A 115,343-nucleotide genomic window follows, 5' to 3' on the forward strand; every position below is an offset into this window, starting at 1 on the left:
TCTGTGAGATCATCGGTCGAAGTATGCATACGATTCGTCAGTACCTGAGGCTTCTGAAGAACTTTCATCCTGAACTAACGGTTGACGTCCCCGAAAAAGAAAAAAACCGGAGCTGAAAATTAACAACCGGATAATGATTATTGATAATACTAAACTTAGAAAGAAAAAGTGGGCGGACATTTGTCCTAATAGTAAGTAAGCTCTTTCAATTTTCATGGCTGAATCCACCTACCGAATAATTGTTCTTATTCGGTCCATCACTGCACTTAAAAAGTAGTTTCGATACCCCGAAACACGCCACTTCCGTTGGTCCCGGCGAAGATGACTCCGTCGGAATTAATGATAAGGCTTTTGATCTGAGTATTCGTCAAGCCCATATTTACTTCTGTCCAGCTGTCGCCGTTGTTTACCGACCAAAAAACTCCACTTTCTGTCCCGGCGAATATGCTGCTGTTGGAATATGCGGCAAGCGAATTAACAGAATAATCTGTTAAGCCCATATTAATTTCTGTCCAGCTGCTTCCGTTGTCTGTGGAGCGATAGACGCCGCTCTCTTCAGTCCCGGCAAATATATCGCCTCCCGAATTTATCTCAAGAGCAAGGATCGAAGATGCACTCGGTAATCCGGAACTGGACACTGACCAGCTGTTTCCGTTGTCCATTGAGCGAAATATGCCGTTATCAGTGCCGGCGAATACGTCACTGTCGGAATTAAATGCAAAAGAATTTACTCTAGTGCTCGTTAAGCCATTGTTTTGCTCTGTCCAGCTGTCGCCATTGTCCGATGATCGAAAAATACCGCTATTAAAAGTACCGGCAAATATGTTGCCGTTGGCATTTATGGCAAAGGTATTGATAGAAAAATTCGTCATGCCTACCTCTGTCCAATTATTGCCGTTATCCGTGGAGCGGAAGATGCCGTCCAACCGCGTTCCGGCGAATATGTCGCCGTCGGAATTTATGACAAGAGAAGTGATAGAAATGAGACCCAAATCAGTGTTTAATTCTGTCCAGTTATCGCCGTTGTTCGTGAAGCGAAAGATACTACGGCCAGCCCCCGCTAATAAATCACCGTTGGAGTTTATTGCAAAAGCAGAGACACGACCTCCAGAAGGACCATTTGTCTGATTCCAGATAATATTCTTCTGTTCTACCGGATCTTCTCCCGGACCGACCGGTTTCTCACTCTCGCATGTAATAACGGCAAGGGCAAGGAAAACTAAACAAATTCGCCTAACGATCTACCTCCAACTTTAAATTTGCACAGCTTGATATTAGACATGTACCAACCAATATAGGCGTAATTATTCTGAAATCAAGCGAGATTATCTCAAGGTCGAACACACACCATATGAAGGGGAAAAGCTGAAGGGAAAAGTACTCGGCGTTGTGAACGGCGGGAAGATCTATCTGAATCCACCTACCGAATAATTGTTCTTATTCGGTCCATCACTGCACTTAAAAAGTAGTTTCGATACCCCTAAATACACCACTTCCCACAGTTCCGGCGAATATGATTCCCTCGGAATTTATGATAAGACTTCTGACAAAAGTATTCGTCAAACCCATATTTACTTCTACCCAGTTATCACCGTTGTCCACCGACCAAAAAACTCCACTTTCTGTCCCAGCGAATATGCTGCTGTTGAAGTAACAATTTAAGATATAAGCCACTGCATTCAGTAACATATAACAGCTACTATCCGGTTGGTTTTATTTCAGATAAGCCGTATCTTCAACCGATTATTTTATGGGTGAAGATAAAAAACATACATATTTCTTTTCTGACGCGCACCTTGTTTCAGGCGGTTACCCGCAATTCCGCGAGCGAAACGACAAGGTAGTGGAATTTCTGAAATATGTCACAAAACACGGTAAACGGCTTTTTATCGTTGGCGATCTGTTCGATTTCTGGTTTGAATACAAACACTCCATCCCCCAGACAGACCCGCGGATTTTAGGGAATATTGCAGCTGCGGTAGATAACGGAGTCGAAGTCCATTACAGTTCGGGCAATCACGATCTCTGGCTCGGCAGATATATCAGTAACACGGTAGGCGCGCAAATCCACGACGGCGCTTACGAGCCGGAAATTGACGGAAAACGATTTTATATTGCGCACGGCGATGGACTGTTCAACAGAGACCGTGGTTACAGCATTATGAAAGCATTTTTTCGGAATCCCGTTGCAAAATTGTTATTCCGAGTACTTCATCCTGATATCGGGGCTAAGCTCGCTAAAATGTTCTCAAAAGCAAGTCATGATAATCCAATGTCCGTAACAAACAGCAATGAACGCAAGGATAAACTGAAAAATATTGCAAAAGAAAAGTTCAATGAAGGATTTGATTATGTGATTTTCGGACACATTCACGAGCCGGATGTCCTTAATGAAAATGGCCATACATATCTGAATCTCGGCGACTGGATGACGCATTTCACTTACGGAGTCTATGACGGCAAAGAATTACGGCTTTGTTATTGGAAGGGAACTCCCCAAGAGTAATTCCATAATAATCTTGACATAACTTGAAAAAGTTGTTACTTTACAATCACTTACACTGATTTTTATACGGAAAACAGGTGATTATTTTAGAGCATATGGGCAAATCGGCACACTTCAAGGAAATAATTCACTCAATTTTAGTGGTTATTCTCGCGTTCAGCTTGACCGGGTGTTTCCTATTTGGAGGCGGCGGAGGAGGAAGTCTGCGGAGTGAAGGGCAGGTTGATAAAGCTCTCGAGCGATTCCGGGACGGCAAAGAATCAGGACTTAAAGACCTGATACAAACTTTCCAGGACCCTGAAGTACCGACTCAGGTCAGGACGGCTGCGGCCGTTGCGCTTTCGCGGGCAGGTCATCCCGAAGCCAATCTCGCACTTATCAAGGGAATCGGCGAATTAGCAGATTTAGACTTGGAATTTTTCGCTTCAATCGCAAACGCTCTCGGAGCAACAGGTGACCCGAATGCGGTCAATGCGCTGAAAGAAGGTCTCTCCGCAAGCAGGAAAAGCTATGCCGCTCTGCGGGACGCATTCTTGCGGGCTATGCAGCAAACGAGTGACATCGGTTCAATCGAAGCCTTGATGGATGCGCTTCAATCAAGCAAAGAAGATTATTACAGTGTACAAAAAATCGTCTCGGAAACACTCGGCAGTCTCGGTGATGACAGAGTTGTTCCCGCTCTTATGGCAATCGCGAAAGATACTGATATGGATATCGCCGTCCGCAGCCACGCTGTTGATATTCTCGGAAAGAAAAATGACCCGAATTTGGTTCCCTTCCTCCTGGAAATGCTGAACGACCCGAGAAGCCAGGAACAGGTAAGAGATTTTGCCTTGCAGGCAGCGGCGGAAATAAAGGATTCTCAAATTATTCTACTACTATTAGAAGCTTTTCAGGCAGGACGACAGGAATATATGGCGCTTACCAGCGCGCTCACACAGGCGCTTGGAGAGTTGGGAGACGTGAGAGCAGCGCCGACTTTGGTGAAGATAGCGCGGGATAAAGACATAAATCCTATTGTGCGGCGTAACGCTATTGAAAATTTGCGGAATATCAACAATCCGAATGTGGTGGTTGACCTTATCGAACTTATGTATGACGTGGAAAACTATATTTTATATGATGTCGTTTACCGCACGGTGAAAGAATTGGGCGGAGACGAAGCTGTCAAAGCGCTAAGAGCCGCTTCCGCAGGCGCGCAGAGAGACGCTGTGGATAACCTGAAACGAAAAACGATTACGGGATTTTGATATGAAAGCAAAACTTCCTTCATCCAAATTCAGCCTCTTTCTTCTAATCTCACTTCTTCTCCCCGGATGCGGATTACTCGGTACGGGTGGCGGAGACGACAAGAAGAAAGAAGAACCGGTTGCCGTTCAGGTTGCCGACGAGCCGGTTTCGCCGACTACGAGCGCTGCTAAAGGCGATTTTGCAACGAAACGACAATTCTTTGAACTTGGTAAAGACATTACCGCTCTCAGAACCGAGATGGCGAGAATTAAAAGCGACATCAACGCATATTCCAAAACTCCTTCGGCTATCCGTGAGACAGAAGCAGGATTCGGATTTCTCGAATCCGGAGAAATTACTCATAAAGTTACGCTGAGTAACGGCACCGTAGTTTATGGCAAAATCTCAAGAGAAACTTTAGATCAGATAATACTTATCACTCAAATAGGTACTCTTACTATTGACAGGCGGCAGATACGCGATATCGCTCCGGCGGAATCACCGAAAGCGGAATGCCAGATCGTGGGCGACCCGGGCGCATTGGAAACAAGAGTTTATCAGGACAGGAGAGTTTATACCGGTTACGTTAAAAATATCGGCGCGAGAAGGGCTGATTTTGTTCTTATCAAAATCAAACTTGCAAGGGACGACACCCGGATTGTAGCGGTTGACTCTGCCTATGTAGATGGAATCAATACTAAATTTCAGACAGGCGTTGTCTCAGATACTTCAATAAAACCCGATGAATCTGCTCCGTTCAGCGTGACCGTTTATCTCCCGCCGGACCCCGACGTGGCGTATTACACTGCTGAAGTCCATTGGAAAGAATACGACTGATAATCTAATAGTTTCTTAGATTCAAATTCGCACTGCGTTTAGGCTCATCAACTGTACCATAATTGCGGAGCGCGCGTTCTTTGAATTAATGTGCAGTCAGGACCGCTACCTCTCCCCTTGAGGGGAGTGTCCGGCAACTGCCGGACGAGGGATGTGACTGTCAAATAATAGATAATGTTTTATAGGCAATATGAATCACACCTTCCGTCACTTCGTGACACCTCCCTCGAGGGAGGAAGTTAATGAGGCGGGGCAAGACATGATTTTCCCTCATTATGAAGGAGGGGATAAAAGGGGTGGTTGGTTTTTATTGTGCGAGTCAGGACTACTGCTGTTAACTCATCAGCTGAACCATAATAGCGTTCTGAGCGTGCATCCTGTTTTCCGCCTGGTCGAATACTATTGAATTCGGACCGTCCATTACATCGTCCGTTATCTCATCTCCCCTGTGCGCCGGCAAGCAGTGCATTACCAATGTTGACGGTTTGGCATTCGACATAAGCTCGGAATTCAGCTGAAACGGCTGGAACTTTTCGGCCCTGTCAGCGCTTTCGGATTCCTGACCCATACTTGCCCAAACATCCGTATAAACTACGTCAGCGTCTCTGACAGCATCCACAGGGTCGTGCGTGATTTCAAGAGAGCTTAATCCTGCTTCCTCCGCTCTCGACCATGTCTCGGAATCGGGGCCGAACCCTTCCGGTCCCGCAAGAACAAAGTGCATCGGAATTTTAGAAGCGAGATTCACCCACGAATTTGCCACATTATTACCGTCACCGATAAACGCCACTTTTAAGTCGCTGAGATCGCCACGATGTTCTTTCACGGTAAGAATATCTCCCATAATCTGACACGGATGGTTATAGTCCGTCAAACCGTTTATGACAGGAATTGAAGCATATTCGGCTAATTCGAGCATATGGTCGTGAGAAAACAAGCGCGCCATTATCCCATCGTTATAACGCGAAATAACTCTCGCTATATCCTTCACTGCTTCACGCTTTCCTATGCTTATATCGTTCGGCGACAGATACAGAGCGTATCCGCCTAACTTTTTTATTCCCGTTTCAAATGAAATTCGTGTCCTTGCGGAAGGCTTGGCGAATATCATTGATAAGGTCTTCCCCTCAAGTGGCTTATAGTTTTCTCCCGCTTTCAGCTTAGCCTTGATTTCAACAGCCAAATCAAGCGTCTCATGGATCTCATCAGCTGAGAGGTCGTATATGGATATAAAATTATCCTTCATTTATGCTCCGGAAATTTCGTTTTACAGATTTAGAGTATATAGCGTGTGAGGTCTTCGTCTTCCACAATTTCTGATAACGTATCGCTCACCATCTTCTTAGTAATATTAATATTTTTCACTTTTTTGTTCGGCAGATCGAATAATATCTCTTCTAAAAGCTTTGACATTATAGTGTGTAATCTTCTTGCGCCGATGTTTTCCATCTTATTATTTACGATTGCAGCAATTTTCGCTATCTCTTTAATCGCGCTTTTCTGAAAGGTAATATTGACGCTTTCAGTATTAACAAGCGCCACGTATTGTTTGATAAGCGCATTTTCCGGCTCCACCAATATTCGTTCAAAATCTTCTTCATTCAGAGAATCGAGCTCGACTCTGATGGGAAACCGACCCTGAAGTTCAGGTATCATATCTGACGGTCTCGATGTATGAAACGCTCCTGCCGCTATAAACAGAATATGCGTCGTATCCACAACGCCGTACTTTGTGACCACAGTGGAGCCTTCTATGACGGGCAGCAAATCTCTCTGAACACCTTCCCGTGAGACGTCCGGTCCTGCCGACTCACTGCTGTTGCCGATTATTTTATCAATCTCATCAATGAATATAATCCCGGATTCCATTACTCTTTTAAGCGATTCCTGAATAATATTGTCCATATCAACAAGTTTCTGCGCTTCTTCCTCAATAAGGATTTTTCGAGCCTCGCTAATAGAGGTGCGCCGCATTTTCCTCTTCTTCGGTACCATACCGCCGAACATATCCTGTAAATTCAAGCCCATTTCTTCAAGACCCATAGGAGTGAAAACCTGCATTATGGGAGCAGTGTTATCCGGAACATCCAATTCTACTTTTCGATCCTCCATCTCCCCTCTTTCCAACAAGTTTTCGAAATGCTTCCGCGTTTTTTCCCGGCGTTCTTCCCGCGCTTCATTTACCTCAGTGTCGGTATCGGATTTTTCCAAATGTGGAAGCGGAATCAGAAAATCGAGAAGACGCTCATTTGCCATTTTCTCAGCCTCATCTCTGACTTCCGCTGTCTTTTCCTTTTTGAGCATAGTGACGGCAATATCTGTAAGGTCCCGAATCATCGATTCCACATCCCGACCGACGTAGCCTACCTCAGTGAATTTAGAAGCCTCAACTTTAATAAACGGAGCTTGAGAAAGGTTTGCCAATCTGCGCGCTATCTCTGTTTTCCCGATACCGGTTGATCCGATCAGGATGATATTATTAGGAATTATCTCCTCTTTAATATCGCCTTCAACCTGCTGCCTGCGCCACCGATTTCTGAGGGCAATCGCTACTAATTTCTTCGCATCATCCTGCCCTATTATATATTTATCCAACTCCTTAACAATTTGTTTAGGAGTCAGGTCTTTTGTTTTACTCAATATCAGAGTATCTCCACATTAATATTATCGTTTGTAAATATGCATATATCCGAGGTTATCTTCAGAGAGTTCCTAACTATCTCTTCGGCGGAAAGCTTCGTGTATTTTATCATAGCCCTTGCCGCTGCCGTGGCATATGGTCCACCCGAACCGATAGAGATGACTTCATCGTCAGGCTCCAAAACATCGCCGTTACCGGAAATTATCAGCGACGTTTTCTTGTCCATAACAACCAGGAGAGCTTCCAACCTGCGAAGCATTTTATCTGTTCGCCAATCTCGAGCCAATTCCACAGCGGATTTGAGCAGATTACCGTTAAATTCGTTGAGCTTTGATTCAAATTTATCGAATAAAGCCATAGCATCCGCAGAAGCGCCGGCAAAACCCGCTATCACGCTTCCCTCGTATAACCTTCGTATCTTCTGAGCGCCGTGTTTCATTACGATATCATCTAACGTCACCTGACCGTCACCACCCAACGCCACAAGGTTCTTCCGACGAACGCCGATTATTGTAGTCGAACGCCAGACTCCCTCTTTCCTATTCATATTTCGCTTTCCTTATCTTCCGCTGACACCTTTCAGGTATTTGAGAAATTCGTTGTCGCTACCGAGAATTAGAGATGTCTTACTGTCGATAGCAATTCGATATGTCTCGAGCGATTTCGTGAAGGCATAAAATTCAGGGTCGCGATTATAGGCTCTCGCATAGATGGCGGATGCCTCTGCATCCGCTTTGCCCCGGATAGTCAGCGCTTGCTTATTCGCTTCGGAGATGATGAGACTCAGCTCAAATTCTTTATCTCCGAGTATTTTCGATTTCTCTCCCTCTCCGAGAGAGCGAAAACGAGCAGCGATCTGTAGTCTTTCAGCTCTCATCCGCTCATAGACCTTTTGGCGCACACTTTCCACATAGTTGACCCCTTTTATCCTCACATCCACCAAATTTATCCCAAGTGATTTTGCGTTATCTTTGGCGCGTTTGAGAATATCGCCGGCAATTGCGCCTCTACCTTTATTAACTTCCTGAGTTTCGAGAACCGAACGAACTTCATTACCATCTTCGTCAATTCCTGTCGTAACAATCTCTCGGTTTGAACTTCTCACAAGCTCGATGAGAGTATTATCTGCAATAAAATCCTTTACAGCTCCCTCAATGAAATTATCCAATCTGGCCTGAGCCACCAATTCGTTTCCCTCCACCGACTGCAGGTACAACAACGGATCCGCTATTTTCCAGCGTGCTGTTGTATCGATATAAATGCTCACCTTGTCAAGGGTAGTCAGCGACCTGGGTCTGCCGTCCCACTCGAGCAACCGCTTATCAAAGATTCTTGCTTCTTGTATGAATGGAATTTTGAAGTGCAGCCCGGGTTCAGTGTAAACTTTTACCGGGTTACCAAGTTGTATTATTACCGCCTGTTGAGTCGGGTCTAATACAAAAGTTGATGCAGAAAATATCATAAATCCGACAACGGCTAATATTACTATTATTTTTAATTTCATTATTGACCTCCCTTCCTTTGATTGAGATCAAGTAATTTCAGTATTCCGGAATCATTGCTCTCTATTATCCATTTCTTCTCTATTCTGGGCAGTATATATCCCATAGTTTCCAGGTACATTCGCCGCTTGGTTACGACTTTTGCTTTTACATATTCATTATGCATCGAAATAAACCGGTTTGCTTCTCCTGTGGCTACATTAATTCTTCCCACAGCGTAAGCTTCCGCCTCTCTGACTTGCCGTTCAGCCTGTCCTTTTGCCTGAGGCACAGCTTCGTTATACTCTCTACGGGCTTCCTGTACCAGCCTATCCATATCCTGCGTGGCAGCGTTTACCTCATCAAAAGCAGGTTTAACGCTGGGAGGAGGATCAACATCCTGAAGATTTACGGATACTATCTGAATACCAATGTCGTAGGAATCGAGTATACTTTGCATCAAGGATTGAACTTCATCGTTTATCTCTCCCCTGCCGAACGTCAAAATCTCGTCCACGCTCCTATCGCCCACAACCTGACGCATAGCAACTTCCGATATGTCTCTTATTGTTCCATCTACACTGCGAACGTTGAAAAGAAACGCTATAGGATCTTTAATCTGATATTGTACGATCCAGTTCACTACCGCGCTGTTCAGATCACCTGTAAGCATTAAAGATTCATCGCCGTGTCCCGCTTTTGTAATTGTAGATTGCACTCCCGGTCTAACAGTTCTAAATCCGAATTCATGCGTAAATCTTTTTCTGATCTTGGGTTTCTTTACATCTTCAATACCGAAAGGCATTTTGATGTGTAGTCCACTCGATTCAGTCCTCACGTATTTCCCGAATCGCATCACAACACCGACTTCATCCGGTCCGACGCTGTAAAACATCGAAAACACAAGAATCAAAGCAATCAATCCTCCGACTACTCCAACCATACCGGATACCGGCAATTTAGGGATCACAAATTCTTCTCCCCCAATATTCACTTTTTTGTATTCCATTGTTATTTTACTCCTATTTTTCTTCTTAATCGAGCCACGGGTATTCCCATGACCTCTCTGTATTTTGCCACGGTTCTGCGCGCGACGTTAAATCCTTCCGAAGCCAATATTTTTGTTAATTTATCGTCGCTAAGTGGCTTTTTTTCCGATTCATCTTCAATCAATTCTTTCAATCTAATTTTTATATTACTTGTGGAAACGATTTTACCGTCACTCCGTTCAAGCCCTTCACTAAAAAAATGTTTCAGAGGAAAAACACCGTGGTCTGTCTGCACGTATTTTCCGTCTGTGGCGCGACTTACCGTTGAATGATCCATTTTGATGTCTTCCGCTATATCTTTTTGGATCATCGGTTTTAAATGACCCTGACCCAACTTAAACCAGTCCAATTGCCTGCTCACAATCGCTTCCATAACCCTTATCATCGTTAATTTTCTCTGATAAATGGATGCGATAAGCCATCGCGCGGATTCCATTTTCTTTCTCAGATAATTTCGGGTTTCTTTATCCGTGTTTTTTCTATCCTCTATCATTGACTTATAATGCTCACTGATTTTTAATTCCGGAAGATTAAAATCGTTCAGCAAAACGGTTAACTCACCGTTTTTGCTTTCCACAATAAAATCAGGAATGACATAATCTAATTTCTGATCGGAAAATATTAATCCCGGTTTGGGATTGAGATTTGAAATAACATCGTTTACATCACTTATATCTTGCATTGTGATATCAATTTCACGCATAATTTTTTCAAATCGTTTATTTGCAAAATGGTCGAAATAGTCCTTAACAATGGTAAGCGCATATCCGTTTTCGTTTTTCTCCTCCAACTGCGCAAGTAAGCATTCTCTTAGGGTGGTTGCTCCGACACCAGCAGGATTTAATTTCAATATACGGGCTTGGACGCTGCGTATCATACCAATATCGCTTTCCGTCAATTCGGCAATATCTTCGAGTGAAGCTGTAAGATATCCATTAGAATCAAGGTTCCATATGATCTCTTCTCCGATTTTTAATTCCATTTCACCTAAATCGAGCTCACGGAATTGATCTAACAGGTATTCTTTAAAAGACTTTCGTGCGATTTGCGGGACTTCATATTCTTCAATGTTTTTATCTACAGGCGCTTTATGCGTGTAGTTATCATCGTTATCGAAGAAATCTTCAACGTCAAATTCATCGTCATTTTCAGTTTCATCCGTTTCTACTTCTAAAGCAGGATCGGTGATCTCATCAAGTTCAAGAACCGGATTCATCTCAAGTTCGTTATGAATTCTGAGTTCGAGAGCCTGAATTTGAAGCTGTAGAAGACTTGACAGCAGAATTTGCTGAGGTGATTGAACTAGCTTTAAACTTTGAGTTTGTCTAAGTTCTAACACGGTTACCTGTCCAACCTAAATTTATCACCGAGATAAAGTTTTCTTGCATCAGGATCATCGGCGAGAAACTCGCTGGTTCCCTCTGTAAATATTTTTCCCTCATACAATAAATATGCTCTGTCCGTAATGGAAAGCGTTTCATGTACATTGTGGTCCGTAATTAAAACTCCTATTCCTCGCTTTTTCAGGTCTAAGACTATATTTTGAATTTCCTCTACCGCAATCGGGTCAATTCCTGAAAATGGTTCATCAAGTAAGATAAAATCAGGTTCGGTCAGCAGAGCGCGGCATATTTCGGTACGTCTCCTTTCACCGCCTGAAAGCTGATAACCTTTTTGTTTCCTGATGTGAGTGATGGACAGGTCATTAAGATAACGCTCAATTCTGATGGAAATTTCTTTTGATGACAGCTTCATTGTTTCGAGGATCAATCTCAAATTATCTTCTACGGAGAGGCGACGGAATACCGATGGTTCCTGCGACAAATACCCTATTCCCAACCGCGCTCTTTTATACATCGGCATAGATGTTATGTTCTGTTTTTCGAGATATACTTGGCCGCTGTTAGGTTGTATCATCCCTGTAATAATATAAAAAGTTGTGGTTTTTCCCGCGCCGTTCGGGCCTAAGAGTCCCACTATTTCACCCTTATTCACTTCGAGACTCACTCCTTTTACTACCTCTTTATTCCCGTAGTGCTTATACAGTCCTTTGACGCCAAGTGTCTTTGAAAAACTAAATTTCGTCATCTTTACCCACTAATCTCGTAGTTTTCCCCTTCGGCTTTTTTATTGTCCAGCTATTCAGCGCGGCATCTGATTCGAATCCGACACCGTATAATGTATCCGTTCCTGTAGTTATCATAACGTCCAGTTCAGAAAATATTTTTTGGCGTCTATTGCTCCAAAGAAGTTTTTCTGTGTGAAGAGTTTCTCCGCTGTCAGAAACAACCACCACATTCCCGGTTGCCGTTAAGTCGTTTAATCTTTCATTTACTTCACCTGCATCAGCCGTAAGTTGAGATGTATGAATATCTTGATCGTTGAAAAAATCCACTGTTAATCCTTCATCCATAATCAATACATTCTTTTTATCGAATTTGATAATATGACCTGCTTTGACCAGAGCGATTTTCCTTCCGCTTGAGGTCAATATGATCTGCGTATTCCATGATTCCTGGTCTGGCATAAGCTCGGTTTCCGAATCGGTTATTTCCTCCTCCTCACGCTGATTATCACAAGCCGTAACTATACTTAAAATTGCTAAAATTGTTAAAATCTTATATAGCTGCGGGATTCGCATTTATTTTATTCCCGCTTCAAGCAAATCATGAAGGTGGAGCATACCAATAGGCTTGTTATCATCATCTACAACTATGATCTGAAGGATATTATGTTGTTCGAGAATCGCCAGAGCTTCCACAGCTAATGATTCAGGCGCTGCTACTTTCGGACTTACGGACATAGCGTCCGATGCTTTGGTCTTTAGGATTCCTTCGCCTTTTTCCAGTTCACGCCTGAGATCGCCTTCTGTTACCAATCCTTTCAGAATGCCATCGGAGTCTACGATACAAACCGCGCCAAATCGTTTATGGTTCATCTCAAGAATTACATCGCTGAAAAGCGAATCTTCTTTCAGGAGGGGAAGCTGATCGCCGGAATACATCAAGTCTGATACGGTTGTGAGAAGTTTTTTGCCGAGATTTCCGCCCGGATGTATCGAGGCAAAATCTTCCATTGTAAATCCACGCCGTTCAAGGAGAGCCACCGCGAGAGCATCGCCTAATACCATAGCCGCTGTGCTGCTTGCGGTGGGAGCGAGATCATGCGGACAGGCTTCTTCTTTTACGCTGGCATCCAAAACCACATCAGAAATGCGCGCAAGCGGTGAATCCAATTTTCCTGTTATAGTTATTATTTTTACGCCAATATTTTTCAACGGAGGCACAAGCGCGTTAAGTTCTTCGGTGTTACCGCTTTTCGTCACAATCAAAATTACGTCTTCTTCCCTGACGACTCCAAGATCGCCGTGAAGTCCCTCGGCGGCATGGATGAAAAACGCCGAGGTGCCGGTACTTGCGAGAGTCGCTGCAATTTTTCGCGCAACAAGTCCGCTTTTTCCTACGCCGCTCACAATAACTCTTCCCTTGCAGTGATACACCATCTCCACGGCCTGGGCAAATTTTTCGTCAATCCGTTCGCCGAGAGAGGCAACCGCATCTGCTTCCACCCTGATAACTTCTTTCGCTTTTTCTATCATCAGCTTCGAATTCATCAGTTTTCCTCTTCAACAGTGTATGATGCTATTTCGCTGATTACCCGGTTAAGCTTACCCTGCGCTTTAAGCAGCAAATCAGTCGTTTCCCGTACTGCTCCGTGGCCACCTTTTCTTTCGGTCACATAATCAGCGGCGTCAGTTACCAGAGGATTTCCATCTGCCGGAGAAACGCTGAATCCTACTTTTTTAAAAATCGGGAGGTCAAGAATATCATCTCCGATGTGTAAAATCTCTTCATCAGACAAGTTATGTTCCGATTTTATCTCTTCATAAGCAATCATCTTGTCCATATAACCCTGATACACTCCATCAAATTTCAGTTCCTCACCGCGTTTTGCCACTGATTGGGACGTTCTGCCCGTAAGTATAAAGACTTTTATTCCGGCTCTTTTTGTCATACTGATTCCCATGCCGTCCTTAGCGTCAAATCGCTTAAATTCCTGTCCATCTGTCCCAAGAATTATACCGCCGTCGGTCATTACTCCGTCAATATCCGTAATAAGCGCTCTGATTTTTTTCAGCGCTTCAATTTGTGAGGAATCGATCATAATTGCTCGAAACCCCTTGTGAGATCATGAACAGATTTCAGCTGCGCCACTAACGGTTCAAGATCGTCCAACCGCCATTGACTCGACGCATCACAAAGCGCTTCCGGCGGATTCGGATGAGCTTCTATGAAAACAGCGTCAACACCCGCAGCCACTCCTGCTCTTCCCAGAGTCGGTATGAATTCGGGCGTACCGCCTTTCGGGTCTTTCGATGGAATTCCATAGACACGAACGGAATGGGTAACGTCAAACACCACCGGATATCCTAAATTCCTCATTATTTGAAACGCTCTCATATCCACCACAAGATTCTTATAGCCGAACGAAACTCCACGCTCGGTAAGAATTATATTAGTGTTTCCTTCTTCTTCGATCTTTTGGATTACATTCTTGATATTCTCGGGAGCGATAAATTGCCCCTTTTTAATATTCACCGCTTTTGCTCGTCTGGCAACTTCAAGAGTCAGTTCGGTTTGCATACATAGGTAAGCGGGTATCTGCACTACATCAAGCACATCAGCCGCGGCAGCAACCTGTTCGATGCTGTGCACATCCGATAACAGGGGAAGACCGTACCTTTTTTTGACTTCCGAAAGTATCCGTAATCCTTCTTTCAAGCCGGGTCCCTGATAGGATTTCGAGGAAGAACGGTTGTCCTTCAGATAAGATGACTTATATATAATCGGAATTTTCAGAGATTCGGATATTTCCGCCAATTTTTCGGCGGTTGAGAACGCAATCTCCTCAGACTCAATAACGCACGGCCCGGCGATAAGGAGCAAACCCTCATTTCCACCGACTCTGATTCCGTCTATTTCCACAATCTTCGTCATATTACTTTTTTCCGGAAAGTTTCTGTTTTTTAACCGCTTTTACGAAATCTCTAAAGAGAGGATGAGTATCGAACACTCTCGATTTCAGTTCGGGATGAAATTGAGTTCCGACGAACCATGGATGATCCTTAATCTCAATAATTTCCGTTAGATTATCTCTTTCATTTATTCCGGAAAGAACCATACCCGCCTTCTCTAACCGCGCTTTATATTTATTGTTCAATTCATACCTGTGGCGGTGTCTCTCACTGATTTTTTTTCTACGGTAAGCTTTAGAGACGTTTGTGCCCGGTTTAAGTGTGCAGGGATATGCGCCTAACCGCATTGTTCCGCCTTTATTTTTTATACCCCTTTGATTCGCCATTATATCTATTATTGGAAAAGGGGTCTTGCGATTGAATTCTCTACTGTTAGCTTTGTCCAAACCGCAAACGTTACGCGCAAATTCTATCACGGCGCATTGCATTCCGAGACAAATCCCCAAAAACGGTATTTTATTTTCCCGGGCATATTTGGCAGCCTTTATTTTTCCCTCGACGCCCCGTTTACCGAAACCCGGCGGTATGAGGATACCATCCACTTTACCGAGTAATTTATCTTCATTACCTGAAATCTTCTGAGTATCCACCCATTTAATGTCAACATTGACCGAATTATCAACTCCGGCGTGAACAAACGCTTCAAGAATGCTTTTGTACGCATCGGCAAGTTTATTGTATTTCCCGCATACGGCGATAGTTACACTACCTTCAGGATTATTTAATTTATTTAAAAAATCTTCCCAGTCGGAAAAGTCAACTTTTGCTTTGGACAGACCAAGTTTCTCCGAAAGTAACTCACCAACTCCCGCGTTATTATATCGCAAAGGAATCTCATAAATGCTCTTAACGTCCCTCGCTTCAATGACGGACTTCGGCGTTACATTACAGAAAAGTGAGAGTTTGTCTCTGATACTTTTATCAAGTTTAGTTCCGGTTCTACAGAGGAGAATATCAGGCTGCAATCCGATTTCTCTTAATCGCATTACTGAATGTTGAGTCGGTTTTGTTTTCGATTCTTTTGAACTTTCAATATAAGGAATAAGGGTGAGATGAATGATAAAGGTGTTATCTTTTCCCTCTTGAATACAAAATTGGCGTATCGCTTCCAGGAAAGGCAGGCTTTCGATATCGCCCACTGTGCCACCCACTTCGGTTATCACAACATCAAATTTTTTCCCATTTCCCGATAGTCGTTTAATGGCATTTTTTATCTCGTCCGTAATGTGGGGGATCACCTGCACTGTCGCTCCGAGATAATCTCCTCTCCGTTCTTTGGTTATCACCGAGTTATAAACTTGCCCTGTAGTCAAATTATTCATCCGCGTCATATTCGTATGAATAAATCGTTCGTAATGGCCAAGGTCTAAATCGGTTTCTGCGCCGTCATCAGTTACATACACTTCTCCATGCTGATAAGGAGACATCGTGCCCGGATCGATATTTATGTAAGGATCGAATTTCTGTATCGTGACCGATAGTCCCTTTGCTTTTAATATCGCTCCCACAGAGGCAGCGGCGATTCCTTTGCCAAGCCCCGATATTACTCCACCGGTGAAAAAAATGTATTTGGTATTCTTTGCCACTAACCTTCCGCCCTTTCCATCATTAAATTATTCGCCCGCTCTAAATCGGCTTCCGTATCAATCGGAAACGCATGATAATTTGTTTCAACAAGATTTATTTTATAGCCGTGTTCAATTACTCGAAGTTGTTCAAGGCTTTCCGAAATCTCACGTGGTGTTCGCTCCAGGGCAATATATTTCATCAGAAATTCGTGCGTATATCCGTAAATTCCAATATGAATCCACTCATCAGAAATTTGGCTGCGGCTAAAATTCAACGCATTCCAATTCTCGTCCATCACAACTTTCACGATATTCGGATTCGACAGATCATCGTCCTTATCCGACTTTCTCACAGGAGTGGACATAACAACGTTCGGCTCTTCGAACGACCTCACGATGTCATCGATAATAGAGGATTCTATGAACGGTTCATCACCCTGAATATTCACTACCACATCAACATTCATATTTCTTACAGCCGCACCGACCCTATCACTGCCGCTCTCTGAATCTGAGGGAGTCATAACCGCCTTACCGCCGAAATCTCTTACCGCCTGAATTATCCTTTCGTCATCTGTAGCGACTATCAATTCATCGAGAGTTTGCGCTTGATTTGCGCTTTCCCAAACGTGCTGAATCATAGGTTTGTTGCCTATAAGCGCCAAAGGCTTACCCGGAAGTCTTTTTGAACCATATCTTGCGGGTATGACTCCAACAGAATGCATTAAACCATTACCATATTATGTTTTCAGTACCTTCGGGACGAGAAAATATTCGTTATCATGCTTAGGAGAATTCTTGAATACTTGCTTTTTATCCAAAGAGGGTCGGGATTTATCTTCCCGTGAGACATTCATAATATCATTTACATGAGCCAGAGGCTCCACGTCGGATACGTCAACTTCATTGAGTTTTTCTACGTATGATATAATGTCGCCGAGCTGCTTTGCGAATTTATTTCGCTCATCCTCGGAAAGATCGAGCTTAGCAAGCCGGGCAATTTTATCTACATCTTCTTTTGAAATACTCAAACGGTTTCTCACTAAATTTATGAATTTTAAATTTAGTAGAGTGACGCCCGAGTGTCAAGAGCAATATTTATACCAACTATTAAAAAAACTGATATTTTAGCTGTTTTTCAGAATTTTATTCGTATCGCAGAGATTCGATTGGATCAAGTCTTGATGCCTTCAAAGCAGGCCAGAATCCGGATACGATGCCCACGAATGAGCAGAAAAGTAACCCTATTACAACCCAGAACCAAGGAATAGCAACGCTAAGGTTCATAAAACTTGCGGCTACATTCCCAAGCACAACACCGAAAATTACTCCTATTAACCCGCCTGTAAGGCTAAGTAATACGGCCTCGACGAGGAATTGTGTAAGGATATGTTTTTTTCTCGCACCGATAGCTTTTCTTATGCCTATCTCTCTCGTCCTCTCCGTAACGGATACCATCATAATATTCATAATCCCAATTCCGGCAACCGCTAAAGAAATGAAACTGATTAAAACTGAGCCAATTTTCAAATTGCGTGATATATCATTAAAAAAACTTATCAAACTTTCACTGTTGAAAACTTCAAAATCGTTTTCTTCACCGGGAGCAACTTTACGTACCGCTCGCATAATTGTAATTATCTCGTCAATAGCTCCGTTCAATAGCTCGGACGATTTTGCGGATATAGTAATATTTATCGATCCTTCTTTTCCATAAATTTTCTGAAATACAGGGAGCGGAATCACCAACATATTGTTTCTTGATCGTCCCATTTCATTGCCCTGCTCTTCGATAACCCCTACCACCTCAAAGTTCCTGCCTTCAAACTTCACTGTTTCGCCGATAGGATATTTGAATGGAAACAACGCTTCCACAGCCTCTAATCCGATGACCATTACAAACCGTGAATAATCCACATCTGTTTGTGTTAAAAATCTCCCGTCCTCAACGAAATAACCGTTATTTGGCGACCACTCCGGCGTAGCGCCGGACACGAGGTATACAGGCTCGGTGGTTTTCTTCTTATAACCGATAGCCTTACCGAAAGCCCAATCTTCTGCGCCGACGTTAGCGACTTTTTTCGCTCTGTCTCTTATAGCGTCAGCGTGTTCTACTTTTATGTTTTTTCTGTTCCGATATTTATGTCTCTCGCTCGGCCCTACATTCATAAACGGCGTTTTCTGCACTTGAAATACCGTAGAGCCGAGAATGGATAAGCTTTTTTCCATATATGTTTGAATAGCTTCCATCGTTGTCATAATACCGATAATTGAAGCAACACCGATTATCATACCTATCAGAGTCAGAGCCGAGCGCATTTTTTGTTTTGTGAGACTCTCTACCGCAATTATAAAGCTGTTAAAGTATCCCATTATTCATACCTCAGCGCATCTATAGGATCTAATTTTGAGGCTTTTGACGCAGGAAACATTCCAAATCCAATTCCTATTAAAGCTGAAATGACGAGCGCTAACAAGGCCCATGATAACGGCATAGCCGTTGGCAGCAAATACTTGTCTATTACCACGCTAATTCCGAAGCCTATTACAAGAGCGATAATCCCGCCCAATAAACAGATTGCTGAAGATTCAATGAGAAATTGAAATAGTATACTTCTTCTCCGGGCGCCAAGCGCCTTTCGTATGCCAATTTCTCTTGTCCTCTCTGTAACCGAAACCAGCATAATATTCATCACGCCGATTCCTCCAACTAACAACGACAGCGCTGTTATTACGATACCGGCTCCATAAATTGCACCGGTCATATTATCATACATATCGGTAAAAACGCTTTGTTGATTTATGCTGAAGTCGTCTTCGGCGCCCGGAGGAACTCTCCTCACGCGCCGCATAATTCCAATCAGCTCATCCTTTGTTTCTTCCATATATACCTGGTCATTTACTTTAACATGAATGGAAACTCGTCGTCGCGTACCGAACGAATTGCTAAATGTTGCCAGAGGTATTATCACTCTGGAATCAAGATCCATCATTCCGAGTAAATTTCCCTTCTTTTCGAGGATTCCGATTACACTATAAGGGCGACCTTCGATCCGTATTTTACTGCCGATCGGATCTTCATTTTCATAGAGATTAGCTGCGATCTCACTGCCTATTACAGCTACGTGTCTCGAGTGCTTTACGTCTATATCTGATAAGAATCTTCCATATTCCGGATAAAGATTTGCCGTTTCACTATATGAAGTTGTGGTTCCGATTACCATAACCCGTCCAAGACTTTTTTCTCGATGTTTTACTGTTTTGTGTGCGCTTACTACAGGGGCGACAGCGCTCACATGGCTGGCATATTTAAAAATGCTTTCCGCATCCGATATTTTAATGTCCTTCCGGTTATTATACTTGAAGAAATCCTTATTAGTGAACCAGGGCATTTTATCAACGAAGAGAACATCTGAACCGAGAGCAGATATACTTGTGGAGAACGCTCTGTTCAATCCTTCTATAGCAGTAGCCATAACCGTTACAGCCACAATGCCGATTACTATACCGAGTGTGGTCAGTGTTGAGCGGAATTTGTTTTCACGAAGAGCTGAAAGCGCTATTCTCACTCCTTCATATATCTCTTTAATCTGTCGAGTAAGCATATCGGTATCTAATTCATCGTGTGCATTTGAACGGCTTCATCACTGGCAATTAATCCGTCGTGAAGCCTGATGATACGATGAGCGTTTTCCGCGATATATTCCTCATGTGTAACAAGGATTATTGTGTTGCCGGCGTCATGAAGTTCGTTGAATAACGACAATATCTCTTCACCGGTATTAGAATCAAGATTACCCGTTGGCTCATCCGCAAGTATTATTGACGGCTTGTTTGCCAATGCCCGGGCTACTGCGACGCGCTGTCGCTGACCACCTGAAAGTTCGTTCGGTTTGTGATTCATTCTATCACCCAAACCGACTTGTTCAAGCACTTCCTTTGCCCGTTCTCTTCTACTTTCCAAACTCACTCCGCCGTAAATCAAAGGTAATTCGACGTTTTGCAGGCTGCTGATTCTCGGCAGTAGATTAAACGTCTGGAATACGAATCCTATCTTCTCGTTTCTAATTCCCGCCAGCTGATCATCATCCATTTCGTTTACCTGTTCTTCTTCAAACAGATATGATCCGGTAGTCGGAGTATCGAGGCACCCAAGGATATTCATTATTGTAGATTTTCCTGAGCCTGACGGTCCCATGATAGCAATGTATTCTCCCTGCTCTATTTTCAGACTGACTCCGTCCAGGGCATGAATTTTTTCTGCGCCCAAATCATATATCTTTTTTACGTTTTCAATATCTATAAGTGTCATTAGTGGCTCAGCCCTTCCGCTTTCCCCTCATTCTCATCTTCGACCCTAACATAATCGCCATCCTGAAGTGTTTTACTCAATACTCTATAAGAACCTGAAACAATCTTTTCACCGGGTTCAACCCCCTCAAGTATTTCTATCTTGGATTCACCGGTAATGCCTGTTTTCACTTTTCGCATAACAGCTATGCCGTCTTCCACTACGAATACCACTTCAACATAATCGTCGGTTCCATTATGTTTTTCTTTTTCGAATCCGTTCGAGGCTATGGCGATACCTTCTCCACCCTCAACTCGCACAATTTTTTTAGGCTCGCGAACGGTAACCGATTGTATCGGCACTGCCGTGGCGTTTTCCGAGACATTGGTAATTACTTCCACTGAAGCGGACATTCCGGGTCTCAGCATCTCAGGAAATTCAAGCATCCTTATCGTGACTTCGAAATTCGTTACTTGCTCCTGCGTTCCGAGTCCTCGAGTGACCGCCGAATTAGCTACTTCCTCAACTAAACCGCTGAATATTTCATCGCCGAATGCATCTATCTCAATAGCTGTTGTATCGCCGATTTCGAGCAATACCACATCGTTTTCATCTACCTCGACCAAGACTTCCATATCAGTAAGGTCTGCGATGGTCATTATTATATCTTCCTGAAATTGGGAACCTAAAGCGATTTCACCCACTTCTTTGTTTATTTTAACAACCGTACCGCTCAAAGAAGTGTAAAGCATTGTTTTACTGAGATCGTCCTTCGCCTGATCAAGAAGGGCTTTAGCCTGAGAGACAGATTCGTGTGCGCTGTTCAGTCGCGCTATTGCGACTTCGTAATTTCCGTCAGCGCCCTCCAAATCTGATTCCGAGATTAGTCCTTTTTTATAAAGTTCATGCTGCCTTTTGGTGGCGCTATTAGTCACTTTCAGATTTGCTCTTTCAAGAGCTTCCTGCGCTTTTGCCGACCGCAGAGCTGCCTTACGTTGATCAACGGAAGCTACATATCTTGCGCTGTCTAAATATACGATCACTTGACCTGCTTTAACTTCATCGCCTTCTTCGGCGGTCATACTTAATATTTTTCCGCTGACGTTGGCTGCAATATTCACTGAAATTACAGGCTGCACCCTTCCTGAAGCAGAGACTATTTCAACAATATTTTCATTTGTAACTTCTTCCACCTGGACAGTTACTACATCGTCCGAACCGCCCATAATTTTTGCCGCGACCAAACCGCCGATAACTATTAACGTTCCGCCTGCAATTATTAATTTTTTCCTTTTAGTCACTTTCATACTCCTTATCGAATTTGCCCCATCGTATTCATTAGCTGCGCATGAGCTATCTGACTGTCATATTTATTTCTGATTACTGATGTGTTCGCTCTCAAGAGCGCGACCTGAGCGTCCTGAACCTCTAACAGAGTGGCCGACCCGAGACCATATCGTTCAGTCGCCAATCGAAGGTCTTCTGTTGCTGATTGCTGATTCTCCTCGAATATATTTTCCAATTCTTCATAGGTTTCAAGCTTGGTGATGGCGTCATCAATCCTGGCGATGAGTTCTCTATTACTATTTTCCAAATCCTCTTTAGAGGAATTATAAATCGCCTGTGATTGCTCGAGATTGGCTTTGTCAGCAAAGCCGTTGAATATATTCAAATTCAGCGATACACCAAGATTTGATTGCCAATTGTTTGATATATTTGACGGAGAGAATACACTTCCGAGGTCCTGATTATTTCTCGAATACTGAATGCTCGCGCTTAATTTCGGGAAAAATGCGGCTTTCGCGACTTTCGTACCATGCTGCGCTCCCCTTACCGCAGCTTCAAACTGTTTTAGTCTTGGATTATTTTTCTTTGCAATATCAATCGCTTTTTCTCTGCTTGGATATTCAACTTTTGCATATTCTTTCTCTTCTAATCTAATTGGTGTCAGCGGATTTCTTCCCATTACCAAATTCAGGCTCGATTTTGCCGCGGCAACTACATTCTGCTGGGTAAGCAGATTCGATTTATCGGTACCCAACTGAACCTTTGCTTTGAACAGGTCTGTTCTGGCAACGGAACCTAGTTCATAAAGGCTATTTGTCCTTTCGAGCTGTTCCTGACTTAACATCAGGGCATCAAACAATGCGTATTGCAGCGCAGTTGCTTTTGAAAGCTCTAAATAGCGTCGAGTGATCTGAAAGACAGCATCATTCTTGGCGCCTTCGAGAGCATGAAATCCCGAGGTTTGAAACGACTTCGCCTGTGCTATATTGTTCCACCACTTGCCGCCGTCATAAATGTTTTGATTTATGCTCAATCCAAACGAATGATTATCCTGTTGAAAATACGGAGATGTAAATACTCTGGAAATAATCGTCGGATTTCCTTCGGAGTCTATTCCCTGCACAGTTCCGATATTGCTTGTTGCTCCCTGAAGAAACCGTGATTTTCCCGAGCTGATGTTCACGCTCGGAAGAATCGCTGAATATGCGCCTAATACTTGAGCGTCACGCTGCTGAAGTGTGTATTCCGCGCTCTTAATCGAATAATTTTTACGCAGCGCAATTGTTATGCTTTCATCCAATGTAAGTAACCTGTCTCTTTGACCATTACTCACAGCCGGGACGAAGAAAATTAGTCCGGCAACTAATAAATTTTTATGAATATTCATTTTCTGATTCCTCCAGCTCATCCAAATATTCCCAATACTCTCATACGAGCGCTTAACGTTATCATTTTTATTTTGACGAAAACTAATCTTGTATCTAAGAAACTCATTGTGCCCACCAACGGTTTATTTTCAATAGTTGTTTTAATCGAATTTTGTTCCATAAATGAGTTACGGTAAATTAAATCAAAAGTTCGTAATTATTTTTCCATCCTGCGTTTTCAACCAAAGGACTATTGTTTGTGCGAATGTGGGCTGCTCTAACGCAGTCAGACATTTCAGTTAAGGACATTATAATGGAATTAAACATTTCGTTTTTATCATTCACAATTTGTTAGACAAACCAATTGCTAAAAATGTTTACAAAAGTGACTTGCTAATTAATCTTTAATTTCACTGAGCCATTTATCTTTATGGTTCAGAAAATATTCAAGTGACGCATCATACTCATTTGGAATTTCTCCATCCAATATTGCCTGCTCAATATTATGTTTGATTATTCCAATGGCTTTCCCCGGTTTTATGTCACATAATCTCATAATTTCTTCTCCTCTTATGGGAGATTGAAAAGCTTTCAATTCGTCATTTTTTAATACTTCATACATTTTTTCTTCAACGATTTGAAAATTTTTCATATAAGCTTTTGCTTTGGCCGGATTCTTAGTTGTAATATCAGCCCGGCAAAGCATCATAAGACTTTCCACGTCTTCTCCAGCTCTGACGATAAACCTCCTGACAGCGCTATCCGTGACTTTTTTACTTACAAGAGCGATCGGTCTAAGGTGGAGAAAAGTCATCTTTTTTGCGAATTTGATTGTTTTCCGAGAAAGTTTTAGGCGTCTGCCCAGTTCCTCCACCATTTTTGAACCCAGCACCTCATGCGAATGAAAAGTCCAGCCTTTTCCTTTTACAAACTTTTTTGTATCCGGCTTAGCTATATCATGAACCAGAGCGGAAAACCGTAAATCGATATTATCTGAATACTCCGATAAATTATCCACCACTTCGAGAGTATGCCAAAATACATCCTTGTGATGATACTGCCCAACCTGTTCTACTCCTATCATAGGAATCATTTCAGGAAGCACCGTTTCGAGAAGCTCGCTTCCCAATAATCCGACTATCCCGATAGACGGTTTTTCGGTAGCAAGTATTTTAAAGAGCTCGGCTGTAATCCTTTCCTGTGACACAATGGAAAGTCGGTCCTTCTCTTTCCGTATGGCACGCATTACTTCATTATCCACATCAAAGTTTAATTGAGCTGAAAATCGGATTGCTCTGAGCATTCTCAGGGGATCTTCATTTAGTGTTTCGTTCGGATTCAAAGGGGTTTTCAATATCTTTTTCTCTATATCCCCTTTTCCGTTGAATGGATCCAGCAGATTACCGAAACTTTTTGAATTCAGAGAAATAGCCATTGCGTTAATAGTGAAATCCCTTCTTTTTAAGTCTGAATTAATATCAGAAGCTTTGACGGAAGGTTTTCTTGAATGCTTGACGTATTCCTCAGAGCGCGCAGTCGCCACTTCAAGTTTTAATTTCGGAAAACCCAGTTCAGCGGTGCCAAATTGCTCCCAAGCAACGAAAGAATCACTTTTCAGCTCATGTTGCAATTCTTTAGCGAATTTTATGCCGTCTGAAACTACGACAATATCCATATCAAAATTTGATTTCCCGAGGATAAAATCCCGTACTGCTCCGCCAACCAAATAAACATCGATCTTTTGCTCATCAGCGAGTTTACCGATTTGTTTCAGCAATTTAAGTTCCGGTAGATTTTCTACTATGATATCACCAATCTTATTCAATTCAGTGTCTTTTGCTCCTCAAACTATAATAACCAACATAAGTGCCGAATATTCTGATAGTTACGGCATTTGAAACGGCTATTTCAGAAATATCCCCTGCTTTTATTGCCTTGACTAAAAGAACGCCTTAATTTAACTTTATAGAAATGAATTGTAAAGTTATGTTTTCATTTCGTTTATTAACGCTCATATTCTTTTTTTCAATGTGGACCAACGAGTATGCGTTAGCTCAATCAGTTATTTCAAATATAAAACTTGAAGCCACCCGCCTCACACCCAAAGAGCAAAATGACTTACAAACGCTTGCTAAGGAGATTGCTACCTACATAAACGAGTTTGATTATACTGATGACGGTTACGATTTGATATTTGAAATGGATATGCAAATATTTGTCGAATCTGTCACAGTAGCCGGTTCGGAAAAACTATACCACGCGCAAGTCGCTATCACAAACAAGGGTGACCAACGCTATTTTGACAGGCGATGGGTCTTTGTTTACACACCCAACGATCCGTTATATCATATAGGTGTCTTCCATACCATAACGAGCTTTATCGATTTTTATGTTAATTTAATCCTTGGGGGAGAATTCGATTCCATTGAACCGCTGCAAGGAAGTAAATATTATAACAGTGCGAAAGAATTAGCGACAAGGGGGAAAATCAGTTCCCACGCTCAGGGATGGCGAAACAGGGAAATTAGAATTGATGAAATTAGTTCTAATTGGAGATTGAGAAACGCCAAAGGAAAATACAGTGACTTCCTTTACTTTCTCTATGAAGAGCAGAAACCCGCTGAAGCATTGAAAAGTCTTAACGAAACCTTGGATTTATTTCGGGATATATTCGAACTTAATTCACTTGATAAATATCCTATTGAATTCCTGAACGCTCATGCCGAGGAGCTATCCAAAGCGGTTTACGGTTATCGGAGAAGAGACATATTTGAGCGACTTATCGTTCTAAATCCCACGAATATAAAAACGTATCAATTTTATCTCGATAAACTTGATAAGGAATGATTTTACTCTAATTCTTTAACCGTTCTTTTCCTGTTGATGTAATAAGATAAAGCGATGCTTCCATCGTATAGATTATCAAGAATTTCTTTATCTCCGATAACCCGCACTGATTGAGTTCTCATCCGCGCCTTGATAAGATAAAACGGGTGAGTCAACAGCCAGAGAAACGCGGCTATAATTCCGCTGAACCTGTTTATGTCTAATGTTAAAAGAGAATACCCCAATGCCATTGAATCTATAATAATTCGCAGAGGAAATAACTTGATCAGCGATGAGAGCGAATAATTTTTTAACATCATCAGAATGCTGTTTCTATGATTCAGATACTTCTTTTTGAAGGTTTCCGCTGACAGTGTCGCACCTGATTGGTGATATATGATACTTTCCGGCGCTACCATAATGTAGTAGCCGGATAACCGGAATCGCCAGCAAAGATCTATTTCCTCCATATGAGCAAAAAACACTTCGTCAAGCTTGCCGACTTTCTCCAACGCTGAATTCCTTAGAATACACGCCGTTCCCGATGCCCAAAAGATAGATGAATTGTCATCATATTGCCCGCTGTCCTTTTCTATTGTTGCTAAAATGCGACCCCTGGCGAACGGGTAGGCGTATTTATCCATTAAGCCTCCGGCAGCGCCGGAATAATCAAAATATCCTTTATTCTTTATGGATAATATTTTCGGCTGACAGGCGGCGATTCTTTCATCGGACTCCATAACATCCACCAAAATTGACAGCCATTCAGGCTCTGCCAGCGCATCATTATTGAATAAAACAACGTATTCAGATTTTTTGGCAGCGACTATTCCCGCGTTACATCCGCCGGCGAATCCTTTGTTGCTTTCGAGCCTTAGGATTTCCACCGATGGAAAGTCCTGTGATACCATCTCCACGCTATCATCTTCCGATGCGTTATCCGCAATTATAATATTATAATTCGGATATGTTGTTTTTTGGAGAGATTCAAGACACTTTTTCAGCAATGCACTGCCGTTGTAGTGTGGAATTACAATGCTTACAAGGGCAGAATCGCTCAATGTAGATATAAGTTAGCTCTTAACTTCCTACTGGGAAGAAGTAACTGAGTCCAATTTCGCCCGTAATTCAGCCGTACGAAGACGAGCATTATTGTCATTAGGATGCAGTTCAAGCCAATTATCCAGCACCCTTAGAGCCCCTGCGTAATCATTGCTTAAGTCATAGGTCGAAACAAGCATTCCAACGGCTCTGCCTGAATTAGGTTTTTCTTCCACTAATTCGTTAAATATTTGTGCGGCTTTCTCATAATCGCCCAATTCTCTCATATAGTAATTTCCGTATATAAGCTTGTCATTGAAAGTGCTGCGCGGATTAGTGAGCAGTTTTTTAAGCCTTTCTTCCATTTTTTCAGGAAAGCCTGCCTCATTTTCCATACTACCTATCTGAAGCTTCATCATCCTGCTCGAAAGAGGTATAGTTTTTTCCGGAATGTTCTTTTCCATAGATGCCAGGAGTCTGCCGAGTTTTTCTTTTTCACCTTCCTTAACATACCTGAAAGCAAGCTGCATATATGCAGATCGATAGTTTTGCAGTAATTTTTTAACGCTTGGATTTATATATACATCCGGGTCATCAAGACCCCTATATTTATAATTTTTTACTAAATTCTCTTCGATTCTTGTCGGTTCTATTAATTCAGGATACATAGGCTCTTTTATCAGAGGATTTCCTTCTGAATCCGCTTCTATAGGAGAGGAATCCAGGACTCTGAAAGCCAGACCATCCATTCTCAAGAAACGTTCCAAGCCGAGCTTGTTACTTTGGGAGACAGTTACCGCAAAATATATAGGGCGTTCCCAGCGGTTTTCCTCCAATATATGCAGTATCATCAGATCCTGTACTCTTAAAGCTGAATAATTTTTCGTATTTATGGTCGCTTTCAGTCGCCACTCAACAGGCGTCGAGTTTCCAAATTCATCGGGAGCTCCCGGTAGCGAAACTTTGTTTCCCTCTTTGGGCCAGGATGTCAGAGTAAGTCGGTCCAATTCCCTGTCGGTGAACGTAATTGGAACTTTCGGTTCATTATCCCGAAGCTGCCTTATATACCATCTTGTATTTAACAGGCTAAGGTTTACCACTCTAACATCTTTTCTTATACCTTCTACTTCCTGTAAATACCAAACAGGGAAAGTATCGTTATCACCGTTTGTAAAAATAATAGCGTTCTGTTCTACTGTTGCTAAAATATTGTAAGAGTAGTCCCACGCTACGTAATTTCCTGATCGGTCATGTTCGTTCCAATTTTTGGCAGCCATATTTATCGGAACAATAAATAATATGAGACCTGCAATCGCAGCGGACGCATACTGTTGTGTTTTCCGCTCTTTGATATATTTCGATGCCAGCTCCAATAAACCGGTAGCTCCAATACCTATCCATAATGAAAATGCCATAAATGATCCGACGTAAGAATAATCCCGCTCGCGAGGTTGCGGGTCCTCCTGATTCAAATAGAGGACTATAGCCAGCCCTGTCATAAAAAAGAGAGAGAGGACATTAAACGCCTGCTTCGGGTCTTTGCGATACTGATAATACGCGCCGAACAGCCCCAACAGGAAAGGAAGTCCATAAAATTTGCTTGCGTCAACTTCTCCCGCTTTTCTGCCGATAAACTGCCAATTGAAATATCGTATATACATCCGTTTAATTTGATAGTTCCAAAAATAATCCGCTTCGCCGCTGTATTTTTTTTTGTTCTTCGGTTTCCATCTTTTCCTGTCAAAAATTGGAGCGTCCCCATACTGCTCTCTGTTCATATATGAGACCAGTCGCTGTGTATTGCTCGGATTATTTTCATTGATGAATGGATTGGCGTTCGCACGGACATATATTATAGCATAAGTTGAATAACCGACCGTTAGAAGAACAGTTGACAATAACGCCAGTGTGAGTATACGATTCCCGTTCCTCACGCTCCAATAAGTAAAAAGATAAAGTATGACAACGGACGCGAATACCCACCCGAACGATGTCTTATCAGCTAATGTCGGCACACCTTTTACTATTCCTAAATAAATTACGATGAATGTCAGTCCGGTAAGCGCTATCAATCCTATAAACGATTTCGGCGAGAACTGATATTTTTTGAAATAAATTATAAGCGCTACTACCGGAAGCGCCAATAGACTCAAAAGATGCACGCCAATCGCTAAGCCCATCACGTAAGCAATCATAAGCAGATAACGGGAACTTCCTCGCCTGTCGGAATGCTCCAGCCAATGCAATGCCAGCCAGACGACAACCGCCGTAAACAACGCGCTGAGGGCATAGACTTCAGCCTCTACAGCGTTGAACCAGAAACTATCCGACCATGCAAACGAGAGAGCGCCGATTACGCCGCCGGTATAAGCCACGAATTTATCTTGTGCCGACTCTAATTTGCCTTTCCAATGTCTCACTAATTTTACGATAATAAGAAACGTGAACATCACCGTGAGAGCGCTTGAAATGACCGAGAGTAAATTCACACGATAGGCTATATCGTCGCCTATTGGTATCATCGTGAACAGCCTTGCGAGAATCAGGAAAAAAGGAGCGCCCGGAGGATGCGGAACTCCAAGTGTAAAGGCGGTCGCTATATATTCGCCGGCATCCCAAAAAGATACTGTGGGAGCAACTGTATCCAAATATGTGAACAGTGCAACAAACAGCACACCCAACGCAACAAACAGCTGAGTCCTGTCGGCTTCTTTGATAGAATTAAACATTTATTCTTCTTCTCCGCTTTTTTCTTCCTTATCGTTTTCCGAATCCTTTTCGTCCGGCTTCACATCAGATGATGTTTTTTCGTCCTCAGGTTCTTCATCTTCAGACACTTCTTCAGGAGGTTTTTCTTCCCCTTTGTTTTTTTCATCCATAAAATTCATTTTCAACTCATTAAGCATTTGTTTAAGAAATTTATTTTCTTCCTCGCTCAGATTGCCTTCGGTCTTTTTCTTTATCATATCCAACATATCAATTGATAATTCAGCCTGCCCCAAATTTCTCTCAACCTTGTCGGTTATAGGATTTTTCAGCTTCCCCATCTGCTGCATAGCGGCAGAGTGTAGAGACAACACTAAATTCATAAACAATTGGTCTAATTTATTCTCGGTTTCGCTCATCTCTTCTCTTCAGTCAATTTTACAAAGTATACGAACGGAAAAGTTAACTACTACTGACATTCTCCGCAAACGTTAATTATCCCGTTTCGATAAATTTTAATCGGTCTGAATAACTACTCATAAACCTGTCTCTAAGCAATCTGTTCTCCGGTTTTCTCAAATGCGGATCTTCTTCGGTCAGATTAAAAGCCGATGTTCTAGCGTCTTTTGCGATATGGGCATCCTCAATGATATCCGCTAATTTAAAATCCGGAATTCCGTGCTGTCGCTTACCAAAGAAATCCCCATAACCGCGCTGTTTCAGGTCTTCCTGTGCGATTACAAATCCATCGTTACTCTCCATTAACACATTCAACCGCCGCTGCGCCGCCGCTCCTTTGGAATCGCTTATCATTATAAAGTATGATTTGTTTCCACCCCTTCCAATCCTGCCTCTCAGCTGATGAAGCTGTGATAGCCCGAACCGTTCGGCGTTTTCCACAAGCATGACAGTTGCGTTAGGAATATCAATTCCGACTTCAATCACGGTGGTAGTTATCAGCGCATCAACATTTCCGTTAGAAAAACCGTTCATTACCGTCTCTTTTTCCTCAGCGCTCATCCTGCCGTGTAACAACGCGAGATTAAATTCGGGGAAAATTTTATTCTCCAAATTGTCAAACGCTTTCACTGCCGCCTGCAAATCAATTTTTTCAGATTCTTCTATAAGAGGATAAAGTATGAACGCTTGTTCTCCGGCCTTAAACCTCCCTTTTAGGAATTCATATATCTTATGACGATTAACAGCGCTTCTTAGTTCTGTGCGAACTTTTCTCCTGCCTGCCGGCATCTCGGTCAGGTACGATACATCAAGGTCTGCGTAAATCGACATTGCCAGCGAACGGGGAATAGGAGTGGCGCTCATAATCAGAATATCCGGATTCACTCCCTTTATCATTAATCCGGCTCTTTGCTCCACACCAAAACGGTGCTGCTCATCTATTACGGCAAACCCGAGATTTTTAAATTGAACTTCATCATACAATAAAGCATGTGTGCCGATGACCAAATCAGATTCTCCATTCGACAACGATTGAAATATCGTTTTTCTTTTCGTCCCGGTTAGTCCGCCCTTCAGCTGCACGATCTTCACGCCGGTGTCCTTAAAGAACTTAACAGCGTTCTGAAAGTGTTGATCACTTAGAATTTCGGTAGGCGCCATAATTGCCGCCTGATATCCTGACCCGATAGCGATAGCAGAGGCTAAAAACGCCACCACGGTTTTCCCGGAACCTACATCACCCTGCAACAGCCGTTGCATTGGAGATGATTCGCTCATATCCTTTCTGATATCTCCCATTACCTTTTTCTGCGAATCCGTTAATTCAAAAGGAAGAGATTTAAAGACACTGCTCAACAGTTCGTTTTTCGATTTAAACTTGATTCCAATTCGGCTTTTCTTTGTTGAGTGTTTTCTTACTGCCAAAAGTAATTGGTAAAAGAACAACTCATCGAATTTCAATCTGAATATCGCCTTTTGAAGAATGTCACCATCATCCGCGAAATGTATTTGCTTCAATGCCTCCGGGAGGTTCAGCAGGTTATTTTCGTCAATTGTATTGTGAGGCAAATATTCTTTTACAAGCCCCGTTAAAGCGGCTACTGAATTCTTTATAATTTTCAATATTCCGTTGGAATCTAATCGTACCTTTTTCAATCCATCGGTGGAAGGATATACTGGTATAATTGCTCCCGTCTTGAGAGGGTCTTGCCCACTTCCAAGAATATCAAATTCGGGGTGAATCATGGTGAACTGATTCGCATATATACCCACCTTGCTGTGAACAGCGATCAGCTGGTTTTCCTTGAATCTCTTTTGAACGAATCTGATTCCGTTAAACCATGTGCAAGCAAGTATTCCGGTTCCGTCATCAAGAAGTATCTTAAATCTTCTACGCCGCCCTCTTTCTAATCCGAAGGAAACCACTTCGCCCACGACGGTGGAAAGATTGTCTTTCTCAAGTTCTTCTATCGGAGTGATGGAGCGTCTGTCGAGATACCTTCTGGGATAATAATAGAGCAGGTCTCCCGCTGTGTGAACTCCTGTTGACGCAAATGCCTCTCCGCGCTTCGGTCCAATCCCACTCAAGTACTGAATGGGCGTGGAAAGGTTCAGCTCGGCTGAAAGGTTTTCATTTCTCATTCTGATAGATAAGTTTATTACAACAGGAGTTATTATTATTCCGAATCATAATAACAGCTGCTGTTTTCCCTAAGAAGCCTTCGTAAGCCATTCAAGGTTGGTTTTAATCTTAGAAATCTTCGCGCTGAAATCTTTCTCCTTCTGACGTTCTTTTTCAACTATATCGGCGGGAGCATTTTGTAAAAAAGATTTATCAGAAAGTTTTTTATTTACTGCTTGAAGAGCTTTCTCCACGTTTTCCAAATCTTTATTCAGGCGTTCCGCTTCTACTTCCGTATCAATCAATCCTTCAAGCGGAACTATCAGTTCAATATTTCTTACAATGTCCGTAGCGGCTAATTTATCCCGAACAACCTCCCCATTAAAGCTTATTGATTCTAATTTGCAAAGATTTTCCATATATGAACGGTTATTTTCTATAATTTTCGTCTCCGCATCAGTTGCTCCTACAATAATCAATGAGCCTTTTACGGACGGAGGAACGCTCATCTGGCTTCGTATAGTGCGAACAGAAGTGCTCAGTTCCTGTATCAGAGTCATTTCTTCTTCCGCCTGTGAATTTTTCATCTTCTCATTCGATTCGGGATATGCGCTGAGCATAATGCTTTCTTCACCTGACAATGTGGAATACACTTCTTCTGTAACAAAAGGAACAAACGGGTGTAACAGCTGCATCGCTCCTTTTAATACCGTAACGGCAACCGCAAGCGCGGAATCTTTTCGCTCTTTATCCTCAGAATAAAGCCGTTCCTTTATCAATTCAAGATACCAATCGCAGTATTCTCCCCAGAAAAACTTATACGCTTTGTCTAAAGCATTGGAGATTTTGAAATCTTCAATTTCCCGGTTAATCGCGGAAATAGCGGTGTTATACCTTGATAGAATCCACCTGTCCGCAAGTTCCAAATTATCGCTCTGTATTTCGGGCAGTTGAGTCTCATCCATATTAGAATATATGAATCGAAAAGCGTTCCAGATTTTATTAGTGAAGTTCCTGCCAATTTCAAAATCTTTTTCATTTATCCTGATATCCAATCCCTCGGGAGCAAGACTCAGAATAGAAAATCTGACTGCGTCTGCGCTGTACATTTCAACCATTTTCAGCGGGTCAATGCCGTTACCAAGTGATTTACTCATTTTGCGTCCGCTCTCATCGCGGACAACCCCGTGAAGATAAATATCACTGAACGGAATCTTTTCCATGAACTCCAAACCCGACATAATCATCCGGGCAACCCAGAAAAAAAGAATTTCATGGCCTGTGACAAGAGTATCAGTCGGATAAAAATATTCCAGTTCTTTTGTTTTTTCAGGCCATCCTAAAGTTGAGAAAGGCCACAACCATGAGGAAAACCATGTATCGAGAACATCCGGGTCCTGTTTCAGCTTCCCTGAACACTTCACGCATTCGTCCGGCTCCTCCCGGGCAACCATAATCTCGCCGCACTCGGCGCAGTGATACGCGGGGATTCTGTGTCCCCACCAGAGTTGTCTTGAAATACACCAATCTCTGATATTTTCCATCCAGTGGAAATATGTCTTTTCCCATTTGGCGGGATGAATCTTAATCTCTTTAGATTTAACCGCATTAAGCGCTTTTTCAGCTAAAGGACCAATTTTTACGAACCATTGTGTAGATAAATATGGTTCCACAATTGTTCCGCATCTGTAACAATGGCCGACGCTGTAAGTATGATCTTCAACTTTGGTTAGAAGATTTTGTTCTTCAAGATGAGTTACCACTAATTCTCTCGCCTTAAACCGGTCTAAGCCGGCGTACGGTCCTGCATTTTTATTCAGAGTCCCGTCTTCGTTTAGAATTTGTATGCTGTCAAGATCATGACGTTTTCCCATTTGAAAATCATTCGGGTCATGGGCAGGAGTAACCTTCACCACGCCCGTACCAAATTCAGGGTCCACAAACGAATCTTCGATTACGCGAAGTTTTCTGTCGAGTAACGGCAGGATTACCGTCTTTCCAATTAAATCCTTATACCTGTCGTCTTTTGGATTTATCGCTACGGCAGTGTCGCCTAACATCGTCTCCGGTCTTGTTGTTGCAACTGTCACAAAATCATCGGAATCCTCCACACGGTATTTGATATGCCAGAGAGAGCCGTTTATTTCTTTGTGCTCGGCTTCTTCATCCGAAAGAGCCGTTCCGCAGCGCGGACACCAGTTTATTATATACTTGCCTCTGTAAATCAAATCGCGTTCATAGAGGGACACAAAAACTTCTTTTACCGCTAAGGAAAGACCTTCATCCATTGTGAATCGCTCTCTGTCCCAATCACAGGCGCAGCCGAGCGTTTTGAGCTGTTCGGTTATCTTGTTGCCCTTTTCTTCCTTCCATTTCCATACTCTTTCAACAAATTTTTCTCTGCCGAGCTTGTGCCTGTCGAGACCTTCTTTCTCCAGCTGTTTTTCCACAACATTCTGAGTCGCAATGCCCGCATGATCGGTACCGGGCATCCAGAGTGTTTCGAAACCGTTCATTTTTTTATACCTTATCAATACGTCCTGAAGTGTGTTGTTATACGCATGTCCAAGGTGGAGCTCCGCTGTGACATTCGGCGGTGGGATAACTATCGTGTATGGAGTTTTTCTGCTGTTTGGATCAGCGTGAAAGTATTTATTCTCCATCCATTGCTTATACCGGCGTTGTTCTACGCCCTTAGGGTCATAGATTTTACCAATTTCTTTTTTCATTGTTATTGGCGGGAAAGAGCTAAACTGAAGGCTGTTGTGATTTTCAAAACGTTTGCGTTGGTCGTTCTTAACCGCTGGCATAAAACTGCTGCAATATTCTTGAGAAGCTTAGTTCCGAGAACCGGGTCATTTTCAGTCAAATCGTTAAAGTCCATTTTTGACAATCGCGCAATAAGCGATTTTGACGTAGTTTTTACGGTAGCGGTTCTTACGCCGTCTTCTTCGATAAGACCTACTTCCCCGAAAAAAGTTTTACTGTTCGCATTCAGTCTTATTAAAGATTTTTCCCTGTTATCCACCTCCGAATGATCAATATCTAACGTCAGCGCTTGTGTAATTTCTACTTCTCCCTCCAAGAGCAGAAAAAGCGATGTTCCCACATCCCCTTCGGAGAATATAATTTCATCCTGATTATAGCTGCGCTCGACAAATTTATCGCATACTTCGCCAAGCTGGCTATCGCTTAAATCCTTAAATATTATAAATCCCTCTAACTTATTTTTATCAATCATAATTTAATCCTGTTTCACTCCGATGATGAGCGCCACGTCATTTTTTTCAATCGTCAGAGTTCTCGGCGGATTTATCTCTACCCGATGACCCTTCTCATCTTCAATATTTATTCCGGATTCCTCAAATTTTCTCGCTATAAATTTATCCAACGAACTTGCGTCCGCAGATAGTATATCAGATATTTGCACAGCTGCTCTTTCAGACGTAATGCCAATTAATATTCCCTCGCCTGATTCATTAAAATAATCTGATAAATCCCCGAAAGTTGTTCCTATTTTGTCAGACGGTATTTCAAACCGCTGAAGATTCATCCGAACATTGTAATCTAACAGCTCATTGAACGTCTGGGGAATTCCCGGATTTGCAATATGAGAGGCGAGAAGAAAGCCCGTGAATTCATCCTGAAGAACAATTTCGTCCACATTAGCGCGCCTTAGATGCGCTTTAGTCGCCGGATTGACAACATGGGCATACACGCGTATTTGAGGATTCATAGCCTTCAATGTGAGAGTAGCGAGAACAGTCCTCTCATCGGGTTCGCTTGTTGACAGTGTGCTGCTATCAGGAACGATAAGCACTGATTGAGCTTTCCTTACATTGGCAAGTTCCAGCACCGGCTCGCTTGTAAAATCGCCCCGAACATATTTTATTTCTACGCCTTTATATTTGGAAAGGATGGTATTTATTTCATCTTCGGCAAGCTCATTTACAAGTACGATGTTGAGTACCTTTTCATCGCTAAGCTTCATAAGCGATTCCAATACTGACTCAGAGTGATTATACCAACCGCACAATACTATATGATTTTCAAAATTTATTTGTTCCAATCCTTTATCCTCTCGAATTTTTCTCGCAACGTAGATGGAAGAAATAGTCGCCGTGAATATAGATACGAGGGCAACCCCTGAAAACATTATCACAGCTCCTATTAATCGTCCTCCAACCGTAACAGGTATTTTATCGCCATATCCGACTGTGGTCATCGTCACAAGAGCCCACCACGCCGCCTGAAATATCGTATCAAAGTGTTCGGCATTTTGTTCTCTTTCAAAGAAAAATACGACTACCGCGCCAATCGTCATCACCATAAAAATCACTACTAAGACCTTGAGCACCATGCCCTCGATCAAAATATTCATACCTGATTTTATCGTTTTAAACATAATAAGAGAACGATTCCAGCTCTATTAATTGATATTAAAAATATATGCCTTAATGTCAATCATTTTCAATAAGTATCAGCATCAATCACTTTTCGGCACTAATAGCGATACCAATTCTATATGCGGCGTATGCGGGAATAAGTCAAACGGCTGCAACTTGACTAATTTATAGCCTCTTTCGTCAAATAGCTTTACGTCCCGAGCGAATGACGCCGGATTACAGGAAACGTAAATCACCTTTTTAGGCTTTAAATTAGAAATCCGCTTCGGCATACTCGGATGAATACCGCTTCTTGGGGGATCAAGTATTATCACATCCGGCGTTCCATGAACTTTCCTTATATAATCCACATCCCTGAATAGCTCTCTCATATCGCCCGAAATGAAATTACAATTCAACACACCGTTGGATACGGCGTTCCTTCCGGCGCTATCCACCGCTTCCGGCAATAATTCAAATCCGGTAACTTTCTGAACCTGAGACGCAATACTGATGGAGATTGAGCCAACACCGCTGTAAAGATCGAAAACATTCATTTTTTCATTCAGCTCTGCAAAATCAATTATCTTTTGGTATAATAACTCCGCCGCTTTTGTGTTCGTCTGCAAGAATTCCTGAGGTCCGAGTTCAAGATGAACCGATCCGATTTTTTCATTGAATAAGCCCGAACCGTGCATTACGTTCACCTTTGTTCCGTAGGCTATTGATGCTACACTATCATTTATCACATTTACTACGGTAGTTATTTCAGGGCAATCTTTGATCAATTTCTTTACAATTTTATCAAGCTTCATCGGTTCGTCATATTTCGTTACAATGTTCACGAACAGGTCATCACTATTTGCCGCCTGTTTAATAATCAGGTATCGCAGGTTCCCGGAATGGTTTTTGTTGTCATACGGCTTGAATTTGTATTCCTGCGCCGATTTTTTAACGCTTGCTAAAATCTTATTGGAAACTTCGGATTGTAATCTACAATCATCGATGTCCAAGACTTTTTCATAATTCCCCGGAACGTGCAATCCAAGCGCAAAGTCTTTCGGCTTCTGCTCATCTTCGTCGGTAAGCCACCTTTTATTTGAGAAAGAAAATTCCATCTTGTTTCTGTAATAGAAAACGTCGGGAGCGGCAATTATCGGCTCAACATTTACTCCACGCACGCCACCTATATGCTGAAGCACTTCCCCCACCTGTCTCGATTTTTGTTCAAGCTGTTCGCTATAACTTAGATTTTGCAGCGAACATCCGCCGCAATATTTGAAGTGAGGACACTCAGGATCAACATAGTGTTTCGATTGTTCAATTACGCTGATAGGAATTGCCTCGGCAAATCCTTTTCGTTTCTTTATTATTTTCACCTTAAGAGTCTGTCCCGGCAGAGAATTACGAACAAAGAGCGCTAATCCGTCCACTTTCGTAAATCCTTTGCCGCCGAAGCCCAAGGAATCTATTTTTACTTCTATTTCGTCATTTTTTTTCAGTTTATTTCCCCTTTATCTGTTATTTAAATTAGTTCCTTTTTAAAGATGCTGCAAGATAAAAGAATGTTCGCCGGATTCGGACAATAGAAATAAGGGCAAGGTGTATTGCCTTGCCCTTATGAGTTTTACTCTGTTATAGTTTTTTTACTCTTTCACCTTGTTCCGGGCAAAAGCGAGAATCTGAACCTTGCTCCACGTTAGACTCAGGTCGTCAAAAAAGGTGTAAAACAGCGGAACCGCTATGAGAGTCAGAGCGGTTGACGACAGCAGCCCTCCTATCATTACTCTCCCGAGCGGAGCATACGGCATTCCGATAAGGCTCGCGTTTCCCACCGCCATCGGCAGCATTCCGAAAATGGTGGTAAACGCTGTCATCAATATCGGGCGGAAACGATGATGCCCTGCTTGCATAATAGCCTCCTGTCTCGAAAGCCCTTCTTTCCTGAGTCTGTTTATCATATCTATCAGGACTATGGCGTTATTTACGACGATGCCGATTAATATTATCAGCCCGATCATCGCCATAGTATCAAAAGCAGTTCCGGTTATGTAAAGCAGCCAGTACGCTCCGAAGAATGATAACGGAATCGAGACAATTACCGACAGCGGCAGAACGAATGATTCAAACAGTACGCCCATTAGAAGAAATACGAATGTTATAGCAAGAACAATAGCAAACATTTGTGCGTCATTCGATTCCTGAAGACGCTGAAACCGTTCACCCATCGCCCATGAATAGCCTCGGGGAAGAGTGAAGCCTGCCATTGCTTTCGTGACTTTCTCGTGGATACCTTTCTGATTCTCTTCAGTGGTAAATCCGTTAATCCTTACATTGGTTTTACCATCTGTCCGCTGAATTTCTCCCATTCCCTTTTTGATGGCAAAATCCGCGAGAGAAGCTAACGGAATTTCGGCGCCCGTTGGCGTAAGGAATGTCATATTCTTGAGCTGTTCGAGATTTTCCATATCTTCTTCGTTGTATTGAATACGAACATCTATCTCTCTTTCCGCTGATTGGAATTCGGGCAGCTCAATGCCTCTGAGAGCGTAGGAAATCTGTCCGGATATTACGCGCGGATTTATCCCGTATTTGGAAGCCTGATCTCTCTTAATAAATATCTGAATTTCTGATGCGCCCTGATCCCTGTCTGTTTCCACGCTGAGCAGTTCCGGTACATGACTTAGTCTTCTTTCCACTTCTTTAGCCAACTCAATAAGCGTATGTGTATCATCTCCTCGCAGGACAATTGATACGGATGATTCGTTACCCGAATTATCTCTCCACCTGTTTTTGATTTTCACACCCGGATATTTCGGTATATTTTCCTTCAGGTCAGCCATGATCTCTTCTCTGTTCATTATGCTGTCTTCCGCGATTCCAACTAAATCAGCAAAATTTTTCCACGCCACCTGCCACCATTGGGATTCCTTCGGCGGATTTAAAAATATCCTCACCACACCCCAATTATTTGAATATCTTGAATTTATTGTTTTAACATTAAACTTAACTTCATTTGCATAAACATAATGCTCTATCGTATCTACAAGGGTCTGTGCGTCTTCCATCGTATAATGCTCAGGCATATCTAAAATAAGCCGCACATCGTTTATATTACCGCCTGAATCGGAGTTTTTTACCTTACTCATCGGTATTGCCATACTTACCATTAAAATAAGCACTATAATCGCTGTGTCTTGCCTGTGACCAAGTGTCCATTTGAGAATCCTGTCATAAGCCGCTGTACCCTTTTCGATAAGCCCTGCCCGATGAGTTTTCTTCCGGGAAACAAGCCGAGTTGTAGCCAGCGGGATTATAACGAGAGCCACGAACAATGATGCGATTAGCGCTATCATCACAGGTAGTCCGATTCGAAACATATAAAAAGAAAAGCCCACATTATCGTTCATTAATATGAGCGGCAGAAACACTACCACAGTAGTGAGCGTAGCCATAGTTATAGCAAGCGAAACTTCGCTCGCTCCTTTAACGGATGATTCTTCGCGGCTCATCCCCTGATTTCTCAGTCTGTAAATATTTTCAACTATGACGATTGAGTTATCAACCACCAACCCCACACTCAGCATCAGCCCCATCATTGTGATAACATTTAACGTCCAGCCGATGAAATATAATGTTGTCAGCGTAATCAATAATGAGAGAGGAATCGCCAGATTGATAATTGCTGTCATTTTAAATCGGCGCAAAAAGAAAAAGAGCAGCATAAATGCGAAACCACCACCCCAGAGTCCTGCATTAACAAGATTTTTCACCGAATCAGTTATGAATCCCCCCTGATTGAAAAACACATTTATCTTCATTCCGCTCAATTCATCAATTTTCTCAAGCTCTTTGAGTTTTGCTATAATGGTTTCCGAAAGTTCGACTGTATTTGCCATCGATTCCTTATATACACCAATGCTTATAGCCTTTTGACCGTCAATTCGCTGAACCCATCGCCGTTGTCTCGGTTCATCATAGATAATGCTGGCGACATCTTTAAGATAGAGGTTTTCACCGGCTATCCTGATGTTTCTCACATCCTCAATATTCCGATATTTACCAACCGATCTTACATAAATTTTCTTGCTCCCGTCATAAACGTATCCGCTGGAAAGCGAGAAATTATCTTTTTGAAGATCTTGAATAAGCTGATAAGTGTTTATTTTATGCGCCTTCACCTTGTCCTGATCCACCAATATCTGAATGATTTTCTCCGATGCGCCCCACATTTCAACATTCGCCACCCCGTCAATTTGTTCTAACACTCTTTTGACATAAAAATCCACAGTGAAATACGGATCCGGGTCATCGTCAGAAATGGTCATCCCGAACCATACAACCGGATCATCGTTCTGTCTGAATTTTCTGACAAAAACATCTTCTATATCGTCGGGAAACTCAGACGCAAGGAGTCTGTCCATCCGTTCGCGAACGAGCATATAAGCCACATCCATATCAGTACCATTTGCGAATTCGAGCCATATCCAGCAACCGTTGGAATGGCTACTCGTACTAATTTCCCTGACACCGCTGACCGTTTGAAGAATATCCTCGGAAGGTCTGGCTATCTGATCTTCTACTTCTTTTGGATTTGTTTCGCGGTATGGCACCCAAATACCCAAAAACGGAGGAGTAAATCCTTCCGGCATCAGTTCAACCGGTATCCGAGTGTACGCGATAAATCCTACTACCAAAATAGCCATAAAAGTCATTAGTACGGTAACAGGTCTGTGCACTGAAAATCTGGGTAAAAAAGAATCCTTAATATTCACGAAAGTTCCTTTCTGGCGAGTTTCATAAAATTTAATCCTTCCTGTCAACTAAAGCATAGACAGTTGGAATTACCAATAGCGTTAACAGTGTCGAGCTAATTAATCCTGCAACAACCGTAATAGCCATAGGCGTCCTAATTTCAGCGCCTTCTCCGAATCCCAGCGCCATCGGCAGCAAACCAAGGACTGTGGTAGCGGTTGTCATTAAAATCGGGCGAAGCCTTACCGTGCCTGCCGTAACGATTGCCTCAATTTTTTCCATTCCGTTTGCGCGGAGATGGTTTATATAATCCACCAATACGATAGCGTTGTTTACCACAATGCCCGCTAACATTATCAGACCAAGAAATACCACCACGCTCAGCGGCACCGACAGCAGCCAAAGCACTCCCACCACCCCGATAAGAGCAAGCGGGATGGTGAACATTATAACGAACGGGTGAATAAGAGATTCAAACTGCGACGCCATAACAACGTACACAAGAAACAATGCAAGCGACAGCGCAAGAATTAGGCTGTTAATGGAAGTGTTCATCTCCTCCTTCTGACCGCTAAGCGCATAGCTGAATCCGTAAGGCCATCTAATTTCATCAAGCGCTTCAACAATATTATCCATTGCGCTTCCAAGATCAATCCCCGAAGTGTTGGCTGTTATCACTGCCACGCGCTGCTGCTCGACCCGCCTTATCTCGCTGGGTCCTTCCCCGATAGTTATCTTGGCTACAGCGTCAAGAAATATCGGAACATCCCCGCCGGGATTAACTACAACCCGCCGGAGAGCATCAATACTTCCCTTATCCTCGTCTTTCAATCGAACAAGAATGTCTATCCTCCTGTCCTTTTCTTTAAAGAACGTCGCTACTTCGCCTTTAATCTTGTTCCTGACGATACTTGCCACTTCAAATATTTTCAGCCCGTATTTTGCCAACAATTTCCTGTCATAGAAGATTTGAATCTCAGGATTCCCCGATTGTATATTGGATTTAACGTCTGTTAAGCCGGGAAGTTCACTCAGTCGTTTTTCTACCTCTAAAGATAATCGTTTGAGAGTGGAAAGGTCAAAACCCTGCACCTCCACTTCAACCGGTGTTTTGAAACTGAACAGCGCCGGTCGCGATATTTTTGTCACGATTCCCGGAATTTGCGAGAGTTCTCTTCTTATATCAGCAATGAGCGCTACTTCATATTCTTTTCTTATAAATTGAGAGTGCATTCGAACTGTCAGTTTGCCCGTATGTTCTCCTTCATCGCTTTTAAGGTTCGCAGACTTTTCCGCGCCGATAACCGTGGAGATTTCCTCAATCATATCCATTCCCCTGATCCGGTTCTCAACTTCCTTCATCTTCTTATCTGTTTCCTCAAGACGCGTGCCTACCGGCAGATAAACTTCCACTACGAATTCGCCCTGATGCACTTCCGGGATAAGTTCGCTGCCCAATGATGGAATGAGCAAGAACCAAACGATAGCAAGAAGAGCCGCAGAAGAGCCGATTACCATTCCTTTATTTTCGATAGACCATCTAATGGCTATGGGATACACCCGGTTAACCTGATCGAAACCTTTTTCAAATAGAAGAATCAGCGGTTTTGCCACAGGCATAAGTACTATGCCGGCGAATGCCCAAAGAAAAGTACCTATGAGAGTACCGAAATTCATCAACGCCACGCCGACTCGTCCCAACAAAGAACCGATTAGCCCTATGATGAAACGCAGTAAAAAATAAATAAATGCTACCGGCGCAGCAATGCCTAATAATGCTTGTCTGAGCCAGAACTGCCGGGCATTATCAGTATAACCTTCAGGTTTTCTGAATTTCTTCAAATATGCCGTAAACCCGTTCTCAATCAGCGCGGGAGCATCAAATACGAGCAATCCCTCCCATATCTTCCGGGTGAAGCGCAATTTGAAGATACCATCATATTTTGCCCAGCTGATTAGGTTAGGAAAGTAATCGTCCCATCTTTTTGTGACTAATGAAAGCAGTTTCAGAATTGGAGAGCCAACGGTTAAAATAATGACCAATATTATTTTTGTAGCCAGGAGAATAAGAGCAAACAGCAGAGACCCTGATTTAAACAGAAATTCGCCCACAAGCCTCAACGTATATAGCGAGTATTTAATTGCTCTGTTCTTTAAGGAACCGGAATAATCGGCAGATAATTCTTTTATCAGCTCTATAGATTTCAATTCCATAAAATTCATACTTTTAATATCGTTTAAAGTTACGCCTGATTTAGAGAGACTCAACTTCCTCGAGCTTAGCATAGGAATCAAAAACAGTGCGACTACCACCGATGCGAGTAATGAAAAGACAACCGTCAACGATAAATCGCCGAAAATTTGACCCGCAATTCCTTCCACAAACACCATTGGAAAGAATACTGCGATTGTGGTCAATGTGGATGCAAATACCGCCGCGCCGACTTCTTTTACTCCGCGAACAGCCGAATCCGTAAGGTTATCGCCCTCTTCACGACATCTGAATATACTTTCCAATACCACAATCGAATTGTCCACAAGCATACCTACACCTAAAGCCAACCCGCCTAATGACATTATGTTCAGGGAAACATCGAATATTTTCATCGGCGCAAACGTTGCCACAATCGAAAGAGGTATTGCCACGGCAATTATCATCGTGCTGACAACATTTCGGAGAAATACAAATAGCACTATCACAGCAAGAAACGCACCGATTATTGCAGTGTTCATAACTTCGTTAAGCGCATTTTCTATAAAGGTTGACTGGTCGCTTAGAGTGGTCATTTTCACTCCCTTAGGCAAATCATAAGAAAGGTAATTGGTCATCTTCGCCTTTATTATCGCAGGACTATCGCCACCACCTCTTCCACCCCTTCTCCCTCTTCCTCTTCTTCCTTTCTCTTCCTTTTTCTTCTCTTTTTTCTTTTTATCATCAGCAGACGCGACTGCCTTGCCCTCTTTCTTTTCTTTCTTCTCCTTTTTCTCAGCTTCCCTCATCTGCTTCACAAATGACAGCTGTGCGGGAGTGCCGAATATCTTATTTCGCACACTATTGGCTACCGCAACAATATTTGCATCCGCTTCTTTATATACCTCAATTTCTACACTCTCGTTTCCGCCTATTCTTGTAATCACTTCTCTGTCTTTATGCGTATCTTTTACTACGCCTAAATCTTTGATACGGACTTCGACATTATTAATCCTTGATACGACAAGGTTGGAAATCTCATCTATACTTCTGAACTCGTTGAGCGTCCGCACAAGATATTCCGTTTGACCTTCTTTAAGATTTCCTCCGGCAAGATTTATGTTTTCCTGTCCGATAAGGCGGTTTATATCTCTGATATTCAATCCTCTGATTGTAAGCTGGGACTCATCGAGTTCTACCCGTATCTCTCTTTCTAATCCGCCCTTAACCTTGACGGCCGCTACACCTTTGATAGTTTCGAGCTGGCGTTTTATCTCCTCTTCGGCGAATTTTCGCAGTTCGAATAAATCATCACCGCCTGATAGACCTAACCGCAATATCGGGTCGAGAGAAGGGTCGTATCGTAAAATGAGTGAGCGTTCTACTCCATTAGGAAACCGCACTTGATCAAGTTTTTCTCTTATATCCTGTGTGGCTACGTTCATATCCGTGTCCCACGTGAATTCTAAAACCACATCGGATACGCCGGCTCTCGAAATGCTTGTCAGGTTTACAAGATTTCCCACTACGCCCAATGCCTGTTCCGCAGGCCGCGAAATAGTGGTCTCTACTTCTTCAGGCGCAGCGCCAGGATATTCCGTCCGAACGGTCAGAGTCGGATAGGAAATATCCGGCATCAGATTCAGAGAAAGCTGCTGATAGGACACATAGCCGAAAACTATCACAGCCAAAGCTACCATTGTGATGGCAACAGGACGGTTAATTACAACATTAAACAGTGTGTCTAGCTTATCGCCGGTTGATTGCGACTCACTCAAAAACAGACTCCGATAAGATATTCAACTTTTAAGAAATTTTGCGTTTTTTGACTACTTTCACCTTTGTCTTGTCGCGCAAACCGTTTTGACCGACTATGATAACATTAGCCGTATCGCTGATACCTTCGATTATTTCAACCCGTGAGGCATCTTCAAACCCAACTTCCACCGGCAATTTATATGCTAAAGAATCTCTGACTACAAATACGAATCTTTTATTACCGTCATACACAATGGCATCTTTATTCAGGATTAGAGCGTTTTTATTCGTCATGGTAACAATAAAAGCGTTCACAAACATTCCCGGGCGAAGTCCTTCGTGGTCTAAATCAAGCCCGATAGTCACCTTAAAAGTACCTGTTGCAGGATTAACTACAGGTGAAATCCGTTTCACATACCCTTCAAATCGTTTATCCTCAAGATAATCTGACGTCAGATAAGTAAGTTGTCCTTTTTGAATGACAGACAGCTCCTTTTCGGGAACATGAACGGTTGCTATTATATTGTCGAGATTCACCATGGAAAACAAGTGAACGCTTGCCATCACTCTGTCCCCCTGCCGGACATTCCGCAGCGATACAACTCCATCAATAGGAGCTCTCACAGTAGTTCTGTCTAAATTGAGCTTAGCCTCCTGCCAGCTGATTCTCGCCTGCTCAAGGTTGAATTTAGCCTTGTCAAATACTTCTTTGCTTAACAATTCTTTGTCAAACTGCGCTTGGAGTCTTCGAAACTCATTTCGAAGGCTTTTCAGCTGTGTTCCTGCCTTTGCCTCAGCAAGACGATATTCTTCAGCGTCGAGTTCTAAAAGAGGATCGCCTTTTTTCAGTTCATCGCCCTCTTCCGCAAGAAGTTTCGCCACGATCCCGGTAAGATAAGGATATACATTTACGTATTGTTCTGTTTCAATAGTTGAACTCAGAAGAATGTATGAGGACATTTCACCCCGCCAAACCGCAATCGTCTCAACGGGGACCGAATCTAAATCGCTTTCTTTTTTCTTTTTGCTTTCGTCATCCGATGCTAATTCACTGCTGTCCACTTTTGTAGATTCCGCATCTGATTTTTCTTCGCCTTCCGCTTTTTGGTTACCGCATGCAATGAAGAACATAAGACTGATTAATAAAAAGATTGTTCCCGACAATTTAAACCTGTTATTCACTGTTTCCTCGCTCCATACTCAGCATATTTAAATGTAATAATTTGTATAGTAAGATACGCTTTGAAAGCATAATTGTTGCAACGATTTAACTTTATAATTATGAACACTCCAACCGCTTCTCTCCAAGTTCTCAAAGTTAACCCTAAAAACTTGAAATTCATTGAAAAAAAGATTAGTTTTCACAATAACAGCAAGATATTATTTAACTTAAGTTATCTTATAACGGTGCGCAGAATTGAAAAATAACGGCAAACGTCTCATTTATCAAGACCTTAATCCGCCGCCTGTCGATCAGGTAGGGGTTGAAGAAAGGGTGGCCAAGCTTAACAAAAGAAGCATAAAGAAAGAGTCGAAGATATCCGCCTTGAAATTGGCGTTAAGTATGATTGACCTCACTACTCTTGAGGGAAAAGACAGTATGGGTAAGGTAAGCCAGCTCTGTAATAAGGCGCTGCATCTTCATGATTCCTATCCCGGTTTGCCCAATGTAGCAGCGGTCTGCGTATATCCTCCGATGGTTCCGACAGCGGTAAAAATGCTCAAAGGTACAAACGTTAAAGTCGCATCTGTGGCAACTGCATTTCCAAGCGGTATGACATCCCTTACCGCTAAACTCAGTGAAGTTAAAAAGGTTGTAAAAATGGGGGCGGACGAAGTAGATATGGTCATTTCCCGTGGCGCTTTCTTACGGGGAGACTTTAACTATGTTTACGACGAAATTGCCGCCGTAAAAGAAGCTTGCGGGGATTCTCACCTAAAGGTCATTCTCGAAACCGGCGAGTTACAGACTCTGGATAACGTTCGCCTTGCCAGCGATATCGCTATGTCGGCGGGAGCTGATTTCATCAAAACTTCCACAGGCAAGATACAACCCGCAGCGACTCAGCCTGTAGCATTGGTTATGTTAGAGGCGATCAGAGATTTCTATTTCAAAACCGGTAAGAAGATCGGACTGAAACCCGCAGGAGGTATCAGCAACGCTAAAACAGCGATTCAATATCTCGTTCTGACGAAAGAAACACTCGGCTCGAAATGGCTTACGCCGGATTTATTCCGGTTTGGAGCCAGCTCTCTTGCTAACGATATCCTGATGCAGCTGATAAAGCAAGAAGTTGGCGTATATCAATCTGCCAATTATTTCTCAAAGGACTGATTATAATGGTTACAAAAGAAAAGTTGCTCGACTTTAATTCAGCATGGGAATATTCCCCTGCTCCGGAAAGTACGGATCATATTCATCTGAAAAAACAATATGAGTTGTTCATCAACGGAGAATTCGTCAAGCCGAAAAGCCGAAAATATTTTAATACAGAAAATCCGGCAAACGGAAAAGTCATCGCAAGGGTTGCCGAAGCCTCGAAAGCCGATGTGAATTTCGCCGTTAAATCCGCGCGAACCGCATATGATAAATACTGGTCAAAAATGCACGCAGCCGAAAGAGGGAAATACATATTCCGAATTGCGCGGATGATTCAGGAACGAGCGCGTGAATTTTCCGTGATTGAGGCGATGGACGGCGGAAAACCGATTCGCGAAGCGCGCGATATTGATATACCTCTCGTTTCAGCTCACTTCTTTTATTACGCAGGATGGGCGGATAAGCTCGAATACGCATTCCCCGGCAGAAAAGTACACTCGCTTGGAGTTGCGGGTCAGATAATTCCGTGGAACTTCCCATTGCTTATGGCGTCGTGGAAAATTGCTCCGGCGCTTGCCACGGGAAACACAGTCGTGCTGAAACCCGCCGAGACAACTCCCCTCACTGCCCTGAAATTGGCTGAAATTATTCAAGAAGCTGATCTGCCTCCCGGGGTTGTAAATATTATTCCCGGAGCGGCAGAAACGGGAAGAGCGATAGTAAACCACCCTGATATAGATAAAATCGCATTTACCGGCTCCACCGACGTCGGTAAATATATCCAAAAAGCATTAGCGGGAACAGGCAAGAAGTTTACTCTTGAACTGGGCGGAAAAGCGGCGAATATAATATTTGAGGAAGCCGCCATAGACCAGGCGGTTGAGGGAATAATTAACGCTATCTTTTTCAATCAGGGACACGTCTGTTGCGCCGGCTCAAGGTTGTTAGTTCAGGAAGGAATCGCCGATGAGGTTATCCGAAAGCTGAAAAACAGAATGGAAACTTTAATCATAGGTGACCCGCTCGACAAAAACACTGACATCGGAGCGATAAATTCTAAGGCGCAGCTTAAGAAAATAAACGAAATGGTGGCGTTCGGAGTTAAGGAGGGCGGGAATCTCTATCAGCCGTCTTGCTCGCTGCCGAAATCGGGATACTGGTTTAAGCCCACTCTGTTTACAGAGGTTTCCCAATCGCACCGAATAGTGAAGGAAGAGATTTTCGGACCGGTTTTAGCGATTCAGACATTCCGCACCGTAGATGAGGCTATTGAAAAAGCGAATAATACTCCTTACGGACTTTCAGGCGGAGTTTGGACAGACAAAGGCTCAAAGATATTTAAGGTGACAAAACAGATTAATGCCGGAGTTATCTGGGCGAACACTTTTAATAAATTTGACCCGGCTTCCCCATTTGGCGGTTATAAAGAAAGTGGCATGGGCAGAGAAGGCGGTCTTCACGGTCTCCTGCCGTACGTGGAGCTGTCATAATGAGAAAAAGATTGGGAGTGCTCAAAACTTATAAGATATACATCGGCGGGAAATTCCCGCGCACCGAATCAGGCAGATTTTATGAACTGACAGGCAATAACGGTGATCCTATCGCCAACATCTGCCGATCATCCCGAAAAGATTTTCGGAATTCCGTCGTCGCAGCCAGAAAAGCATTTGCCGGTTGGGCAGATCGCACCGCATATAACCGAGCTCAGATATTATATCGTATTGCTGAAATGCTTGAAGGACGGCGTGAACAGTTCATTTCAGAACTTCGGCTTCAAGGCGATTCTGTTAGAAAAGCTGAATCAGAAGTTAACGGCTCAATAGACAGGCTTATTTATTTTGCCGGTTGGGCGGATAAATATGTGCAGGTTTTCAGCAGCGTAAATCCTGTCTCTTCTTCACATTTTAACTTTTCAGTGCCTGAACCGACAGGCGTAGTGACGGTTATGGCGCCGGAAGAGAGTGGACTTTTGGGACTAATCTCTGCAATGGCTCCGGTTATCGCAGGTGGAAATACATGTGTAATCCTTGCGTCTCACTCAAAACCGCTTTGCTCTATTTCGTTGGCGGAAGTATTGCATTCTTCAGATCTGCCGGGCGGCGTGGTAAACATTTTAACGGGAATACGTTCCGAATTGATTGATAATTTTTCTACGCATATGGATGTTAACGCTGTTATCTATTGCGGGGACGAGCCAAGTGAAATCAAGAAGGTCCAAGAAAATGCTTCCATAAACGTTAAACGTGCTCACATTATTAAGAGTGGCAGATTGAACGGAGTGAATACTCAAGACCCATATCAGATTATGGCCACTCAGGAAATAAAAACCACCTGGCATCCTGTCGGCAATTAAGCTCCGGCTCCGCGGATTATATTTTCAGCCTCGTCTGCTAATCTCCCCGCGCCGGCTGCATCTTTTGCTTCAGTGTAAATCCGCATGATAGGCTCTGTGTTTGACTTACGAACGTGAATCCAACCTTCGGGCTTTTCTACTTTCACCCCGTCACGAAGATCAATTTTCTCTCCCGAATAATAATCGGTGAGATTTTTCAAAGCGCTGTCCGCTGATATATCTCCAAGATTCACTTTCCCCTTATGCATAACGTATTGAGGCATCTTGGCATATAATTCCGAGAGCGAGTCCTGATGTTGCGCCATAAATTGCAGCGTAAGCGCTGCTGCCACAATTGCATCACGTCCGAAATGCAGTTCAGGAAGAATAACGCCGCCGTTACCCTCTCCGCCGATTACCGCACCAACTTCTTTCATCCCGTTAACTACGTTAATCTCGCCGATCATAGTTCGTGAAAGTTCGGCTTTATATTTTGAAGCAATGTCATCTAACGCTCTGGTAGTTGAGAGATTTGTGACGATCTTTTCTCCTTCGTGAAGACTTGAGAGAACCACCTCGGCTGCGATGACGATTGTATATTCCTCCGAAATATACTTTCCTCCGTTTGCCACAATGGCAAGCCGGTCACCGTCAGGATCCACCGCAAAACCAACGTCCGCACCGCTTTCCCCGGTCAGTTCGATGAGTTCGGTCAGATTTTTTTCTAACGGCTCAGGATTGTGCGGAAATTCAACATCCGGATCGCAATGAATAGGTGTCATTTCACATCCAAGAGACCGTAAAAGTTCCGGCAGGAGTTTCGATGCCGCGCCGTTGACGCAGTCAATCGCCACCTTGAAATTTCTCTTTCGAATTTTATCTTTGTCTAAGTGCGACATAGACAGGACGAGATTTAGATGATCTTCATCAGAATTTTCATAGGTCTCAATCTCGTGCTGCCGCTCTCCATCATCACCAATAGCATTTGAATTTAAATTATTTTGTAATTTTTCAAACTCTTCCTTGCCGATAAATGTTCCATCCGAACTTAAGAATTTCAACCCGTTCCATTCTGCGCTGTTATGGCTCGCTGTGATTATTATCCCCCCATCCGCTTTTAGCTTTTCTACGGCAATTTGCGTGGTTGGCGTAGTTGCAATTCCGAGCCGAATGGGCTTACAGCCTGCGGAAATCAATGACTTTATGACCAGCGATTCTATTTCCGGGCCTGAACTTCTTGTGTCCATGCCGACTACGATTTTGTGCCCGATTATAAAGCCGAATGCTTTAGTGTATGAGGTTATAACTTCCGGAGTAAGTCCATCACCGTATATTCCTCTCAATCCCGATAGTGAAGCGATTAGAAGAGTCAAATTATTCGTCGGTTTAAATTATAATCCGGAACGGTGGAATTACGAAAATAGAATCTGAGATGCCGTCGCAAAAGATTTATGCGAACAGGCTGGGTAATTCCTCTTAAAAAGAGGGGCTTATCTATATGGTCTATACCCGAAAGTTGATTTACGCGCTCTTTTCTCAGCTTTGGCCTTTTTCATTCTTTTTTGTTGGCTGGGCTTAATGTAATAAGAGTTTTTCTTTACGTCTTTTAAAATTCCTGCTTTTTCGTATTTCTTTTTAAATCTTCTTAACGCTTTCTCAAGCGGTTCGTCTTTTCTTACTAATACTTGTACCATATGTAGTTTTATTCTCTCCTTTTTTATTAACCGAGATATAATCTCAGTTTTCTGCTTCGTGATTTATGTCTTAAGCGCCGGATAGCCTTTTCCTTTATCTGGCGTACCCGCTCGCGCGTGAGATGGAATACTTCCCCAATTTCGTTCAGCGTCAACGAGTACTCTCTTTCTATCCCATAGTACATCCTGATTATTTCTTTCTCTCTCTCTTTCAATGTTTCAAGGGCGGCTGAAATTTCATTTTTCAGCGACTCTGACATCAGGTCGGAGTCAGGAGGCGCTTGCCCTTCATCTTCGACAACGTCAATAAGCGAGTTTTGCTCGCCGTTCCTAAAAGGATCATTTAAAGAATGATGTCGTTTTGATATCCTAAGCGAATCGGAAACTTCTTCCGGTTTCATCTCAAGTTTCTCGGCAATCTCAACTTCATTCGGCGACCTCTGGAAACCTTGCTCAAGCTCTTCCGCTGCCCTGGAAATTTTGCTGATAGTTCCTACCCTATTAAGCGGAAGCCTTACAACTCGGGAATGTTCCGCCAATGCTTGCAATATGGATTGTCTAATCCACCACACAGCATATGAGATAAACTTGAACCCGCGCGTTTCATCAAATCGGGTTGCCGCTTTTATAAGACCTAAATTGCCCTCGTTGATCAGGTCTGTCAACGGAAGCCCCTGTCCTTGATAATCTTTTGCAACGCTGACAACAAACCGTAGATTCGCTTCTGTCAGTTTTTTAAGCGCTGTATGCTCGCCTTTTTTCACACGTTTAGCCAGTGCAACTTCATCTGCTGGTTTTAACGGCTCATACTTACCAATCTCTTCTAAATATTTAGAAAGAGAGCGATTGGAATCCATTCCCATTCTCATAGGTCTATTTGCCATAACGCTATGCCTAAAGGTTTAATTTTTTTAGTCACACTGTTTTCTCATTGACCCGGGAACATCCCGGCAATTTCTCTGTCATATAGTTAAATCGGGTCAAAATCAAAAAACTTTGACCGGATATACAATTATTCTCGCCTTTTCCTGATTTATTATCCATTTCAGCGTTAAAATATATCTGTTACCCGCAATTTTGTCAAGCACTAATAGGGTTTCAAGGGATATAATATCCAATTTGAATGTATTGTATTTACAATCATATCATTGATCAAGAAAATCGTATTTGTACACTTCACTTAATTTTCCCACCCGGAATATTTTAGCGATTGGCTTCTCAGCATAAAGATTTTCAACAACAGTGTGATATTGCGGATGCTCAAATGTAATTGTGTATTCACTGAAGTTTATAACCGGAAATTTTACAGGATTGCCCGGCTTCAGCTTCAAAGTTTCTTTATCTATCACAAAAGGATTGACGCTTTTCAACGCTATCGCACGCAACGTATCGCTGACAATATAACTTTTTAACAGAGAATCTGAAGAAACTATCGAACTCGTCGCTCGAAGAGTAAATGTGGCGCCGTTTATGGTAAGCCCTGTTTCATAGTCCTCCGCTGTAAATGAGAAAGTGGTTAATCTGCTGTTTACCACATCATTCGCCATCCGTTTCAGCGCGGACGCCAGGCTGTACAGTGTAATGGGAGAGCTTGCAAGCTCTTCAGTCTCCCCTTTTACAAATACGGGAATGTCCAATGTGATAGTTCTTGCATCCTTTATATACGAAAATCCGCTTGTAGTCAAACTACTTTGGGCCGGATTCGGAAATACTTCAGCATATATAAAAGGCTGATTTATCCAATACAGATTCACTTTAAACTTTCCGTCAACGCCTGTAATACCTTCGGTTGACGTAATATTCTCATAATCTTTCGATGCTGCTTCCAAAACGGCGCCGTTTACATACTTGCCCTTCGAGTCAACCAACACACCTTCTACAGAGGCAATATAATTTGCTGATTTTGAATATTCCTCCTTGTCGAATGTGATGGAAGAGTTTTCCAACAGTAATGTTGCTGAACCGCAAGCGCCGGAAATGAATCCAACAATAACAATAACTGTCAAACCGATAAATTTATTTTTAAAAGTTCTGCTCCTACTTTGCATAAACATTCTCCCGTAATAGCGCTTTATTTCCGATATATATACCGATGACTGCGATAATCAGACTGAACACAAAAAATATGGTCATAATGATAACCCCCTTCCCCGCGTCATAGGGGAGATTGTTGATTTTAAAATTATAAGTATCCAAAACAGCCGCCGACAACAATGAACTTCCTGCTACTAAATAAAACATAGTAATTAAAAAAGCAACAGTTGCTCCCCTCGATGAGGCAATCCTGATGGCGCTGTTCTCTCTTAAATCAGCAAACCATGCGCCTGTGCTCAAAGACAGAACAGTTATCACAACACTGCTAATTGCCGTGAATGCAATCGTCATAAGATAAAGCGACTTCCCCGGATTGAGCGCTGAAGAAGTAAATCCAATCAAAGGCAATCCGATAATCAGTAAGATCAATGACGCTGATATACCCTTGTATCTCAATATGTACTTCATAGTCAGCGGAGCCGATCTAATAAGCCAGAATGCGTTGCCCTCCTGACTCATAAGCGGGAAAATAAATCTCACCGCTAAAGATACAAGGAAAAATCCACTGAAAATAAAATTCGCAATATACAGGAGAGTCATCCGAAATGGATCGGATATATATAATGAAAGCCCGCTGATGTTAGCGATGTAGATAAATAATAGTACCATAAAAATAATCATATGCACCCATTGGCTCGGTTCTCTAACAAAGAGCAGAAAGTCTCGTTTTATCAGAGCCTCAGTCTTTTTACTTAGAGGTAATCTCAATGTTTGAAACGCCTTTGAAAATCTGTTGTATTGAGATCGTTTAACAAACCATTCTTTCCCACGAGTATTAAGCCACGTCTGATAATAGGCTCTTCCCGAAATTATATATAGAACGCTTATTAAACTCAAACAGGTAAATATCATAAGGCCGATATGCGGAAGAGCGTTATCATAATCTTCCTCCACTATCGAAAAAAGAGCTCGTGCTGCCCATGTGCTCGGTACAAACGCCACTTCATTGAAACCTCCGCTTGCAATGGCCGGATGCTCTTCAAAATTCGGGTAGTATTGAATGATTTCCTTTACCTGGTCCACAGGATGAACAGATTGTAAATAGGAACCTGAGCCCCCCAACGTAAGCAAAAGCATTGCTGTTATAACAATTTTAGAGGGAAGAAGTGTGGACAGCCTTACAACTAAAAAGAGCAGAATTGTACCCATAGCAGCTGCCGCAAAAATAAATGGCAGCGCGATACCGAATATGATCAACAGATATTCATTTATACTCAGATTAAAAAAAGTACCATAAGCTATCAACGCTGCTCCGCCTAACAGAAACATAGGAGTTGAACTTCTGAAAAAATTTTCACTGAATTTGTAAAGGAAAATATTTTCCGGCTTCAACGGAAAATTGAAAAGATATTCAACTTCATCAGACCTAAAAAAAGCTGAAAATGCTGTTACCGAACTTCCTAAAGCCGTCATAACGAATAGAGCAAAAAGCGCGGTGGCGAGCAGACTGTGCAAAAATACAACCGGCAGATGAACCTCATTTATTAGAAACGCAAGTGTGATGTTTATTCCTTTGTAAGCGCCATACCCGAACAGTGCAAATACGGAAGTAGTGGCTATTTCCATGAATAAAGTACCTTTAGTGAGCCCCTTACCGTATCGCAGCAAAGAAATTAATTTTATCTTTAAAAATTCAGTCAACTTTCATCCCTTCACGGGGACTGACATCATTATGATTTTTTTTCGTTGCTGTAAGATTCAGGAAAAGTGTTTCAAGATTATCACCTTCATCTTTCGCGAATTTTTTGAGTTCCTCATTCGTTCCTTCCGCAATGATTTTTCCCTCATTCAGTATGCCGATTTTATCGCATAATTCTTCAGCGATGTGAAGACTGTGAGTTGAAAGAAATACCGTAGTGCCTGTAGATACTTTTTCCCGGAGAAAAGTTTTTAGATTTATAATATTTTTGGGATCAAGTCCTACCATCGGTTCATCTATCACAAAAATTTTCGGGTCATGAATAAATCCCGAGGCGATGAGCAGCTTCTGCTTCATACCCTGAGAATACTCTTCAGCTCGTTTGTTTCGCCATGGAGTAATCTCGAATATATCGAATAAAATCTTTGAGTTAGCTTTTATCTGACTCCTGCTGAGTCCGTAGATACCGCCAATAAAGTTCATAAGTTCATCGGCTGTTAATTTATCGTAAAGAAAAGGCTTATCCGGCACATAACCGAATAAACGTTTCGCTTTCATCGGTTCCGAATGAATATCAATATCGTTGATATAGACTTTTCCTGAAGTAGGTTTCAGAAGTCCTGCCAGCATCTTAATAGTTGTGGTTTTACCGGCTCCGTTCGGTCCGATATAACCGAACAATGTGCCTGTTGGAATCTCAAGGTTCAGGTTATCTATTGCGACAAAATCACCGAAAGATTTTGTAACTGAGTCAAACTTGATCATTTGATACCTAAAAGAATATTATAGATATTCTACAACCGGACGTTTTTACTTAGCTCGAATTTTTTTCATGTCCTCGTCGAACTTTTCTTTCTCTTTCCTGAGGATTTCATCTAATTCAAACTTTCTACGTTCTATTCTTTCGGTAATGGAAGGCACTAAATTCACCCTGATTATTATTATAAGCTCTTCTTCTTTTGTCTCGGATGAGGAAAATCCGGTCAAAAATCGAAGTCCGAAGAACCACCAGGGGAGGTCTTTTAGGATTGGAATACCTTTTCTTACGGATGTAGCTTCATCAGTAAATAGTCCTGCGATCGCTGTTTGCTCGCCATCAAGAAGTATTACTTCAGTCTTTGCTAATTGCTTATCAATTCGTGTGCTCACTGGATCAGGAAAGGCCGAGCTTTTCTCTGCGGTTATGTCAAGATGAATAAAATCTATGTCTCTGTCAGATATAATCGTGGGAGTCACCGTTAAAATCGTTCCGACCTCAAAAAATTTATCTGTAGTGTTACCGGCAAAATCTCTCTGCTTAATTGAAAAACTTTGTCCGACTTGAATAACGCCTGTTGCTCCGTCAAGCACGGTAATGGATGGTTTGGAAATTATTTTTCCTATGTTAAGCGCCTCAAATGCGCTTAAAAGTGCAAGAGTGGTGATAGTAGAAGTACCCGATTCGGCCGTGTAATCAATGGAAGCGCTTAAGAACTCCTGTGTTACACTTGAACCGGCGATTGAACTGATATCAAAATTGACATTGCCCCTTGAAAAGATAGACCAGTCAATACCTGCTTCCGCTATACTTCCTCTTGTCGCTTGAAAGAATATTGCAGAAATCTCCACTTGCCGGGAATCTATAGTCAGTTCCCCTTCTATCGGACCTATGGGGCCTGTTGGCAATGATATTCCTGAGCCTGAAGGACGAATTTCATAATACGTTGCCCTTTCCACGAATTCTAATCCGTTCGCTCTAAGTATTGCCTCAAGAGCGTTTTTCCAGTATATGGGTTGAATCAATATATTTATGGGACCCCGTTGATTCGTGGGATCAATAATTACTTTTCCTTCAACATCTCTTGATATCCTGCTTAATATCTGAATTGCCTGATCAAAAGTAGTCGTCGGAGGAAACGCAACAATTTCATCTTCGCTCCCTGTACCCTGAAACGGAGTGCCAATTCGTTGAGCAAAAATGTCTCCAACATTTATTAGCAAAACCAGAGTAATAATCAGCGCGGAAATAGAAAAAAGATTTACAGCAGCTAAGTTCACCACTCTGATTTTTCCCAATATCATTTTAATCTCTCTCATTTAAAGTTCAATTTTCGAGTTTCAAGACAACTCGGTCGAAAATTCCACCCCTGTTCATTGCAAATACTACTTCACTTTTCTTTAGGTTTATTTTTTCAACAAGTCCAAGGTAAACTTTATCGCCGACTCTTATCGTCAACATATTTCCCCTTTGATCCTGAATATACGCTAAACCCTTTAAAATGGCTATTACCTTTGCCCTCTCCACCACAAGAAGATTTTCTCTGTTCGGAGGAAGAATATTCAAAACGAAAGGCTTGAACGGATCGAACCGGGTACCGAATTTAACGTTACTGAGTATGAATGGATCGTCATCTTTAATTAATTCTGCTTTGTCACCGGATACGAACATGCCCTTAAAATTTAGGGTTATGTTAACTTCGTTTTTTGCATCTTGACCACCTGCAGTGCGGTTAAGTCGTAGTGACTCTATTTTATACATTGGTTTGCTGTTTTCCAATAACTGGATAAATCTGTTAATATTCCTGTAGTTACCGCTTCCCTTTAATTGATAATTTGCAAAAATAACATCGCCGCTGCGGGTGACACCGGATAATTTAAATTCATAATTAAATGCGGCTCTACGGTTCGAAATCGTTTCAAGATACCTGTATGTCTCATGGACGCTATTTTCAGGAAGAAGTGTTTTTGGATAATATTCCCACCTCCTCAAAGTCTGATTCAGCTTATCCAGCATGTAGTCATAATCCGCTAAAATGATCTCTAATTCCATGAGACGTTTTTCTTTCTTTCCCAGGTCAATGTCAAGTCGTTCGAGCGATTCCCCATAGGTAAAATTCAGCCAACCCCAGCCCAATCCGCCTAACACGAGCAATACAGCCGCAAGAACTAAGGTATTTCTTAATGCATAAGACACTGATTCATCCCTGCTTGATTATCGAATTTAACATATACCGTGCTTTGTCGGAAAATTCTCCGTTCGGGTTTTCATTAAGCATCATGTTCAAGAGTTTCAATGCTTCATCTTTTCTGCCCACTTCTGCATATGCCTTGCCGAGTAACAGTTGACCCGGTTCCAACTTATTAGAATTCGGATATAATTTAAACAAGCGTTCAAGAGCAACAATCGCCTGATCCGGTAATTCTAATGCTAATAAACATTCTCCGACCCAATATTGTGCGTTATCCGTTAGCGAATCTTCTATACGGGCATCAGCGATTGCTATGAATATTTCCAACGCCGGCACGTAATCTGAACTGATATAATATCCAAATGCTTTGCTATACTCAAGAGGTAAATTTTGTTTACTGATATATATCAGAGAGGCGGACTCATAAATATCGGGTGTACTATCAATATATGTATCAATTATTGGAGCTGGCTCAGCTTCTTCCTCTGAAACTATTATAGTGTCCTGCAACTGCGTGTCCGCAAATAAAGAGTCTAATTCTTTTTCGTAATCGGGCGGCAGTTCCACGGTGAACTCCACTCCGTACAGTGTATCGGGTAATATCATTCCGGGCGGAATATCCATCAATTCGACAACCGGAATCAGTACTGTATCTTCGACAATTTCTACTACTTCAAGTGTTTCCACAGGAGTTTCCACCAACTCCACAACCGGAATTACCACTGTATCTTCGACAATTTCTACTACTTCAAGTGTTTCCACAGGAGTTTCCACCAACTCCACAACCGGAAGTTCTACTACTTCTTCCACTATCAATTCCGGCTCGGGTTCAGGTATGACAACTACCGGATTAAATAACGAATCGTCCTCGACGATTTTTACGAGTAACATTTGGAATCTATATACGGGTTTATCTCTGATTTGAGCCGGTGTAACGCTCTGTATAGTTGCGCCGATAAATTGCGAAGCAAGTCTGTGAATTCTGTTTCGGTATAAGCTAAAACCTGAAATATCAATACCGTTTGCTCTTGTATTCATTTCAGTCAGCCATATACTGTTAACTTTCCTAACGGCTTCATTAATGGTATTTAGCGTTACGGAAAACCGTAATGTTCCCTTGGAGAGCGAATCCACCAGAGTCATATTTTCGTCAGCTAATGCCATTTTCGTTGCGATGGAATCTAACAAAGGTTCTGCCCATTCAAGGTCAACGATTGAACCGTGGAGATAGTTGAGACGCTGCGTCATTTCTGATTTTTGAGTAGCTTTTTTATTATTTTGCCAGTTAAATACAAATGGCAAAGCAAATATTGCCGCTAAAATAATTATTCCGTGCCAATCAAGCTTCAGCGTTTTTTGCCGTACTTTTACATAATCCGGAAGCATATTTACAGGCAGTATGGAATCGTCTTTCGGGATTAATGCGTGCAATACCATACCAAGCGGAACAGCATATTCGGGCAAATCTTCTATTAATTCTTCAGGAATTTCAATTTTATCAGTCCTGATGGTGAGGTATTCAACCTCCGCATCACCGAACTTCTCATCAAGAAACTCCTTTGCGTTTACATCTTTAGATTCACCCGTAAGAATTATCTTCTGAAAATCGGGCATATCGCCCATATCCTGTTCGTAAAGTATCTTACTGTAGATTGTGTTCATTACTTCGGGGGTTTCCGTACCGGCTTGAACAGGGGGCGGTATATGAACAATATTCCCGCCTTTAGAGATGATAATCCGAGTAGAAGTCTCTTCCATATCAATAATTGCTATATAATCTTCTTCCCCGGGATTTTCGTTCAATCGTATTATATTTTGCAGAGATATTTCATCCGGTACGGCAAGAGTAAACTTGGGTGCTGAATCAAGGTGCGGTACTATTCCATCAATCGCCGTAAGAAGAGGAATGTTACCTTCGTATGAAAATGAAATCGCGCCTCCTCCCTCACTCGCCATAATGTGCGCGATATGATCGGACGGAATATCCTTATCAAGCCGTTCACGGACAGTGTCACGAATTTCTTTATTCCGTTCCTTGGGTTTCAGCTCTTCATAATTATCCCTTAAATGGAATACCGAAAGCAGTGTTGCCGGGATATTTATAGCAAATTGGAATTTCTTAGCGTCAACACGTTGAATAAGTGAGAGCAGGACGTCTTCGTTGGTCAATTCGCCGGTATCGCCGTCCTGAATTACCTCCGCATCATCCACTGACACCATATCTTCGGCTTCATCCTCATCCCCGCCGAATAGAGTTTCATCGGTTATCTCTATCGGTTCATCTTCAACGCCGAAAACATCTCCCGCATCTTCCATAAGAGGTTCGCCGTCTATAAGTTCGTCTGTTTCCTCCACCTGCTGTTTGAGTACAGAAACCATCATGGCATGATCAAAACTCTCTACAGTGATCTTCCCGCCGGAGATAGTTGCAAAGACGGTCTTCAGTTCTCTTCGAACGTCAAGATATATACTGAATATTTTTTGGGGTGCGGCCATTATTATGCGTTAGGGGTATACTGCACAATCTCCTTAAATCGTTTCTTCAAATTAGCGTTATTCAGCGCCTCTTCGTATGATATCTTCTTTTCTTCATACAATCTCTTCAGGTCTTGTTCCATTGTAATCATACCTAATTTCGAACCCTGTTGCAGCATTTGGTAGATTTCGTCAAGATTGTTATTCTTTATTGCTGCGCTAATCGATGGTGTTACGCGAAGTACCTCTTTCGCCAATACGCGCTTACCGTCAAGAGTCCTAACGAGTTTTTGGGACACGACCACGGTTAATACATCGGCAAGTCTTTCCCGGATACGCTCCTGAACTTCTGAAGGTACCTCTCCTATTATTCTGTCGATACTTTCAACTGCGGAGGAAGTATGAAGTGTTGAGAAAACTTTATGGCCACTGTCGGTAATTTCAAGGCTGGTAATAATCGTTTCCGGGTCTCTCATCTCACCAATCACGATAATATCAGGGTCCTGCCTCAAAGCTTGAATCGCCCCTTCCTTAAAGGATAAAACATCAGCGCCAACTTCTCTATGTCGTATAATACATCTTGCTGATTCATGAACATGCTCAATAGGGCTACCGATTATGACCATATGAGCGTCTACACTTCTGTTGTTGGCATCAATAATAGAATCCAGAGTTGAACTTTTTCCTGAACCGGTTATTCCTGTTATGAGACATAAGCCCTGTTTAACATATTTAAGACTTAATGCTTTTGCTATCTCCGGATGAAATCCGAATCCGGCAAAGGGCCTTATCTCGGATCCGATCAGGCGCATATTTAAAGCTATATGCCCTAAATCCATATACATATCGCCTCTGAGTCTTATATGACTGTCCTTATATGGTACCGTATAGGAAAAATCAACGTTTCTTTCTTTCGCCAAAAATTCGCGCTGTTTTACCATTATTATGTTCAAAAGCAATAAATCCATCTCAAACTCATCCCAATCTCCCGCTTCAGGATCAGGATTTTTTGCGCCTTGAATCCTGTACCATACTTTTCCTCTACAGCCTGTTGAACCCATATCAACATCAGATGCGTCTATATCAGTCATTCGAAGAATAATTGCATTAACCAGATTCCTAAGAACTACTTTTTTATCATCCTCTAATTCTTGAACGACCTTGGAATTGTACATAAGCTTCTCCAGACCAAATAACGTTTCGGGTGTCTGGGAAATTAAAGGTTTCAGGATTTCCTTTGCTTTAGTAACAAGTGCTGAATCCATTTAACTCCTAAGTTAATGCGAATGTAATGTTCGTTCGAAGCTCATTCATTTCATCAAACCAAAATATAGGTGCGTAGTTTTAAAAGCTATTTTGCCTAATATATGAAATTATGAATTAAATACAAATAGAATATTGATGTAAATCACACCATTTTAACGACTTACACAATGTTTTCTATCGATTTCAATATCGAGAATATAATAGTAGAAAACCGGCGTATTATTTATCATTATATTCTTCACCCATTTCAAATTCCGGAACCCGTTGGACCAACGATAATCAAATTTAATTTATTGACTTATAGCCGAATTCATTTTATACTGACTGTCTGAGATTCATAAAATTAAGCCTTATATATACGAAATGCTAATAACATTGATGATGATAATTTCAAAGATATAATTATATGTTGGACCAATACAGATATAAAGCCAAAGACATTCGAGGGAAAGTCCTTATTGGTTATGTAGAAGCCAAGAATAAAAAGGAAGCTAAAACTCAAGCTGAATCCATCGCTCGAAAAAGAAGGCTTCAGGTAGTAACAATTGAGAAAAAAGTAAAATTCCTTTACCGCACAAGGCGCGGTACTCAGGAAATTCAAACCGGGGAGCAGCTCGCTTACAGCAAAGAAGAGCTTCAGGCAGCGCTCGAAAAGCTCGGTTTTAAAGTACTTAAAGTTCAGAAAAAACTTTTTGATTTTAAAGGATCTGTCCCCTCCGCAGAGATCGCTTCATGGATCAGACTTTGCGCGGACTTGCTGAAAGAAAACCTTCCGTATGACGAAATATTGAACTTATTGGGAGAGGACACTCCAAACAAGCGTCTTCGTGAAGTGATAAAAGAGATAAGTAAAGACCTTAAAGAGGGAAAAGATGGAAAAGAAGTGTTCGGAAAGCACGAGGACGTCTTCGGAAAATTCCCGGCATTTATGTTGGCTGTAGCCTCCACAAGCGGTAATATGGCGGAAGTTTATGAGAGTACCGCCAAGTTTATGCAGCGTGACGAGGATTTTAAACGAAATCTTAAAAAAGCGTTATTGACGCCGTTAATAACTCTCGGTGTCATAGGTTTTGTGGTCGGTTACTATGTAATGGTCATCTTCCCCGAAACAGCCGGCATTTTCAGAAAATTCGGGAAAACATTGCCTCCTATGACCACGGCAACTCTTAAGCTCAGTGATTTTCTACAGGAAAATTGGATGTTGGTTTTATTCATGATATTAGCGCCAATTATATCATTTGTATTTTTTATCAAGACTCCAAAGGGAGGTCTCTGGCTCGATAAACACATCATCCATTTACCTATTATGGGTGAATTAATCCATAAGATGAGCATAGAGATTTTCGCTCGCGTTTTTTACTCTCTTTACAGCGGCTCGGGAGAGAATATAGAAGTAATAAGAATTGCTTCGGAGGCGTGTAGAAACAGATATATGGAAAAACAGATGAAGGAGGTGGGAATTCCAATGATGCTTGCGGAAGGTAAGGGCATTGTGGAAGCCATGGAAGGCACAGGTGTCTTTACTACCACCGCCATTTCCCGGTTCCGGTCAGGAGCTGAATCGGGCTCGCTGCGTTCAAATGCCCTTCAGCTGGCGAACTATTATGAAACCGAGACAAGCTACCGAATGGAAAAAGCCATTAGTATGATAGATTTGATGGTCACAATGATCATCATGGTAGTTATGGTAGGATTGACTATTGTTTCTGCCGAAACTTCAATTATGTGATATTCTTAGTGCTGTTTAATCAGCTGACGTTCTAATTCAATAACCTTTTTATTTGTGGCAATAAGTTTTCTTCTTAAAATTTCCATCAGGTTCATCATATAAATATCAAAAAGTTTTTGTCCGTTCCTACCGAAAAAGTCCTTTAGAATATCTCGTGTATATCTGAGTAAACGGGCAGGTTTCTCTACTCTGACTGACGCTATCCGGTAGTGATCTCTAAACAAAATCAACTCACCGAACACATCACCCTTTTCTAAGGTGGCCATCTTGATATCCTGGCTGTAAATTGATACGGAGCCTTCACATATGAGAAACATATCTGTTCCTACCTGACCTTCTTTCATAATATTTTCATGCAGTTCATATTTTTCGTCGAATCCCGCAGCAAGGAATTTTTTTGCTATGTCAGGCGGAAAATGAGCAAGCAATAACGGCGGTTTTTGAAAATACAGCAGCGTACCCGTGTGCTGCGACCAAACACTCAGCGAATTTTCTTTTATCTTCTCATTGTTTTCTATAGCTTTTCCATTATCTGAATTTGTTTTTATCAATTTATTAACCCGCTAAGTTTTTAGGTGAAAATCTTCCTTCCCAACGCGCTTCTCCGTAAGTAGTATCAAACGGAATCATAGTCTGAACGGTGAAGGCAATTCTAATTGAACGTACATTCGCCGGGACAGCTGTCACAGTACCATTAGCCGCATAATAAGATAAATTCCAGGTCGTCATTCCTAATGCCACATCACTTGCCGTTCCATTTACATCTCTGTAAAGATAACGGTCATTTGGGTTATCGGTGTATGACGGCTCGGACGTAGGTCCAAGATAAAAGCCTACGGTGTCCACAACGCCATCATCATCCACGTCACCTAAAAATTCTATAGTCGTACTGGTCATAGTTCTTATGATTGTCGTACCTGAAGCGACTTTATAACCCATTTTCCGAAAATCATAATCAAGTATACTCACTATAACGGTGACGTTTTCCTGGGCGTTAGTCCCAAGGGAATTCATAGTCGCGGTTTCCATGATCTCGGTATTTAATGCAAGAATGGACAATAGTAGCATACCGCCGATAAGAAAAGAGCCTGCCATTTCAATATCTGGCATAATTTACTCCCTTATAAATGAATAAACATAACTCAGACGAATAGCATTGGGTAAATAATCGCTGGTTAATGTTAAATTCATTCTTTTTAATGTGGTTTGGGATGCCGAAAAAGTCACAAGGTCGGCTGATGTCACATAACCTACGGTACAGGCGATGGCATACGTCCACCCCCTCTTTTCGGTGCCCGTTGTATCAATAATAGTCAAGCCATGAAAGTCATCTATATCATTATAAAGGGGATAGTCTTCTCCCCCATCTTCGCCAAGGTTTCCGGGCGCTGTAAATCCTCCCGGAACAGAAGCTGGAATCATGGATACTGAATTTTCATCAAACGCTTTTAATCCTGCGTCAGATATCACTTCCTGCAAAAGTGAAATAGCCGTAATCTCGAATTCACTTTCGAGGACCCTGCTGCTATTTTCAAGGAGTGCTCTGTTCACTGTAAGCGAAAACCACCCGAATATTGAAAGAGCTGCAAGTACTAATAATAGTTCTGCTTTACCCATCTATTTCCTTTAATCATCAACCGTTATCGCTGCAATTTCGTCAACGGATGTTATTCCTTCTTTTATTCGATTTATACCTGAAAATCTAAGCGTCAGCATACCGTCTTTGATGCCCTGTTCCAATATTGCTTTTTCGTTTATATCCTCACCTGACGCAACAATTATCTCCCGGAGTTCTTTTGTAAAATATAGCCCCTCCATTATCGCTGTTCTGCCTTTATAGCCGTTACGACATTTATTGCAGCCCACCGGTTGAAATAAATTCTTTTCAGTCTCCAGCTCTTCATCGGTAAAACCAAGTTTCTTGGCGAAAGTCTTTGTCTCATCATTCATTGGAATTTTACACTCATTACACAACCTTCTCACAAGTCGTTGAGCCATAATTATATTTACAGAATATGCTATAAGGAATGGCTCTACCCCCATCTTAAAAAGCCTGGAAATGGCGCTTGGAGCATCATTGGTATGAAGTGTCGAAAAAGTTAAATGCCCGGTATTTGCTAATTTAATTGCGATTTCAGCCGTTTTCTTATCCCTGATCTCACCCACAAGAACGATATCAGGATCGTGCCTCAAAATAGCGCGCATTGCTAAATCAAAGCCCATTTTGTCGCTAATTTTTAATTGACGCGCGCCCTTGATAAGATATTCAACAGGTTCTTCTACGGTCAAGACGCAAACTTCAGGAGTAATTACCGCATACAGCGCTGCTATTAGAGTTGTGCTTTTCCCGCTGCCTGTAGGTCCTGTTACAATGATAATTCCGGAAGGTTTGCTGATCGCTTTATGGAAATCTTCGCTTGCTTTTGGCTGAAGGCCAAGTTTTTTTAAATCTGTAACAACCTTTCTGTCATCAAGTATTCTGATAACCACACTTTCAAACTTCCGGTCGAATTCTTGTCCTACAATAGGAATAAGTGACACACGATACCGAATCAGATAATCATCAACACTGCGCTGAATAAATCCATCCTGTGCCATATCGCGTTCAAATCGGTCAACATTGCGAGTTTTATCTTTGAAAACCGCGATGATTGCTTCGGGTTTGACCCCTTTTTGCGTATGCCAGACCGATAGTTTTCCATCAATTCTAAACAAAAAATCAGTTGTCGTTGATGAACTCGGGATTATATGAATATCACTTGCATCCTGCCTTACAGCCTCAACGAGAACGCCTTCAACCAATGCCGTTAAAGCGCTTTGATTGATTTCGGCGTCTAATGCGGACTCATCAACTTCCTCGTCCTCTCCTTGCTCTTCTTCATCATAATCAATCTCATCAAGAATACCGAGAAAATCGTTCAACCCTGAAAGTATCTTACTTATTAATTCCTCTACGGATTCTTTCTTAGTGTAGGCAATTTCATAATTGCGATAATTCAATTGCTCCACTATCCCCTGTAAACTCGGGTCAGTCGGGTCGGCGGCAATAAGAGTTAATATTCCTTCCCCGTTAGTACGCTCAAATTTTAACGGCAACATCTTCGCGCGAATCATAGAGGTTCTGTTATCATCGCTCATTTCCTCTAAAAATCCCTTAATAAACTCATACTGTTCTTCAGGGATCTCATCAACCGTAACTTGGACTTCCTTTATAGCATATAGAGAGGTTAGAGCTTGTAGAACCTTATGCCTGTCTACATCCAAATCCTCATAAAGAACTTCCCCGATTCTTCTTCGGTCATTTTGAGGTTCTTTAGATTGAATTTCTAAGGCTTGCTTGAGAAGCTCTTCCGTAATAATGCCTTTCTGTACCAGAACATCTCCAATACGTAAAGCCATCTGCTAATTGCCTCCTTTTTCCGCGATAATAGTTGCCCGAGAGAGGACTGAAAGTCTGAGGGTTTGCTCTTTTTTCTTCATTGAAAAACTACTTCAGGCGCCTTGCTGTTATAACATTGCGCCTCATCAATATTTAATTCTTTTAATATTTGCGGGTAGCTGCAATAATCATGGTACTACCCGCAATATTAGTTTGAATTAAATCAACAATGCTACCACTCAACTCTTACGGCAAGGTTATTGTCGGTGTACCCGAAACTCCCTGCTGAGTAATAGTGGCAACGATAATAACGCCTTCGTTTGCGCCTGTAGCTGTAAGGACGAACGATGTGGCCGTAACACCTGACATAAGGAAATTACCGTTGGCGTTTGATGAATCAGCGCCAAAAGTTATTACATCGGTTGTTCCAACAAAGCTTCTCGCTCCACCGCCTAATGCCGCCGGTTTGCGCCAATAAGAAGCTGCTGACGATGCGACGTTATTCACATCCTGTAAAAGCGCGTCTCGCTCTGCGTTAACGGCGCCTGTCGTGAACATATTGATACCCACAACAACCGCAACACCAACGATAATGGTGCCGAGTACGATTAGTAATAATTGCTGTTGTCCCATTTGTTAACCTCCTATTAATGGTTTGAGACTTTTACTTATTTTCAAAAGACTGCTATTACCTCTAATTGACTAAAGTGATTAATATTAACCAATCCAGCGGTTTTAATTGTTCATAGTCTCTTGATTATACAGACTTTAGTATTATAAGTCAAGCATAAATACTGCGTTTGCTGTAATAAAACACTGTCTGTATGTCGTGTAAGTCTATTAATTATTTCTTACACAAACAAATATATGCTAATTTACTATCTGATTTGTATCCTGAATCACAATTTTTAATGAATGTTACCTCCGTCACACTATTCATAATCTCTTTAATTATATTTGATTCTGAACCGCCCAATGCCTATAATAGTTTGTAGGCAGATGTCAATGGGTGGAATATTCTAACGTGGTTGTTAGTATGTATGTTGCAGTCCTGTCTTTAAGAAACGCCTTGTATTGGCTGCTTAAATTGTATTGGACCGCGAACTAAACTGGTAAAATTAAGAATTGGAGTATGCGCCATGAGTCTTAAAAAAATTTCACAGTTACTTCTTATAATATTAATAGGTCCTTTCCTACTTCCGGGAGCAATTCTCGCTCAGGATGGTGAAATCGAATACACACAATTATTCACAAGCACGGATGCTTCTCAATGGGATGTTGAAGGTTTCGTCACCCCCTCAATGGACGACGGACTGCTCTCTTTTTTGTTTGTATTCAATGAGGATAATCCCGTCAGGTCGGTACCTGATACGATTCATTTACAATTAAAAGATCATGTAGATATTAGCAACTGCTCTACCGCTTATGTTCGGTTCAGCAAACAAGATATTCTTTTAGATGAGGATTCATGGATTGTAAGTAACATCAGGGTGTATGCAAAACACGAAAGCAGTGGTGGATGGTTCAGAGTTTATGAAGATATATCCCATCTCGCAGGATGGGTCCATAACTTGGAATTACGTTTTAGAGTTGCCGTCAGAACTGATGATGTATATCCGGGTTCCTTCAAACTGACAAATATTCGTGTTGAAGGTGTGTGCGGATAATGGTTTTTAGTGATTTAGTTATTGACAGTAAGGTTAATTTTTAAGCTGAAAAGATAATGGGCAGAGCATCCTTATTGATAGTATTGGGATTTATCGTGATATTCGGAATGGTCCGGAGTAACATAACTAAGACCTCCGAAAACGCATCTGCTAACTCTTCAGAGTACGCCGAAACTATAATTGCTCGTAACATTGCCAACAGCGCAGCTGAGTATGGACTTTCCGTTTTTTCCAATACAGGAAATGACTCATCATATTCAAACTCTGACTTTATGGGCGGCTCTTTCACAGCTTACTTTACAGATCTCGGAGACACATTAAGATTAACCGTTACAGCTACTTTTGAGGGTGAGAGCTATACGAATCGTATTGATATGATTTATACCATTGATTTCTTCCCGGATGCCACCGGCGGAGCGTCCATTGCTGGAGGCTCAGGAATGATGGAGTTTGACCTTGGAGGCACAGTTTCTATAACAGGGAATGACACCAACTTTGACGGTACAGACGGCCCCGGACCCGATTTATCAGCGTTCACACTGAGCAGTGACTTAGACAGCGCATCACTCGCTGCCGATTCCAGTTTCTTAACCGGAGACCCCCCTATTGAAGTAAGTTCGGATACAAGCGCGCTATCAGTAACCGAGCTTGTTGATTTCTATGGTACAATAGCAGATACCACACTTGCAGCGGGCACTTATAATGGAAATACTTTCGGCAGCGAGGCTAATCCTATGGTTGTTTACTGTAACGGGCATTTGGTCTTAGGGAGTGGAACTGTCGGCTATGGTATATTAGCTGTTGACGGCTCCTTAGCTATGGGCGGCAGCTCAGTCTGGTACGGTATGGTACTGGTTAATTCAAGCGACGGTTATGATGCCTATTCCGCAAGCGGAAATCCGGCTATCTACGGTTCCTTTTCTCTTGGCACCAGTGATACCACAACAACTTTAAGAATGACAGGAACAACGGACATCTATTACAGCACACAGGGCATAGCTGTTGCATTAACAGCGTTTAATGCCGGCATTGACGGTGTGGGCGGCGGATATGGAGCCGAAAGGACGATCAGCGAAATGATCTGGTATGAATAATGGGTAGAGCTTCATTAATAATGGTTTTGGGATTTATCGTTATATTCGGCACTTTACGGAATAATCTCAATAAAACCGCTGAATCATCCTCTCTAAATTCCTCTGTATTTACGGAGTCCATACTTGCTCATCACGTTACCAACATCGCAGCAAATTATATTATGTCAATTCATTCTGAGACTGGTATAAGTAGCGAGGAATACAGCGACAGCAGTTTTCTTGATGGATCATACACAGCATCCATTGAATCAGTAGCTTATGATTCGATACTTGATTACGATACTCTTCTAATCAGGGTAACTGGTATTTATGAGGATGAATCTGACACTGTACGGGTTCAATTCGTCAGTAAAAGCCTTCTTGTTCCGAAGATAACCGCATCTGTGGCGATCGAGTCGGATTGTACAATCTTCGACTTTGCCGGTAATCCACAGATCCGCGGGATTGATACGAATATGGACGGCACTACAGGTCCCGGCCCCGATCTTGCCGGATTAACGCTTTCAAACAGTGATGACAGTACACGTTTTGAGACTGTTGCTTCATCAAATCCAACCTGGGTTCAGGGCAACCCTGTGGTAGAAGTGAGTCTTGATACCCCTCTCATAGATCTCAGCGATCTTGTGGAATATTATTCAGGATTGGCTGATCTGTCTTACACCGGTGGATCCTTTAATGGAGTCAGCTGGGGCACTCAAGAAAATCCCATTATTGTTTATTCGAACGGCAATACAACTTTCGGAGGAAATTCTGTCGGATACGGAGTTCTTGCTATAAATGGATCGCTGACAATGACAGGTAATCCTACGTGGTATGGCCTTATTATAGCTTCCGGTGGCGAGTCACTTATTATAGATGCAAGTGTCGGTAATCCCACCATTTATGGCGCTCTTCATATCGGCGCCACTGTTACCCAACTGGAGCTGAAAGGCACGGCAGATATTTTTTACAGCAGTGAAGCCATCAATATGGTACGCACAGCGCTTATTAATGGAGGAAAAGATAAAAGAATAATCACCGAGAAAATCTGGTATGAATAGCTGCTTAATTCTGAATAGAAATCGGTAAATCTTGCCTCTTTCACTTCTCCGATAAAACAAAATATCTTGACTTATCCCGTCTTGCTGTCTAATATATTCCACTTAAGTTAAATAAAATTATAGTATGAAACTATTCGTCGACAAAATAAAAATTAAATGGTTGTTGATTGCCATTCTGTTAGGAACGCTCATTATTACCCTATCCTGCGAAACCATAGTCAACGAGGCGACCATAACCGGAACAGTCATTAATGGTCAGACGTTCCAACCTCTCGTCGGGACTTTCGTCAGAGCGTTTGGATTTGCCGAATCGGCTCTCACCGACTCGGCAGGAGCCTATGAACTTCTGATTTCTATTGACCTACCCGATGTCAGTGAAGCCACACTCGAGTTTTCTAAATCCGGATTTATAACTGATACGCTCAACAATGTAGGATTAGACATTGGCAACAGTGTTACTGCGCCACCCATTACGCTATTTCCCGTTCCAACTGCAACCACCTCAGGCACGGTTGTGATTGAAGGTAATGCTGTAAACGCTCTTACAAACGAAAATATCGAAGGCGCATTTGTCCGTGTATTGGATCATGAAAGCGATGGAACTTTAACAGATGCAAACGGACACTATGTATTAAGTTTTTCAATTGTTGTAGGGGATAGTATTTCAGTCACTGTAGAAATTTCCAAGGCAACATTTCTTCCTGATAAAGTCACAAACGTCGCCATCTCGTTCGCTGACACGGTAAAGGTGCGTACCGCAAATCTAATTCCCATCTCCAGTGTAGGAGGCGTTGTTGCGCTTAAGGGTAAAGTAGTGAACGCTATTACCGCAGCTCCGCTGGAAGGAGCGCTCATCAGAGCTCTGAAACATCCTGAAACTACATTGAGCGACAGTTCAGGGTCTTACATTTTATCAGTTACACTTGATCCGGGTCAAATTAATGTCCTGACTCTGGATATAAGTAAAGAATCTTTTGCTCCTGATACTCTTTCAAGTATCGGTGTAGTTGTGGGAGATACCGTGAACGCTCCGCCTGCAAGTCTTATTCCGTTAGTAATATCCCAGGGACTCGGCGGAATCAGAGGGACTGTAATTAACGGTATTACTGAAGCTCCCATTGAAGGAGCCTTTGTAAGAACCTTGAATCATCCTGAGTCTGCGCTTACAGACGCACAAGGAAATTATGCCTTTGCGGTCAAAATTACCGGTAATGAATCTAAAGTAATTAATCTTGAGATTATAAAACAGGGATTTTTAGCTTCCACACTTCCGAATTTAGCGTTGGTTATCGGTGATACCATCGACGTTCCTCCAACTAATCTTCTGCCCATAGATCCGGATGGCTCAAGAGCCATAGTAAAGGGAGTCGTAGTTGATGACGTATTTTTTGATCCGATCGAAGGCGTACAGATCAGGGCTATCGGGCACGATGAAACAACGCTGTCTAATGAACTTGGTATTTTCACACTCAGCCTTGTTATAAAAATTAGCGAGAGTGACACCGTAGATCTGGTATTTTCGCATGAAGAATTTGTTACCGATTCTGCGTCCAATGTAGCATTGACGGTTGACAGTACAATAACCATAGCTGTTCAGGCGTTAACTCCGAAAAACCGAGCAGGTCCGCCTTCTAACGCTATCATCTTTAGAGTTTCTCGGACATCTATAAGTATTAAAGGTGTTGGTGGTGAAAAGGAATCTTCCGAGATTACCTTTCAGCTGCTAGATAAAAATGACACACCCCTGGATCGGTTCAAATCCGCTGTGGTCTCTTTCTCATTGTCTGGTCCCGGAGGAGGGGAATTCATTTCTCCTTTAACAGCAACTACAGATGATTCCGGTCTGGTCAGAACTACACTCAACAGCGGCACAATTGCAGGTGTTGTCCAGGTGACGGCATCTTTTGATCCGGGAACCGGATTAATTAAAGTTAAGGCACCGCTTATTTCAATACATGGCGGTCAACCCGATTCAGACCACTTCACAATTACTTCCATACTAAATATTGCCGGATTAGTAAGTATTAGGGACGACTCTGTCAGAGTTATCGTGGGAGATAAATTTTCTAACATCGTCCGACCGGGAACTGCCGTCAGCTTCCGTACAAGTGCCGGAGTCATACAGGGTTCGGCAGTTACAGATGAAAACGGAAAGGCCTCTGTACTACTAACCTCATCTAATCCAAAGCCATTACCCGCTGACAGCGGCTTCGTAACCATAACTGCGGAGACAAAGGACGAAAACGGGAACTCCATATTCGCGACTTCGCTTATGCTTTGGTCAGGGCTTACACAGATTCAAATGGTAGGTTTTCCTGGAACTTTTGCAATTGCTGATGCTGGTTCGCAGACCTTTACAGTAAAGGTGAGCGATGCAGAACACGGCAGGCCTCTTGAAGGAGGTACCTCAATAGAAGTAAGTACGACCGCTGGCCAAGTAACTGGTGATATAGGAGTTACGCTGCCTGATACCCAATCGAGGGGACCAAAAACTACACTTTTCACTTTCAAAATAGTTGATAACAATCCGGGCGACATAGATCCACCTGTTCCGGCAGCAGTTACAATACTAGTTATAAGTCCGAATGGAAATGACCTTCTTACTATAACGGGATCCGTGGATTAATAAGAATTTCCGCGTTAACGCCCGTTCTTTTTAAGCATATTCAAAATTCCGAACCGCCCCCTGCCGAACTCTTCTGATAGAAGCTGAATCGCTTTTCCTTTTAAGACAGAATTAGCGGCTAACTTATCAAATCTTTTCATTAGTTTTTTTATTTCCGCTTTTTCCCATCTTTTACTGCTGTTTATCGGACTTTTTTCATCAGGGATAGCGATGTTCTCCAAAATTCCGCCGAATTTGATGTTGTCTATCTCTTTTATCTGATGATTAAAAGCTATTTCACTTTTTTCAAAACCTACAGCTCGTCTGCCCAGACCAAGTGCGACTTTCGCCGTTCCGAATCCGCCGAGAAAAAAGTCACACACGCTGTCCCCCTCATCAGTGCTGTATAATATTATTTTTTTCAACAGCTCTAAAGGAAGCTGGTTTTTATTTTTTACCTGACCTTTTTTATACTCCCTGTTAATGATCCATACATCTTCCCTGTCGCTGTAGTTTTTCGATTTTCCGCTTTCGTCCAGATCCTCTCTTCCGAATCGAACGAATTGATTGAATGTTCTATCTCCTCCCGGTTTTTTATAGTAAAGAATATGATAATGTGAAGATATGTACTTCTTTTTCGTATAGACTCCGAAGTTATATTTCCAGATCAGATGATTCACTTCCTCCAAAGAACTGTTTTTTAATCCGTTAAGGATGTGAATTAAATTCGTGTAACCCGATACGATATAGATACTTCCCCCCGGTCGTAAGACCCGCTCAGCCTGCTCTATCCACCTTAGGCTGAAGTCGGGATATTCATCAATCGGAACTTCAATGTATCCGTCAAGAACGTAACTCTCTTCCCTGTTATAATGCTGATGAAGCTTATCCCCTTTGATTCCATAGGGAGGATCCGTAATTATAAGGTCAATGGAATCATCTTTCAGATGTTTGATTGCGCCATCAATGCAATCTTCATTGTATAGAGAATATTTCAACTGATTAACGGGGATATTAACATATTTATTTGAAAAATTAGCATTTTATTCCATCAGTGGCAATATCGTTTGTTTTTTTCTTAATATCGGAGATTGAAATATATTACAGCAGTTGTTAACAGGACTTTATCCGCTAACCTTATTAGATTTTCTCCCGATAATATAATAGTGCGTATTGAAGCATAATATATAATTCAGTGATAATATGTCGAATGAATTTATGACCGTGATTAAAGAAATATTAAAAACTTTAAAGCCTTCCACACCGGAAACGGTTAGCCGTGTGCGCACTAATTTAAAGAATGGTAATGGAGTTGCTACATTAGTTAAACCTGAGGCACCCAGGGTAATTTCAAAAGAAGAAATATCAGCTCTTCAAAAGTTAGCAGATTCCATCGGTCTCGAAATAAAAAAATTGTTACTCAAATTCGGGGCAATAAATCCCACACCGAATGCAAACACCGAATCGTCCGTCGAAGAACCGTTGACTTCTGCAACCGGAGAGTCATACATCAAAGCTACAAAAGCGCTCCTCAACCACAATTTATCGCGTTTATTGTTGCTGATTGAAAGTTCGGGAGCGGTGCCGCCTAAAAACGTGGAATCTCTTAGGACGGAGTATCAGAATCTGATTAATTTCGATCCTCGTTCGCAAAACGAAGTGGAGATGTTTGTCAAGCAATTGAATTCATTTTTTTCTCAGCTGGTTTCCTCGGTCGAGAACCTCACTCACCGCGATATGACATCCGTTAAATTAATTATGGAAGATATATTCAAGTTGTTCGCCTCTCCGCCCCTTGTCAAGAGCTCATTGGGAGAGATGAATTTAGCGTCCATGATTAATTCAGGTGTGAACCAAACTATGGAAAAGCCGGCGTTCGATATAGCGTACCTGAAAGTTCTTTCCGGCATTCCAACTCCGGAGGCAGATTATCTGCCGGCGCTTTCCAAAGACCTCGGCGTTGTTGCAAATTTCATCAGCAAAAACGGAGCGTTACCTAATCCGGCGCTTCAGAAAGTAATTGAACTTTTGGGAAATGGGTTCGCTGAGCCGTTAAACCGAAATGAGCTGCGAAAATATGTGAAATCAATTGGATTCGATTTAGAGAATAAGATATTCAACAGCATTAACAAGACTCCCTCATACTTAGAGACGAAATTTTCTCCTGTCAGAAGAATAATATTCAACAATCTGAGCGCTAATCTGATTTCCATATCCGCCGACCGACAAACAGCTGAGAATTATAAAATTTTTCAAAATGGCGCAAAATTATACAGGAGTCTATTTGAATCAAACCGTCCCGCTGAAAAAGGATTGTTGCTTGCGCCGGGAACATCATCAATGGAATTGCTTTATAAGGTAAGAATGTCGCAGTCTTTGCTACATCGCGGCGTTTCTCCCACATCGCGCAATTTACTCGCTGCCGAAGCATTGTTGGAAAATAATATTTCAATCACAAGGAAGGCGGTGGATTCACTTTTCAGAGCTATATCAAGTCTCGATTCCGATATCGGCAGTCAGGCTGAATTAAAACATCTGATGAAAACCACAATTTTGTTAAAACAATTGAAGTTGCCGCTAAGCCCGGAAAATATTCGCTTTATAACAGATATAAAAAATGTACAATCCTCCATATCGGGAGATTTAAATAGACTTTATACCGAGCTTCCCAATGGCAAATTATCCGGCTCAAAATCTCTGAATAAATTTCATAACTTATCGTTGAAAATATCAGGTACGCACAAAAATACAAAAGGAGAATTACGAAGTTTGGTTGAGTTTGCAAAAATGGCAGGCATTGAAGTTCCGGAAAGCAGCTCCGGAAAACTGGGTAGACTATTATCAAAAAGCAAACACTCGTCATTTAAGGAATTAACCGGTTCCATAAATTCCGCGATTGATTCAGCTTTACAATCTGTCAAATCAGGTAAGTCAATCGCTTTAGAGATAAATAAGATAAGAATATTAGGTCAACTCGCAGCTTCCCTTGGCGCCAACTCCAATAACAGTGTTGCTCCAACGAATGCAAATTTAGAAAGTCTGCTCAAAGAAACAGGTATTGTCAAAACGGATTTTGAAATGAAAATCGTTTCCCGGTTGGCTGCTGCCAATGCGGATATATCTCGAGCAACTGTGCTGAAAATTTCTAATTATCTTCTGAATACGCTTAAGCTAAGCCCTGATTCCGTTAGTTCCGAGCTTATAGACAGAGCAGTCAAAGCTGCGAAGCTGGAACTGCCATTAAATAAAAACTCCTGGAAATCCCTTGAGTCTATGGACCCGTTGTCCCCCGAAAAATCAACTCTCATCTCTAATTATTTAATGGCGATGAACAAACAATCTCCGGAAGGACAAAACGATAACGGCTTGAAACAAATATTAGAACTCCTATTCTCTTTATCTAAGGGTTCAGCTGATAAAGCTACCTTCAAAATGGGTCGTTCGCTTTTTGAAATGCCTTTTCAGAATCATACTCTGAGGAAAAGATCAAACCTTTCATCGAAACTTAATAAAATATTTAACGGCTCTGTAAAAGGTACACTTCTCAGAACATTAAGATACGTTAAACTCCAACAGAATAAAGTCGCGCCACAGCAGCAAAACTCGATTTTAAAGAGTATCATGGGCGCTTTGGAACAGATAGAGCAATTACAATCGAACATAACTCAAAAAGGAGAGGAATTGCTGTTCTCTTTTCCTTTTCCGGACACACCTCATGACGGTCACGCTTCATTGCGGTTCTCTAAAAAAGAATTGGATGACGGGAGTGAGGAACTGAATTTATCTATTAAACTCGCTCCCGAACCGCTTGGTCCTGTAAGTATATATATCCAAAAAAACTCATCCGCTTTCAATCTGACTGTTGACCTCGAAAGGGGAGAGTATATGAATTTACTGCGAAAAAACTTACCACAATTGATTCAACGTTTTGAAAATATGGGATTGGGCGTTCCACACATATCTTGCACAAGCAAACCGAAGCAATCTATCTCTGTAGAAAACCTGAATAGACTTTACGCTTGAACTTGTCGTAACATCGCTATATAATCATAATTGATTCAGAAAATAAATTTTAAGGGTGAGATAAAAAGTTATTGAATTATCAGAACAGTGAAGTAATCCGAAAGCTGCTTCAAGAGAGTCACACTATCGCGGTATATGGAGCATCAGATAAAGCGTGGAGAACAAGCAACAGTATAGCCAAATTTCTCTTGAACGTAGGATATGAGGTAATACCGGTCAATCCCAATTATGAAACGGTCTTGGGAATGAAATCTTATTCCAGTCTATTGGATATCGAAACGGAAGTTGATATTGTGGACGTTTTCAGAAAACCTTCAGAAGTATTCTGTGTTGCAGAAGAAGCTGTTTCTATCGGGGCAAAAGGTATCTGGTTTCAGGAAGGTGTAATAAATAACCAGGCGGCAGAACACGCCCATAATAGCGGTCTTGACGTCGTTATGGACAGATGCATTATGAAAGAATATAATCGTCTGATTGCCTAAACAAATTTAGCGAGTTCTATAACTGACATCAAAGAGCTTATCCTGTCGAGGTTAAAAGGTTTCCTGACATAATCATAGGCTCCGATGCTCAATGATTTTTTTGCCATTTCCTCAGTAGCATATCCCGACATCATAATAATCGGCACATTCTCATTGTATTTTTTTATCATTTGAAGTATTTCAATTCCGTCCAATCCCGGCAGCATTACATCCAAAAATATCAAATCGGGGATTTCCCTGTTGAGGTGATAAATTGTTTGTCCAACTCCGTCTGCTTCAATTATTTCTTCGCATTTGGATTCAAGAAAGAGTGACAGAGTTTTTCTTATATCCTCTTCATCGTCAACTATCATTATTTTTTTAAAAGCCATTTTTTTTCCTTAAACTGATTAAACTAATTATCTGATTTTTTAACTATTTCCTCTTCGGTAATCGGCGTTTCTATGTATAGAAACGGTGATTTAGCTAATTCTATTACTTTTTCCTCAGGATATTTATCGCCGTCCTCATTATACAATATTTTCAGTTTTGGACGCATTGGATGAGAGCCGTCAAGACCTATTACCTGACCGATTTCACCATTATTCAATCTCACAAGCGATTCCAAAGGAAAGACAGATATTTCCCGGACTAACGCTCTGAGAAATTTGACATCAAAGTACGTGTCTTTGAGAGCTACCACCTTTTGGAGCGCTTCATACGCAAGGTATTCATCTCTATACGTAGAGGGATGAGACACCGCCTCATACATATCTATGATAGAAATTATCTTGGCGTAATCGTGTATCTCGTCTTTCGCTGTTCCGTTAGGATAGCCTGTCCCGTCATACCTTTCATGTTCCTGCAACACTACTGAAGGCAAAAAGTTGAATTGTGTTAACTCCGGATTAGATTGCAATGCTTTTGCAATGTACTCGCTTCCGATGCTCGGGTGTGTTCTGAGTGTTGCGAACTCTTCATCGGAAAGTTTGCTTTTGGCATGCCTTATTCCTTCAGGCAAAAGCAGCATTCCCACATCATGCAGGAGCGCTGAAACAGCTAACTCGGTAAGTAATTTATTTTCATAATTTAAACCTGTAGCCAACTTGACCGAAAAGATTGCTACATTTATGGAATGGACCGGGAAATCATGAGCTTCCCGTCTTCCTATCGCTTTAATATGAAGATAATTCGATTGCTGCACTGAACTGACAATATTCCTTGCATCAGAAATCAATTTATCAAAACCGATAGCGCCGCCTTCGGTAACTCCGGTCTCAAATTCTTTCAAATCGGAAATAGTCGTATTATATACTTCCTTATCATCCACTCTCGCCTCATAATCATATCCAGCCAATGCCGCCTCATTCACATCCACCTGGAGTGCGTCTGCTTCAGATGGAATAGGAGGTGCGACCTGAGGTTGAGTTTGAATCGGAACGGGAGGAGGAATAACAGGCGGAGCTTGCACAGGCTGTTGGTCAGCCGGAATAAGCGTACCGGTTTCGATTGCCTGTTGATGCGTTACCGGCTGTTGAGGCAGCGGCTGCGCTGTTTGCTGAGGTTGAGCCTGAGGTGGAATATCAGCAGGATTCGGCGGCGTGACAGTTTCAGCAGGAGCGACAGGTTGAGCCGGCAGTGGCGATACCGGCGGAGGCTGAATATTAGCGCTTTGCACCGTGCTATCTGTTTCTACAGGAGGAATAGGTGGAGCAGGAGTCTCCATTTGAGTAGCGGCTTGCCGCCGCGTGTTCTCCTGAGCCACTTTGCTATCCGTGCTGCTTCCGAATATATCATTGATCATGGATTCTGTGCCGGGGTCGTTAACGGCGTTCGGAACAGGAGCTTCTGTTTCAGGTTCGATAACGGGAGGAGATAAATTGCTTTGACTATCGTCCAAAGGAAGAGGTTCAGGCAAAGCGGGCGCACTATGTTCATCTACTTCTAAGGTGCTGACAGCAGCTGCTTCTTCCCCGGAGGGAGATTCGGGTTTTTCATCAATAGGAGGTGCCGCGTTGTCCTGGATTTGTGAAGATTCTTGAACAGCGAACGGATTCGCTTCCTCCACGATGGCGGATCGGGGTTGCCCGGGCTGAGCTTCTTCCAAAGCCGGTTTATCTTCCGGGAAAGAAGTATCCGTCTCTGCTGAACTCAAATCATCAACTGGATTTAGCTCCTCCATTATAATAGATTCTGACTGTTCGGTCACTGTTTCCTCTTGGGAATCGGGTGTTTCAGTAGGCGCCTCTTCAGCGTCTCCCAAGCCCAATTCATCAACAGGTATAGATTGAGCTCCCGCCCCGATCACCGTTTCCTCACGGTCATCTACTTCTTCAAACTCATTTAAATCTGAATTATCCTCATTTTCCGGTTCAATCTTGGTTCTCGCTAATAGCGCCATCACTCTGCTTCTTAAGTCCGATGGATTGATGGGCAGAGTAATGTAATCATCAGCGCCGGTTTCCATCCCCATCACCTTATCGGGACCGTCAGATGAATTACTTATGAGAAGTACCGGTACATCTCCGAGAGTTGCATCTTCTTTTATCCTGCGTGCCAGGCTCAGCCCGTTCATTATCGGCAGATCAATCTCTGAAATAACCAATACCGCCGATCTTTTGTTGAGAAATTCATCCGCAGCTTCGCCGGATGTGACAAAAATAAGTTCTAAACCGATACTTTCTAAAGACTGCTCAATCGTACTTTGGATCTGAGAATCCCCTACCACAGCCAATATACCTTTAGCTTCCGCTACAATGTTTTGTTTTTCTTTCGTTGCCGATGGGGCGCTGCTTGAAGAACGGAATAAATCTATTGACCTCATCATACTGAACCAATAGAAAAATATTTAACTCTCAATATAGCTCTCAACAATTTGCTTTTTCATACTTTTCATACCGACTTCTAATCTATATTACCATATTTATAAGTGCAGAATCAACTATTTTAATGTTTCTTCGCGCCGCTGTCATCAATGCAAGATCGCATATGCTGTTAATTTTCCGCGGAACTCCATAGGAAGCATTGAAAACAGCCTCTATCGCATCGTCATTCACAATTTTAGAATCCAGACCTGCTATGCTCAGCCTGTGTGATATATACTTCCCCGTTTCTTCCAAGTTGAATGAATGGAGATGATATTTTATCGCAAAACGTTGCTCAAATTGAGGCATCTTTGTAACTCTCTCTCTCAATTCGGGTTGACCGACAAGCAAAATCGTAACTAAAAACCGGTCATTCAGCTGGTGATTCAGCAACAGTCTGAGTTCTTCAAAAACGTTATCATTTCTCATTAGTTGAGCTTCATCTATCATAATTATTACTTCTCTGCCGGACTGAAATTTTCTGTAGAGAATGTCTTCAATCTGTTTGGAAAGTTCCACTCTGGATTTTTCCGACGCTTCTTCGCCGAGTTGGTAGATAATTTCAGCCAGTAACTCTTCCGGCTCGTAATTCGGGTTGTTCACCACCACGATTTCTCTGTCATCGTTCATCGTTTTTCCGGCTATGATTCTCAGCAGAGTAGTTTTTCCGCACCCATACTCGCCTGTCAGCATCGCCCCCCCTTTATTTTCCGTGACGGCGTACATCATCCGTTCGTAGCCTTCTTTATGCCCGTCTGAAAAATAGAAATATTCCGGGTCGGGTGTATTTTCGAACGGTTTTTTATTTAGCCCCCAATACTCAAGATACACGATTTTCAATCCCCGTTTCTTTCATGACCTGCTTTCAACACCCCAGTTCAGCTTAGTTCTCAACGTGTCGAAAAAGGATTTATCCTTCCATTTTATAAGTTTGATGTTTTCTTCCGCTCTGCTTATACTAATTGATTGGTCGCTCTTGATTTTTACGCTCTCCTGCCCATCAATGGACAACAGCATATCGTCGGGTGAATCCTCAAAAGTGATTTGTATTTTCGAATCATACTTCAGAACCACCGCGCGTTGCGACAGGCTGTGAGGAGATATGGGAGTTATAAGCATAGTCTGCAAAGGAGGAACGATAATAGGTCCGCCGGCAGAGAGCGAATATGCCGTAGAACCTGTGGGTGTTGCTACAATTATCCCGTCAGCGGTATAGTTGTTAAAAAAAGCGCCGTCTACGGTCACCGAGAGGTTCCTCATCCGTGTGTAAAAACCTCTTTCAATTACTATATCGTTTAACGCTCTGTATTCCTTTCCCGGAGTGGCGTCTGTAGTTGCCTTCAATACCATCCGTTCCTCAACAAGGTATTCTCCATCCTGAATAAATTGAAGCCTGTCGTATATCTCTTCCACAGCTACCTCGGCAAGGAAACCTAAACCTCCAAGATTTATACCCGCGATAAGTACGCCGCTGTTTCCTACAACTCGCGCAGCGCTTAAGATAGTGCCGTCACCGCCGAGAGCTAAGATAATATCGCAATTTTCAGGAATAGACTCTCTTGAAGCGCTGTTTATCCCTTTTAACGCTTCACTTCCGATTTCGAGAAGATCGGATTCAACTATAACATTGTTTTCATGGCTCTCCAACCATGAAATCAGATCCGGAAGAATTTTAAGAAGTTCTTTTCGTTTCTTGGGATTGGCAATTATTCCGTAATTCAACGCATCTATTCCTCGGAATCATCTTCGTCATTTAATAATTCCACTCTCTCTGCCGCATTTTTCAATACTTCCCGACAATATTTGGATAGGGTCACTCCCTCCTCGAATAACTTCATGGAATCTTCCAGTTTTGTATCGCTACTGTCAAGTTCTTTCACGATTTCAGAAAGTCTGTTGAGCGCATCCTCGAAAGATTTACTTTTAGCTATTTTATCTGACACCGTTCGATACCTCCTTTACGTTCCCGATTAAATTGCCCACATGTAATTTAATATTTATCTCTTCGCCTTTTTCAACCTGGTTAAATGCTGAAATAACTTTTCCGCTTGCAACAGAACTGACGACCGAATATCCTCTTGCCAGCACCGCATCGGGATTTAGAGCATCCAAATTATTGCTCAGACTTTCCACCCTGAGATTTAAAAGATTTAAATTATGTTCCTGCTGCATAAAAATCATATTCAAATGGTCGCTTATTTTCTTTTTTTCTTCTTCAATCATAGAATTATATCGTTCCCAGCTGAAATTTCGTTCGTATTCATCAATTTGCCGTTCGTATTCCCTAATATAGTCTGAAATCAGTTCATATACTGTTTTTGAATATTCACCTATAGCATAGAGCAGATCGTCCATTTTGGGCGCGGCAAGTTCCGCTGCAGCCGATGGGGTAGGCGCTCGAAGATCAGCTACAAAATCCGCTATGGTATAATCAATTTCATGGCCTACTGAACTGATTACCGGAGTATTGCAATCAAAGATGGCTCTTGCCACCACTTCCTCGTTGAACGACCATAGATCTTCGATTGAGCCTCCTCCTCTTCCTATTATTATCAGATCCACTTCGCCTTCAGAATCCATTTTTTTCAGTGCGGTTGCTATCTCCTCAGCCGAGCCGACCCCCTGCACCCGGGTCGGTTCCAGCTTAACTGTCACGTATGGCGCCCTGCGATTCAAGACATTGATTATATCAGATATTACCGCTCCGTCAGGAGATGTTACCACTCCGATAATGAACGGAATCTGAGGGAGAGCGGTTTTCTTATCCTCATCAAACAATCCTTCAGCGGACAATCGCGTTTTTAATTTTTCGAATTGTTGATAAAGGTCGCCCACGCCCGCAGGCTGAACCTGAGACGCAATCAGCTGGTACTTTCCCGATTTTTCATAAACCGAAATTCCGCCGTTAACGCGCACATTCATTCCTTCTTCGGGTTTAAAAAGAAGTGAAGCGGCGTTTTGTTTCCAGATAACGCAGGGAAGCTGCGCATTGGAATCTTTGAGACTAAAATAAGCGTGACCGGATGCGGCTTTTGTCCATGAGGATATTTCTCCCTCGACCCACACAGGAGGAATATTCATTTCTAAAATTGATTTAATAAGCGTAGTAACTTCAGATACCGAGTATATCTTGGTTTCTGCGCTCATTCAGGAAGAGTAGGCTTGCCGGCTAATTCCCAGGCGGTGGCCCAATAGCGGCCGATGTCAGAAGATGATGAATTCATTTGATTCCAGCCGATTTTTCCCAGATCTGAATAAAGAACTTCCAAATAAGCCGGAATACCTTTTGCCCTATAATCATTGAGGGAATCTATCTGAACGGTCGTCAATAGCTTTCTCGCTTCTGTTTCGGATTCAAGGATCGGAATAACAAGCTTGTAGCTGTGCAGCATAGTATCAAATGCATGGTTTAGCGGGTCATCTATTGAGGTTGCTCTCCCGAGCGCAGGCTTATATGAAGCCATATTCGCATCTATCATTCTGCTTTCAAACTGCTTATGAACGCCAAAATTATTTGTATATTGCCCGTTATAGTTTTCCACAGAATGAAGAGGGCTATGTGCGTCCGCCACATAATGACCCAATGCTGCCGCAGTTATGCGAATCTTTTCACCATCTCCTTCCCTCATCTCATCAGCAAGTTTTCGGGTGAATTCGGCAATACGCCATGGGAGAGTCCCGCTGATATTTACCATATCTGCGCCAAATTTTTTAACGGCTTCATCGTAATCCCTCGGTAATTCGTTAAATGGATACGTACCGTACAAATCCATATCTATAAAATGGCGCCAAAATTCTTTTTTATCGGTAGATTTCCATTTGTCAGCATCCACCGCATGCTCGGAGATATAGACTCTTTCCTCTTCGAAAAACGCTTTCATTCCCACAGGAAGAGTATCTATCGCGTCAGAATTTATCCTTACATGGGCTTTAAAGCCCCATCCTTGTAGGAAATTGAATGGCATTAGAACTATAAAAGTGAAAGTGATAATCGTTATTATTTTAGCTGCCACCTTTTCCACCTCGCTTTCTCAGCCGATCAAATTTATCTGAGTCTAATTGTTATTTAAACTGATATATATATTTAGATGCTAAAGATTAACGGTTTTTCTTCTTATGACGATTCATACGAAGCCGTTTCTTACGCTTATGAGTATTGATTTTCTTTCTTTTTCTCTTCTTACCGCATGGCATAAAGCAGGTGTTCTCCTATTTTTTTTGAATGTTTATTTCTCTATTTTCAAGTTCTTTGAAATCAGCTCTTTCAGCAATTTGGATGCCTTAAATACAGGCACATATCGCTCCGGAAGGTAAATTACTTCACCCGTCCCGGGATTCCTCGCTTTTTTCGGCATCCTTTTTTTCACGCTAAAGCTTCCGAAACCCCGAAATTCAACTTTTTCACCCTCTTGCAGGGCGTTTTTAATCGTACTTAAAAAGCCTTCTATTACTGCTTCAGTTTCTACTTTTGTCAGTCCAGTTGCTTCTGCTATTACATCGACAATGTCGGCTTTTGTCACTTTAATCCTCCGGGCTAAAAATTTACGTTCAGTTTATATTCAGGTAATGCTGTCGGTTGCAATATATCAATCAGGTTACGAGCATCTCCGAACAATAAATCAATAAGCGACGATCTCCTTTTTCTCGCTTTGATAAGGGTAGGTTCCCCCGTCTTATTTGCGAGTTCCACTGCATAATCAATAGCGTCATCATAAGTTCCCAGAGTATCAACAAGTCCCAGCTCCTTTGCCTGTGAACCGGAATAGATTCTGCCATCGGCCAATTCACGGACTCTCTCTATGGATATCCCTCTTTCTACGGATACCGCGTTTACAAATTGAGCGTAAAGATCATCAACCACATCCTGAAATATTTTTCTGTCATCCGGTTCAAGTTTCCGATAAGGCGAGCCGCTGTCTTTTCGCGGACCGCTTGTGATGTTCTCAAACCCTAACCCGAGTTTCTTCATCAGCCCTTCATAATTCGGCAGACCCACAATTACTCCTATGGAACCGGTAACTGTGGCGGGACTGGACATTATCTTATTAGCTCCTAAGGCAACATAATATCCACCACTCGCTGCCATCGGCCCCATGGAGGCTACTATAATTTTACCGGAATCCCGAATTCTTCGTACTTCTTCATATATTTCCTGAGATGCCGAAACTCCTCCTCCCGGACTTGAGATTCGGAATAAAATCGCATCAATGTCATCATCCGCCGCAAACCGCTTAAACTGCTTGATTATCGGTCTTGATTCGTAGATCGGACCAATTAGTTCTACTATAGCTATTCTGGGCTTACCGGAAGATAACTCTAATTTTCCGTGTGAAAAATAGTTATAAGAAATCAGCAGCAGAAACAGAAACACGAAAAAAGCGCCTGTTAGAAGCGTTACCGTCAAAAGTTTATTTTTATTTGCTGCCATCTGTCTCAGTTATAAATTTTGAGCCTGTCCCCGGGTTTTATCTGGGAATCTTCCGCCCAGGGATTCCATGCAATCATTTGTGATAGCGTTACACCATTCTTTTTTGCAATATCCCAGAGCGTATCTCCTCTGCGTACCGTATGCACCTTCAAATCTTTAGCACTCACCGTCGATTGGTTTTGTGTCACCTTCATCGTCCAGAGTTGTATTACTCTACCCTTTTTAATTTCGCTGCTTTTAAGCGAATTCCAGAGTCTGATTTCATCTGATTTTACGTCGTATTTATTTGCAAGCGAGGATAAACTTTCCCTCTCTTCTATCCGATGATGCGCGAGAAAGAGGCGGGGATCAGCCACCGAAAATTTAGGTTGTGAAATGTTCAAATACTCCGGATAATAAATCTTTATCAGTTCTCCCGCATAGATCGGTTTACTGTACCTCAGTCCGTTCCACTTTCTGAGCTTAAGAGCCGTAGTGTTGAAATATTCCGCGATGTGGCCCAGCGTATCACCCTTTCTGACGCGGTATTTCAGAGCTTTACTCTTTTGGGGAACGGATGTCCGGCTCTCTATCCTTTTTGATGGAGCGGCGCCGAATACTTTTCCTCCGGTCGGAATAACAAGCAGTTTGCCTGCCCTGATACTGTTCCTGTTGCGAATGTCGTTTAATGAAACTATCTGACTCACCGAAACACCGTATTTAGTGGCAATGGTTGAAAGCGCTTCGCCCCGTTTAACTTTATGTCTCACATAACCCGTTCTTTCCGATTCAGGCAGTGCGGCGAAGTTCTTTTTGAACCGTTCCCTGGTGCCTTTTGGCAGAAGTAATGAGTAGCCCTTGTTCCTCGGTGGAGTGGATTTTCGCCTGAGTTCCGGGTTCAATGAGATAAGTTCTTTAAGACTGACTTCCGCCGCCTTGGAAATTACGCTTAGCTTAATGCTTCCCTTTATAATAACTTCTTCGAATGACAGCGGAGATTCCGGGGTAACGTTAAACCCGAAGGCTGTCGGGTTTTCTCCTATGATAGTTGCCGCTATAAAGGATGGAACGTAGTTTCTCGTCTCTCTCGGAAGAGTGGTTAACTCCCAATAATCATTGGTTCCTTCTCTCTTTAATGCACGCTTCACCCTTCCCTCTCCCGAGTTATAAGCTGCCATAACAAGATACCAGTCACCGAATTGAGCATATAGATCTTTTATATATTTTGCCGCTGCATAGGTGGATTTTTTCGGATTTCTTCTCTCATCCACCCACCAGTCTCTCTTCAGTCCGTAAAGCCTGCCTGTTCCGTAAATAAACTGCCATGGGCCTGCTGCGTGCGCCCATGAATAAGCTCTTGGCGAAAACCCGCTTTCAACCATGGCTAAATAAACCAGTTCCTTGGGTAAATCTTCTTCTTCAAGTATTTTTACGAACATCTCCTCGTAAACGCCTTTTCGCTTAAGCCAGAGCTCAAACGATTCAGACGCCTCTGTCTGGAAAAACCGTATGATTCTCATAACTCTGGAGTTAATATCCAGGGGGATCTTTGTATCCAGGTTATCCGCAAATTCCTGCAGCACTTTCATTCCCAATCCGTCTGCGTCATCAATTGAATCGAAAAGTTCTAATTTCTCCATCAAAGACATATCTGAGCCATTGCCGTATTTTAACTGCAACCTGCGGAGTGAAAATTGATAATCTTTCGAGACTTTATTGGCAGTCGCCTGAAATTCGTCATCAAAGAGCGCCGAAGTCCATTCGTGTATCTCTATCTCACCAAGGATTGAGACTGCCATTTCATATTCCTCTTTCATCCGAAGAGTATCGGACCTCTCTTCTGCGATCAGAGCCTGAGCATAATGTATTTTGGCATCACGAAGGTCTTCCCAGCTGTCATCAAGAACAGACCTGCTCGTCATCGGACCAGCAGCCGTGTCGGATAAATTGTTATCCGAATTAGCAGCCGGGGAACAGCTCCACAGAGCAAGTAGCAATATTAAAGCACCGAACTTATTATATATCATACTCTTACACACTTTTATTTAACAAACCGCTTGAAAAATATACTCTATCTCCTGTATTGTCAATCACTTTTTAAATATTCCTTCATCGTTTAAGTGTGGTGACAGCATATTAGTTACCTCCCGAAATCTTCTCTATTAGACTGTTTGTAGAGTAGCCTCTCCTGAGCTCAATCGATAGGACTTTCCCCCCGTATGACTCTACAAACTCCCTCCCTACGATTTCATTTAATGAATAATCGGAACCTTTGACTAAAAAATCCGGTTTTAAAATTTTTATCAATTCCAAAGGCGTCTCTTCAGGAAAGATTACAACCGCATCCACACATTTAAATCCGGAGAGGAGTTCGGCTCTGTCCATTTCGCTGTTCAGCGGTCTCCCTTCACCCTTTAGAAGGTTGGCGGATGAATCCGAATTCAGTCCGACAATAAGAAGATCCGCCATTTTTTTGCTTTTAGTCAGGTAATCAAGATGGCCTACATGCAGCAGATCAAATACTCCGTTTGTAAAAACCACTTTTTTTCCATCTGTGCGAGCCTCTTCCCTCAGCTGGAGAGCATCTTCCGCCCGTATCGCTTTACCCAAAGGAAATTCCCCTGGACTCCAACGACAACGGACAGTTAAGAGATTCCCTCCTTGAGCACCAGCGGTTGTAAAGCTGCAGCATTCCTTGCTGAATCAGCGATGAACCGGAAAACATAGGATTGTCCGGCGAGCTGGGCAGAACGAATCTTCTCACATGTTTTAATATAGAGTTATCCTGCTCAGCCGGATAAACAAAGAGAGTCCGATTAATTCTGCTTGCGAGGACGCTATCCTGTTCCTCTTCCGCTAAGACGCTTAATATCGGAAGTACTACGTTCAGAACAATTGATCGTGCTTTGTTTTTTCCTATCAGGGCCGTCTCTCTCGGCATATTCTTTCCAAACCTGGCCATTTTACTCCAGTAACCGTCTCCGGCTAAAATAAGGGAATTTTCGATAACCTTGATGAACCGCTCCGGATTAAGAGATTTTTTCGCGGCGAAAGATGCCAAATGCAGAAACCTGTCCGGATCATATCGCAGCAAAAATTCTCCTAAAGCCGCCATACGACGCGTCGGAAAATTCAGAGGGCGAAGTCTGAAAAAATTCCACTCATGGCCTTTCATAGGATGGGGCAGCTCTGATTTATCATACTTTTTCCAATTCTCTGCGATCTTTCGCCGCATTTCATCCTCTTCACCTGTTTCATACAAACCGGATATGCCATACAAAATTGAATTTAGAAGTAGTTTTTTGCCCTGAAAATCGGAAATATTCTGTGTGATTTTCTTAATTTTATTCAATGGAAGCAATTTACAAAATTTACTGAATTGGTTCGAATTCTTGGAATATCCCAACGCTCGTGCGAATCCTCTATAAAACAGTTCGCCGTAACTTAATCCCGTTTCTCTTTGAAACTTGAATTCATTCTTTTTTTTATTGAATCGATCCTTGCCCAGCCGCAGAAGAAGCATATATACCTCTCCGGAATTCATTCTTGTCATCTCGTGATAACAGCCGTCATCCCATGGCCAGGATAATTTATTTTGAATCCTTGCTTCCCAATCCGGAGAAAGCGGAAATTTAACCGTGGGAATATTTTTCCCGTCACTGGTCAGACAGATTGTCTTTCCTGAATCGAACACTACAACGTGAAGGATTACGTCATTGTATGAAGGATTGGTGTGATGCATATGGTTATACCAGGATTTGGAATCCAAGTGAATCTCCACGTCTCCTCTCAGCGCCTCCCCGTTTATCAGCAGCATTGCATCTTTGAAATCCGGTCCGGAATCTCTGTTCACGACTCCCGGCTCGATCACCACCACTTTTTTCCCATCGCCGGTATACAGCTTTCCCGATAACGATTTACTCCACTTCAACCACCGGAGAGCGATATCGCTCTCTTTAAGAGATTCACCTGTATAAGGTTTGATTGATTCGGAAATAGCCCGATATGAGCTGTTGCTTCGGCTATATAACATCTTCCGGCACCATATTTTTCATAACGGCATCTCTTGTGGCTTGCACAAGAGCATTCCGATTGGAATTTTCAAGCCCGTCCGTTGATATCGGTTTGCCGATTGTTATTATAATATTACCCGATTTCATCAATCCGCCCTTAGGAGCCAGCTTTCTGCTCCCCGAAATGGAGATCGGCACAATCGGAATCCCCATTCTTATTGCAAGAATAATTCCGCCTTTTTTGAATTTACCTATTTCTCCGGTGAGACTGCGTGTTCCTTCGGCGAATATCATCACCGATGAGCGGGTTTTCTTTAGCCTAACCGACGCTTGATCAATCGATTTTACTGCGGATTCAAGATTTTGTCTGTCAATTCTAATATGGCCCGCCGCTAACATCGCCTGACCGAACAACGGAATCTTGAATAATTCTTTTTTTGCTAAAAACCGCAGCTTAAACGGCAGCGTCGCCATCGCTGCGGGTATATCAAGCAGACTGGCATGGTTGGATACGAACGCATAACTTTCGCTTATTTCTAAATGTTCAAGACCTCTCAACTCAACTTTTGCGCCTGCCAGCTTCAGGATAACTCGAGCCCATACTATTATTATTTGTTCCATAGATTTACCTGTTCGATCCAAAATTAACGCCAGCAATCCGATAATACTTGCAAATCCTGTGAAGGGAACACCTAAGATTATTATAAACACCTTTCGAAACATAACTAAGCTATGATCCTTCCGGCTTGATTATGGCGGTTCCCACATACGGCACCAATGGTTCCGGGAGATGGACATATCCTTCGTCCGTTTGGTGTGTTTCGAGCAGAGCCACCATCAGCCGTGACGTAGCAAGTCCGCTTCCGTTCAGCGTATGTACGTAACCGATCTCTCCATCGCTGTTCCGATATCTTATATTACCTCGTCTCGCCTGAAAGTCTTCAAAATTGCTGCATGAGGAAACTTCCAAATATTTTTCCTCACCGGGCGCCCACACTTCAATGTCATAGCATTTTGCGGCGGCAAAGGAGAGATCTCCCGTTGATAGTTCGATGATCTTGTAATGCAGCTCTAATCGTTTCAAAATTTCTTCGGCATTGGAAACAATGCTCTCTAACGCCTCATAAGACTCTTCGGGACGACTGAATTTCACCAGCTCCACCTTGTTGAATTGGTGGACTCTCAGGAAACCTCTCGTATCTTTTCCGTATGAGCCTGCCTCCCGCCTAAAGCACGCGGAGTAAGCGACGTAAGATATCGGGAGCGAGGCGTCATCTAATATCTCATCACGATGGATATTCGTTACCGGTACTTCCGCAGTGGGAATCAGGTAGAGATCGTCCTGAGAAACAACGTACATATCTTCCTGAAATTTCGGAAGTTGGCCTGTAGTCAGAGCGCTTTCATAATTTACTAAAAAGGGTGGAAAGATCTCGGTATATCCGTTTTCTTCCGTTTGAAGGTCTAACATAAAATTAATTAATCCTCTCTCAAGTTTTGCTCCCAATCCGATGTAAAGCGGAAATCCCGACCCGGAAATCTTTGAAGAGCGTCCGAAATCGAATAAGCCCAGTGATTCGCCCAGCTCAAGGTGGTCTTTCAACTCAAAATCGCTCTCAATCTTTTTCCCCCACTCTCTCACCTGCTTATTATCGCCGGCATCTCTGCCGATAGGGACCGATATGTGGGGCAGATTAGGGAAAAGGAGCATGATTTCCCTCAGCTCGGTTTCCACCTCTTTTAGCGGTTGATCTAATTCTTTTATCTTGGCGGAAACGCTCCGCATTTCAGAAATCCGGTCATTTGAATTTTTTCCCTCTTTTTTAGCGCTGCTTATCTCGTCTGAGACCTTGTTTCTGATGGAACGCAGTGATTCAACCTCTTCAAGAATCGTCCTCCTCTTTTTGTCAAGTTCGAGGACCGACTTTATATCTACCTTCTCCCCTTTTGATTCGAGAGAAGTTGCGACCAGTTCGGGATTATTTCTTATTACTTTAATATCCAGCATCGGATTGGAATATATTCATTTTCCCCCAAAATACAAAGCTCTCACTCCATCATTTCAAGAAGTTCATTATAACGGAAAAGGAGGAAAGTTTTTAGATATCTATTCTATAGGTGAAATAAAAGCGGTTATCAAAAACGACGACCCCTTCTTGCTTGCCGAAATTGTTCCAATTCATCCGTTGAAATTCTGCCTGAAAATATTGATCTTTCGCGAATTCCACACTGTATCCTGCCGTAAATGTCAGGCGGCGTTCAACAACGCCCGATAAAAACTCTTTCAAATCTCCCGTTACCGGTCTTGAGAAAGTATCATCAAGCTGTCCTCTGCGTAACATGGCAAACGACAGTTTCAGCTTTACCCTCCAGTCAAGTGTGTTCACATAGGACAGAAACAGCTCATCGGAGTCGGGCCCTGCCCAGTGACCCATGGGACGGTCATAATTGAAATACTCGTTACCAGATCTCACGTGCGTATATACGTATGGCTCTATCCGGGAATATTCGATCCTGAGAGTGGAATTTTTCATATTCAGCGGCTTTGTAAACAGAACGCCGCTCAATACCGCCCATTTATTCCCCCAGTGCGTAAACGGATTTTTTAGCAGTTTATAGTCGTCTATGAATAATTCCGCATATACGCTCGTATTTGATAACCTGTCATATGTGATGTCGAAGTTGATAGAATTATTGTCTCTGTCTCCAAGATGGTGCTCGGCAATGTGGAACGGCATCAATGGAAGCGAATAAAGAATTTCGAATTTTGATCTGTTATATACCACGGTTTCGCCCGCTCCGATCCTCAAGCCTGTGATAGGGATAATATCCAGCCGATGGGCTGCTATCTTCTTATTTCCGCCTCTCCCGCGAATATCACCGATAAACCCGGAATAGCTGAGTTTTCTATATCTCACATCAAGCCTTATCACATCCATAGGCGGATTATTTGAGGAAAAGGTGAGTCCGCTCCTTCTCCCGGGCCCCCAGGTTATATTCTGCCGTCCTACAGTGATGTCAAACCAGGGCGCTCTGTATTTAAAGTATGAGATTGCGTCATCCCTATAGAGATTGCCGTCGTACGCCACAGCCGGCAGACCTTGAGACGGGTCAAAATTGTTTTGCGCTAATACTCCCCCTTTTTCGAGAGTGTTGGTGAACCAGAGATAGAAATATAAATTACTCCCCAAGTATCCTCTTATCCTTGCTCCTCCCGTGGTTCGGGATATGTTTTGTTCTTCACGGTTATCATCTAAAAAACCGAGATCGTTCTCCTGATTGAAAAACGCATCAATGCTGAACCAGGATTCATCTTCACTCCACGTAAATAAATGACGCTCTCTGAATTCATCAAGCACCTTCGTTTCGGGACTGTCGGGATCAGACAATATATCTCCTTTCAGCCGTTGAAGAATTTTCTGTTCGGTGTGAGACAATAGCTCCGGGTTTTTTGTCTGTTTCTCTTCGGCCATCATCAGCAGCTCCCCGAACCGCTCTCGTGTTACCGGCTTCAATCCGGAAGAAAATCCGTCTATCATCCCTCTGGCGGAAAGCAGATCCAGGTAATCATAGCCCCAATGATTGGGATCGATATCCGTTGATTGAGCTGCGGAATGCGAATAAAGCAGGAGTGTAATGATCAGCGTCGAGAAGAACCTTTTCATAAATATCATGCCGGAATTTTAGTGCCCTTTGCCGCTGAAGATAACTTTGATTGTTGACAGGATGATCTTGAAGTCCATCCGGAGCGACATATTTTCAATATAAAAGAGATCATATCTAAGTTTTCTTTTTACATCATCCAAAGATTCGTCGTATTTGTGTTTAATCTGCGCCCACCCTGTTATGCCGGGGCGAATTCTCATTCGCTTACTGTAAAGAGAAACTTCTTTTTTCAGCTTTTCCACGAAAAACGGTCGCTCGGGGCGCGGTCCCACCAAACTCATATTTCCCATCAGCACATTAATGAACTGCGGGACTTCGTCCAACCTGCTCTTCCTGAGAAAATATCCGACCCTTGTGATACGCGGGTCGTCTTCCGCAGCCCAAACAGGTCCTGTATCACTCTCCGCTTCTGCGCTCATTGACCTGTATTTAAATATCTCAAAAATTTGTTCGTCTCTTCCCGCCCGTTCCTGACTGTAAAGAATTTTTCCTTTTGAATCAATTTTGATGATAATGCCCAACAAAAGCCATATAGGGGAAAAAATCGTCAGCACGATTGTGGAGACAACAATATCCACAACCCTTTTCATAGACCGTTCCCAGGCCGGCATCAATTCAGGAAGGATATCAATGAGAGGAAGTCCGTAAATCTGGTTTGTTCGTGCCTGTCCGCTTATGATATCGTACATATCAGGACTTATTTTTATCCCGACTGACACTCCATTAACATAATTTATCACGTCTAACAACCGTTCATGGTCATTTGACGATAGTGAGAGGATTACTTCTTTTATACCATATTCCTTAATTATCTTCGGAAGATCTGATATAGAACCTAATACCTCTCCTCCGCTATCTGATTTTCCCACATCTTCAACCCGCGTGGATATATATCCGATCACCTTGTAACCCAATCCGGGAAAAGAGCTGATCCTCGAGGATAACGCTCTACTCCTATCGTTCCACCCGACCAATATTGAAGGAAGTAATCCGATACCGTTGATAAATTGTTTCCGCAGCATCGATCGAAAAATAATACGGCCGCCGGAAACCGTTATTACCATCCCAAGCCAATATGTAATGACAAGCAGCCTGCCGAATGACATTAGCTCTGTTATCTGTATCGTAACGATAAACAGTATCAATGTCCCCACAGATACCGTTTTAAAAACGCTCATCGCTTCATCGAGTCGAGAAGAAGGGCTTTTTATATTATAGAGTCCCGCAAACCAAAAAACGAGAACCCATGCACCCGACATCGATAGAAAGGGTAAAATAATTTCTCCGAAAGAAAGCGGCACGGGATTATCCACTACCCCTAACCTGAACTTGAAAAGATAGAAAATTAACAACGCCGCAAGCGATGTGAAAAAATCTAAAAGAACCAATAAAATGGTTTCGTTCTTTTTAAGAATCAAAAAGTCATATCCCTATACAAAATAACCTGTTCTTCTTATTCTTTATTAATAAGAATGTGACCGACTTATTAAAAAATACCGGCGGCTTTCGCAGATAAAATTAAGGACGTAATGGGCAATATGATGTTATACATATCTCTGAACGAGCGGCTGAGCTTCCTCGGTACCATAACATTGTCTCCCCTTTGTACGATGATCTTTGAATTTCCTTTTACGACCGAACCATCCCTGATAACTTTCACCTTATTTCCCTTTCCGCTGTCTCTCGGGCCCCCGGCGTAACCGAGATAATCTTCAGCCGTCATATCGGGAATGTACGGGTATGCACCGGGATGTGCCACCTCCCCAGTTATGTACACCATTTCATTGAAAAGCGGAATGATTATCCTGTCTCCCGGCAACGGTCTGAAATTTTTCATTTCCGAGAGCGATCTGCCTACCTGAATGATTCTATTGTTTTCTCCGCTTCCACGTCTGACATAAACACTACTCATATCCGAAAGCCTTGAATAGACTCCGGTTCTTACCAAAAGATCGGAAAGATATTCATTATCCTTTAAATAGAACGATCCTGAACGTGAATCATAGGATTCAATAGTCACTACGCTCCCGGATAGATCAAGAGTCGGAACGTTAATCACGTCGCCGTTGGATAATCGAATATTATTATCTGTAACACCCTTGTTTATATATTCCAGATAATCAAAAGTTTTGACAACCCCGGAACTGGATGTGACGGTTATATTTGTCCCGTCTGCAAGTCCATCCAATCCGTGCGCCATATCAATGATATCAGCAATCCTGTCAACCGCCCTGGCCTTATACGTGCCCGGCAGGGAGACATTGCCTGTAAGATACACCCTGAATAATCTCAGCTGCTCTAACGATACGGAAACATCAACGTCGGAATATATTTTCTTACTGAATCTTAATATTTTATTTATTGCCGCTTCAAGCGTCAGACCGCTAATATATACAGATCCTACCGTCGGAACTTCAAGATTACCCACAGGAGATACTATTGCTTCATATTGTTCATTTACGCTTCCCCATATATTTATCGAAAACAGATCTCCCGGTCCGACGATATATTCCTTCGGGTTTAATGCACCATCAAGAACCTGATCCAATAATTCTTTCATCCTCTCCTGCATTTTCTCTTTTCTATCGGCGAGTCTTTTTTGTCTTTCTTTATTCATCTCAATTCGTACTCTGTCCATTTCCGTAGTCGCCCGTCTCTGAGCCTGGATTTGGACTGTATTAACCAGTAAAAACAGCAATATCAGCGCCAATTGAGTCAGTATGAATCGGGTAAAATTGTTCTTCACCGTATGTAAGTCCTTGTAATTATTAAATTTATCATAAAGTCTACTTCAGGTATAATAGCTGTTATCCCTTGCTATCAACGCATTATAATTATTTTTGTTCCTAAATCTCATAATTCCATCCCATAATGGTTTTTATAATACTCGAGGTATTCCCCCGATTTCAACGGCTCCCACCAGCTTCTGTTATTCATATACCACTCAACAGTGTTTTTCATAGCATCTGCGAAGTCAGTTTCTGCTCTCCACCCGAGATTCAGTAATTTTGCGCAGTCAAGGGCATACCGCCGGTCATGTCCCGGCCTGTCGTCCACATATTTAACGAGCTTGCTGCTCTTGTCAGTCAATTCGAGTATCGTATCCGTAATAGTGATATTCGTCAGTTCGTTTCCGCCGCCTACATTATAAACCTCACCGTCTACACCGTTGGAAATTATGAAATCAACAGCTGCACAATGATCCTCCACGTAAAGCCAATCACGAACGTTCAGTCCGTCTCCGTACAATGGCAAAGGTTTGTCATCCATCGCATTTGTAATAAATAAGGGTATAAGTTTTTCCGGATATTGGTGGGAGCCGTAGTTATTCGACGCCCGGGTTATAACAACAGGAAGATCGTAAGTTTTGAAGTAAGAATACGCTAACCGGTCCGCCGCTGATTTGCTCGCTGAATACGGACTGCTCGGCATAAGGGGATCGGTTTCCCGAAACGGATCGCCCAGTGTACTGCCGTAAACCTCGTCCGTACTTATTTGAACGAACTTCTCAATTTCATGTCTTCTTGAAGCTTCTAAAAGTATAAATGTTCCGATTACGTCTGTTTGAATAAAATCTGCCGGTTGTCCGATTGACCTGTCCACATGGCTCTCAGCAGCAAAATTCACGACAATATCCGGATTATGAAGTTGGAACAGCTCATTAATCCGATCTTCTTCGCAAATATCATCCTGACAAAAGATATGTCGTTCATCGTTCGACCGGTTTTTTATATTCTCAGGATTTCCCGCATATGTTAATTTATCGATGTTAACAATTTTAACATCGTCGTATTTATCTAATATAAAATTGACGAATCTGCTGCCGATAAATCCGGCGCCCCCTGTTACAAAATATGTCTTCACCTATTTTCTCATTCTCTGTTATGCTATATCATCTAAGGTTCTGCCTACAGAAATATAATTAAACCCGGAATCCTTCATACTCCGTGGATCATAGATATTCCTGCAATCAACCACATTCGGTTCCGCCATTTTCTCTTTTAATTGCTCTAAATCAATCTGCCGCAGTTCATTCCATTCGGTCATCAGCATAATTGCATCCGCTCCTTCGCAAGCGTCCATCATATCCTCAAAGTAGGCAATTTCAGGAATAATTTTCTTTGAATTTTCTAATGCAATCGGATCATACGCGTGAACGGTGCAACCCTCTTTCAAAAGAATCTTGATAACTTCGAGGGACGGTGATTCTCTTACATCATCAGTATTGGGTTTAAACGCCAATCCGAGAACCGCTACCTTTTTTCCGCCTAACTCAGGTAAAAGACTTTTAAGTTTATCTACCATAATCTGCCTTTGCTTGACATTCACGTCCATTGCCGCTTCGACTATAAGAGAATTCACACCATGATTTTTGGCAAGGTGAACGAGTCCCATTGTATCCTTTGGAAAACACGATCCTCCGAATCCGGGACCGGGATGAAGGAATTTCGGACTAATCCGGCCGTCAAGTCCCATCGCCCTGGCTACCACATGTACGTCAGCGCCAGTTTTATCGCAGAGATTGGCGACTTCGTTTATGAAGGAAATCTTTACTGAGAGAAACGCGTTTGAGGCGTATTTTATCAGCTCGGCCGTTTCTATTGAAGTCTTTATTATTGGAGTTTCAATAAGATATAACGGTCTATATATTTCCGACATAATATCAAAGGCCTTTTCTGAATCACTCCCCAAAACTATTCGATTTGGTCGCATAAAATCATTTATCGCCGAACCTTCCCGCAGGAATTCGGGATTTGAAACAATTTCGAAATCCTGTTCCGAGCTCGAATTTTCCTTTATAATTTTCGCAATTTTACGACCTGTGCCAACCGATACGGTGCTCTTAATTACTATAATTTTAAATCCGTTCAGCTTTTCTCCGATAGTTTTTGCAGCGCTCTCTACATATTGCAGGTCAACTTCCCCCTCTGGAGTGGAAGGCGTTCCAACCGCAATGAAGATAATCTCCGATTCGCTTATAGATTTAGCCACTTCAGTGGAAAAACTCAGCCGCCCTTTCGATACGTTATTTTGAACGAGTTCTTTTAATCCCGGTTCAAAAATAGGTATCTCGCCATTATTGAGCATCGCAATCTTTGATTCGTCAATATCTACGCAGATTATCTGATTTCCCAGGTCTGCCAAACAGGTTCCGGTTACCAACCCGACGTAACCTGTACCTAAAATGGTAATTCTTCTCAATTTTACTCCATTATTTTAGCCAAGATGCTAATTTACAAGCGCTTATGTTAGGTGTCAAGAATTCGATACATTATATATTATTCAGTGAAACGGATATTAGACGCTGCATATTCTATAATAACCCTCCGCGCTTTCTCATATACCATTCCACGGCAAGGAGAGAAAGCAGAATAAACATCAATATTTGATTACTCCACGCTTCGAAAGTTCTGTCCGATTTTTCTATTATCACATCGCTTGCGATGTTCAATGAATCCGGATTAAAAGACTCAAACGGGTAATATATCCCTCCGCTTTTTTCCGCTATAGACTTGAGCAGCTTTTCGTTTCTGAATAAATTATCGAACTCGGGTGAATAAGTTTCTACTCCAAATTTTCCTTCGAACTCGCCTATCAGTATATCACCTCTTTTCGCAACCGCTTTATAGTAGAATTCTCCCGGCTGTTTCGATCGGTATTCGCCTATATAGCTGCCATTCGCGCGATTTTGCAAGTCAAATTCAAATACTTTGGACATATCTGATTCAAAATTGATCTCCACTGACAGGTTAGCGTCATCTATAAGATTGTATGAATCATCATACACCTGAGCTGTGAACCGTATCTTCTCACCCTGACTATATATTTTCTTTTCGGTTACCACATTGATTCTTTTAGGAAGCTCGCTGGATGATAGCCATTTTACGCCGTTAATCAGAGTGTTCTTCCAGGTTGACGAGGGTTCGCCGACAGCTCTGAGCAACCGATCAAAATTACGGGAATCTACTGTCATTATCATCGCGCTCTTTTTCGGACCTTCCCCCGAGACTATCAGCGCCGGAAAATTGGTATCACTATTTATCTTCCTTGTCTCGATTGACATCAACACTTTGCTTGTTTCCTTCAATTTCCAACTCAAGAGAGGAAAGTAAGCAGGAGGCATATTATGCCATGCTTCTAATGTTTCACTCAGAAAATCAGATTGCTTGGTAAATGGATGGAATTTTCCGTCATCTTCCAATTTCAGATTTCCTTCATTATATCGAACAGCGCCGGGTACGCTCATTGATCGGACAGGGAGAAACGATTCGAATGAACCGAGTTTGTCAAAATCTGTGCTGCCGCTGTTTATAAACAACAGCGAAACCGGCTTTCCCGTTAATTCTTGCAGAAGCATTCCGATATCATTCTCCGAACTCTGATCCGAAGGAAAACCGACAAAGATAAAGAGGTCGAAATCCGATTCTAACAGAAGAGTACCTCTTTCATACCACTTGTTATTACCCGATTGAACCATTGAGGTGACATCGAATTCCTCTCGGCTGTTGAGCAAATCTTTCACAAAAACATATTCGGCGGACGGCGCTCCGCCAAGAAGAAGCAAATTCTTCTTTTTTGAGATAACATTAATTATTTTTCTTCGCCTATTATTTGAATAGGTAGATTCACCTTCAAGATTTGATAATTCAATCTGAAGATTCTTTTCTCCTTCGCTGTCGAATGACAAATAAAAATCCACATCCTTCAGAAAGCCGTCTTCAGGAAGAGATATATTTTTTATTTTCTCTGATATCCCCTCCCCGTACACTCTTATTTCTGCGTTTTTACCGCTAAACCCGTCAGATAACAGCGACAGCGTGATTTTCATCGAATCACCTAAAAACATCACAGATTTAGCGTTCACGGACGAGATTCGTATATCCCGACTTTTCTCTTTCTTGCCGATACCCACCACATGAATAGGAACAGCGGAAAAATTAGATTTCAAATCCGGCGGCTCACCCTGATTCCACTGCCCGTCACTAAGCAATATAACGGCGGACACCGTTTCAGATCTGTTCTCCTTTAACAATTTTTTCAGTGATTTTGATATATCGGTTAAATCCCCTTCTGCACGGTCATCTGCGCTTAAATCTCTTAATTCTGAATCAAATATATATTTTTTAACTTCTACTTCAGTTCCGATTGCAGAAGTTATTCGATGAACCATTTCAACTGTTTCGATGAACGGATTATTTTCATATTGAGCCATACTTTTACTTCCGTCAAGAAGAATTCCTACTACCTTCTTTTTTTCCGACAGAGTGGACCAGTTGATAACTACCATCGAAAGCTGGATACTCAGGAAAATAAAAACTAATGAGCGTAAGGTTCGGAGAATTATCCGAAATGATTTGGATTTCGGAGGGTAAATGTTTTTATAAAAATAATAGACTACGAATGCGGACAGCGTTGTTAATAAAAGGGTAAGAGGCACGCCATTAACAGTTGTTAAGGAAAAGCCTTTAAAAAAATCCATCATCAAATCTACTGTGGAATTACCTCACCAATTGCAAGATTTGGATAGACATTCATACTTAAAGGAGAGAATATTCCCCGCTCCAGATAATAAGAGCCTACCGCTGCGATCATCGCGCCGTTATCGGTGGTGAGTGACAGAGGAGGGAAAACAACCTCGATTCCCTCTGCCTCTCCTTTCGACGATAACTCGGCTCTCAGTGCCGAATTTGCCGATACACCTCCGCCAACCGCAATCCGGTTGAGATTCAAATGATTTGCCGCGTTAATAGATTTAGCAGTGAGCACATCCACAACCGCTTTCTGAAACGATGCGGAAATATCTTCAAGATGTTTTTTTATCGCAGACTCTTTTTGCTTTTTCAGATAATAAAGTACCGATGTCTTTAACCCGCTAAAGCTAAAGTCATATCCCTTTCCAAGAAGCGCCCGGGGAAATTTGATGTAATCCGGATCTCCATTTTGAGCGGATTCATCAATCTTAGGGCCTCCCGGATATTCCATTCCAAGCATTTTCGCTACTTTATCAAATGCTTCTCCCGCTGCATCATCCAAAGTGGCGCCGATTATCTTATATTCTCCCCAGTTGATAACGTGAATGAGCTGAGTGTGTCCTCCTGATATTAATAGAAACAAAAAAGGTGGGTTGAAATCAGGATTGGACAATCTGTGGGCAAATAAATGTCCTTCTAAATGATTTACGGCAATATATTTTTTATCCGAAGCGAGGGAAAGTCCCTTGGCAAAGTTCAGTCCGGTAAGCAAGGAACCTGCCAGACCCGGTCCGCAGGTTACCGCAATTCCGTCAATATCTTTAAGCGAAGTGTCAGCATCAGCGAGCGCTGCTTCTACTATAGGAACGATTGCTCCTATTTGCTCTCTCGACGCAAATTCCGGAACTATTCCACCGTACTTCTTATGAACTATTTGGGATGAGACAATATTCGATAATATTTTATACTCCTCAATTACCGACGCAGCTGTCTCATCACATGAGGTCTCAATTCCCAGAATTCTCACTTTTTACCCGTTCCCTTATCACAATCACTTCTACCGTGGAAGGATTTAGATTATTCCATTTTATTACATCTTTCGGTACTTCGATATTTAGTTTATAAAGACGCTGGTTTTCTTTCCAGTCTCTCGCGTAATCTATGGAAGCGTTTATGTCTTCACTATCCAAATTGGTCAAAAATGTTATACCACCCTGAAGTTCCACTGATACCTTAGAGGGATTTACGATAGCTTTGAGATTTTCCGGCACGTTTTTGACTATAACCTCAATTCCTTCTATAGTCCGCACTCCAATACTTTGTATACTCGCTGTCAGCCGAACGTTTGAGGGATCTAATTGAACCAATTCGGACTTTTCGATATAGAGGTCGATAGTTTCGTTAACGCTGTTTCTCCTCGCCTCAAAACTTTTTTCTTCCGTGAATATCTGACTGATATTATTTAATATGGATGCCGGACCGGAAATTTTTACGACAGAAGGTTCAATCTTAAATCCACCAACCTGGATATAGCCGGGATCCATAGAGACCTTTACATTCGGAGATACTGTCACTTTTTTTTCAATAAACGAGTCCAGGCGTACTCTTATCGTATCGGGTGAGACTATCTCAACAAGCTCTAATCCGAAATCGCGGGGCACTGAAAGCCGATCCGGAAATCTCTTTAAATAAGGCTCAAGCTCGAAGTCATAAAAGAAGCGTATCCGACTCATCTCAAGCATTATCCCCACATCAGCAAAAGTCGTGCGGAGCATATTATTCAAGAATTGCCGTCCGGTGCCACGCATTCTTACTTTGGCAAAATCGGGAATTTGCTCCGCCAACACCCTGTCGGGTTGGACATTTCGGAGCTTTATCGGAACCTCTATAACATGAACATACTCGCTCCCGGTAACTACAAATATCCAGAGAGTAAGCGCTATGGCAAGAGAACTAATCTTGATTGAGAGATTATTCGAAATGGTCCCAATAAATTTACGGAAAAAATTCATATTATATTAGAAGTGCAGGTTATGTATAACTTTAATTTATGCTGATAATTAGTTTCAGACCAAATATTTGATCTTAATACGTCGCTGATCCCGTCAACCGGGTATCGACTATTTTCTGAGGTTAAGGCTATCAAAACTTTCCCTGCAGCCGTTATTAATATCCCTTGATTCTTCAAGGGATTCAGGCTGCATTACCCTATTTATCCCACAAATTCATAGGAGTTACAGTGCGACTCGGTTATTCAGATTCCTTATCATCTTCATCGCTGTCACTCTCTTTTTCCTCTTCTTCCGCCGTTTCTTCTGAATCTTCGCTTTTTTCTTCTGAATCAGAATCTTCCTTAGCTTCTTCTTCAGCGACATTCTCAGAATTATCTTCAGATTTCTCTTCTGAATCGGAATCTTCTTCGGCGCTCTCTTCGGAATCTTCGACTATTTCCGGATCATCCGAACCGGATTCATCTGCATCTTTCGCAACGGCCGCTTCTTCACCAACTTCTGCGGCGACAGCCGCTTCGGCGTTCTCGGCTCTTTTTTGTTGAGCTTTCTCAAGACGATCAGCGGGTTCTTCTTCACCGGAGTCACTTAAATAATCCACATAGGAAAGAATTATCTTTTTTTCCTCTTTGCTGAACTCAATTACCTTCAGCTTCAGCTCATCCCCTTCTTCAACGATTTCCGCGGCACGCCTGACTTTATGATTGGTAAGCTTTGAAAGAGGAACAAAGCCTTCGGCACCTTCAGGCAGATCAACCGTTACTCCTTTGTCCAGCACTTTTGTTATCGTGCCATCCGTATGCTGATCAAGTCCGAATTTTTCTTCTAATAACGGCCACGGGTCTTCAGAAACCTGCTTCACACCGAGCGATATTCTTCTGTTCTCTCTGCTGATATCAAGCACCATTACTTCAATTTCATCAGCCTTTTTAACTATTTCTTTCGGGTGCCGCACTTTCTTGGTCCAGGAAAGATCAGAGATATGCACTAATCCTTCAACACCCTCTTCCATCTCCACAAAGGCTCCGAATTGCGTTAAATTTCTCACAACTCCGGAATGGATTGTACTAACCTGATATTTTTCTTCTATGTTTTCCCATGGATCAGGAGTAAGCTGTTTAAGCCCAAGAGATATTTTCTTTTCCTCGGGTAATATTTTCAGTACCTTTGCCTCCACCTCACCGCCAAGAGAAAGTATATTCGACGGATGTCTAATATGCTGAGTCCATGACATCTCCGAGATATGTATCAATCCTTCAACGCCCTTTTCCAGCTCTACAAAAGCGCCGTAGTTCGTTATGCTCACCACCTTGCCCTTGATGACAGAATCAACAGGGAAACGATCTTCAATACCTTCCCAGGGATGCGGCTGAAGTTGTTTGTATCCCAGAGATATTCTGTCAGTCTCTTGATTATAATTCAAGATAGTTACTTCAATCTCTTCATCAATGGACACTACTTCTGATGGATGATTTACCCTACCCCACGAGAGATCCGTAATATGCAAGAGACCGTCAACACCGCCAAGATCAACAAACACGCCGAAATCAGTAATATTTTTCACTCTTCCTTTCATTACTTGACCCTGCTCGATTCCTGAGAGAACTTCCTGCCTCTTCTCTTTCATATCTTCTTCAATGAGCTCACGGCGGGAAACTACGATATTTTTGCGCGCTTCGTTCAGTTTCACAATTTTAAATTCAAACTTGTTTCCGACGAATTGATCAAAATCCTGTATCGGTTTTATATCAATTTGGGAACCGGGAAGAAAAGCGTCCAATCCTAACAGATCAACTATCATTCCTCCTTTGACCCTTCTTAATATTCTTCCTTCAAAAATTTCGTCGTTATTGAATCCTTCTACTATCCGCTCCCATATTCTCATGAAATCGGCTTTTTTCTTCGATAACACAAGCTGACCGTTTTCATCTTCCAACCGTTCGAGATAGACCTCAATAGTATCTCCCACTTCCGGGAGTTCATCACGTTTAAAATCTTCTATCGGCACAATTCCTTCGGATTTAAACCCGATATCGACAATTGCCTCATTGTCATTGACAGCCAAAACTCTGCCTTCAGTTACATCGCCTTCGGAAATATCATTAAGCGAGTCGTTGTAATATTTCTCCAAATCGCTGTTGTCCGGAGCATTTTCAGCAACCATCTTTTCCAGCTCTTCTACGGTAACCGTTCTTATTTCATCATTGGTAATCGGAGGATCCGTTGGCGCTACATATTCCTCTTTGGGGAGGTCTTCCGTCTCTTCCTCGTCAGCGCTTTCTCCGTCAGATGGAGCGGTTTCTGCGGCTGTCTCCGGTTCTGCCGCTTCTACTTTTACTTTTTCTTTTAATTTTCTGACTTTTTTTACTTCTTTAACTTCTTTTTCTTCCGCCACTTCTACATCCGGTGATTCTGCTTCTTTAGTGGTTTCTTCTGCCTGCGTCGCTACTTCTTCTTTTACTTCCACTTCTGCGACATCAGGGTTAGTGGGTTCAATAATGCTTTTCTCTTCATCCGGCATAAACTTGCGACTCCTTCTGAATTTCCATCTGGATTACTCGGGTTAAGTGTTTAACTTGCTCATCAATTGTCATCTCAGTAGTGTCCAATTCAACAGCGTCTTCCGCTTTTTTCAGAGGAGAAATCGCTCTTGTGGAATCTCTGAGGTCTCTTTTCTTTATTTCATTTTCTACTTCTTCAATAGAACTGTTATTTTGGTTCGGCTCCATCTCCTTATATCTTCTTTTGGCTCTTACTTCCGCAGATGCGGTGAGAAAGAACTTGAATTTAGCATTTGGAAATACAACTGTGCCGATATCTCTTCCTTCTACAACAAAATTTTCGTTTTTTACCATTTCACGCTGCAATTTCACCATCAGATTCCGCACACTGGGAAATCTACTGATGATTGAGGTCAACTCCGATACTTCATCTGTCCGTAACTGTTCAGAGACTTCTTCACCATAGATGAAAATCTTCATTTTAGCTGAAGAACATTCTACTGACAATTTACTCGTTTCAACCGCAGAAAAGACAGTGTCCTCATCTTCGGCGTTCACCTTAGAATTCTTCGCTGCAAGAGCTGCCGCTCTGTACATTGCGCCGGTATCAAGATACTTAAAACCCAATGATTCTGCTACTAACTTAGCGGTAGTGCTTTTCCCTGAAGCAGCAACCCCATCAATAGTTACAACGATATTTTTTTCATCAAAATTCTTCATGATAGCTTTTTAAGGTATAAATAGGATAATGCGAATGCAAGTGATTTTATTTCATTCTAAAACCGCTTTCCTCCGCCTCAAATATCCATCCGACGATCTTTCCGATAGAAAACTGGTCTTCTCCAAACCAAAATCGTTTCGTTCTCTCGTGGTATGATGAACTGTCAGCGCTGTCTTGAGAATCAATCTCGGCAATAATTCTATTTGCTCTTCCAATCCACGTCTTCATATTTTTTACTCTCAGGTCTATCCATCCCCGCTCGCACCAACCGTCTATCATCTCCTCCGACAGTGGTTTTTCCCATCTTTCCCCACGGAGGGGGGTCTTGATTTCAGGCCCTCTTATGAATTTATTTCCTTCGGGCAGTAAGATAGGCAGCCCGATTGAAATAATTGTAGATCGAATCCATTTATCCTCTCTTATCAATTTATCTAATTTTTCGGACAAAATTTCGGGGTCAGCATTTGCTATTGACTTAAGGTCGCCGTCCAATCTCTTGAGCATATATGCTTCATATAACAATTTTGTCAATCGGGGCGGTCCTAAATTCTCAAAAGCGATACTGTCATGCTCTGATTCAGCTTCAAGATCTTTCATCTCATTCAGAGCGATTTCGCGCATCATTCCCGCTCTGTAAGTAGGGGATAGAATGGAGGCGTCCAAAGCGGAAATGACGTCTCTTCCGGTATTTATTCCCTTGATCTCCTGCAGCACAATTTCGGCTATTTCTTCAGGGGTAATAAATTCCATTTGTCCAAGAGTAGTTATAGCCTCAAATTCGCCCAAAGAAAAATAACCGTTTTCTCCGGCATCAATGTACACGCTTTCAATAAATTCACCTTTCAGTTCAGTCCAACTTCCCTGATCGAATATCGATTTGTTTTCATCGAACTCAACAGCCTCTTCGGGTACCGAATCAAATAAATTTATATAGTTGGCTCCTCGTTTAATTTTCCCGACTCCAATATCTTTCCATGCTATAGCCGTTGCGGGTTTTACTTCCTTCACAATTGAAGCGCCCGGAGTCCTGCCCATTAAAAACAGAAGAAGCGAGTGAGCGCCTGCTATAGCGGATTTCGTTAACAGCATCTTAGACGGTTTTTCTTCGCTGTGAGTATATGGTATGTTAAAACCCATTCCTCCCGTTCCCGTAGTTCCTATCTTCAAATACATCTTTACTTCATTTGATTTTAAAGATTCAAATAATACCTGAATATGCTTTATCAGCTGTGGAAGGTTTAGCGATGCAAGAGTAAGGTCAAGCTGCTCCGAAAGGTCGTCAATTTTGGATGTGCCGTCCTTGATTCCATCCATAATTTTTCTTATTTCTGCCACATTCCCGTATACATTCTGATATGCTATCGCAGTGGCGGTGTTTATACAGTCTATAACACAATGGGGTTTATGCTTATCCAACAGGTAGTATAGCGCTGTTAATTTTAACGATTCCGAGTCGAGCTCGGACGTCATATCATCAATCAGCAGACTTCGCATCTCTTTATTTTTAAGCAATTCCCATCTGGGAGTTTCCATAAATTCCTTACGAACAAATATGTCGCCCCAATCCCAATCAACTTCAATATTTTTCCCGCTTACCTCTTTCTCCACCCAATCAAACATCGATCTGGAATCTTCCTTCCGCAGAGAACAAACCACTATCTTCGCAGGGTTTTCCGGTATCAGCCGCCTGCAAATTGATTGCCCCACCATTCCCCAGCCGCCCAGTACCATTATAGTTTTCCCGGTTATGTCCACTTTATCTTTTCCCTGACCGATTTAAGTTCATTTTTAGTTAAATCCCGATATTGTCCGATTTTTAATCCTCTGTCACTCAATCCCGCAAAGCTGCTTCTGTGTAATCTCTTAACCCGATAGCCCATAGCCTCAAAAATCCTTTTTACCTCTCTGTTTTTTCCTTCAGTAAGCGTGAGCGTAACATTCTTGCCTCCGGTTGAAATCAGATTCTGCACTTTTGCCACTCCATCCTCAAGCCTTACGCCCTTCCTGATTATTTTCACATCTTTCTTTTCGAATTTACGACTTAACCGCGCTTCATATACCCTTTCAATTCCGCGTGAGGGATGTGTGAGATTATTAGTCAATTCTCCGTCATTTGTGATGAATATTACCCCCGTAGTATTGTAATCGAGCCTTCCCACAGGATGAAGACCTTCGGGATTTTTTATCATATCAATTATCGTTACTCTTCCTCTATCGTCGGAAACCGCGCTTATAGTTCCTGACGGTTTATTCAGTATATAATATCTGTTTTCACTTATGACTTTTACGGGGAAATCGTCTAACGTAACGAAATCGGTTTTATCGTCCACCTGGAATCCGAACTCCTGAACTAATTCACCGTTTACTTTAACCCTGCCTTCGGAAATCAGGACATCGCTCTTTCTACGGGATGCAGCTCCGGCTTTTGAAAGATATTGGTTCAATCTCAACTTTCGGAAGCTCCCAATATTTCTTCAATCTCTTTAAGCTCGGGTAAATCTTTTAAGTGGTTCAAGCCGAAATACCGCAGGAACTCGGATGTAGTACCGTATAGTATCGGTCTTCCGGGAGAATTTTCTCTTCCCTTTATATTTATAAGGTTCCTTTCGAGAAGCGTTTTTATTACTCCATCGCTGCTGATACCCCGTATTGATTCCATAGTAGGCTTGCTTACCGGCTGCCTGTAAGCTATAATCGACAGTGTTTCCAATGCTTGAGACGATAACCGGAGTCGCCCTCTTCCCACAAATATCCTTCTGACCCACTGCTCATATTCGGGCAGGGTAATCATCTGGTAACCGCCGGCAACTTTTGTTATCTGAAAGGATCTGCCGCTTTCTATGTATATATTATTCAATTTATCTACTGTTGCGTCAACATCCAATTCTTCTCCGCCTTCGATGCACTCCCGAATCCGTGACAAACTTACGGGTTCCGGGGAAGCGAAAATAATAGCTTCGATTATTCTGTCAACCGAACTTCCGTTACTTTTCATGAGTCGTTTTCCTTATGATGATTTCCCCTCCGAAGCTTTCTTGCGTGACCGTCACCTTATTTGATCTCATCAATTCCAACAGCGCTAAAAAAGTTAATACAACAACCACCTTGTGAGTTAAGCTTTTTGCCAACTCCATAAAAGAAAACTCTGTTTTTTCTCCGAAAAATCCCTCTATGACACCCATTTGTTCTTCGATGGTGACATCTAAAGTTTCCACTTCGTGCGTAGTCGTTACAGGCATTTCGGAAAGGACTTTTCTAACTGTTTCCAGCAGGTCATAAAGTGTTACGTCTTTTAATGAATCCTCTAAGGTGGGCCCGCCGTATACTTCCTCCATACTTTGAACTCTGGGAAACATTTTTATTCTGCCTTCCTCTATATCGCTCAGTTCGCCTGCGGCTTCTTTAAACCGCTTATATTCAATAAGCATATCCACGAGTTCCTGCCTCGGGTCTTCCATTTCCTCTTCATCATCCACAGGCGCTGCGGGAAGGAGCATCCTTGCTTTAATCCGCATAAGAGTGGCGGCTATCACGAGAAAATCTCCGGCAAGCTGGAGGTTTAACGTTTTCATAAGAGTCAGGTAATTGAGAAAATCCTCGGTGATTTTTGAAATTGGAATATCGTAAATATCGAGTTCATCCCTCTTTATCAAAAAGAGGAGAAGGTCCAACGGACCCTCAAACGCAGGCAGGGTAACCCTGTATTGATCAACTAATAGAGGTGTGACCAAATTTCATTGCCTCGTAAACTGCGGACATCGTTTCCGATGCCTCTTTTTTTGCTTTTAAATCACCTTCGTGTATTATATCCCGAATTGCATCAGGTTTAGATTCATATTCCGCCCTTCGTTCTCTTAGAGGGTCGAGGTAGCTGTTTAATTTCTTAGCAAGATTTGTTTTACAATCTACACAGCCCAAGGTCCCCGCTTCACAATCCGGGCGAATTTGCGCTACATCATCTTTATTAAATATATTATGATACGCGAACACAGGACATATATCGGGATGTCCTTTGCTGTCTTTATAAATTTTTTCGGGGTCGGTGATCATACTCATTACTTTTTTCGTTAAAGCGGCGCTATCGTCCGACATCAGAATTGTGTTGCCCACGGATTTGCTCATCTTTTTATTATCAAGCCCCGGCAGACGGCTGAATTCGGTCAACTTCCCTTCAGGCACCGGGAATACGTTTCCATATGTGCTGTTGAATTTTCGCGCCAATTCCCTCGTGATTTCGATATGAGGCAGCTGATCTTCGCCTACAGGCACAAGGTTGGCTCTGTAAATAAGTATATCCGCAGCCTGCAATACTGGATAGCCAAGATGCCCGAACGACAAATTATCATCACTGTTCGTATCCCGCACGCGTTCTTTGAGCGTTGGATTTCGTTCAAGGCGAGGGACGGTGATAAGCATTGAAAGCAGGAGGTTCAATTCGGCGTGTTCTTTTATATGTGACTGAACGAATATGACACTTTTTTCCGGGTCGATCCCCGCTGAAAGCCAATCCAATACTACTTGGGTTGTTATCTCATTCAGATCGCCGCTTGAATTATAATCTGTAGTGAGGGAATGCCAATCAGCGACCATATGAAAATTATTATATCCTGAATTCTGAAGTTCGACCCAGTTTTCAAGAGCTCCCACGAGATTCCCAAGGTGTAATTTGCCTGTGGGTTGCATCCCGCTGAGAATACGCTTCCCATCAGGTGACATTATCAATCCATAAATAGATAGGGACGCCACTCCTTTATTGGCGTACGTACGAACCGCTGAATAAATGTTATTCTGCTCGGCACTCTCGGTTTCGAAAGTAATTTAAGATTGGCTTCCCGAAGTGTACGATTTCCCTTTTTATTGTTGCACGATACGCACGCTGTGGTGAGATTTTCCCAACTGTCTTTACCGCCTTTTACTTTAGGAATAATATGGTCTACAGTTAAGGGAGAACTCTTTGTCCCGCAGTATTGGCAGGATAGAGAATCTCTTTTAAGTATATTTTTTCGAGTCAGCACAATACTGTTTCGCGGCAGATTGATATAGCTGTAAATTCTAATCACCGCCGGCATTTTAATTGAATAGGAAACTGACCTTATCTCATCATCAAATTGTTCAACTGAATGCGCCTTTCCGAGAAAAATAAGAATTATCGCCCGCCGCATATTACAAATTTGCAGCGGCTCATAACTCTGGTTAAGCAATAATACCTGTGTGTTCATCTTTCCGTTGGAGCTTAACAATTCAGTCATTGCAGCATATCTCCCACACTGCGGACATACATATACCGCTTTCGCAATTCTATGCTATGCTTCGGGTCATCGCTGTCTAAACCGTTGATTCTCACAATACCCGACGAGTGAATAAATCTGCCTTCACCGAGGTAAATTCCTATATGATTAACTTTATCTTTACCGTTGTCGAAGAAAACCAGATCGCCTTTTTCAGCCTCGTTGTAATCCTCACCTATCTTTTCCCCCACCTTGACTTGCTGATATGTATCTCTCGGCATATCAATGCCATTTAATTCAAACACTGTCTGAACGAAACCGGAGCAGTCAAATCCTGCCGTACTTCTTCCTCCCCACAGGTAAGGCGCCCCGAGAAAAAGCTGTGCCGTTTGGGCAATACCTTCCCTCGTTCCCGCAGATTGAAGCTGAAATTGCCTGCTGTGAGTCCAGCCATTTATACCGTCGGGAAGTTTCAGCTCGACCCATGAACCCTTTCTTGACGCTATAGGAAGTTTCACTCCCATATGAGCGGTTCTAATTAGCGATGCGCTTTTAAATGGAGCGTCTAAAATCTCAGCAGACCTGTCTCCGAAGATAAATTTATCGGATTTTCTCCATTCATCGGCTTCTTTCTCGCTAAAACCTTTTACCATTCCCGGAGATATATAGCCCACGTATCCATCTGTCTCAAGTTTTACCTTGTACCAGCCGTCGTCTTCCTCTATGAATCGGACTATTTCTCCCAAACGAGCCTGAGTTATTTGCTCAGACCGTTGGTCCGGTTCGGCACGCATCGGCGCCACGGCGATCATTATTATATAAAAAGGCAAGAAATCCATTACTATTCGATATTTTCCTCTCTTTAATTTGTGAAATTTAGCTAATGAATCCAATATTGTCAAGGCTTTTACCTTATTCGTTTCACAGGAAAATAATTCGATTTTCCAACTTAAATTATTCCTTTTTATAAAACTGTTGCCATTTAATATGACCGAATATATTTTATATATGTTAACTATATGATCTGCCCGGTAAAGGGAAGCCCGTTAGAAAGCATTAGCTGTCGATTCGGGCGCAGCCCCGCTACTGTATGTGGTTTTAATTCGCAAGATGCCACTGTTCTAAAAGTTAGAATGGGAAGGCGCGAAAGAAAGTTTCAGCCACGAGTCAGGAAACCTTTCCGGTCGGACAATCGCTTAAACCTTCGAGGGGAAGGTGAGGAGTATGAAAAGAGATCGGTTTTTACCTTACCCCGGCAACATCGCCGGGGATATTCGTAACTGCCTATTTTACACTGCCAAAACTTTTGGCGGTTTCTCAAAGCAGCTGTCTGCCCTATCTACCGAATCAATATGCGATTGCCGTAATCAATCAGAAAGCGGGCAAAACGACTAAATGCACCGGAGGTAATCGGAAAATGAAATCAATTATACGCTCAATTTTTGCTGTTTTTCTTATCACAGCCACAACGCTCGCTCAGACCGCTGTCGATGAAGAAAAAAACATAATTTACTTTTCCCCCGTGGTAGTAACCGCGAATCGGATTGAAGTTCCATTAGACAGGGTATCAAGTTCGGTTACTTTGATTACAGCAGACGCTATTGAGAAACAACAGGTAAGCGATGTTTCCGAACTTCTTCGGAATGTTTCCGGCGTTGATATAGTGCGAACAGGCTCTTCCGGGAAACTCACATCATTATTTATGAGAGGAACAGACAGTAAACACACTCTTGTAATGCTCGACGGCGTTAAGTTGAATGACCCTTTAAACGGCGGCTTCGATTATACGAACCTCAGCACAGATAACATTAAAAACATCGAAATCGTTAGAGGCGGGCAGAGTACACTTTACGGTTCCGAAGCAATCGGCGGAATAATCAACATCACCACAAAAAAGGGCTTCAATGACTTCAAGCTCTCGGCGAGTGTAGAAAGCGGATCATTCGGCACGTTAAAAGAATGGGGAAATATCTCCGGAAGTACCAACTTACTAAATTATTCTCTCTCATTTTCTCGCCTCGACACAGACGGCTTGTTCGAAAACGATGACTTCTCCCGCTCAACATTCTCCGCCAACATTGCTACAGAATTCAACTCTGCTACCAAACTCACGTTTACCGGCAGAATATCTGATTCTGACGGAGGAACTCCGGGGCAACGCTTTCTTACTTTCGATCCAAACGCCAGAACTGCAAACAGAGTAAAAGCCGGCTCGGTATTGTTTAATCAGAAAGTTTCCTCCAAATGGCATCACAAGTTAATTATCTCCCGTTCTGAAGGAGATATTGATTTTGACAATTCGGTCGTTGAAGGTGATTTAAATCCGTTTGGAGCGGATTCCTCCGAATTGACATCATCTATCAGCTCAATTGATTGGCAGAATGATTATCATATAAACCCTTATTTAGTTATCACATCAGGAGTGGAATGGGAAGAACGAAAAGGAAAAAGAGAATCAGCTTTTACCAATTTTGATAATCTGACGAACACACGTTCTATTTATTTATTGAACCATATTAGATTTAACGATGATTTCACAGTTTCAATCGGTGTCAGGTCCGATGACCACAGCACATTTGGAAGTAACACTAATTACCGTCTTACTTCATCGTATATCCTATCTAATTCTCCCGGTAATGAAACCAAGTTGCGAGGCAGCATTGGAACCGGATTTCGTGCTCCATCTATAAACGAATTATTCTGGCCCTCTACGATATTTGAAGGAACGGAGTATTTCGTAGGGAACGTAAATCTCCAGCCCGAAGAGAGTACCGGTTTCGACATTGCTGTTGAACAAAGCTTTATCCAAAACAAATTTTTCCTTTCGTTGGATTATTTCGAAAACACTTTCACAAGTCTGATAAGCTTCGGCGCGATGGGATACGAAAATATCGAAGAAGCTGCCTCACAGGGATTGGAATTCAGAACTCGGGCAAATTTAAATAATCAACTGACCGCTTCCGGTAATTACACCTATCTCAAAACTGAGGATAAATCTACAGGCGATCCTTTGCTGAGACGACCCAAACACAGCGGTGGGCTGAACTTTAGTTACAGTCATAAAAGCTCCCTACAATTGAATCTCGGCGTTACTTTTGTGGGAGAACGGTTTGACAGCGACTTCTCAAGTTTTCCAGCTGTATATGAATTCATTCCCTCGC

General features: G+C 42.3%; 96 protein-coding genes and 1 riboswitch (1 of these 97 running past the window's edge). Of the genes, 15 read left to right on the forward strand and 81 right to left on the reverse strand.

The annotated features are described in order from the left end of the window. Positions 1-266: 266 nt before the first annotated feature. The gene (locus IIB39_03680; GenBank protein ID MCH8927797.1) at positions 267-992 is read right to left on the reverse strand and encodes a hypothetical protein; all 726 of its coding nucleotides are present in this window, start codon (positions 990-992) and stop codon (positions 267-269) included. A gap of 466 nt (positions 993-1,458) precedes the next feature. Next, positions 1,459-1,689, reverse strand: coding sequence for a hypothetical protein (locus IIB39_03685; GenBank protein MCH8927798.1), 231 nt, complete (start codon positions 1,687-1,689; stop codon positions 1,459-1,461). 61 nt (positions 1,690-1,750) lie between these two features. On the opposite strand from IIB39_03685, the gene IIB39_03690 reads away from it, so the two are divergent. The 3 genes from IIB39_03690 (at position 1,751) to IIB39_03700 (ending at position 4,573) form a co-directional block, all read left to right on the forward strand. Next, positions 1,751-2,506 (forward strand): UDP-2,3-diacylglucosamine diphosphatase, encoded by a 756-nt coding sequence (locus IIB39_03690; GenBank protein ID MCH8927799.1) that lies wholly within the window; start codon positions 1,751-1,753, stop codon positions 2,504-2,506. Positions 2,507-2,583: 77 nt separating this feature from the next. Beyond that, positions 2,584-3,756 (forward strand): HEAT repeat domain-containing protein, encoded by a 1,173-nt coding sequence (locus IIB39_03695; GenBank protein ID MCH8927800.1) that lies wholly within the window; start codon positions 2,584-2,586, stop codon positions 3,754-3,756. Between the two features lies 1 nt (position 3,757). Then, positions 3,758-4,573: a hypothetical protein gene (locus IIB39_03700; protein MCH8927801.1), complete on the forward strand. Its 816-nt coding sequence runs from the start codon at positions 3,758-3,760 to the stop codon at positions 4,571-4,573. Positions 4,574-4,907: 334 nt separating this feature from the next. Here IIB39_03700 and argF read toward each other — a convergent pair whose 3' ends face one another. The 21 genes from argF to IIB39_03805 all read right to left on the reverse strand — a co-directional run bounded on the left by argF (position 4,908) and on the right by IIB39_03805 (position 25,099). Beyond that, positions 4,908-5,819: an ornithine carbamoyltransferase gene (gene argF, locus IIB39_03705; GenBank protein ID MCH8927802.1), complete on the reverse strand. Its 912-nt coding sequence runs from the start codon at positions 5,817-5,819 to the stop codon at positions 4,908-4,910. Positions 5,820-5,848: 29 nt separating this feature from the next. Beyond that, positions 5,849-7,213: an ATP-dependent protease ATPase subunit HslU gene (hslU, locus tag IIB39_03710; protein MCH8927803.1), complete on the reverse strand. Its 1,365-nt coding sequence runs from the start codon at positions 7,211-7,213 to the stop codon at positions 5,849-5,851. A gap of 2 nt (positions 7,214-7,215) precedes the next feature. Beyond that, positions 7,216-7,761, reverse strand: coding sequence for an ATP-dependent protease subunit HslV (hslV, locus tag IIB39_03715; protein MCH8927804.1), 546 nt, complete (start codon positions 7,759-7,761; stop codon positions 7,216-7,218). A 12-nt stretch (positions 7,762-7,773) separates the two neighbouring features. Continuing rightward, on the reverse strand, positions 7,774-8,718 hold the full coding sequence (gene hflC / locus IIB39_03720) for a protease modulator HflC (protein MCH8927805.1): 945 nt from the start codon (positions 8,716-8,718) through the stop codon (positions 7,774-7,776). After that, positions 8,718-9,704, reverse strand: coding sequence for an FtsH protease activity modulator HflK (gene hflK / locus IIB39_03725; GenBank protein MCH8927806.1), 987 nt, complete (start codon positions 9,702-9,704; stop codon positions 8,718-8,720). The genes hflC and hflK overlap by 1 nt, the downstream gene beginning before the upstream one ends. Before the next feature lie 2 nt (positions 9,705-9,706). Next, the gene (rpoN, locus tag IIB39_03730) at positions 9,707-11,083 is read right to left on the reverse strand and encodes an RNA polymerase factor sigma-54 (protein MCH8927807.1); all 1,377 of its coding nucleotides are present in this window, start codon (positions 11,081-11,083) and stop codon (positions 9,707-9,709) included. 2 nt (positions 11,084-11,085) lie between these two features. After that, the gene (lptB, locus tag IIB39_03735) at positions 11,086-11,832 is read right to left on the reverse strand and encodes an LPS export ABC transporter ATP-binding protein (protein MCH8927808.1); all 747 of its coding nucleotides are present in this window, start codon (positions 11,830-11,832) and stop codon (positions 11,086-11,088) included. Continuing rightward, positions 11,819-12,385 carry an LPS export ABC transporter periplasmic protein LptC gene (gene lptC / locus IIB39_03740; protein MCH8927809.1) on the reverse strand — a complete coding sequence of 189 codons (567 nt, stop codon included), beginning with the start codon at positions 12,383-12,385 and terminating at the stop codon, positions 11,819-11,821. Before lptC ends, lptB begins: the two co-directional genes overlap by 14 nt. Next, positions 12,386-13,357, reverse strand: coding sequence for a KpsF/GutQ family sugar-phosphate isomerase (locus IIB39_03745; GenBank protein ID MCH8927810.1), 972 nt, complete (start codon positions 13,355-13,357; stop codon positions 12,386-12,388). Then, on the reverse strand, positions 13,357-13,908 hold the full coding sequence (locus IIB39_03750) for an HAD hydrolase family protein (GenBank protein ID MCH8927811.1): 552 nt from the start codon (positions 13,906-13,908) through the stop codon (positions 13,357-13,359). Before IIB39_03750 ends, IIB39_03745 begins: the two co-directional genes overlap by 1 nt. Continuing rightward, a complete protein-coding gene (gene kdsA / locus IIB39_03755) occupies positions 13,905-14,741 on the reverse strand; it encodes a 3-deoxy-8-phosphooctulonate synthase (GenBank protein ID MCH8927812.1) in 837 nt (278 codons plus the stop codon). Before kdsA ends, IIB39_03750 begins: the two co-directional genes overlap by 4 nt. A 1-nt stretch (position 14,742) precedes the next feature. Beyond that, positions 14,743-16,365 (reverse strand): CTP synthase, encoded by a 1,623-nt coding sequence (locus IIB39_03760; protein ID MCH8927813.1) that lies wholly within the window; start codon positions 16,363-16,365, stop codon positions 14,743-14,745. Continuing rightward, positions 16,365-17,072 (reverse strand): 3-deoxy-manno-octulosonate cytidylyltransferase, encoded by a 708-nt coding sequence (gene kdsB, locus IIB39_03765; GenBank protein MCH8927814.1) that lies wholly within the window; start codon positions 17,070-17,072, stop codon positions 16,365-16,367. Before kdsB ends, IIB39_03760 begins: the two co-directional genes overlap by 1 nt. 15 nt (positions 17,073-17,087) lie before the next feature. Continuing rightward, on the reverse strand, positions 17,088-17,378 hold the full coding sequence (gatC, locus tag IIB39_03770; GenBank protein MCH8927815.1) for an Asp-tRNA(Asn)/Glu-tRNA(Gln) amidotransferase subunit GatC: 291 nt from the start codon (positions 17,376-17,378) through the stop codon (positions 17,088-17,090). Positions 17,379-17,493: 115 nt separating this feature from the next. Further along, positions 17,494-18,720 (reverse strand): ABC transporter permease, encoded by a 1,227-nt coding sequence (locus tag IIB39_03775; protein ID MCH8927816.1) that lies wholly within the window; start codon positions 18,718-18,720, stop codon positions 17,494-17,496. Beyond that, positions 18,720-19,952, reverse strand: coding sequence for an ABC transporter permease (locus tag IIB39_03780; protein ID MCH8927817.1), 1,233 nt, complete (start codon positions 19,950-19,952; stop codon positions 18,720-18,722). The genes IIB39_03775 and IIB39_03780 overlap by 1 nt, the downstream gene beginning before the upstream one ends. Positions 19,953-19,960: 8 nt before the next feature. Then, positions 19,961-20,659: an ABC transporter ATP-binding protein gene (locus tag IIB39_03785; GenBank protein MCH8927818.1), complete on the reverse strand. Its 699-nt coding sequence runs from the start codon at positions 20,657-20,659 to the stop codon at positions 19,961-19,963. Further along, complete coding sequence (locus tag IIB39_03790) at positions 20,659-21,939, reverse strand: efflux RND transporter periplasmic adaptor subunit (protein MCH8927819.1); 1,281 nt, start codon at positions 21,937-21,939, stop codon at positions 20,659-20,661. The genes IIB39_03785 and IIB39_03790 overlap by 1 nt, the downstream gene beginning before the upstream one ends. An 11-nt stretch (positions 21,940-21,950) precedes the next feature. Further along, positions 21,951-23,312: a TolC family protein gene (locus IIB39_03795; GenBank protein ID MCH8927820.1), complete on the reverse strand. Its 1,362-nt coding sequence runs from the start codon at positions 23,310-23,312 to the stop codon at positions 21,951-21,953. Positions 23,313-23,329: 17 nt separating this feature from the next. Beyond that, complete coding sequence (locus IIB39_03800; GenBank protein MCH8927821.1) at positions 23,330-23,473, reverse strand: hypothetical protein; 144 nt, start codon at positions 23,471-23,473, stop codon at positions 23,330-23,332. A 216-nt stretch (positions 23,474-23,689) separates the two neighbouring features. Next, a complete protein-coding gene (locus IIB39_03805; protein MCH8927822.1) occupies positions 23,690-25,099 on the reverse strand; it encodes an HD domain-containing protein in 1,410 nt (469 codons plus the stop codon). 179 nt (positions 25,100-25,278) lie between these two features. Here IIB39_03805 and IIB39_03810 point away from each other — a divergent pair, with 179 nt between their 5' ends. Further along, positions 25,279-26,139: a DUF4835 family protein gene (locus IIB39_03810; protein ID MCH8927823.1), complete on the forward strand. Its 861-nt coding sequence runs from the start codon at positions 25,279-25,281 to the stop codon at positions 26,137-26,139. Between the two features lie 2 nt (positions 26,140-26,141). On the opposite strand, the gene IIB39_03815 is transcribed toward IIB39_03810, so the two are convergent. From IIB39_03815 to IIB39_03865, 11 genes are all read right to left on the reverse strand, one after another. Continuing rightward, a complete protein-coding gene (locus IIB39_03815) occupies positions 26,142-27,149 on the reverse strand; it encodes a glycosyltransferase family 2 protein (GenBank protein ID MCH8927824.1) in 1,008 nt (335 codons plus the stop codon). A 57-nt stretch (positions 27,150-27,206) separates the two neighbouring features. Beyond that, positions 27,207-29,888, reverse strand: a complete 2,682-nt coding sequence (locus tag IIB39_03820) for a DUF2723 domain-containing protein (protein ID MCH8927825.1) — start codon at positions 29,886-29,888, stop codon at positions 27,207-27,209. Further along, a complete protein-coding gene (locus tag IIB39_03825) occupies positions 29,889-30,284 on the reverse strand; it encodes a DUF1844 domain-containing protein (protein ID MCH8927826.1) in 396 nt (131 codons plus the stop codon). Positions 30,285-30,360: 76 nt separating this feature from the next. After that, entirely contained in the window at positions 30,361-32,466 is a 2,106-nt protein-coding gene (gene recG, locus IIB39_03830) for an ATP-dependent DNA helicase RecG (GenBank protein ID MCH8927827.1), read from the reverse strand. 69 nt (positions 32,467-32,535) lie between these two features. Continuing rightward, positions 32,536-35,175: a valine--tRNA ligase gene (locus IIB39_03835; protein ID MCH8927828.1), complete on the reverse strand. Its 2,640-nt coding sequence runs from the start codon at positions 35,173-35,175 to the stop codon at positions 32,536-32,538. Positions 35,176-35,177: 2 nt separating this feature from the next. Next, positions 35,178-35,687, reverse strand: coding sequence for a cyclic nucleotide-binding domain-containing protein (locus IIB39_03840; GenBank protein ID MCH8927829.1), 510 nt, complete (start codon positions 35,685-35,687; stop codon positions 35,178-35,180). A 3-nt stretch (positions 35,688-35,690) separates the two neighbouring features. Further along, positions 35,691-36,851: a potassium channel protein gene (locus IIB39_03845; protein ID MCH8927830.1), complete on the reverse strand. Its 1,161-nt coding sequence runs from the start codon at positions 36,849-36,851 to the stop codon at positions 35,691-35,693. Between the two features lie 81 nt (positions 36,852-36,932). Beyond that, positions 36,933-38,294 (reverse strand): 23S rRNA (uracil(1939)-C(5))-methyltransferase RlmD, encoded by a 1,362-nt coding sequence (rlmD, locus tag IIB39_03850; GenBank protein MCH8927831.1) that lies wholly within the window; start codon positions 38,292-38,294, stop codon positions 36,933-36,935. A 183-nt stretch (positions 38,295-38,477) separates the two neighbouring features. After that, a complete protein-coding gene (locus IIB39_03855) occupies positions 38,478-41,606 on the reverse strand; it encodes an efflux RND transporter permease subunit (GenBank protein MCH8927832.1) in 3,129 nt (1,042 codons plus the stop codon). 31 nt (positions 41,607-41,637) lie between these two features. Continuing rightward, positions 41,638-45,555: an efflux RND transporter permease subunit gene (locus IIB39_03860; GenBank protein MCH8927833.1), complete on the reverse strand. Its 3,918-nt coding sequence runs from the start codon at positions 45,553-45,555 to the stop codon at positions 41,638-41,640. A 28-nt stretch (positions 45,556-45,583) separates the two neighbouring features. Continuing rightward, entirely contained in the window at positions 45,584-46,717 is a 1,134-nt protein-coding gene (locus IIB39_03865; protein ID MCH8927834.1) for an efflux RND transporter periplasmic adaptor subunit, read from the reverse strand. A gap of 235 nt (positions 46,718-46,952) precedes the next feature. Between IIB39_03865 and deoC the strand changes: the two genes are divergently transcribed. Genes deoC through IIB39_03880 form a run of 3 tightly spaced genes read left to right on the forward strand, consistent with a single transcriptional unit; the run spans position 46,953 to position 50,208 of the window. Further along, complete coding sequence (deoC, locus tag IIB39_03870) at positions 46,953-47,870, forward strand: deoxyribose-phosphate aldolase (GenBank protein MCH8927835.1); 918 nt, start codon at positions 46,953-46,955, stop codon at positions 47,868-47,870. 5 nt (positions 47,871-47,875) lie between these two features. After that, positions 47,876-49,345 carry an aldehyde dehydrogenase family protein gene (locus tag IIB39_03875; protein MCH8927836.1) on the forward strand — a complete coding sequence of 490 codons (1,470 nt, stop codon included), beginning with the start codon at positions 47,876-47,878 and terminating at the stop codon, positions 49,343-49,345. Continuing rightward, entirely contained in the window at positions 49,345-50,208 is an 864-nt protein-coding gene (locus IIB39_03880) for an aldehyde dehydrogenase family protein (GenBank protein MCH8927837.1), read from the forward strand. Before IIB39_03875 ends, IIB39_03880 begins: the two co-directional genes overlap by 1 nt. Here the strand turns inward: IIB39_03880 and glmM are convergent. The 10 genes from glmM to tadA form a co-directional block, all read right to left on the reverse strand. After that, entirely contained in the window at positions 50,205-51,560 is a 1,356-nt protein-coding gene (gene glmM / locus IIB39_03885; protein ID MCH8927838.1) for a phosphoglucosamine mutase, read from the reverse strand. The genes IIB39_03880 and glmM overlap by 4 nt on opposite strands. A gap of 117 nt (positions 51,561-51,677) precedes the next feature. Beyond that, positions 51,678-51,881, reverse strand: coding sequence for a 30S ribosomal protein S21 (gene rpsU, locus IIB39_03890; protein ID MCH8927839.1), 204 nt, complete (start codon positions 51,879-51,881; stop codon positions 51,678-51,680). 26 nt (positions 51,882-51,907) lie between these two features. After that, positions 51,908-52,750 carry a sigma-70 family RNA polymerase sigma factor gene (locus tag IIB39_03895; GenBank protein ID MCH8927840.1) on the reverse strand — a complete coding sequence of 281 codons (843 nt, stop codon included), beginning with the start codon at positions 52,748-52,750 and terminating at the stop codon, positions 51,908-51,910. 276 nt (positions 52,751-53,026) lie between these two features. After that, positions 53,027-53,929, reverse strand: coding sequence for a hypothetical protein (locus IIB39_03900; protein ID MCH8927841.1), 903 nt, complete (start codon positions 53,927-53,929; stop codon positions 53,027-53,029). Beyond that, entirely contained in the window at positions 53,919-55,616 is a 1,698-nt protein-coding gene (locus tag IIB39_03905; GenBank protein MCH8927842.1) for a hypothetical protein, read from the reverse strand. Before IIB39_03905 ends, IIB39_03900 begins: the two co-directional genes overlap by 11 nt. Beyond that, the gene (locus tag IIB39_03910; protein MCH8927843.1) at positions 55,609-56,379 is read right to left on the reverse strand and encodes an ABC transporter ATP-binding protein; all 771 of its coding nucleotides are present in this window, start codon (positions 56,377-56,379) and stop codon (positions 55,609-55,611) included. The genes IIB39_03905 and IIB39_03910 overlap by 8 nt, the downstream gene beginning before the upstream one ends. Before the next feature lie 45 nt (positions 56,380-56,424). Beyond that, positions 56,425-57,690, reverse strand: a complete 1,266-nt coding sequence (locus IIB39_03915) for a hypothetical protein (protein MCH8927844.1) — start codon at positions 57,688-57,690, stop codon at positions 56,425-56,427. Between the two features lie 7 nt (positions 57,691-57,697). Next, positions 57,698-58,567 carry a hypothetical protein gene (locus IIB39_03920; protein MCH8927845.1) on the reverse strand — a complete coding sequence of 290 codons (870 nt, stop codon included), beginning with the start codon at positions 58,565-58,567 and terminating at the stop codon, positions 57,698-57,700. A 4-nt stretch (positions 58,568-58,571) separates the two neighbouring features. Next, positions 58,572-61,058, reverse strand: a complete 2,487-nt coding sequence (locus IIB39_03925; GenBank protein ID MCH8927846.1) for a tetratricopeptide repeat protein — start codon at positions 61,056-61,058, stop codon at positions 58,572-58,574. Positions 61,059-61,060: 2 nt separating this feature from the next. Next, positions 61,061-62,302: a Flp pilus assembly complex ATPase component TadA gene (gene tadA, locus IIB39_03930; GenBank protein MCH8927847.1), complete on the reverse strand. Its 1,242-nt coding sequence runs from the start codon at positions 62,300-62,302 to the stop codon at positions 61,061-61,063. A 410-nt stretch (positions 62,303-62,712) separates the two neighbouring features. On the opposite strand from tadA, the gene IIB39_03935 reads away from it, so the two are divergent. Continuing rightward, entirely contained in the window at positions 62,713-64,032 is a 1,320-nt protein-coding gene (locus IIB39_03935) for a type II secretion system F family protein (GenBank protein ID MCH8927848.1), read from the forward strand. 5 nt (positions 64,033-64,037) lie between these two features. Here IIB39_03935 and IIB39_03940 read toward each other — a convergent pair whose 3' ends face one another. The 5 genes from IIB39_03940 to IIB39_03960 all read right to left on the reverse strand — a co-directional run bounded on the left by IIB39_03940 (position 64,038) and on the right by IIB39_03960 (position 68,044). Beyond that, on the reverse strand, positions 64,038-64,583 hold the full coding sequence (locus IIB39_03940; protein ID MCH8927849.1) for a cyclic nucleotide-binding domain-containing protein: 546 nt from the start codon (positions 64,581-64,583) through the stop codon (positions 64,038-64,040). A gap of 4 nt (positions 64,584-64,587) precedes the next feature. Then, positions 64,588-65,142, reverse strand: a complete 555-nt coding sequence (locus IIB39_03945; protein ID MCH8927850.1) for a hypothetical protein — start codon at positions 65,140-65,142, stop codon at positions 64,588-64,590. Between the two features lie 3 nt (positions 65,143-65,145). Beyond that, positions 65,146-65,649 carry a hypothetical protein gene (locus tag IIB39_03950; GenBank protein ID MCH8927851.1) on the reverse strand — a complete coding sequence of 168 codons (504 nt, stop codon included), beginning with the start codon at positions 65,647-65,649 and terminating at the stop codon, positions 65,146-65,148. A 9-nt stretch (positions 65,650-65,658) separates the two neighbouring features. Beyond that, positions 65,659-67,431: a type II/IV secretion system protein gene (locus tag IIB39_03955; GenBank protein ID MCH8927852.1), complete on the reverse strand. Its 1,773-nt coding sequence runs from the start codon at positions 67,429-67,431 to the stop codon at positions 65,659-65,661. Between the two features lie 226 nt (positions 67,432-67,657). After that, entirely contained in the window at positions 67,658-68,044 is a 387-nt protein-coding gene (locus IIB39_03960) for a hypothetical protein (GenBank protein ID MCH8927853.1), read from the reverse strand. 506 nt (positions 68,045-68,550) lie between these two features. Here IIB39_03960 and IIB39_03965 point away from each other — a divergent pair. The 4 genes from IIB39_03965 to IIB39_03980 all read left to right on the forward strand — a co-directional run bounded on the left by IIB39_03965 (position 68,551) and on the right by IIB39_03980 (position 73,838). Beyond that, the gene (locus IIB39_03965) at positions 68,551-69,078 is read left to right on the forward strand and encodes a hypothetical protein (protein MCH8927854.1); all 528 of its coding nucleotides are present in this window, start codon (positions 68,551-68,553) and stop codon (positions 69,076-69,078) included. A gap of 56 nt (positions 69,079-69,134) precedes the next feature. Next, entirely contained in the window at positions 69,135-70,172 is a 1,038-nt protein-coding gene (locus tag IIB39_03970; protein MCH8927855.1) for a hypothetical protein, read from the forward strand. After that, positions 70,172-71,212 (forward strand): hypothetical protein, encoded by a 1,041-nt coding sequence (locus IIB39_03975; protein ID MCH8927856.1) that lies wholly within the window; start codon positions 70,172-70,174, stop codon positions 71,210-71,212. Before IIB39_03970 ends, IIB39_03975 begins: the two co-directional genes overlap by 1 nt. Positions 71,213-71,336: 124 nt before the next feature. Further along, positions 71,337-73,838 carry a hypothetical protein gene (locus IIB39_03980; protein MCH8927857.1) on the forward strand — a complete coding sequence of 834 codons (2,502 nt, stop codon included), beginning with the start codon at positions 71,337-71,339 and terminating at the stop codon, positions 73,836-73,838. 14 nt (positions 73,839-73,852) lie between these two features. Here the strand turns inward: IIB39_03980 and IIB39_03985 are convergent, their stop codons facing one another. Then, complete coding sequence (locus IIB39_03985; protein ID MCH8927858.1) at positions 73,853-74,830, reverse strand: site-specific DNA-methyltransferase; 978 nt, start codon at positions 74,828-74,830, stop codon at positions 73,853-73,855. Positions 74,831-75,020: 190 nt separating this feature from the next. On the opposite strand from IIB39_03985, the gene IIB39_03990 reads away from it, so the two are divergent. Beyond that, complete coding sequence (locus IIB39_03990) at positions 75,021-77,840, forward strand: flagellar hook-length control protein FliK (protein MCH8927859.1); 2,820 nt, start codon at positions 75,021-75,023, stop codon at positions 77,838-77,840. Positions 77,841-77,911: 71 nt separating this feature from the next. After that, a complete protein-coding gene (locus tag IIB39_03995) occupies positions 77,912-78,322 on the forward strand; it encodes a CoA-binding protein (GenBank protein MCH8927860.1) in 411 nt (136 codons plus the stop codon). Here the strand turns inward: IIB39_03995 and IIB39_04000 are convergent. The 31 genes from IIB39_04000 to IIB39_04150 all read right to left on the reverse strand — a co-directional run bounded on the left by IIB39_04000 (position 78,319) and on the right by IIB39_04150 (position 113,021). Continuing rightward, on the reverse strand, positions 78,319-78,693 hold the full coding sequence (locus tag IIB39_04000; GenBank protein MCH8927861.1) for a response regulator: 375 nt from the start codon (positions 78,691-78,693) through the stop codon (positions 78,319-78,321). The genes IIB39_03995 and IIB39_04000 overlap by 4 nt on opposite strands. A 23-nt stretch (positions 78,694-78,716) precedes the next feature. Next, positions 78,717-81,128, reverse strand: a complete 2,412-nt coding sequence (locus IIB39_04005) for a response regulator (GenBank protein ID MCH8927862.1) — start codon at positions 81,126-81,128, stop codon at positions 78,717-78,719. Between the two features lie 82 nt (positions 81,129-81,210). Beyond that, positions 81,211-82,005, reverse strand: coding sequence for an AAA family ATPase (locus tag IIB39_04010; GenBank protein MCH8927863.1), 795 nt, complete (start codon positions 82,003-82,005; stop codon positions 81,211-81,213). A gap of 12 nt (positions 82,006-82,017) precedes the next feature. After that, positions 82,018-82,887 carry an NAD(+)/NADH kinase gene (locus IIB39_04015; GenBank protein MCH8927864.1) on the reverse strand — a complete coding sequence of 290 codons (870 nt, stop codon included), beginning with the start codon at positions 82,885-82,887 and terminating at the stop codon, positions 82,018-82,020. A 5-nt stretch (positions 82,888-82,892) separates the two neighbouring features. Then, positions 82,893-83,096, reverse strand: coding sequence for an exodeoxyribonuclease VII small subunit (xseB, locus tag IIB39_04020; GenBank protein ID MCH8927865.1), 204 nt, complete (start codon positions 83,094-83,096; stop codon positions 82,893-82,895). Between the two features lies 1 nt (position 83,097). Next, positions 83,098-84,312: an exodeoxyribonuclease VII large subunit gene (gene xseA, locus IIB39_04025; GenBank protein MCH8927866.1), complete on the reverse strand. Its 1,215-nt coding sequence runs from the start codon at positions 84,310-84,312 to the stop codon at positions 83,098-83,100. Next, the gene (locus IIB39_04030) at positions 84,309-85,178 is read right to left on the reverse strand and encodes a hypothetical protein (protein MCH8927867.1); all 870 of its coding nucleotides are present in this window, start codon (positions 85,176-85,178) and stop codon (positions 84,309-84,311) included. The genes xseA and IIB39_04030 overlap by 4 nt, the downstream gene beginning before the upstream one ends. Before the next feature lie 213 nt (positions 85,179-85,391). Then, positions 85,392-85,685 carry an integration host factor subunit beta gene (locus IIB39_04035; GenBank protein MCH8927868.1) on the reverse strand — a complete coding sequence of 98 codons (294 nt, stop codon included), beginning with the start codon at positions 85,683-85,685 and terminating at the stop codon, positions 85,392-85,394. A gap of 14 nt (positions 85,686-85,699) precedes the next feature. Further along, a complete protein-coding gene (gene sppA, locus IIB39_04040; protein MCH8927869.1) occupies positions 85,700-86,593 on the reverse strand; it encodes a signal peptide peptidase SppA in 894 nt (297 codons plus the stop codon). 5 nt (positions 86,594-86,598) lie between these two features. Next, positions 86,599-88,569 (reverse strand): LysM peptidoglycan-binding domain-containing protein, encoded by a 1,971-nt coding sequence (locus IIB39_04045; GenBank protein ID MCH8927870.1) that lies wholly within the window; start codon positions 88,567-88,569, stop codon positions 86,599-86,601. Between the two features lie 139 nt (positions 88,570-88,708). Then, positions 88,709-89,182: a D-glycero-beta-D-manno-heptose 1-phosphate adenylyltransferase gene (rfaE2, locus tag IIB39_04050; GenBank protein ID MCH8927871.1), complete on the reverse strand. Its 474-nt coding sequence runs from the start codon at positions 89,180-89,182 to the stop codon at positions 88,709-88,711. Next, complete coding sequence (locus IIB39_04055; GenBank protein ID MCH8927872.1) at positions 89,175-90,605, reverse strand: DUF2851 family protein; 1,431 nt, start codon at positions 90,603-90,605, stop codon at positions 89,175-89,177. The genes rfaE2 and IIB39_04055 overlap by 8 nt, the downstream gene beginning before the upstream one ends. Then, positions 90,595-91,308: a 1-acyl-sn-glycerol-3-phosphate acyltransferase gene (locus IIB39_04060; protein ID MCH8927873.1), complete on the reverse strand. Its 714-nt coding sequence runs from the start codon at positions 91,306-91,308 to the stop codon at positions 90,595-90,597. The genes IIB39_04055 and IIB39_04060 overlap by 11 nt, the downstream gene beginning before the upstream one ends. Positions 91,309-91,315: 7 nt before the next feature. Then, positions 91,316-92,593: a serine--tRNA ligase gene (serS, locus tag IIB39_04065; protein ID MCH8927874.1), complete on the reverse strand. Its 1,278-nt coding sequence runs from the start codon at positions 92,591-92,593 to the stop codon at positions 91,316-91,318. A gap of 91 nt (positions 92,594-92,684) precedes the next feature. Further along, positions 92,685-94,250, reverse strand: coding sequence for a hypothetical protein (locus IIB39_04070; protein MCH8927875.1), 1,566 nt, complete (start codon positions 94,248-94,250; stop codon positions 92,685-92,687). Between the two features lie 18 nt (positions 94,251-94,268). Next, positions 94,269-95,669, reverse strand: a complete 1,401-nt coding sequence (locus IIB39_04075) for a sugar transferase (GenBank protein ID MCH8927876.1) — start codon at positions 95,667-95,669, stop codon at positions 94,269-94,271. Between the two features lie 68 nt (positions 95,670-95,737). Beyond that, entirely contained in the window at positions 95,738-96,997 is a 1,260-nt protein-coding gene (locus IIB39_04080) for an SLBB domain-containing protein (GenBank protein MCH8927877.1), read from the reverse strand. 107 nt (positions 96,998-97,104) lie between these two features. Further along, positions 97,105-98,115 (reverse strand): dTDP-glucose 4,6-dehydratase, encoded by a 1,011-nt coding sequence (rfbB, locus tag IIB39_04085; protein ID MCH8927878.1) that lies wholly within the window; start codon positions 98,113-98,115, stop codon positions 97,105-97,107. An 18-nt stretch (positions 98,116-98,133) separates the two neighbouring features. Next, complete coding sequence (locus tag IIB39_04090; GenBank protein ID MCH8927879.1) at positions 98,134-99,453, reverse strand: UDP-glucose/GDP-mannose dehydrogenase family protein; 1,320 nt, start codon at positions 99,451-99,453, stop codon at positions 98,134-98,136. Between the two features lie 112 nt (positions 99,454-99,565). Continuing rightward, positions 99,566-101,734 carry a hypothetical protein gene (locus tag IIB39_04095; protein ID MCH8927880.1) on the reverse strand — a complete coding sequence of 723 codons (2,169 nt, stop codon included), beginning with the start codon at positions 101,732-101,734 and terminating at the stop codon, positions 99,566-99,568. Between the two features lie 5 nt (positions 101,735-101,739). Beyond that, a complete protein-coding gene (gene tsaD, locus IIB39_04100) occupies positions 101,740-102,750 on the reverse strand; it encodes a tRNA (adenosine(37)-N6)-threonylcarbamoyltransferase complex transferase subunit TsaD (GenBank protein MCH8927881.1) in 1,011 nt (336 codons plus the stop codon). Next, on the reverse strand, positions 102,731-103,735 hold the full coding sequence (locus tag IIB39_04105; protein ID MCH8927882.1) for a hypothetical protein: 1,005 nt from the start codon (positions 103,733-103,735) through the stop codon (positions 102,731-102,733). Before IIB39_04105 ends, tsaD begins: the two co-directional genes overlap by 20 nt. 238 nt (positions 103,736-103,973) lie before the next feature. Further along, positions 103,974-106,253 carry a 30S ribosomal protein S1 gene (gene rpsA / locus IIB39_04110; protein MCH8927883.1) on the reverse strand — a complete coding sequence of 760 codons (2,280 nt, stop codon included), beginning with the start codon at positions 106,251-106,253 and terminating at the stop codon, positions 103,974-103,976. Further along, positions 106,243-106,953, reverse strand: coding sequence for a (d)CMP kinase (locus IIB39_04115; protein MCH8927884.1), 711 nt, complete (start codon positions 106,951-106,953; stop codon positions 106,243-106,245). The genes rpsA and IIB39_04115 overlap by 11 nt, the downstream gene beginning before the upstream one ends. 46 nt (positions 106,954-106,999) lie before the next feature. Further along, entirely contained in the window at positions 107,000-108,709 is a 1,710-nt protein-coding gene (locus IIB39_04120; protein MCH8927885.1) for a short-chain dehydrogenase, read from the reverse strand. Continuing rightward, positions 108,700-109,404: an rRNA pseudouridine synthase gene (locus IIB39_04125; protein MCH8927886.1), complete on the reverse strand. Its 705-nt coding sequence runs from the start codon at positions 109,402-109,404 to the stop codon at positions 108,700-108,702. The genes IIB39_04120 and IIB39_04125 overlap by 10 nt, the downstream gene beginning before the upstream one ends. Then, positions 109,401-109,949, reverse strand: a complete 549-nt coding sequence (gene scpB, locus IIB39_04130) for an SMC-Scp complex subunit ScpB (GenBank protein MCH8927887.1) — start codon at positions 109,947-109,949, stop codon at positions 109,401-109,403. Before scpB ends, IIB39_04125 begins: the two co-directional genes overlap by 4 nt. Continuing rightward, positions 109,939-110,685, reverse strand: a complete 747-nt coding sequence (locus IIB39_04135) for a segregation/condensation protein A (protein ID MCH8927888.1) — start codon at positions 110,683-110,685, stop codon at positions 109,939-109,941. Before IIB39_04135 ends, scpB begins: the two co-directional genes overlap by 11 nt. Next, complete coding sequence (gene trpS / locus IIB39_04140; protein MCH8927889.1) at positions 110,663-111,670, reverse strand: tryptophan--tRNA ligase; 1,008 nt, start codon at positions 111,668-111,670, stop codon at positions 110,663-110,665. Before trpS ends, IIB39_04135 begins: the two co-directional genes overlap by 23 nt. A 2-nt stretch (positions 111,671-111,672) precedes the next feature. Then, positions 111,673-112,173: an HNH endonuclease gene (locus IIB39_04145; protein MCH8927890.1), complete on the reverse strand. Its 501-nt coding sequence runs from the start codon at positions 112,171-112,173 to the stop codon at positions 111,673-111,675. 26 nt (positions 112,174-112,199) lie between these two features. Continuing rightward, positions 112,200-113,021, reverse strand: coding sequence for a C40 family peptidase (locus IIB39_04150; protein ID MCH8927891.1), 822 nt, complete (start codon positions 113,019-113,021; stop codon positions 112,200-112,202). A 164-nt stretch (positions 113,022-113,185) separates the two neighbouring features. Next, positions 113,186-113,381: riboswitch (cobalamin riboswitch) on the forward strand. A 218-nt stretch (positions 113,382-113,599) separates the two neighbouring features. Between IIB39_04150 and IIB39_04155 the strand changes: the two genes are divergently transcribed. Continuing rightward, positions 113,600-115,343 carry the 5' portion of a TonB-dependent receptor gene (locus IIB39_04155; GenBank protein ID MCH8927892.1) on the forward strand. Its footprint extends 155 nt past the window's final position, so the window shows 1,744 of its 1,899 coding nt (coding positions 1-1,744); it begins with the start codon at positions 113,600-113,602; its stop codon lies beyond the right edge, outside the window.

This window comes from Candidatus Neomarinimicrobiota bacterium (genome assembly GCA_022573815.1).
Classification (GTDB): domain Bacteria; phylum Fidelibacterota; class SORT01; order SORT01; family SORT01; genus JACZTG01.

Coding starts and splice junctions, on each gene's coding strand:
- IIB39_03685 (MCH8927798.1), bottom strand. CDS start 1,689: ATGTTACTGAATGCAGTGGCTTATATCTTAAATTGTTACTTCAACAGC.
- IIB39_03690 (MCH8927799.1), top strand. CDS start 1,751: ATGGGTGAAGATAAAAAACATACATATTTCTTTTCTGACGCGCACCTT.
- IIB39_03700 (MCH8927801.1), top strand. CDS start 3,758: ATGAAAGCAAAACTTCCTTCATCCAAATTCAGCCTCTTTCTTCTAATC.
- argF (MCH8927802.1), bottom strand. CDS start 5,819: ATGAAGGATAATTTTATATCCATATACGACCTCTCAGCTGATGAGATC.
- hslV (MCH8927804.1), bottom strand. CDS start 7,761: ATGAATAGGAAAGAGGGAGTCTGGCGTTCGACTACAATAATCGGCGTT.
- hflC (MCH8927805.1), bottom strand. CDS start 8,718: ATGAAATTAAAAATAATAGTAATATTAGCCGTTGTCGGATTTATGATA.
- hflK (MCH8927806.1), bottom strand. CDS start 9,704: ATGGAATACAAAAAAGTGAATATTGGGGGAGAAGAATTTGTGATCCCT.
- lptB (MCH8927808.1), bottom strand. CDS start 11,832: ATGACGAAATTTAGTTTTTCAAAGACACTTGGCGTCAAAGGACTGTAT.
- lptC (MCH8927809.1), bottom strand. CDS start 12,385: ATGCGAATCCCGCAGCTATATAAGATTTTAACAATTTTAGCAATTTTA.
- IIB39_03745 (MCH8927810.1), bottom strand. CDS start 13,357: ATGAATTCGAAGCTGATGATAGAAAAAGCGAAAGAAGTTATCAGGGTG.
- IIB39_03750 (MCH8927811.1), bottom strand. CDS start 13,908: ATGATCGATTCCTCACAAATTGAAGCGCTGAAAAAAATCAGAGCGCTT.
- kdsA (MCH8927812.1), bottom strand. CDS start 14,741: ATGACGAAGATTGTGGAAATAGACGGAATCAGAGTCGGTGGAAATGAG.
- kdsB (MCH8927814.1), bottom strand. CDS start 17,072: ATGCATTCTGTTGGAGTCATACCCGCAAGATATGGTTCAAAAAGACTT.
- IIB39_03775 (MCH8927816.1), bottom strand. CDS start 18,720: ATGGGATACTTTAACAGCTTTATAATTGCGGTAGAGAGTCTCACAAAA.
- IIB39_03780 (MCH8927817.1), bottom strand. CDS start 19,952: ATGCTTACTCGACAGATTAAAGAGATATATGAAGGAGTGAGAATAGCG.
- IIB39_03785 (MCH8927818.1), bottom strand. CDS start 20,659: ATGACACTTATAGATATTGAAAACGTAAAAAAGATATATGATTTGGGC.
- IIB39_03795 (MCH8927820.1), bottom strand. CDS start 23,312: ATGAATATTCATAAAAATTTATTAGTTGCCGGACTAATTTTCTTCGTC.
- IIB39_03800 (MCH8927821.1), bottom strand. CDS start 23,473: ATGGAACAAAATTCGATTAAAACAACTATTGAAAATAAACCGTTGGTG.
- IIB39_03810 (MCH8927823.1), top strand. CDS start 25,279: ATGTTTTCATTTCGTTTATTAACGCTCATATTCTTTTTTTCAATGTGG.
- IIB39_03820 (MCH8927825.1), bottom strand. CDS start 29,888: ATGTTTAATTCTATCAAAGAAGCCGACAGGACTCAGCTGTTTGTTGCG.
- IIB39_03825 (MCH8927826.1), bottom strand. CDS start 30,284: ATGAGCGAAACCGAGAATAAATTAGACCAATTGTTTATGAATTTAGTG.
- recG (MCH8927827.1), bottom strand. CDS start 32,466: ATGAGAAATGAAAACCTTTCAGCCGAGCTGAACCTTTCCACGCCCATT.
- IIB39_03835 (MCH8927828.1), bottom strand. CDS start 35,175: ATGAAAAAAGAAATTGGTAAAATCTATGACCCTAAGGGCGTAGAACAA.
- IIB39_03840 (MCH8927829.1), bottom strand. CDS start 35,687: ATGATTGATAAAAATAAGTTAGAGGGATTTATAATATTTAAGGATTTA.
- IIB39_03845 (MCH8927830.1), bottom strand. CDS start 36,851: ATGTTTAAAACGATAAAATCAGGTATGAATATTTTGATCGAGGGCATG.
- IIB39_03875 (MCH8927836.1), top strand. CDS start 47,876: ATGGTTACAAAAGAAAAGTTGCTCGACTTTAATTCAGCATGGGAATAT.
- IIB39_03880 (MCH8927837.1), top strand. CDS start 49,345: ATGAGAAAAAGATTGGGAGTGCTCAAAACTTATAAGATATACATCGGC.
- rpsU (MCH8927839.1), bottom strand. CDS start 51,881: ATGGTACAAGTATTAGTAAGAAAAGACGAACCGCTTGAGAAAGCGTTA.
- IIB39_03895 (MCH8927840.1), bottom strand. CDS start 52,750: ATGAGAATGGGAATGGATTCCAATCGCTCTCTTTCTAAATATTTAGAA.
- IIB39_03900 (MCH8927841.1), bottom strand. CDS start 53,929: ATGCAAAGTAGGAGCAGAACTTTTAAAAATAAATTTATCGGTTTGACA.
- IIB39_03910 (MCH8927843.1), bottom strand. CDS start 56,379: ATGATCAAGTTTGACTCAGTTACAAAATCTTTCGGTGATTTTGTCGCA.
- IIB39_03915 (MCH8927844.1), bottom strand. CDS start 57,690: ATGAGAGAGATTAAAATGATATTGGGAAAAATCAGAGTGGTGAACTTA.
- IIB39_03925 (MCH8927846.1), bottom strand. CDS start 61,058: ATGGCCGCACCCCAAAAAATATTCAGTATATATCTTGACGTTCGAAGA.
- tadA (MCH8927847.1), bottom strand. CDS start 62,302: ATGGATTCAGCACTTGTTACTAAAGCAAAGGAAATCCTGAAACCTTTA.
- IIB39_03945 (MCH8927850.1), bottom strand. CDS start 65,142: ATGCCAGATATTGAAATGGCAGGCTCTTTTCTTATCGGCGGTATGCTA.
- IIB39_03950 (MCH8927851.1), bottom strand. CDS start 65,649: ATGGGTAAAGCAGAACTATTATTAGTACTTGCAGCTCTTTCAATATTC.
- IIB39_03955 (MCH8927852.1), bottom strand. CDS start 67,431: ATGGCTTTACGTATTGGAGATGTTCTGGTACAGAAAGGCATTATTACG.
- IIB39_03960 (MCH8927853.1), bottom strand. CDS start 68,044: ATGGGACAACAGCAATTATTACTAATCGTACTCGGCACCATTATCGTT.
- IIB39_03965 (MCH8927854.1), top strand. CDS start 68,551: ATGAGTCTTAAAAAAATTTCACAGTTACTTCTTATAATATTAATAGGT.
- IIB39_03970 (MCH8927855.1), top strand. CDS start 69,135: ATGGGCAGAGCATCCTTATTGATAGTATTGGGATTTATCGTGATATTC.
- IIB39_03975 (MCH8927856.1), top strand. CDS start 70,172: ATGGGTAGAGCTTCATTAATAATGGTTTTGGGATTTATCGTTATATTC.
- IIB39_03980 (MCH8927857.1), top strand. CDS start 71,337: ATGAAACTATTCGTCGACAAAATAAAAATTAAATGGTTGTTGATTGCC.
- IIB39_03990 (MCH8927859.1), top strand. CDS start 75,021: ATGTCGAATGAATTTATGACCGTGATTAAAGAAATATTAAAAACTTTA.
- IIB39_04000 (MCH8927861.1), bottom strand. CDS start 78,693: ATGGCTTTTAAAAAAATAATGATAGTTGACGATGAAGAGGATATAAGA.
- IIB39_04005 (MCH8927862.1), bottom strand. CDS start 81,128: ATGATGAGGTCAATAGATTTATTCCGTTCTTCAAGCAGCGCCCCATCG.
- xseA (MCH8927866.1), bottom strand. CDS start 84,312: ATGAGCGCAGAAACCAAGATATACTCGGTATCTGAAGTTACTACGCTT.
- sppA (MCH8927869.1), bottom strand. CDS start 86,593: ATGGCAGCAAATAAAAATAAACTTTTGACGGTAACGCTTCTAACAGGC.
- IIB39_04055 (MCH8927872.1), bottom strand. CDS start 90,605: ATGTTATATAGCCGAAGCAACAGCTCATATCGGGCTATTTCCGAATCA.
- IIB39_04060 (MCH8927873.1), bottom strand. CDS start 91,308: ATGTTTCGAAAGGTGTTTATAATAATCTTAGGTGTTCCCTTCACAGGA.
- serS (MCH8927874.1), bottom strand. CDS start 92,593: ATGCTGGATATTAAAGTAATAAGAAATAATCCCGAACTGGTCGCAACT.
- IIB39_04070 (MCH8927875.1), bottom strand. CDS start 94,250: ATGAAAAGGTTCTTCTCGACGCTGATCATTACACTCCTGCTTTATTCG.
- IIB39_04095 (MCH8927880.1), bottom strand. CDS start 101,734: ATGATGGATTTTTTTAAAGGCTTTTCCTTAACAACTGTTAATGGCGTG.
- IIB39_04105 (MCH8927882.1), bottom strand. CDS start 103,735: ATGAATTTTTTCCGTAAATTTATTGGGACCATTTCGAATAATCTCTCA.
- rpsA (MCH8927883.1), bottom strand. CDS start 106,253: ATGCCGGATGAAGAGAAAAGCATTATTGAACCCACTAACCCTGATGTC.
- IIB39_04115 (MCH8927884.1), bottom strand. CDS start 106,953: ATGAAGAATTTTGATGAAAAAAATATCGTTGTAACTATTGATGGGGTT.
- scpB (MCH8927887.1), bottom strand. CDS start 109,949: ATGAAAAGTAACGGAAGTTCGGTTGACAGAATAATCGAAGCTATTATT.
- trpS (MCH8927889.1), bottom strand. CDS start 111,670: ATGTCACCTGATGGGAAGCGTATTCTCAGCGGGATGCAACCCACAGGC.
- IIB39_04145 (MCH8927890.1), bottom strand. CDS start 112,173: ATGAACACACAGGTATTATTGCTTAACCAGAGTTATGAGCCGCTGCAA.
- IIB39_04150 (MCH8927891.1), bottom strand. CDS start 113,021: ATGGATTTCTTGCCTTTTTATATAATAATGATCGCCGTGGCGCCGATG.